The following is a 108,605-nucleotide window of genomic DNA, read 5'->3' as shown; positions in this document are numbered from 1 at the left end:
GATATCAGGTGTCTACCAAACAGGGGTCAGGTCCTATCGCGGACAAAGCCACCTACCACAGGTCATCGACGCCATGTTTAATACAGACCAGCTCGAAGCGGAGTCCAAGCGCCTAGACGAGAAAATCCGCGCTCTTGCCAGCGAGATTGAATCATTGGTTGCAGAAAATCAGCGGGTAGCGCAAGACCAGGACCAATACCTCGCCCGCTACACCCAGCTAGAAGCGCGATACCAGAAAACCCTGGGCCGCAAACAAGCCATCGAGGCCGAGATTGCTGCCAAGAGTGCCAAGGCCACTGCGATCAAAACCGCCTACACCCAGTTGGCCGACAAGCCCATCCAGCATTTTCAACCATCCCAGTGGACAGCGCTTATCGACCATGCCGTTATCGGAGCCAACGAGATCCAGTTCGTCTTCAGAATCGGCACTGAAATCACCGTGCCTATTGCTAGCAGGCTGCCAGTTTCTTCCACTTCCTGATTTTGGTGCGAAACGTCGTAAATGGCGCGACGGTGTTGATATGCACCCATTTCCACACCGGCCACGCCGACGGGGTGGAAGAAGCCCACGCACGCTGACCCGAACTAAACAATTCTGATTCGGTTAGACCGCCCACCATTTTGACTATCTCACCAAGCAGGATCTTGAACCTGTCGATCAAATCCTCAGTAGATACCTGCTCCCAGCGTTGGTAGAACGATTCATACAATCCGCCCAGTTGATTCCACTTAAAACCAGGTGCCGGAGTCACCACGTCAAGACCGGCTTGTTCGTCACGTTCCCAGCCGAGCAGTAATTCCATCCAGCCAAGCTGGTAGGCGATCATCTGCCGGGGCGTGCGGTCAACACCGTCAACCAGCCGGTCCCAACCATCGCCAGGAACGCCTACGAACTCGCCGATAAAAAGTTCGCCACGCTTAGTAATCTCTGCGGCTAGTTCATCGCCGGACGCATACGATCTCACCACACACCTCCTCGTGAAACGGCCTTAGGTTTAACGCTTCGTTAGCGCGTTAAACCCTGAATACGCATTTTACTAGGGCAAACAAGATACCCGCTAACGCAAAACCCAAACCCGCTAACGCAAGCGATTTTTCACACCCCCCTAAGCGATACTCGCTAACGCAAAAGGGTACTTATCAAATCCGACGTCTAAGTGGAGCCGCCTGCGAGAATCGAACTCGCGACCTTCTCATTACGAGTGAGATGCTCTACCGACTGAGCTAAGGCGGCACGATGCAGTGTGTATATGCACCGCCTGAGAGTTTAGCCTAGGCCTGGGCTGATAAAGAAATCGGGCTATCACCTGTAGTGTGCACGCAGCACACGTGCTGGTTAGCGCGCGCCACAGGCCAGGCGCAGGCGGCCCACCATGCCGTCGAAAGCCACTTGCGGCGTGACGTTCTGCGGCAGCTGCTCGCGGCAGGTGCGGATAGCGGACTGGGCGGCCAGCAGGCCGTCTTCGCTCACGCGTTGAGCAAGTTCACCGGCTAGGCCCGCGAAGTCCGGGTGGGTCATCTCCACTTCAGCGCCAACTTTGAGCATGAGCGCATCGCGGTAAATGCCGGCGAGATCCACGAGGGCGATGTCGAGGCCGTCAGCAATGCGGCGCTTAGCGCGCTTCTTGTGGAGATCCTCCAGGTCCTTCAGGGCACTGCGGGCGTCGCGCTGTGCCTTGGCCGCGCCTTTACCTTTGGCACCAACGCCGAAGGATTGCTCAATCTTGGAGCGCTCCGCCTCCTCTGCCTCCGCGTGGGAGTCCTTAGCGTCCTTCTCAATGAATTTCAGCAACGCGGTGACAGACTGGAAGGCCTGGGAGCCGTGGAAGACGTCCTCAGCCAGGTTGATGGCCATGGCACGGCGCTTTTGTGCGGCCGGGTCTTTGACGAGGTGTCGCGCACGCCCCACGTGGCGCAGGGTGGTCACGGCGGCTAGGCGCGCGTCATCCTCGCTGGCGCCTTCGGCAACGAGCTGCTTAACGACGCCCTCCACACTCGGCGCCGGGATATAAAGGTGCCGGCAGCGGGAGCGCAGAGTGACCGAGAAGTCCTCCGGGTCCTCTGAGGGTGCCACCATAATGATGACGGTGCGCTCCGGCGGCTCCTCCACGGTCTTGAGCAACGCATTGGCGGCCTCGTTGCGCAGGCGGTCGGCTTTGTTAAAGATGACCACGCGCCACGGCGCCACACTGGGCAGGCTGGCCGCGCGCCCGATAACCTCACGCGCCTCGCCGACGGTGATGAACTGTTCCTTGGGGTCCACGTAGACCAAGTCGGTGTGCTCTTGATTCTCCAAAACGCTCTGGCAGGACGGGCAGCGCCCGCAGCCGGGGTCGCCGTTCGCGTCGGCAGAAGTACACATGAGCGCTGCGGCAAAGCATTGCGCGGCCAGTGAGCGCCCAGCACCGGGAGGGCCTGTTAACAGCCAGGAATGGCTCATCGCGCGCGGGTCACCCTCGCCGCGTGCCGCGCGGGCAGCACTGAGGATGGTGTGGGCGACGGAGGGGGCGTCGGCAAGCCTTTCGGCAACGCTGGAGGTGTTCACTCGCCCTAGCCTACTGGGATAACTAAAGTGATTAACCATGAATAGACTGATGCGTGGCGCCCGCTGGTTGTGGAGCACCCAATGGCCGATGTACGCCGCGCTCGTCTTGGGCGCCAACATCATCGGCGCCATCGCGATTATGACCTTTGTGGTCTTCTTCCTCCCCATGCCGGAGATTTCGGAGTTCATCTCCGATACCCCGCACCTGTGGACCTACGGTTCACTCTTTGTCATCTTCGCCGTCATCATCGGCATTGCGGTAACGTTGCGCATCTTCCGGCCAGTACTGGATTGGCAACGCAACCCCACGGCCCACGACCCCAACATGGTTCGCAACCTCGTGCTGCGCATCCCCATTTACCAGGCCGGGGTTGCCGCTATGGTGTGGTTGCTCGGCATCATCCTGGCTGTGGTGCTCGCCGGCCAACAATCAGCGAGCTTGGGAATCGTGGTGGGAGTGTCCTCCACGCTGGCCGGTGCCCTCGTGGTGTTGCTCACCTATCTACAGGCAGAGCGCCTTGTGCGGCCCGTCGCGGCGGAGGCCGTGGCGCGGCGCTTCGAGGATTCCACGTTGGAGCCGCCAATTAAGTACCGCCTGATGTCCACGTGGCTCATGACTTCCGGTATCCCGCTCATCGGCATCATCTTGGTCCACGTGGGCCAGAAATCGGGGATGTTCACCGCTGATACCTCCGATATTATTCCCGCCATCATCGCGCTGAGCATCACCGCGTTAGGTACGGGGCTTATCGGCACCATGTTCGCCATGATGAGCGTGGTGGACCCCATCCTGGAATTGCAGGACGCCATTAACCGCGTGCGCCGCGGCGAGACCGATGTCCAGGTGGATATCTACGATGGTTCCGAACTCGGTGTTCTCCAGGCCGGCTTCAACGAAATGATGCGCGGCCTGCGTGAGCGCCAGCGCGTGCGCGATATCTTCGGCCGCTATGTCGGCACCGAGGTAGCCCAGCGTGCTCTGGAAGAACGCCCGGAACTCGGCGGCGAGGACCGCAAGGTGGCCGTGCTGTTTATCGACGTCATCGGGTCCACCACCTTCGCCGTCAACCACACCCCGGAAGAGGTCGTGGAGGAGCTCAACAAATTCTTCGAGCACGTCGTCGAGGTGGTGCACCGCAACAAGGGCATCATCAACAAATTCCAGGGTGACGCCGCCCTAGCCGTCTTCGGCGCGCCACTCACGGTCTATGATGCCAACTCCATGGCGCTGCAGGCTGCCCGCGAGCTGCGTCAGGAACTGCGCGGTTTGCAGCTGCAGGCGGGCATCGGCGTGGCCGCGGGCCACGTGGTAGCCGGCCACATTGGTGGTGCGGACCGCTTTGAGTACACCGTGATTGGGGACGCCGTCAACGAGGCCGCCCGCCTGACCGAACTGGCCAAGGACACGCCGGGACAAGTGCTCACCAACTCCGCCACTCTGCGCGGAGCCAACGAGGCCGAGCAAGCACGCTGGACACTGATGAAATCCATTGAGTTGCGTGGGCGCCGTCGCATGACGCAGTTGGCACGCCCCATTCGCCCGACGTTGGCCGAACGCGCCCAAGGATAAGCAAGTCCTTGTGACTCTGGTAGCTTCGGAGCCATGCCCCAACAGCCACACCAGCCCCATCCACCACGCCAGACTTCGAGTCCTCGCCTCCTTGTCCCCGATGTCGCTCGCGGCATGGCCCTGCTGGGCATCGCTCTAGCCAACATCACCACTGGGTGGATCTCCACCAGCGGTGAGGGGCCTGACGCCTACTTTGGCGGTGTCGAGACCCTCGCGGACAAAATCTATGTGGTCTTTGCCGCCATGTTCGTCCACGTGCGTGGCCTGCCGATGTTCTCCACGTTGCTGGGCTTCGGTGTGGGGCTTATCGCGATGAGCTTGTGGCGGCGAGGTTTCCCGCTAGGCCGCGCGCGGACGGTGATTGTGAAGCGCTACGGGTTCTTAGCGCTGTTTGGAGCACTGCACTGTCTTTTCCTGTTTATGGGAGACATCATGATGTTGTACGGAATGATGGGCATTCTCATCGCGCTCGTACTTTTCCTCTCCGATAGAGTCCTCATGATCGTGGCCTATGTGCTCTTCGGGCTCACAGTATTGATCGGTATCGGCATGGGGATTGGTTCCGCGTTCATTGATACCTCGACGGTTGATGTTGGCGCATTCTCCTCCGCACAAAACTACTGGGAGTTGCTGGGCGAACAAGCCTTCATGGTGGTCGCCCAGCTCCTCTCAATGCCCTTCACCGGCTTCATTGTGCTGCCCGTGATGCTCGTCGGCTTCGTATGGGCGCGCCGCGGCACGCTGGCGGGCGGACACCGCCGCGAGCTTTGGATCTGGACGGCGATTACCGCGGCCATCATCCTCTTCATCGGTCTGCCGTGGGGCTTGGCCGCCAGCGGATTCATTGATCCGGCACTGGCGGAGCCTCTCAACGCAGCAAATAGCTTCATCGGTATGCTCACCGGCCCAGGCATCGTGGCGGCGGCGACACTTGCCTTGGAACCCCTGCAGCGTCGTGGTGCGCGCCCATGGTTCCTTTGGCCGTTGATTGCGCTGGGTAAGCGTTCCATGACCGGCTACGTGCTGCAGTCCGTGTTCTTCTTGGCGCTGGTCTACCCCTTCACGCTCGACATTGGACCCGAGTTCAGCGCCGCGGGTCAGGCAGCGCTGGCCGCCGGCGTGTGGCTAGCAACGCTTCTCATCGCCTGCGCGCTTGAGGCCGCAGGCAAGCCTGGTCCTTTCGAGTGGGTCCACCGCCGCTTGTCTTATGGAAAGACGATGCGCCCGGAGTTGGGGGCTGTGCCTAACCCTGTGCCTTCCGCGCCAGGCCATCCACCAGCAGCACCAGGCCTACCGTCTGGGCCGCCGACTGGCCCGCAGCCAGGAGCTTTCCCACAGTCTTTCCCGCAGCAGGGAGCTGCGCCGCACGCGTTCGGGCCACCGTCGCAGCCTCAGAGGCCAGAAGAAGGTTGGCGCCGTGGCTAATCCCCTGCGTAGATTCGGCAGCACGCAAGGCTGGGTCACCGGCTAGCGCGGAAAGCGCAGCCGCTGGGACTCCAGCGACAGCCGTGGCGAGGCGTTCGCTGCGAGTACGAGCTAGCGCGATGCCAGCCGCCCACGCGCCCGTGCGCAAGCTCCAGCCCAACGCATCATTGCGCGCATCGCGCAGCGCCCACGCAAAGGAGGCGTATTGCACACTCACGCACGTCACGCCGAATGTCGTTGGTTTACCGCACTTGGCGGCTTGGCCCACGGCAGCAGCGATGAGTCCCACGCGGGTCTCTGGTGAGCAGTCGGGGCGTAGGGCCAAGGCCACAGGGGCTGCAACCGTCGTCGCGGTGCCCAGCGTGCGCCACGTAAACAGGCCCGACCATGCGGCGGTCTCCCCCGCGGCAAGCGCGCCGAGGGTGAAGTGATCGCGGCCAGCAAAGGCTGGGCCCACCGCGCGCAAAAGAGCCGCAGTACCTTCCTGGGTACGGTCCAGCATGTCGCGCGCGAAGCTGGTCTTCATGGCCTAACTACTTCCTGCGCGATCCGGCCTTGACCACGTTCTTCGTGCCCGGGGAGGGCTTCTTCGTAGCCTTCTTGGTCGCCTTGCGCGTCGACTTCTTGGTGGCCTTCTTCGTCGATTTCTTAGTCGACTTCTTGGTGCTCTTCTTCGTGCCCCCGTTGGCGGCTTCCTTGGCGCGGCGCTCAGAGAGGAGTTCGTTGGCGCGGGCGTCGGTAAGCTGCTCCGGATCGTCGCCACGGCGCAGCGAGGCGTTCGTCGTGCCGTCGGTGACGTACGGGCCAAAGCGGCCGTCCTTGACCGTCATCGGCTTGCCGGAGACGTCATTGTCACCCAGCTGCTTAATCGGCGGCTGTGCGGCAGCGCGTCCACGGCGCTTCGGCTCCGCGTAGATGCGGCGCGCCTCGTCCAGGGTGATGGAGAAGATCTGCTCCTCCTTGGCCAAGGAACGCGAATCCTTGCCCTTCTTCAGGTACGGGCCATAGCGGCCGTTCTGCGCGGTGATGACCTCGCCGTCCGAGGGGTCCACGCCCACCTCACGCGGCAGGCTCAACAACTTGAGTGCTTCCTCCAGCGTGACGCTGGACGGCTCCATCGAGGCAAAGAGCGAGGCCGTACCCGGCTTGAGCTTCTCCTCAACGTACTCAGCAATGCGCTTTTCCTTCTGCTTCGCCGCAGTCTTGGTCTCCCAGTTCTTCGCGCGCTTGCCCTCGGCCGCGCGCTGGGCGTCCTCCGCGGCGCGCTCTTCCTTAACGATCTCCTCGGCTTCGGCCTCGGCCTTCTCGCGCTCGTCGTCACGCACCTGCTCGGTCACGTACGGACCGAAGCGGCCTTCCTTGGCCACGATGGTGCGGCCATTCTCCGGGTTCTGGCCCAGCTCACGCCCGCCCTGCGGGGTGGCAAAGAGCTTCTCTGCGAGGGCCTCGTTGAGCTCATCCGGGGTGACCGTCTCCGAGAGGTTAGCGCGCTGGTACTCCACCGTGCCGTCCTCGTTGGTGCCCACGGCGCGCTCGATATACGGACCGTAGCGGCCCACGCGCACGAAGACATCGCGGCCTTCCGCGTCGGTGTAGAGACGCAGCGAGTTGACCTGGCGGGCATCGATAGCCTCCAGGTTGATGTCCACCAGGGACTTCAGGCCGCCGTGGCGGGCAATGGATGCGGCCTTGCGCTCGCCGGCCTCGGTGTTGCCAAAGTAGAAGTTAGTCAGCCAATCCGTGCCGTTCTCCGAACCGGCGGCAATGGCATCGAGCTCATCCTCCATGGAGGAGGTGAAGTCATAGTCCACCAGCTCGGTGAAGTTATTCTCCAGCAGGCCCACCACCGCGAAGGCAACCCACGAGGGCACCAGCGCGTTGCCGCGGGAGAGCACGTAGCCTCGGTCCTGGATGGTCTTGATGATGGAGGCGTACGTCGACGGTCGGCCGATGCCCAAATCTTCCATCTTCTTCACCAAGCTGGCCTCGGTATAGCGCGCCGGCGGGTTGGTGGAGTGGCCGTCGGCAGTAACGGCGGACGTCGTGAGCGTATCGCCCTCGTTGAGGTGCGGCAGGCGGGATTCCTCGTTCGAGCCCTTCGCCGCAACGTCTTCATAAGCCTTGAGGAAGCCCGGGAAGGTAATCGTGCGGCCGGTGGCGGAGAAGTCCACGTCGTGGCCATCGGCAGATGCCTGCACGGTCACCTTCATCGACGTTCCCTTGGCATCGGCCATCTGAGAGGCCACGGTGCGCTTCCAAATCAGCTCGTAGAGCTTGTACTCCTCGGCGTCGAGCTGCCCGGCCAGCTGGCCCGGGGTGGCAAAACGCTCACCGGCCGGGCGGATGGCCTCGTGGGCCTCCTGGGAGTTCTTCACTTTACGGTCATAGGTGCGCGGCCCGTCGGCCACGAACTCGGCGCCGAAAATGGACGTCGCCGCCTCACGTGCCGCGTCCAGGCCCTGCTTAGACAGGGAGGTCGAGTCGGTACGCATATAGGTAATGTGACCGTTCTCGTAGAGGCGCTGCGCAATGCGCATCGTGCGCTCCGAGGTGTAGTGCAGGCGCCGACCCGCCTCCTGCTGCAGGGTCGAGGTCATAAACGGCGCGGAAGGCTTGCGCGAATAGGGCTTGTGCTCAACGCTGGCCACGGTCATGGTGGAGCCCTCCAGCGCGCTGGCCAGCTGCTCCGCCTGGGCCTGCTTGACGACGACCACCTCGTCGCTCTTCAGCTGACCCCTATCGTTGAAGTCGCGGCCCGCGGCCACGCGCTTGCCGTCGAGGGCGCTCAGGCGCGCGTCGAAGTCCGGCGTGGACTTCAGCGTTGCCGTGAGATCCCAGTACTCGGCGGGGATGAACGCCATGCGCTCGCGCTCGCGCTCGACGATGACGCGGGTAGCCACCGACTGCACGCGGCCAGCCGATAGCCGCGGCATGACCTTCTTCCACAGCACCGGGGAAACCTCGTAGCCGTAGAGGCGGTCCAGGATGCGGCGGGTTTCCTGGGCGTCGATGAGGTTTTCATCGAGCTCACGGGTATTTTCTGCTGCCTCCAGGATGGCGGACTTGGTGATCTCGTTGAAGACCATGCGGCGCACCGGCACCTTGGGCTTGAGCACTTCCAGCAGGTGCCAGGCAATGGCCTCACCCTCGCGGTCGGGGTCTGTTGCGAGGTAGAGCTGATCGCACTGCTTCAGCTTGGCCTTGAGGTCAGCGACCTTCTTCTTCTTGTCCTGGCTGATGACGTAGAGCGGGGTGAAGTTATCCTCCGGGTTAACACCGAGGCGCGCCCAGGATTCCTTCTTATATTTGGCGGGGACGTCGGCAGCGCCGCGGGGAAGGTCCCGGATGTGGCCGACGGAGGCCTCAACAATGTACTTATCGCCGAGGTAAGGCTGAATCTTCTTCGCCTTGGTTGCTGACTCGACGATGACCAGGGTCTTCCCCGGGCCGGTAGCTTCTGCCACTTCGACTTCATCCCTTCCGATGGCTAGTCCTCTGCTGGGCAATTGCCCCTAGAGTACACAGATAGAGGTTCACTCTAGTTATTCAGGCCAGTACACGTCCACACAACCGGGGGTCTATACTGGCCGTCCGAGGATTCGCCTCACAGTACACAACCGGGAGACAGCGTGATTGCGTCTATTACTGCATGGTTCGAGGTCATCATGGCCACACAGTGGATTTATCCGCTGGTGGGCTCGCTGATTTTCCTCGACTGCTTCTTCCCTGTTTTGCCTTCAGAGGTTCCCCTCAACATGGTGGGCGCCTGGTCTGGTTCCCAAGGATTCCCCCACCTCCCCACCATGTTTTTCGTCGCCATGGTTGCCGCCATTTTGGGGGATAACTTGTGCTTCCTCCTAGGTACCCGGCTCATTGCCCTTATTAATAGAGCCCAAAAAGGCACGAAGGCTTATGACGCCTTGACGTGGGTCAAGCGCAACATTCGGCGCAGCGGCGGCGCGGCCATCATCATTGCGCGTTTCATCCCCTCAGCCCGGCTCTTCATGACGATTCTGCTGGGCTCCATGCGCTACCCGTGGGTACTGTTTTTCTTCTTCGACACCATCGGCGTCCTGCTGTGGGTGGCACAGGCTCTAGCCATTGGTTATCTCGGCGGCGTGGCCTTCTCCGGCTCACCCGCGATAGCCATGCTCATTTCCATCATCGCCGCCGTCATCATCGGCTTCGGCCTGCAGAAAGGCCAGAATAAGCTGCTGGAATGGTGGGATACCCGGCGCGGCTACGCCGAATCCCCCTAGACCACCTCGACGTTGGTGGCCTGCTGGCCTTTAGCGTCTTCCCCAATCTCAAAGGAGACGCGCTGATTGTCTTCGAGGGTACGGAAGCCGGTTCCTTGGATTTCGGTGTAGTGCACGAAGATGTCGCCGGAGCCGTCCTCCTGCTCAATGAAGCCGTAGCCTTTTTCGGCGTTGAAGAACTTGACGGTACCGTATGCCATGATGAGTTGTCCTTTGCGGAAATAAAGTAATGCAAACTAGTGCACTAGTGTGCCACGTTTGGACACCTGCAGCAGATTAGTGGAGGCAAGCGTGAGTGAGAACCCTCTAGGTGAGGAGCTCGTCGAGCACCTTGTTGAGCGTTTCCCCGAGTCCGAGCTAACACACTCCACTACCCTGCCCGCCCAGCCAGCGAGCTATGCCGAGTGGCCAGAGTGGGTGCTGCCGGAGTTGCGGTCGGCGTGGGAGGAGCAAGGCGTCGCCAAGCTCTATGCCCACCAGGTCGCCGTGGCACAGGCCGCGTGGGAGGGGCGCGATGTGGTGGTCTCCACCGGCACGAGTTCCGGAAAGTCCCTGGGCTACCGTTTGCCCATCCTGTCCCACCTGGCGCAGGACCCGACCGCGTGCGCGCTCTACATCACGCCAACGAAGGCGCTGGGTTCGGACCAGCTGCGCACGGTGCTCGAGCTCACGCAGAATATCGCCGCGCTTCACGACGTCCACCCCGCCCCCTACGACGGTGATACCCCCACCGAAGCGCGCGCCGGCATCCGCGATCAGGCGCGGTTCATCTTTTCCAACCCGGACATGATTCATTCTTCTCTGCTGGGCGCACACCAGCGGTGGGCGCGGGTGCTGCGGCACTTGAAGTTCATCGTGATTGATGAGGCGCACGCCTACCGCGGGGTTTTCGGGGCGAACGTGGCGCTCGTGGTGCGGCGTTTGCTGCGGCTGTGCGCGCACTATGGCTCGCGGCCGGTGGTGATTGCGGCTTCGGCGACCATGCGAGATCCCGCCCGGCATGCTGCACGGCTGACGGGGCGCGAGTTTCTCCCTGTAACCGAGGATGGCGCGCCGACGGGTGCGCGGACGGTCGCGCTGTGGGAGCCGGGCTTCATGGAAGGCATCGAAGGCCAAAACGGCGCTCCTGTGCGCCGCGCCGCCACGACGGAAGCGGCCTGGATGATGGCCGCGCTGGTGGCGCAGGGCGCCCGGACGTTGACCTTTGTGCGCTCGCGGCGTGCGGCAGAGACCACCGCGCTGCGGGCAGCGGAGGAGCTCTCCGGGAGGCTGGGCCGGCCGGATTTCGCGCGCCGGATTGCCGCCTACCGCGCGGGGTATCTGGCCGAGGACCGCCGCGCGCTGGAGCAGGCGCTGGATGATGGCTCCCTGCTCGGCGTGGCCACCACCTCGGCTTTGGAGCTGGGCATCGACGTCGGCGGGTTGGATGCCGTGGTCACTGCTGGGTTCCCGGGTACGGTTGCTAGCTTCTGGCAGCAGGCCGGGCGCGCGGGCCGCCGTGGCCAGGGCTCGCTGGTGGTGTTGGTGGCCCGCGATGAACCGATGGATACCTACCTGGTCCACCACCCGGAAGCGCTCTTGGGCCGGCCGGTGGAAGCTAGCGTGTTCAACCCCGCCAACCCCTACATCCTGGCCGGGCACGTGTACTGCGCGGCGGTGGAGAAGCCGCTAAGCGACGCCGACGTGGCCGCCTTCCGCGCCGAAGACGTGGTCCACGACCTAGCCCAGCAAGGCTTGCTGCGCCGGCGCTCGCAGGGCTGGTTCGCCGCTCCCCTGCCGGCTGGCTCCAGCGAGCTCACCCCGGAGACCGCTCACACGGCCGTCTCGCTGCGGGGTGGCTCGGGCGAGGAGGTCGTGATTGTGGATTCCTCCGATGGCCGCTTGCTCGGCACCATCGATTTAGCCCGCGCGGTAAGCCAGGTGCATCCCGGCGCGGTGTATCTGCACCGTGGGGAGAGCTTTGTCATCGAGGATCTGCACCTTGGCAGCGCTGGTGGCGCAGCTCCCGCCGAGCCGGGCGTGGCCCTCGCCGTGCCGAAAACGCCGGACTACACCACGCAGCCGAAGTCCACGACGGACATCCGCATCCTGCGCGAGGCCGATGACCTGGTGAACTACGCCCCCGGCCTGTGGGTGGCCAGCCTGGAGGTCGAGGTGACCGACAAAGTCACCGGCTACCAGGTACGGCTTCCCGATGGCTCCGTGGGCGAGGATATCCCCCTTGACCTGCCGGAGCAGCGCCTGGTGACCCGAGCGGTGGCCTACACCATCGATCCGCTGGCACTCGCAGCGATGGGAGTCACCGCCGGGCGCACCCCGGGCACCCTCCACGCAGCTGAACACGCTGCCATTGGGTTGCTGCCGCTCATTGCCACCTGCGACCGCTGGGACATCGGCGGCGTGTCCACCGCGCAGCACGCCGATACGGGCTTGCCCACGGTCTTCGTCTACGACGGCCATCCCGGCGGCGCCGGCTTCGCCGAGGAAGGTTTCCGCCGCTTCCCCGAGTGGATCAAGGCCACCTTCGAGGCCGTGCGCTCCTGCCCCTGCGAATCCGGCTGCCCGTCGTGCGTGCAGTCCCCCAAATGCGGCAACGGCAACAACCCTCTGGACAAGGCAGGCGCTATAGCTCTCCTCGGCGCGCTGGTGACCATGACGTCTTAGACTGGGCCAGCACGGGCGATGGCGCTGCGCCCGCGCAGCCGGGCAGTGACCTCCACGTCGCGCCCATCGATGTCGCAGGAGCCGAGTTCCGCGCCGTTGAGCGCGGCGATCTCTGTGGCCTTCGTGCAGGCGTCCCTGCCCTTGGCTACCTCCCACGCACCGGCCACGGCGGCGAGGTCCGCCGCCACCTGCGCTTCGTGCCGCGCCACAACGAGCGAAGCAACTGCCGCGACTGCCAACAACAGAGACGCCACTGCAGCGATGATCCCGGCGGTGACGACGGTGGCATAGCCGTCCTCACCCGCTAGGAGTCTCGCCCATCTGCGCTGACGACGCCTCATGGCTGCACCCCGTTGTTCCCACCCGCTGCCATCTCCGCAGGAAACACCGCCTGCGCGCGCATGGTCCCCAGCGGTGCCGGCACGGCGGCCTCAGCGGTCATAAGCCCGGAGCCTTCGCTCACATTCACGGTCACTCCCTCGCGTTGAAAATCCACGCCAATGGCGGCGGAGCGAGCAGCAGCGCCCGCGGCGTCAACGGCAGCGAGGTGGGCCGACAACGTGGCGATGCCACCCACGATTCCCGCGGCAACGATGACGAGCGCGAACAGCGACAATGCCGCCTCGATGGTGACGGAGCCGGCGTCATCAAGCGCGCGCATTAGCCTGGGGTGTTGGACAGGGCGTCGGTGATGATGGACGTGATGGCGCTGGTGACTTCGCCACCGTTGACCACGGCATAGAGCACCGCAGCAAGCGCCGCGGCCGCGAGCGAACCCATGGCGTACTCAATCGTGGACATACCATCATCATTCGCTAATAGTGACTGGTAGTTTACCTTTTTCTGCATGATATACCTAGCTTTCTTTTCTTGTGTTTATGAAGGTTGCGTGTACTGAGTTGGTGAGTGGTTAGTTAAGCGGTTATTGGAATGAACTGCCCTAGAAGAGTTGCTGGCCCAAGCTGATAAGGACAGGTATCAACCCAAGGACCAGGAATGCGGGAAGGAAACACACCGCTAGCGGTGCTGCAATGAACACGCCAGCGCGCTCCGCCCGCGCGGTAGCTTGCGCCGAGGCTTCGGCACGCAGCTGCGCCACCAACCGGTGGCACCCCGTAGCCATAGCCGCACCCGATTCGCCAGACAGCTGCGTAAGCCGCACTAGTTCTTCCAAATGCGGTTGACTGGCCAGCGCCGACCATGCCGAACTCATGGGCACCCCCACCCCGATGAGAGCGGCCGCCTCCGACCACTGCGGCGAGGCTTCGGCGACAGCTAGCACGGCACTGCGCGTGGAGAGACCGGCCTCCAGGCACGCGGCGAAGAGCTCCAGGTCGCTGGCAGCATCGAGCGGACTATAGTCCGTTTCGGGACCATCACGCGGCGTCTTCGGACGCGGTGTGCGTGAGCCAGACTGGGCTATTCGTCCAGACGGTGCAGCAGAGGTAACAGCGAATGCCGCAGCCATGAATGCAGCGGAGATATACGTCAAGACCATCACTGCGCCGCCCTTCGCAGAATGAGACGCGACCAAGCAAAGCCGGCGCAGACGAGGGCCACGCCGATGTCGAGAAGCACGCCCCCAAGGCCACCGCCGAGCAAGAACCCCAAGGAATCGGCGCCCATCGCCCCACCCATAAGGATGCCCGCCAGCGGCAGGGACGCCAGGATGACCGCGGTGGCCTGTGGCCCTTGCAAGGAGGCCGCGGTCTCACCGGCATGGCGGCGCGCGGTATCCAGCTGACTTTGAGCCTGCTCGATGAGGTTCGCCAACGCCACGCCATGGCGTCCCGAGAGCGTGAGCAGCGCTGCATAGCGGGCAACCTCCGGTGCATTGAGAGCAACCGCAGGCGAACCTCCTTGTGCCGCGAGACCCGCAGCCGTGATCAACGCGGCGCGGAGGTTCTCCGGGGTGGAGTCTGGAAGAGCGTCGGCGCCCCGGCGAAGCGCGCCCGCCGTTGTCGATCCCGCCCGCAGCTCGGCGGCAACAGAACCGAAGTAGGAGGCGAGCGCCTCCGCGCCACGGCGCTCGCGCCGGGACGCCGCCAGGTCATTGGCAAACCACAGCGCACAAACCACAATGCAGCCCACCGCCACCACGACAGTGGGCCTGCCGAAGAAGACACAGCACCCGACCCCGAGAAAGACAGCCGCGGGTGCCAACGAGCGAGGCTTCGGCGATTCCAGCCGCGTCACCGAAGGCGGCTGCGAGAGCAAACACGCCGCCGCGAGGAATAGCCACATCATGGTTCCACCCCCAGCCGCGAACACAGCTGCGCAAACCCGGGAAGCGGACCGTCTTCGGCCGTCCACACCAGCTGCGGTGTAACCGGGTTTCCCTCCAGCACACCGAGGTGCGCTAGCCGACGCCCCTCCGGCGTGCGCTCCATCCCGAGGACCACGTGCACGGCGGCCGCCAGCTGCGAATGCAGTGCTACGCGGTCGAGTCCGCCGAGAGCGGCGAGGGCCTCCATGCGGGCGGGCACTTCATCAACAGAGTTTGCGTGCACGGTGCCCGCACCACCATCGTGCCCGGTGTTGAGCGCGGCAAGCAGTTCCACGACCTCCGCGCCGCGGATTTCGCCAACGACGATGCGGTCCGGGCGCATGCGTAGCGCTTGGCGGAGCAGGAGCGACATGGAGATCTCGCCGCGCCCTTCCGCGTTGGCCCGGCGCGATACCAGGGTCACAACGTGCGGGTGATTAGGCGAAAGCTCCGGGGTGTCCTCGATGATGAGCAAGCGTTCGGTAGCGGGCACACACCCCAGCAAGGCTGCGAGCAACGTCGTCTTTCCTGAGCCTGTCCCTCCCGTAACCAGGAAGGACGCCCGCCGCTCAACCACGGCGCGCAGGACGTGCTCCAGGCTGGAATCAATGCTGCCACTAGCTATCAGTTCCTCCAGGCTGGTTTGGGCCTGACGCAACACACGAAGGCTGATGCAGGTTCCGCTTGCCGAGGGAGGAGCAAGCAGCGCGTGGAGGCGAATCCTCGTTCCGTCGGGGCGGGTCAGGCGCCCATCGGCAAAAGGTTGCGCATCATCCAACCGCACGCCCGCCACCGCAGCCAGCCGGGTGGCCAGTTGGCGAACCTCGGTGTCGTCGGCAAAGCCAATATCGCGCGGCTGCAAACCCTGCCCGCAATCGACGAAACAGGAATCGGGGCCATTGACAACGACATCGGTCAGCCCCGGCAGCGACAGGACCGGCTCCAATAATCCCAAGCCCACGGAATCGTGGCGCAGGCGCTGCAGAAGGTCGAGCACATCGACATCGCTGATGACTCCAGCCTCCTGGCGAATGCGCCGCGCCAAAGCAGGGGCGTCGTGGGCCAGCTGTGGCTCGGAGGCCACGATGGTGCGCATCGTATCGATCAGGTTCATGCCACGGCCTCCCACATCTGGCGCGCGGCACGCGCAAGGGCCCGGGGCAGCTGGCTCGGCAGCCCACTGGTTTCTACCGTGCGCGTCAGGCCACGGATGGTGGGCAACTCAGCGATGGGATCCGCGTGAGTCACCGTGGCAATATCGCTGGCATCCAGGCCCGCCCACTGGCGGTTGCGCACGACGACGGAGCACTCCTGCGGCCGGGCGCGAAGTTCAGCTACTAGCTGCGCGCAGGCAGCGGCCGCCCGCACCTCAGCGGCAGTAAGCACCACCACGTGATCCGCCGCATCGGGGATATCCCACGGCGGGCAATCCACCACCACGGTCCCCGGGTATAAACACGCAGCTTGCATAATGGCCGCGCGCCGGGCGCTACTCATCTGAACCACCTCTACGCTGGATGACCTCGCAGCCGAGAGAACCGCGATGCCATCCGGGGTGGCGGGCAAAGCACGGACAAGGTCTGCTGCATCAACCGAACCAGTCCCCGCGGCAAGATCCGGCCACCGCGGGCCGGGCTTGTTCTCAATTCCGGTGAGCAAATCGAGGCCGCCGGAATAAGGGCTCGCATCAACGAGGAGATCCGCGCCCGCCTCGCGGGCCAGCGCCACCGCCACCGTTGATGCACCCAAACCTCCGGCGGAGCCGGTCACCGCCAGGGTTAAGCCGGTAGACACGGTGGTCTCCGGAGTGGCGTCTGCTGCTAGTGCGCCCAGGAGCTCTTTCGATTGGGCGGGCACAATGAAGGCGGCAGTCGCGCGGCAGCACAGCGCAGCCTCATAATCGATGGGCCCCGGATCCAGCGCCAAGAAATACACCCTCGGATGCCCCGCCACGAGACGAGCCGTCAGCGAATCAGCCAAGACGGCATCCGCCTTGGGCAGGTGCCGGGAGAAGTCCCGTGGGTCCTCCACGGTGCTCACTTCCGCAGTACTGGCGGCTGCCGCGGATGCCGCCTCTGCTCGCAGCGTGGAATCCCCAACAGCGATAACTAGGTGAAACGTGCTCATGCCTGAAGCATGCGCGAGCGCACCAACCGCGCGCTAGGGCTTCCTCACCACCTGTGGATAACTTCGCCATTGTGGCGTCTTTCGCCCCTATTTTGCTGACGCTTGAACAAAATTACCGGGGCTCACGTACCAAAACTCACAGGAAACCGTGCTTCCACAATGGCCTAAACGACAGGATGTGTTGGTGAGGTTGGATGGTTAGCTGGTCTGGCGTGCTGGTATTAGGATGATTTCACTTATCCGGAGGGATACCCCAGTCTCGGGCCGGAAATACTGCCGGGGAAGTGCCGGTGTGCTAGCTGCCTAGGTTCACGATGAGAGGATGAGTAAGAATCATCCTCGATGCCCCGTCTGTAGCAGGGTGTGCATCAAATACGGAACGACAAGTACTGGTCGCCAACGATGGCGATGCCGCACTTGCAAGGCCACTTTCACCCGCACCAATGACGACGCAGTTCAAGCAAAATGGTTTCGCCTTTTCATCTCGTGGCTCATGTCAGGCCACAGCCTGACAGAGACAGCTAAGACCTGCGGAGTTTCATCACGAACTCTGCAACGCCGGTTCAAAACGTTCTGGCTTATCCAACCTCCCCGAAGCGTTGATAAGCAGCGAATCTACGATCAAATCTTCATCGACGGCACCTACTTCAACACCAAGTGCCTTGTCGTGGCTGCTGACTCCTGCCATGTCATCAACTGGTTCTGGTGCACTAAGGAATCCTCCTGGTCATACATGCGCCTGCTGGACGAACTAGCCCCACCACAACTGGTGACCTGTGATGGGGATTCCGGAGGACTTAAAGCACTACGCCGCCTGTGGCCTGATACCCCGGTTCAACGCTGCATTGTCCACGTCAAACGCAACATTCAACGCGCCACAGGCCTGCACCCCACCTCGCCGATGGGCAAAGCACTGCGACGGCTTTCCTTCGAACTGCTAGCCGTTACCAACCTAGATGAAGCAGCCGAATGGACTGCCAAGCTACACCAATTCGGCACTGTATTTAGCACCCAGCTCAAAGCCAGAACTTACGTCAAAGACGTCCCTTTCGAGCAGATTCCTAAATCCAAACGTGGCAACAAAAAATGGTGGTACACCCACGATGTTCACCGCGGAATCTACCTACAGCTGAAGAAAATGAGTCAACACGGACACCTCTTTGCCTACCTCACCCAAGCTAAAGAAGGCCAACGCTTAGAGCGCACAACCAACAGCCTGGAAGGCGGAGTGAACTCGCAAATCAAGAAACTGATGCACGCCCACCGAGGACTGCGCGACGAGCAACAACGCATCGCCTGTGACTGGTGGCTGTACTTACACACGCAGCTGCCTGACGACCCCGTAGAAATCGCCAGGCAGCAAAACTGGGGCCAGGACGCACTCGCCAAAGCACAAACCCTAGCCGACCAGGAAACACAAGCCACCAGCGGCCATGAAGACGGCCGACCAGCAACCTACGACAGCGCCATCGACACTGCCTACAACCACTCTATGGGAATACGTAAAGGTCACATACGCTAAACCCCAACCCCCACCAACACAATCTGTCGTTTAACTCGACTGAAGTGTCCCAGGTTTTGTTCCGTTTGAGTAGATGGGAAAATCTGGAACATGCCAAGAAAATTTGACCAGGATGCAAAGGACCGTGTGGTCCGTCTCGTGGAGGACCGCATCTTGGCGGAAAGCATGTCGATGCATCCCGCGTGCTAGGCAGTAGCTTCAAAGTTGGGGGTTTCATGGCACACGGCTCGTCTATGGACTTAAGCCTGCTCGTCGTGCGGGAAACATCCCAGAACCTGTTCCTGAAGATTTGGCTACCGAAAATGCCAGGCTACGCCGCGAAAATCAAGAGCTTCGAGATACCAACGAGTTGCTGAAGGCTGCGTCAGCTTTTTCGCCTCACGACCAGGCCCCAAACGTTAAGAAATGATCCGGTTCATCGATAAATACCGGAATCATTTCTCTGTCGAGTTCATCTGCACCGGAGTTGAAGATTAACCGGGCTGGTGGGTTTATCACCTCGCGTGGTTATCGCCAGTCCAAAGCCCGTGGGCTTAAGTGCTCGTCGCCTTCGTGACGCTGTGCTGATTGAACGCATTGGTGCCATTCATCGGGATAATTACGGTGTCTACGGCGTGCGGACAATGTGGCATGCGCTTGACCGTGACGGAATCGACATCGGTCGTGAGCAAACCGCCCGGCTGATGCGCCTAGCTGGTGTTTCTGGCACAGGCACAGGCGGATCACCAATCACAACCCGTACACCTCAACAGGCCGGATCTGCGCCCGGATTTGGTCGAGCGTGAGTTCAAAGCCCAAGGCCTTAAACAAGCTGTGGGTGGCCGACATTACCTACGTGCGTACGAAGAAGGGTTTTGTGTACACCGCGTTTGTCACTGACGTTTACTCCCGGCGGATCGTCGGATGGGCATTATCGGACTCGATGCGCACCGAGGTATTACCGCTGCAAGCACTCAACCAAGCGATTGTGAGCGCGAAGGAAACAACAGGCCTTATTCACCATTCGGATCACGGCTTATAGTACGTCAGCGTTGTCTACAACCAGCGTCTCGCCCAGCACGGGATTGCCGCTTCCACTGGGACCGTCGGTGACTGAAATGACAATGCTCTAGCTGAAAACGTTAACGGCTCTTACAAGAATGAGCTCATCCATACTCGCAGGTGGAATGATGTTGTCGAGGTAGAAATCGCGACGTTCGAGTGGGTGTCATGGTGGAACGAGGTAAGGCTCCACCAAAGCCTGGGATATCGAACCCCAGCCGAGGTGGAAACCGAATTGTGGAAGAAGAACCCGCAACAGGGAATAATAGAAATCAAGGAACATGCCTAGGAACAAAACTCGGGGCACTTCAAGCCCCTTATATGGCTCTGGATGTGGTGATTGCTGCAGAACCGTCATCAGTAAGGGTGACTTTTCCATCTACGCGGTAGACTTCACGCAACATTTTTGCGGTTAACACGTCCTTAGCTGCTCCGTGTGCGTATACAGTGCCCGCGTGGAGTACCGCAATGCGGTGAGCGAAGCGCGCTGCTTGTGAAAGATCGTGCATCGAAACCACGACCGCCGCGGGTGCTTCAGCTGCATAGGCGCGAATATGCTCCATGAGGATGAGCTGATTTCTTAGGTCAAGAGCGCTGGTTGGCTCGTCCAGTAGTAATGCCTGCGGCCGGCATACGATGGCCTGGGCGAAGCTTACTAATTGACGCTGGCCGCCGGAGAGCTGGGACATTGTTCGGGATTCTAGGTCTTCTAGCCCCAGCCGCGTGAGGACCGAGCTGACTCGGTCCTGTGTGGATGTGGCTACCCGTAGTCCGCTGAATCCCGTCCGGGAATGCTGGAGTGCCAGAAGTACCGATTCGAATACGGTAAGGGTGCTTTCCGGCGGGGGATCCTGTGGCAAATATACTGCCTCGGGCCCAGTGACGTCGCCGCTGAATCGGCATAGGTTAGCCATGCAGCGCAGCAAAGTCGACTTACCAGCGCCATTAGGGCCGACGAGGGCGGTGACGGTTCCAGCTTCGATCTTTGGGAGACATACGTCATTCAGTATCTGTTCGTCTCCATGGGAAAAGCACAGGTTATCTACCCGGAGTGTGGGTTCTGGCGGAACCGTGGGCGGTTGTTCCACGAGGGGGTCCTTTCTGGGGCAGGAAGTACTGGGAGAGGCGATCATTAGGTTGAGGAGACAGTTCGGGGGCGGCGTCGCAAAACAATGAGGACGACGAACACGGGAACGCCCACAATCGCGGTGATGATGCCGACAGGCAGAATCGCCCCAGGCTGGATCAGCTTGGATACCACTGAGGCTGAGGTCAGCAAAAGCGCACCTGAGATGATGGACGTGGTGAGGAAGAAGCGTTGGTCCTCACCAACGAGCATCCTGGCGATATGTGGGCCGACGAGTCCGATGAAACCAATTGTCCCGGCCATCGAAACGGCAGTTGCCGCCATAAGGGAGACTCCCACCAGCGTGTACGTGCGCAGCTTTGGGATATTGATACCCATGGACCTAGCGCGGTCGTCGCCCATTCGAAACGCGGTCAGCGTCCACGCATTGCGGTAGAAGTAAGCAATTCCGATTAGTGAGATGACCGCGAGAAGGCCGATCTGAGGCCACGTAGCGCGCGTAAGGCTGCCCAAGGTCCAGAAAACCACCTGCTCTAATTGGGTCTGCGAGGCGAGGTACTGCATTAGCGCTAGTAGAGCATCGAAGAGGAACACGATGGCTATGCCCAGCAGAATCATTCCCTCGGTACCAGAGCTCTTTGACCGAGAGAATAGGACGATCACCGCACAGGCCGCGAGGGCGAAGACCCAAGCACTGCCCGCCATTCCCAGCGCTGCCCCGATTCCCGCCGCGGTGAATCCTGAGACGGTGGCAAAGGCTGCGCCAAAGCTCGCAGCGGCGGAAATGCCCAGCGTATAGGGCTCTGCCAAGGGGTTATCCAAGATGGTTTGCATCTCTGCGCCGGCAGCAGCGAGGGTGCCACCGATGAGCACCGCTGTGACGGTCATAGGCAGACGTATATCAAAGATGATCTGCCAGTCAATTGGGCGGGAATCGCTGGGGTGAAAGAGCACGTAGAGCGCCTCATTTGCGTTCAAACTGCTGCCGATGAGGAAATCTATGGCAATGGTGACGCATAGCAGGGCCGTAAGCCCTGCGATGATCGCTACCTTTCGCCTGCTAGCTGTTCGGTACCAGTTTGACCGGGGGCGTTGCCGTTGCGGGGTAGAGTTTTGGTCGTCCACCTCGCTTCCGGTGGCAATTGATTGCGCTCGTGCTCCGTGGCTCATGGCAAACCAGTCCAGAAGGTGCCGCTAGCCTCCACAGGGAGGAATTTTTCATGTAGTTCTTCCAAATCGGCCTGCGGGTCGACATCGGAAAACAGGTCGGGGTGCATGGCTTTGGCAAACCACTCGATGGCTAGGTAGTTGTATGGGGAGTCGTAGAAGTGATGCCACGCAGCGTAGGCCCGCTTGTTCTTGACCGCCCGCATTTCCTTAAGGACAGGTTGCCCGTCAACAACGCGTTGGAAGTCTTTGGCTGCCTGTTCGGTGGACTCGTCGTAGCCCAGGGGTACAAAGCCATTCTTCTTTGGCTGCTGCTTGGCGCCGGTCCAGTCTGCGCCGGTGGCGATGATGACGTCTGGGTCTTTTTCAGCTAGCGCCTCGGGAGAGACTTGCCCCTGCTTGGCGTCGATCATATCGTCGCCCACGTTTTCGCCACCCGCTGCGTTAACAATTTGGGCTAGGTTGGACTTAGCGAAGGTAGAGCAGCAGTCGAAGTAGCCGGGAGCTCGCCAGAGGAAGGTCGGTGTGGGGGTGGCCTTGGCTTTTTCTAGGCGCTCCTGAACCATGTTCACCTTGGACTCATAGAACTCGGCATACTCTTCCGCTTCCTTCTCGTGGCCGAGTACCTTGCCGAGCAAGCGCACGCTCGGTGCGGTGTTCTTCACCGGGTCGGTAAAGTAATCGACGGTAACCGTGGGGATTCCGGCCTTTTCTAGACCGTCTACGATGCCAGCATCCTGGGCGGCTTCGAAGCTGCTTGCGGAGACAATGAAGACATCTGGACGGGAATTCAAAGCTTGCTCAACGGACATCGAGCCGTCGTAAACTTCACCAGTTTGCTCAATATCTTCGATCTCTGAGAATTTCTGTTCGTACTTCTTGTACGTGCCAGGGTCGTTCTGCTCCAGGTCATCTGGCCAGGCAACGATGCCCTGGAGCGGGTTTTCTTTGTTGAGGATGGATGTCGTGTAAAGCATCCGTTGCCCGCCCATGAGGACCCGATCGACGTTCTTCGGGACCTCGACTTCGCGCCCGAGAATGTCGGTGATCTGTTGCTTTTCTCCGTCATCTGCGGTCTGTTGTTCATCGTTAGTGCTGCAGGCAGCGGTCATAAGGAGGGCAGTGGCGGTGACGGCTGAGGCGACTACGCGGGCCATTCGGTGGTGAGGGGCGCGTGGGGTTTTAAAACCGCGAGCCCTAGTTGTCGTGAGGGACAAGGCAATCCTTTCTTCCAAGTGGATCTATTAGGTTAGCCATACCTTTGTTTATCTACAATGGGTGATGAAACTTTTACCCCCTAACATTCCCGTTAAGTCAGTTCATTCAGTCGGCGGGAATATGTGCGTAGCAGCAGTACCGCCGTGGTTGCGAAACCCATGATGAGTCCTAACCAGACGCCATATCCTTCCCATCCGAGGAGCTTTCCAAATATCAGAATCCCGGGGACGCCAACCAGCCAGTACCCGACGAGGGTGCAGCGTAGCCCTGAGGTGGTGTCTTTCAGGCCTCTCAGTAGGCCCACTGCCACGTTTTGGATTCCTTTGGCGAACTGTTGCAGTACCGCGAGACATAGGAGCAGGACGGCAATGTGAAAGGTGGTGGGATCTGCCTCTTTTAAGAAAGGATGCAGTACCCACCTGCCCAACAGAAGCCACAGCGCGCCCATTATTCCCAGATACGTGACCACGACGAACAATATGCGTCGGGTAATCTCGCGCACTGAGTCGGCACTCTCGGCCCGAGCCCTTGTGATCAGCACCGAGCCGCCGTGAGAAAAGCCGATGCACACTTGGTAAACGATGTACGCCAGTTGGTTCACAATATTGTGCGCCGCTAGCATCTGTGGGCTAAAGGTCCCCATCACTAAACCGGCGATGGTTGTTATTGCAGCCTCCGAGCCATAGGTCAGACTGACTGGTACCCCGAGGCGGACGAGGCGGCAGATAGTCTCCCCATCTCCTTTACACGGAAGGATGTGGAAATAGGGCTGTAGCTCGGGAATGCGCAGTACCACAATCCGGAAGGCCAGGAAGGTAAGCAGTTGGATGACAGTTGTAGAAAGCCCGATGCCCGCTACCTTCCAGTGATCCGAGGCTGCCCATGTCATAAATAACCAGTTCAATGCGATATTTATAAATATCGATATCAGCGTGATGGTTAACAGGGAGCCGGGTTTTCGCATGCCCACGGCGAATTGGCGCAGGACGTTGAGCCACATCATCGGGACTAACCCGGGTGCGAGCGCAAGGGTCATGGCGAAGGTGAGTTGGGCAACGTGCTTGTCGATGGGCAGAACAAGGACCAATCCGCCTAGGGCGATGACCAGTAACGCGCCGAGAATTGCAGTGCCAGTGGCCACCGCGAAGGAGGAGCGCACAGCCCGCCGGATCTGTTCTGCTCCCGCCTCGCAATTTTGACAAGAGGTTTTCTCTTTTTCCATTTTTGCTGCTGCTTCAGCCACAAGATTTGCCCCGGCCGTCACCATGCCCACGCACATCGTGCGGATCTGGTTGTAAAGCTGCATCGCTAGGCCGCCGCCGGCTATCGCCAGTACGCCCACGGACTGCAGCATCAATACGTCCGTGGTGGTCAATGCAACTCCGGCGAGTTGTACTCCAGCGATGGGAAGGGAAATTCCCAGAACTTCGCGATATTTCCGGATGGATTTCAACCTCGCAGCCACCTTCAACTTCGGACTAACATTCGTCTCGGCCCTCGCTTCTCATCTTCTAAACCTCGCCCATTTTGGCGGCTGGTCTCCAATGTGCTGCGGTTTCTAGCGGTAGATACGCAGCACATCCGATTCATTTGCGGCCTCCAGGCCGTTGAAGCGAATGGCGCTGCGATACATCTGCACCAAAGTTGCAATCGGACGCTGCCGTCTGCACCATGGAAATTAGTGGTTCGCCCCTGCGGATTCAGCTGGTGCTGGCCGATGCCCCAGCGGTACCACCGTTGGTTGAGACCGAATCCCGTTCAGGGCTGGTGTTTGCAGCGGCAGAGACTCCCTTCGGAAAGTATAAAGATTATACCTAGTTTAGGTAAGGCTACCATAATTGAAGATTTCCACTTCAAACACTTCAGGTGGAAGGAGTGTGAAGATGGATAGGAGAGACGCCGGAAAACAACACGTTTTGTCGTTTAGGCCTCCACAATCCTCAGAATCGGGTTAAGGGTCAAAAGCAAATACCCCCGAGCCACGCTCGAGGGTATCGCAATAAGTGCGGTAAAGAATGGCTTGGTTAGCCATAAAACTCGGGTAGTAAGTCTGAGACTCGGCCCGAGGAGCGCTTGCTTTTAGCCTGCGGCTATGGCGTTCAGCGCCTCACCTAAGAGTATCGTTGGCGCTTCAATTCTGTCAATGACCTCTCATGGCTTGTCTCAATCTTCAAAAGTGATGTACGGCAGTCACTAAAATGACTCTCGCCTAATGCGGCCGCAATACCCTTCGAAAGCCGGGCCTTTGGCGAACGATCTTCCAAGAAAGCCTCCAACCCCACGTCTTCGATCTTTTTTCGCGCATGGAAAACCGAACTAGCAAGCAGATCTGCCACCTGTAGTGCCGGACAAGTCCGAGAATCCAGACTAACGGCCGTTGCAAACCGCTTATTTCCAAATCGATTGTTGAGAGAGTTCACTAGTGTGTCTCCGTAGGAAACCCCTACTGGGACATCAATGTGGTCGAGCATTACCACCCCAACTTCACGACGAGTAACCAGCCCCCGCAGCAGCCGATCTGTCGCGAACAAATGCCCTTGCCACTGTTCTCGACTACTCCACGGATCGAAATGCCTCTTGTCCAAAACAAAAGCTCCGAACGTGCACCCCGAGCTTATCGCTGCTCGAAAAATATCAAGCAAAATCGGTTCAGAGTGCTTAGTAACTTTCGAGAACTTAATCTCGTCAGCCTTTGTGAAGTTATTCCGCTCACGACATGCCTTAATCTCCCGCGAAAGGAAATCAGGATCCTTCGTGCGCACAGCCGCAACAACGAAATGCTTACCCAACGTGCCTTTACTTCCGGCTTCATCTACAAAGTAGACGGCACTTTCTGCAGCAAGCGGCAAACTCACCTGAGGAGGACCTGAACCCTTTTGGTGAGAAGAAGAATGTGCTTGATAGCTTGTCACAGCTGAGAGTATATCGCCGTGCTAGGACATCAAATATGTCTCAGCTCAATGGCCACAGGCGAGCCCGGTTTTTTGAAAAAGGTGATGGCCCGCGCCTCGGGGGGGTGTGCGCGGGCCATCGGTAACCCGGCATCGGGGGGTGCGCCGGGGCAGGCCGCACTGTATATCGGGGCCTTGCACCTGACATTATGACATGCGAAAGAAGAGATGACAACAGCGAAATCCAACATTCCTTGAGTTTTCTGGCAATATGTTTGCGCACTCCCGATTCTTCCTGCTAAGAGGCTACGATGAGCAGGGTAACTCGCACACTAACGGCAGGCCTTCCTCGATGACCGGTACCCCTTTCCCCACCGACGGCACCACCCGCGCGGCCGCGTTTTTCGACTTGGACAAAACGATCATTGCCACATCCTCGGCCTATGCCTTCGGCCGCGAGTTCATGCACAACGGGCTCATTACGCATGCGGAGGCACTCCAGCTGTCTTTAGCCAAGGCCAGCTATATGCTCGCCGGCCACAGTAGCGAGCACATGGACACCACCCGCGATCAGCTCGCCGCCATGGCCGCCGGCTGGTCCGTTCAGGAGGTCCACGACATCGCTGTAGAGACCATGCACACTGTGGTCACCCCCGCCATTTATGCGGAGGCACGCGCGCTTATCGACGCCCACCGCGCCGCCGGCCACGAGGTGGTGATCATCTCGGCGTCGGCAAGCGTGCTAGTCAAGCCCATCGCACAGGAACTGGGCATCGAGCACGTCGTGGCTACCGAGCTCGCCGAGGAAGACGGCCGGTTCACCGGGGAGATCCCGTTTTACTGCAAAGGCGCCGCAAAAGCTGAGGCACTGGCGCGCATTGCTCAGGAGCTCAACGTCGACCCCGATGCGTCCTTTGCCTACTCCGATTCCGCCACAGACATCCCGATGCTGGAGCAGGTTGGCCACCCCGTTGCCGTGAACCCGGACCGCCTGTTGAAGAAGCACGCCATCGCCCACGACTGGGAAATCCGCACGTTCAAACACCCCGTTCCGCTCTTTACCGCACCCAGCGCACGCGAATTCGGTATCGGCTCGGCGGTCGTTGCCGGCATCGCAGCCTTAGTGGTCGGCGGAATTTTATTTGCACGCCAGCAGCTGCGCGATTAGGCCGCTTGCGCGATGCCGTCGGCTTCGCGGGCGCCGGCCTCCCAGGCGTCGAGAAGCAGCCTAATGAGCACCGCCGGATCCTTGTCATAGGTATCCAACGCCGCGCGGTAGTCCGCGCGATGACGGTTGAGGTAGGTCTCGGGCACGGCGAAACCCCGCGGATCGAAGCCGGTATGGATAGCAGCGGTGCGCGCGGCGACGAGCGCCACAGCGGTGCTGCGCGCACCGAACAGCGAGCGCGCAGCAATCTCCGCGTGCAGCACCACCGGCAACAAGCGGTCAAAATCCATTCCTGTCCCGCGTGTGATGAGCTGTGCCAGCGCCTGCGCCACCGCCGGATTCTGATCCGGATGCCCCACGCCGCTCGCCGCAATATCGATGCTGGCCAAGACCTGCAGCGGGGCCCGTGCGAAGGTCCGCACCGTGGCGGCCTGTTTTTCTGGAGCGAGCAAGGAATAGGCGCTGACTGCGGGCGGGATACTGTGTGCGTCGAGCGGCGCACCGTCGATCGCCGCGGCCGCCCGCGCACCGCGCAACAGCGACTCGGAAGAAATAACGTCAAACTTGCGCAAGCCCGCGGGGCGGCGGTGCACGCGCGCAATCGCTGCGGCGGCAGAACCGGCTTTATCCTCCACCCCAGATAGGGACATCAGCGGGGTCAGCGGGTCAGAATGCGGCATACCCATTACAATAACGCCGTACCCACTTTGCGGGCCGCACCACATGAACTCTGGAAAGTTCATTACTATGGCCGATATAGATTGCGACAAAACAGTAGGAGTATTAAACCGTGAGCAACGACGGACTATTCACTGACGGGTCCAACAAGTTCGCCCCGAAGGTAGACGGCATTCCCTTGAGCGATGCGGATACCTCCCGCCGTGGCGAGGCATCCATCGGCCAGCTCGTGTCCAACGCCACCGAGCAGATGTCCCAGCTGGTTCGCTCCGAGGTCGAGTTGGCCAAGACCGAGCTCGCTGCTTCTGCCAAGAAGGGCGGCATCGGCGCGGGCATGTTCGGTGTGGCTGGCACCGTGGCGCTGTATAGCTCCTTCTTCTTTTTCTTCTTCTTGGCGGAGCTGCTGGCCGTATGGCTCGACCGCTGGGCGGCCTTCCTGATTGTCTTCCTCATTATGGTCGTCCTGGCCGCCGTCGTGGCCTTTATCGGCTTCAAGCAGGTCAAGCAGGTCAAGGCCCCGGAGAAGACCATCGAGTCAACGAAAGAACTCAAGAAGCTGGTTCCGGGTAAGGCTGAAAAGTCCATCGAGCGTGGTCTCTACACCTAAACCATCAGGTTCCGTTTAACTCTCCCGCCCCGAGCACATGCGTTCGGGGCGGATTTCGTCTGTGCACCCTTCCCATGAAAGGCCCGCCTATGAATCCCCTACCGCCCTCCGTAGTGGAGCTTGACGGCCCCTTTGAGCACGAGTTCCTGCACACGCGCGGCATCCGCCTGCACGCCGTCACCGCCGGCAACCCGGATGACCCGCTGGTGCTTTTACTCCATGGTTCTTTCGGCGGGTGGTTCGACTTCCGGAATGTCATTGCCCCGCTTGCCGACGCCGGCTTCCACGTCGCCGCCCTCGACATGCGCGGCTTTGGCATGTCTGACAAACCTCCGCTCGAACCCGGCCAGGATATCCGCGTGGCGGTTGGCGATGTCAGTGGTGCCATCCGCGCACTGGGCCACGATGATGCCTACCTGGTTGGCGGGGATACCGGTGGTGCGGTGGCATGGGCGCTGGCAACCGAGCGGCCCGAGCGGGTGCGCGGGCTGGTTTCTGTTTCGGCAGCACACCCAACTGATTTGCGCCGCGCCATCGCCGCACGCCCCTGGGATTTCGGGTGGGTTCTCCTACGCGCGGCGTTGTGCCGCATGGGAAAAATTGGCGCCCCCAGCCTCCTACTGCGGGAAGATACCTATCACCGGGAGATGGATCTCGACGCCCTCGGATCCTTCAGCGGCGCCGAGCGCGCGGAGGCCCTGCGCTTGCGTGTGGCCTCCTCACGTATTGGAAACGTCCGCCGCGGAATCATCTGGAACCACCGACTGCGCACCGCCGTGGTTCCGCTGAGTTGGCTCGAGCTCAGCGTGCAGTGCCCGACGCTGTTCATTCATGCCGATCAGATGTTGTGGCGCCCGGTAGCCCGGCGCGCGGCGCGGCGCTGCCGTGGGGGCTTTACCGCCACCACCATCCCCGGCGCCAAGAACCTCCCCTACCTTGAGAACCCTCACGGTTTTACCCAGACCATCACTCAGTGGCTGCGAGATAGGTAACATTCACTCCCCTCCGTGTCCCACCCCTCTCAGGGGGATGGGACTTTTTTCATTCTCCAACAAAACCGCAGGTCAGGAACAAATACCTACCGATCTATAGCTTTCATTGCAGGACATATTTTTCGATTCCTTGTATATGAGGCGCGCCACGCGGTAGCTTCATAACAAACCAACACCACAGGTTTTCTACATCTTTCGCACCACGGAGGTCTAAGACCCACATGACGCTCAAGAAGACACTTGCTGCTCTCTCTGTCGCTACCCTGCCGCTCACCCTCGCGGCCTGTGCTGGCGATAACTCCGGTTCGGACTCTGCTTCCGGCTCCGCATCCGGCGACGGAATCGTCACCGTCAACGGCTCCGAGCCGCAGAACCCGCTCATCCCGGCCAACACCAACGAAACCGGTGGCGGACGCATCGTCGATTCCATCTACGCCGGCTTGGTCTACTACGACGGCGACGGCGAAGCCCAGAACGAGCTGGCTGAATCCATCGAGCCGAACGATGACAACACCGAGTTCACCGTCAAGCTCAAGGAGTCTAAGTTCTCCGACGGCTCCCCGGTAACCGCGAAGAACTTCGTGGATGCCTGGAACTACGCCGTGGCTAACGATCAGCTCAACGCTTCCTTCTTTGCCAACATCAAGGGCTTCGAGGAAGGCGTGAAGGAGATGGAAGGCCTCAAGGTCGTCGACGACCTCACCTTCACCATCGCACTGAACAGCCCGGAGCAGGACTTCCCGGCACAGCTGGGCTACTCCGCGTTCTACCCGCTGCACGAGTCTGCCCTGGAGGACATGGATGCCTTCGGCCAGAACCCGATAGGTAACGGTCCCTACAAGCTGACCGAGTGGAACCACAACCAGGACGCTACCGTCGTTCCGAATGAGGAGTACAAGGGTGGCCAGACCCCGCAGAACGACGGCATCAAGTTCGTCTTCTACGCCTCCCAGGACGCGGCCTACGCCGACCTGCTGGCAGGTAACCTGGACGTCCTCGACGCCATCCCGGACGCCGCCTTCGACAAGTACGAGACCGACCTCGGTGACCGCGCTGTGAACCAGCCGACCGCTGTGTTCCAGTCCTTCACCCTGGGCGAGAACCTCGAGCACTACTCCGGCGAGGAAGGCGTCCTGCGCCGGCAGGCCATCTCCCACGCTATCAACCGCGAAGAGATCACAGACATCATCTTCAAGGGCACCCGCACCCCGGCCAAGGACTTCACCTCCCCGGTTATGCCGGGCTACTCCGAGGACATCAAGGGCAACGAGGTCCTGAAGTATGACCCGGAGAAGGCTAAGGAGCTGTGGGCTGAGGCCGACAAGATCAACAAGTGGGACAACCCGACCCTCGAAATTGCCTACAACTCCGACGGTGGCCACAAGAGCTGGGTGGATGCAACCACCAACTCCATCAAGAACACCCTCGGCATCGAGTCTGTCGGCGCTCCGTACCCGGACTTCAAGTCCCTGCGCGATGAGGTGACCAACCGCACCATCAAGACCGCCTTCCGCACCGGCTGGCAGGCAGACTACCCGAGCCAGGCCAACTTCCTTGCTCCGCTGTACAAGACCAATGGTTCGTCCAACGACGGTGACTACACCAACCCGGAGTTTGACAAGCTTCTCGACGAAGCCCTGACCTCCACCTCCGAGGAAGACGCAATCAAGAAGTACACCGCGGCCCAGGAAATCCTGTTCAAGGACCTGCCGGCCATCCCGCTGTGGTACTCCAACGCCACCGGCGGCTACTCCGAGAACGTCGACAACGTCGTCTTCTCCTGGAAGTCCCAGCCGGTGTACTACAACATCACCAAGAAGTAACGCCACCTTTGCTACTTCGCACGACCCCCGCAACCTCCGTGAGCGGGGGTCGCCCCACGTTTTCACCCCCGAAGTGTGATTAGAAACGCGCTATAGATTTCCCGGAGCGTGGGATCACACATTAGAATTCTCGTAAGCTTTGACCTGCGTCCCAAAAATCGGAGAACGCTGGCAAGCACCTGCCCCACAATGAGTAAAGGACCACACTATGCTGCGCTATATCGGGCGCCGAGTGCTCCAGATGATTCCGGTGTTCTTCGGAGCCACCCTGCTCATCTACGCGCTCGTCTTCTTGATGCCCGGCGATCCAGTCGAAGCCCTTGGCGGTGACCGCGGCCTCACCGAGGCTGCCCGCGCCCGCATTGAGGCGGAATACAACCTCGACAAGCCGTTCATCATTCAGTATCTGCTCTATATCAAGGGCATCTTCATGTTGGACTTCGGCACGACCTTCTCCGGCGTGCCCGTGACCCAGGTGATGGCTAATGCCTTCCCGGTTACCGTGAAGCTCACCGTCATGGCGATCATTTTTGAATCCGTCTTCGGCATCCTCTTCGGCGTCTTCGCCGGTATGCGCCGCGGCGGCTTCTTCGATTCCACCGTGTTGGTCGTCTCCCTGCTCGTCATCGCCGTGCCCTCCTTCGTTATCGGCTTCGTCTTCCAGTACCTCGTAGGCATTAAGTGGGGCGTCCTGCCGGTTACCGTCGGCGCTAACGCCACGGTGAAGTCCCTTCTCATGCCGGCCATGGTGCTCGGCGCGCTCTCCCTGGCCTACGTCATCCGCCTGACCCGCCAGTCCGTGGCTGAGAACCTGCGCGCCGACTACGTGCGCACCGCCCGCGCCAAGGGCCTGTCCAACGGCGCGGTGACCCGCCGTCACGTGCTGCGCAACTCGCTGATTCCCGTGGCCACCTTCATCGGCGCCGATATCGGCGCACTCATGACCGGCGCCATCGTGACCGAGGGCATCTTCGGCATCAACGGCGTCGGCGGCACCATGTACCAGGCCATTCTGCGCGGTGAGCCGACCACCATCGTCTCCTTCACCACGGTGTTGGTGATCATCTACATCATCGCCAACCTGCTCGTTGACCTCCTGTACGCCGTACTTGATCCGAGGATTCGCTATGCCTAATTTCGAGAAAACCACTCCCTACCCGGGCCAAGAGCACTTCGTCTCGGAAACCGATGAAACGGGTCTCGGCGCGGTCGACGCCGTCAAGGATGAGTCCGCTCCCTCCTCTCAGTGGGGCGAAGCGTGGCGCTACCTGCGCCGCCGCCCACTGTTCTGGGTCGCTGCCGTGATGATTCTCGTGGCAGTCCTCCTGGCTATCGCACCGGGTCTATTTACTAGCACCGACCCGCGCCTGTGCGAACTATCCAGGTCCCTCGCCCCCGCCGAGCCAGGCCACCCCTTCGGCTTCAACCGCCAGGGTTGTGACATCTATGCCCGCGTGATCTACGGTGCGCGTGCTTCGGTCGCCGTCGGCATCCTCACCACGCTGCTCGTCGTGGTGCTTGGTTCAATGATCGGCGCTATCGCCGGCTTCTTCGGCGGCTGGATCGACTCCGTCCTGTCCCGCATCACCGACATCTTCTTCGCCATCCCGCTGGTGCTCGCCGCCATCGTGGTTATGCAGATGTTCAAGGAGCACCGCACCATCATCACGGTGGTCTTGGTTCTTGGCCTCTTCGGCTGGGTCTCTATCGCCCGCATCACGCGCGGCGCGGTAGTCTCCATCAAGAATGAGGAATTCGTGCAATCCGCGCGCTCCATCGGTGCGTCGAGCTGGCGCATCCTGTTCAGCCACATCCTGCCGAACGCGGCCGCGCCCATCATCTCCTACGCCACCGTGGCGCTGGGTACCTACATCGTCGCCGAGGCCACCCTGTCCTTCCTGGGCATCGGCTTGCCGCCGACGTTCGTGTCCTGGGGCGGAGACATCTCCGACGCGCAGGCCTCCCTGCGTGTTGCCCCGGCAGTTCTGTTCTACCCGGCGGGTGCCTTGGGCCTGACCGTGTTGAGCTTCATCATGATGGGTGACGTCGTCCGCGATGCACTCGATCCGAAGGCGAGGAAGCGTTAATGACTAACCCACTTCTTGAAATGAAGGACGTTCGCATCTCCTTCACCACGTCGACCGGCGTGGTTGAGGCAGTGCGTGGCGTCAACATGTCCATCTACCCGGGCCAGTCCGTGGCCATCGTGGGCGAGTCCGGTTCCGGTAAGTCCACCACGGCGATGTCCATCCTGGGCCTGCTGCCGGGCACCGGCAAGGTCACCGGCGGCCAGATCCTCTTCGAGGGCGAGGACATCACTCACTACAACAACAAGCAATTCGAATCGCTGCGCGGCGACAAGATCGGCTTGGTCCCGCAGGATCCCATGTCCAACCTGAACCCTGTATGGCGCATCGGCACGCAGGTTGAAGAGTCTCTCAAGGCCAACCAGGTGGTGGAGGGTTCCAAGCGCCACGAACGCGTTGTGGAGCTTCTGGAGGAAGCCGGGCTTCCCGACGCCGAACGCCGCGCCAAGCAGTACCCCCACGAGTTCTCTGGTGGTATGCGCCAGCGCGCGCTCATCGCGATCGGCCTGGCCGCCCGCCCGAAGCTACTCATCGCCGACGAGCCCACCTCCGCGCTGGATGTAACTGTTCAGAAGACCATCCTGGACCACCTGGAGCACCTCACCGAGGAGCTGGGCAACGCCGTTCTCTTCATTACCCACGACCTTGGTCTGGCGGCCGAGCGCGCCGAACACCTCATCGTGATGCACCGCGGCCGCATCGTGGAGTCGGGCCCGTCGCGCGAGATCCTGCGTTCCCCGCAGCACCCTTACACCCGCCGCCTTGTCAAGGCCGCCCCTTCCCTCGCCTCCTCCCGCATCCGCGCGGCCAAGGAAGCTGGCGTGGAGGCCAAGGAGCTCAAGTCGGGCGAGGCTATCGGCGCCGACGTTGAACCTGGCGCCACCACTGCAGATTCCGCTGAAGGTTCATCTTCCGCGGCTCAGGCCCCGGTCATCTCGGTTCGCAACCTCACCAAGGAATTCGACATCCGCGGCCAGCGCGGCGGCAAGAAGCTCCTCAAGGCTGTCGACGATGTCTCCTTCGACATCCGCCGCGGCACCACCCTGGCGCTGGTGGGCGAGTCCGGATCCGGCAAGTCCACGGTGGCCAACATGGTGTTGGGCCTGCTGGAGCCGACCTCCGGCACCATCGAATTCGAAGGCCGCGATACCTCGAAGCTATCGAAGCAGGAACTCTTCAAGCTCCGCCGCAAGATGCAGGTGGTCTTCCAGAACCCCTATGGCTCACTGGATCCGATGTACTCCATTTACAAGTGCATCGAGGAACCCATGGCGCTGCACAAGGTGGGCTCGCGCAAGGAACGCGAGGCCCGCGTGGCCGAGCTTCTCGACATGGTCTCCATGCCTCGCTCCGCCATGCGCCGCTACCCCAACGAGCTCTCCGGCGGCCAGCGCCAGCGCATCGCCATCGCCCGCGCGCTCGCGCTGCGCCCAGAGGTCATCGTCCTCGATGAGGCCGTTTCCGCCCTGGACGTGCTGGTGCAGAACCAGATCATCCAGCTCCTCGCGGAGCTGCAGTCTGAGCTCAGCCTGTCCTATCTCTTCATTACCCACGACCTCGCAGTGGTCCGCCAGACTGCCGACGACGTAGTTGTGATGAAGAAGGGCCAGGCCGTCGAGCAGGGCACCGCCGACGATATCTTCGACAACGCCCAGCAGGAGTACACCCGCAACCTCATCAACTCGGTTCCGGGTATGCACCTCGATATCGGCACGGATATCTAGCTCAAGCGCGCCGACTACCCGTCAACCTTGCTGTGGTTGGCGGGTTCGGCATTGACGGGCCTTTATACCAGCGATAGCGGGCCGCGAAAGACGATGGTCTTTATATGCAATTACTGGACCCAAGACTGTTGAAAAACAACCAGCAATTCCATAAAGTGTACGGTGAGCCATATCACTTCTATGGACTCTAAAGGATCTCTAACACAAGGAATTCTGATGAAGAAAATCACCCTTTTAGCTTTCAGTTTGGCGCTCACCACATCTGGCGCGGGACCTTCTGCTGCCGCCACCAACGTGCAACCGTTCAAAATCTGCGAATACGAGAATGGATCACAATGCACCGGATGGTATCCAAATCCGGACACATGCCGAGACATCTTCAATAAGCCAGGCGTTACTGATTACCAGCTTCGCGCCTGCCTTGCTTGGAGTGGGCACGGGAGTCGGGGATAGGAACGCATAATGTCCACTTCCATCGTGATAATTCTTTTGGCTGTCCTACTCATCTCCCTCCCCGCAGGAATGATGCACCACCGCATTAACAAACGAACACATAGCCATGATCCCGAAGTTCGTCAGGCTGCTGTGGACTTTCAACGAGACGTCAGCAGAGGGCAAATGGGCTTTTAATTCACTCGCCCGCCCTCGCCGAAGACCTATTCCAGAAACCTATGAGACGCAGGAGCCGGTTGGGGTGGCGTCGACAAGCTGCGTAACGTCACCCACGTGGCCGCGCACCTCGTCCGCGGTGAGTGCATAGCCCGTATCGGAATCCTCCACGGAAGCACCAAACACAACGCCGAGCACCTGGCCCTCCGGGTTGATCATCGGGCCGCCGGAATTGCCCTGCCGGATGCTGCCGCGCACCGTGTAGGCATCGCGCTCCACACGGCCCGTGGAATAGATATCCGGCCCCGCGATGGTGAGGCGATCCCGCACTCGCGCCGGTTCTGCAGTAAAGGGCCCCGACTGCGGGAAGCCCAAGACGATGGCATCATCCCCCGTCACAGCCGCGTGCTCCGCCCACGGTAAAGGTTCCAGGTCCAAGCCCGGGCTATGCAGCACCGCAATGTCCACATCCGAGTTGTAGTAGACCACATCCGCTTCCTTGAGCCCGAGCACGGTATCAAGACGCACCTTATCCGTACCCGCCACAACATGGGCGTTCGTGATGACGTAGTCCGGTTCCGTAACGAAGCCCGAGCCCATCAGACGGCGCGAGCACGCCTCGGCATCACCCAGCACGTGGATAACGGATGGCCGCACGCGTTCCGCGAGCTCAGGATCCCCAATATGCACCGCGGGCGCATCCACCTCAACGCCCGAGCCGGAACGCTCCCAGGGCGAGACCAACGGCGGCAGCCCGGACTCGTTGAGGAGCGCAGCCAAGCCATTCGGCAACGCTGCCAGGCGCGAAGGCGCCACCGCATTCAGCGAGCTCAGCACGCGCGATTCACGCAGCGCCTGCCCCGGCTGACCTCCCAAATTGGAGGCCAGGGGTAAGGACACCAACCAAATCACCACGATGGCCGCCGCAGCTTGGAACACCGCGCCAATCGACGAATCCACGCGCTGCCCCGACCGCGTTCGCATGCGGTCCCGCAACGCCATGCCAAGCGACGTCCCCACCAGCTGCCCCAGCCCCACCAGCAAAATGAGCACGCCGACGGCCAGCAAGAAGCGCACGGCCGCCTGGTCAGTCAGGCCCATCGCCAGCGGGGCCAGCACGGTTCCCAGCACCAGTCCCGCGATGATTCCCACTGCGGCGAGGACCGCTGCCAAAGCGCCCTGCCGCCAGCCCACGCGCACGGCGAGGAGCACGGCAATCACGATCAGAACGTCAACGACTAAGGACACAGAGGGGATACTTTCTTAAGGGCTAAAAGGAGCAGAACTAGCCTATCTTCTCATTATTCAAAGAGCGATCGAGTGAGTCACGCAGATCATGAACCAGATTCTTATCCCATTCCACGCTCCACCCCGCGTGGTCCATGAGCCCGGATAGCACTCCCGCAGTAAATCCCCACACCAGGTATCCGCGTGTCCGAAACGCCGGCCCCTTCCACCGGCTAAAGCCCACCATCAGGCGGTTGGCAGGATCCGCCAGCTCCTGCAGCGGGACGGTAAAGACGTCGTCGGTTTCTTCCGGACTCGCCGGCCACACGGTGCCCGGTTTATGCCAGTATGCCAAGACGGGGCTCACGGTGTTGCCGGTCGCCGGGATATCTAGCTTGCCCCACTGTTCAAGAGGGGTAACGGTGGAGCGGTCGAGGCCGGTTTCTTCTTCGGCTTCGCGCAGGGCGGCGTCGACAAGCGAAGTGTCCTCTTCATCCTTGCGCCCACCAGGAAATGCAATCTGGCCGGAGTGCGAGCGCATCGAGGGCGAGCGGTGCGTAAGCAACACCTCACCGTCTGCGAAGCTTTCGCCCTTCAAGAGCACCAACACTGCCGATTCACGCCGGCGCTTGGCGGCCGGGACATGCCGAATGAGGCGTTCTTGGACCTTGTCTGTATCAACCCCGAGCGCCGGGCGCAGCCACTCCGGGGCGTGAGCAGGAAACAGGCGGCTCACTGAAGAACCTCCTCGACGGCCGCCTCCAATTCTTCGGCGGAGCTAAACGGTTTGATGAACTTCTCTTCCACCTTGCCATCGCGCACCACGAGGGTGATGGGGATGACGCCCGGCAGCCCGAGCTCGCCAGCGAAGGTCCCATCCTCGTCCTGGTAGCTGGGGATGTCGACCTGCAGGTCACTCAAAAGCGCAGCACCGTTGGCGGCGTTCGCATCCGCATGCACGCCGACGACATTCCACGTCGAGTGCGAGCGTGCAAGGTCTTCGAAGAAGGGCAGCTCCGTGCGGCACGGCTCGCACCACCATGCCCACAACGTGACGATCTGAACGTTCTTGGCCGCCGCGGTACCGGCCGCTCCTAAGCAGGGAAGGTCCACCCCAGCAATGGGCCCCTCGGGGCACTTGGGACGCTTGGCTACTTCTTGCTCCTGCGCCTCGGGGACGGGGACCTCCGGCTCATCATCCTCAAGGAGATTCACCACGCCGACGAACGCGAGTGCCGCCAGCGCAACAATGGCTGCGATGCTCACCTTCACGTATCCGGGCCACCGAGAATATTGGCTCATTGCTCCACCTTAACCCCGCGACGGGCACCATGGGGCGAGGACGCAGGCCGTGCACTTCGGCTTCCGGGCGGTGCACACGCGCCGCCCATGGAGGATGAGGCGGTGAGAGAATACGGTTTGTTCCTCTTCGGGCACGCGCTTGGCGACGTCCCTCTCAATCGCCCGCGGCGTCTTCGCCTCGGTCAGACCGAGCCGCTGACTCAGTCGCGTGACGTGGGTATCCACGGTGATTCCCGGCAGCCCAAAGGCATTTCCCCGCACCACCAACGCGGTCTTGCGGCCGACGCCGGGCAGCGAGGTGAGCTCGTCGATGCCGCGTGGTACCTGCCCGTCGAAGTCCGCGACGAGCTTTTCACCGATGCCCAACAGGTGGCCGGCCTTCATGCGCTGAAAGCCGAGTGGGCGGAGAATGCGCTCAAGGTCGGCGCGGTCCGCGGCGGCATAATCCGGCGCGGAGGGGTAGGCTGCGAACAGCTCCGGGGTGACCTGGTTGACGCGGGCATCCGTGCACTGTGCTGAAAGCACTGTCGCTACGAGTAGCTCAAGGGGGTTGGTGAAGTCTAGTTCACAGTCGGCATCGGGATATTCGTCCGCGAGGGCGGTACGAATATGGGCAACACGCGCTTCCTCGGTATCATCGTCATGCTGTGCAAAAAGGTCAGGGGACATAGAAGTAACTCTAGTGACGGAAGTTAGAATGGAAAGCATGATTTCGCTCGTTGTCCTCGTCCCGCTGTGCCTCGCCCTGTTTGCCATTCTCATGGAAAAGCTAGAGGCAACGGCCTTCGAGAATTAAACAGATTAGTAAAGGCATGTGACTATTTTTCCCGTTGGTGGAAATAGTGACTAATTGCACTGTATGATGTTGTGCAGTGCCTCGTGGCGCACTGGAGACTAGGTGCGTCAAAATAGACCAAACCAGCTTGCGTCCAAGTGTTTTCCTCGCTGCGCAGGCTTTAAGGAGTAACAGTGGAAGGCGTACAGGACATCCTCTCCCGCGCTGGCATTTTCCAGGGCGTCGATCCGGTAGCAGTACAAAACCTCATCGAGCAAATGGAAACCGTCCGTTTCCCGCGCGGCACCACCATTTTCGAGGAAGGAGAGCCGGGCGACCGCCTCTACATCATCACCTCGGGAAAGATTAAGCTTGCTCGCCACGCCCCGGATGGCCGTGAGAACCTGCTGACCGTGATGGGTCCGTCCGATATGTTCGGTGAGCTTTCTATCTTCGATCCGGGCCCGCGCACCTCATCCGCTGTGTGCGTCACCGAGGTCACCGCCGCCACGATGAACTCCGAAATGCTCAAGCAGTGGGTGGCCGATCATCCGGCGATTGCGCAGCAGCTGCTGCGCGTGCTGGCCCGCCGTCTGCGTCGCACCAACGCCAACCTGGCGGACCTCATCTTTACCGATGTTCCGGGCCGCGTGGCCAAGACCCTGCTGCAGCTGGCTAACCGCTTCGGCTCGCAAGAGGGCGGTGCACTGCGCGTGAACCACGACCTCACTCAGGAAGAGATCGCCCAGCTCGTCGGCGCGTCCCGCGAGACCGTCAACAAGGCGCTGGCCACCTTCGCCCACCGCGGCTGGATTCGCTTGGAAGGCAAGTCGGTGCTCATCGTCGATACCGAGCACTTGGCTCGCCGCGCGCGCTAGGCCTTAAAGGCCGAGCCAGCATATGCCGCCTCCGGGCGGCTGTGGCCCAATGCAAAATCCCCCGAGAATTTCTCGGGGGATTTTCCTATGCGGTGTTTTAGTTCTGAGCCGCGAGGTACTTCAGCGCAGTGCGCGTGGATTGCTCGGCGGCGTGGCGAAGGACCGGGTCTACGTCGTCGTACATCTCATCGACGAGGGTCTTAACGTCAACATCCTCGCCAAGGCGCCCGCGGACCTCTTTAATCTGATCCAAGCGGTGGTGACGGCGGTCAATGTACTTGCGGGCAACCGCGGAGGTGTCCTCCAAGTCCGGGCCATGCCCCGGGAAGAGTGCTACATCCTTGCCGCGCTCTTCGAGAAGGTCCAGCGTCTTCAGGTAGGCGCCCAAGTCACCATCGGTCTCAGACAGGAGCACGGTGTGACGGCCAGCGATGGTATCACCGGTCAGAATTCCCTCCAGGGTGGAGTGCTTAGCCTCTTCGGACCATACGAAGAAGCAGGTGGAATCCGCAGTGTGGCCAGGGGTATGGACCACCTCGAGTTGCGGGGTGATGCCGTCGACGGTGATCACTTCGCCGTCGACAAGCGCCTCCGCGCCGTTGCAGTAGTTCGGATCGAACGCGCGAATCGGAGCGCCGGTGAGCTGGCGCAGACGCTGAGCGCCCGAGGCGTGATCATCGTGGCGGTGAGTGAGAAGGATCAGTGCTACCTCGCCCGCTTTCGCGGTCACAACGTTGAGATGCCCCTCATCCTCTGGGCCTGGATCGACCACAATGGCGCGGGAATCTTCTCCGGCGCGAATGATCCACGTGTTGGTGCCTTCCAAGGCGGTGTAGCTGGGATTATCGCACAGCACGACACCGACGGACTGGCTCACGGGACGCAATTGGCTATATGCAGGATGCTCCATGGTTCTAACCCTATCCGATTACTCAGCGATTTCTACGATAACTTCGATCTCAACGGGGGAATCCTTCGGAAGGACCGCTACCCCCACTGCAGAACGCGCGTGAACACCGGCATCACCAAAGACCTCCCCGAGGAAGTTCGAGGCACCGTTGATAACCGCGGCCTGATCCGTAAAGGATGGAGCCGAGGCGACGAAGCCGACCACCTTCACCACGCGGGTGACACGGTCGAGGCCCACGAGCCCATCGATGGCAGCCAACGCGTTTAGCGCGGCCGTGCGCGCCAGCTCCTGTGCCTTCTCGAGGTCCACTTCTGCGCCAACCTTACCGGTAGCAGGCAATTCGCCGCCTACGACGGGCAGCTGACCGGAGGTCCATACCTGGTTTCCTACCTGGATGGCCGGGATATAGGACGCGAGAGGGACCGCGACAGAAGGAAGCTCGACGCCGAGTTCTTCCAGGCGTGCGAGGGCGCCCATTAGGACTCCTCCAGAGGGCGCTTGAAATAGGCGACGACACTCTCCGGGTTCATGCCCGGGGTGATAGTGACGAGCTCCCAGCCGTCCTCACCCCAGGAATCGAGGATTTGTTTCGTCGCGTGCGTAAGAACCGGCGCGGTTGCATATTCCCATTTAGTCATGGGCCCAATGCTACTAAATACCGATGAGTTCGCCACCCTCAGCAAGGTAATGCGCCCAGCTGGTGATGTGCGGATTCTTGCGCAGGAGGGCGCGGCGCTGGCGCTCCGTGAGGCCGCCCCACACGCCAAACTCCACGCGGTTATCAAGGGCATCCGCGCGACACTCGTTCAACACTGGGCAGTGACGGCAAATCACCGCAGCCTTACGCTGCTCTGCCCCTCGCACGAACAGTGCATCAGGGTCACCGTTGCGGCACTTGGCTTGGGTAACCCACTCACCACGCTCGGAGGTTAACGAGGCATTCTTTACCATTGCGGACCGTCCTGCACCTTTGACACTGACTGCCATGGCTAGGTAACTCCTTCCAAGTTCCCCCCGTCGTAGTGGAAGATCATGAATAACCCTCAACCCGACGGAATATTATGTACCATTGGTAAGTCTATTCACAGACCGGTATACCTGTCTAACAGGTCACACTTTAGGGGGGTCTCCCGGATCTGCACCTGAACCACTAGTGTGTGGAGGGTGACTGTCATCAAATCCCTGGGAAAGCTCGTCCTGTCCACAGCACTGGTCGGCATCCTCATCGCGCTGGCCATCGCCCCCGTCGCCGGCGTCAGTGGCGTTGCCGTGGCCAGGACGAACGACACGATGCAATCGGACATCCAGGATCTCACCAGCGGGGATACCCCCGGCGTGAGCACCATCTTGGATGCCAAGGGCAACCCCCTTGCCTACATCTACGAACAGCGCCGCCATCCGGTACAGCCGGATGAGATCTCCGACGCTATGAAGCAGGCAGTCGTGGCCATCGAGGACCGCCGCTTCTATGAGCACGAAGGCGTCGATCTGCAGGGCAACGTCCGCGCTTTGTGGACCAACTTGGCCGCGGGCGGCGTCTCCCAGGGCGCGTCCACGCTGGATCAGCAGTACGTGAAGAACTATCTCCTCCTCGTCAATGCCACCACGGATGAAGAACGGCAAGCCGCAACCGAGCAATCCATAGCCCGCAAGCTGCGTGAGATGCGCATGGCGACGGATATCGACGCCAAGCTTTCCAAGGATGAGATCCTCACCAACTATCTCAACCTCGTGCCCTTTGGCAACCACTCCTACGGTATCGAGGCCGCCGCCCGCACCTATTTCGGCTCCGATGCCGCGCACCTCACCGTGCCACAGGCAGCGATGCTCGCCGGCATGGTGCAATCCTCGGAGTATCTCAATCCCTACACCAACGAGGAAGGCGTGCTCGAACGCCGCAATGTGGTGCTCCAAGCTATGGTCGACACCGGCTCCCTGTCCCAGGAGGACGCCGATGCCTATGCCCAAGAACCCCTCGGCGTGTTGGATAGCCCCGCCACGCTGCCCAATGGCTGCATCGGCGCGGGTGATCGCGGTTTCTTCTGCGACTACGTGATGGACTACCTCGCCGATAAGGGCATCGACCGCGAGCATCTAGCACGCGGTGGCCTGACCGTAAAAACCACCCTTGACCCCGACGTCCAGGACCAAGCTCTCAACGCAGTACGCAGCCACACCGCCCCGGATACCGAGGGCGTAGCGGAAGTCATGAACGTGATCAAGCCGGGCACTGATTCCCGCAAGGTCCTCGCCATGGTGTCCTCGCGCACCTACGGGCTCGACCTTGCCAACAACGAAACCCTCCTGCCCCAGCCCAATTCGCTGGTGGGCAACGGCGCCGGCTCCGTGTTCAAACTCTTTACAGCCGCGGCCGCCTTGGAATCGGGCTACGGCATCAAAGACAAACTGGCAGTGCCCAAACGCTACGAGGCGGAAGGGCTAGGCTTCGGCGGCGCTGAGAACTGCCCACCCAACAAGTACTGCGTGGAAAACGCCGGCAGCTACGCCTCCACGATGACCATGCAGGACACTCTCGCCTACTCCCCCAACACCCCCTTCATCCAGCTCACTGAGCAGCTTGGCGTCGAGCGCATCGTCGACATCGCCGTGAAGCTCGGCCTGCGCTCCTACGAGGAGCCCGGCAGCTACGACGGCGAATCCTCCATCGCCGACCACATTAAGGACTCCAACCTGGGCTCCTTCACGCTCGGCCCGACGGCGGTGAACGCGCTCGAGCTTTCCAACGTGGGCGCGACGGTGGCGTCGGAAGGCATGTGGTGCGAGCCGAACCCCATCGAGGAGGTCACGGACTCCCACGGTAACGAGGTGTACCTCAAGCACACCCCGTGCGAACGCGCGGTGGGCAAAGAGGTGGCCAAGGCGCTGGAAAACAACATGACCGCCGATACTGAAAAGGGCACGGCGGCCGATTCTGCGCGTGCTGCGGGCTTCAGCGGCAAGGCCGCCGCCAAGACTGGTACCACGGAGTCCAACCAGTCCTCGGCATTCCTCGGCTTCAACTCTGAGGTTGCTGCCGCGCCGTATATCTACAATGACGGCACCACCACGAGCCCGCTGTGCACCGGGCCCGTGCGCCAGTGCGCCAACGGCAACCTCTTCGGTGGCAAGGAGCCCGCATCAACGTTCTACACCATGGCCGCGCGCGTTCCCGATGCGCTGAAGGGAACGGTGCCGGACTACGACCGCGCTTATGATTCGGGCACGGTATCGCCGCTTATCGACGGGTTGAAGGGCAAGTCCGAAAGCCAAGCCCGCTCCGCTCTAGAGAAGGCTGGCTACGTGGTCAAAACCACCGAGGTGCCCGCGCCCGGCGTGGGCTACGGCAAGGTGGTTCGTGTCATCACCGGTGCATCCGGCACTAAGAAGGGTGCGGAGGTAACGCTGCAGCTTTCCGACGGCTCCGCTGGCGACTCCGCAAGCTCCGGCACCTCCAACTCCAGCTACTACACCCCGTCGGCGCCGAGCGGCAACGGCGGTGGCACGGACAATGGCCAGCCGGCTACTCAGTCCGACCCGCTGTTCTCCCAAGAGGATGTCGACCGCCTGACGAACGACGTGCGGGATTTCTTCGGGCTTTAGCGCAGAGCGCTAAAGCGTAAAAACGGGCTACAGCGTGACAAGGAGCTAGAGCGTGACAAGGAGCTAGAGCGTAAAACGGGCTACAGCGTGGGTGCTAGCGCTCCTGCGCTAACACGCTAGTTGAGGGCGGCCTTGACCGCGGTGGACAGGCGCTTGCCGTCGGCGCGCCCAGCAGCCTTGGCGGTGGCCACCTTCATCACGTTGCCCATCTGCTTGATGGTCACCGGCTCGCCGGAATCCTTCTCAACCTCGGCGATGGATTCAGCGACGAGGGAGTTCAGGGCGTCGTCGTCAAGCTGCTCCGGCTGGTAGGCCTCGAAGAAGGGGACGTCGACAAGCTCTGCCTCCGCCAACTCCGGGCGGCCGTTTTCCGCGTAGACCTCTGCGGACTCGCGGCGCTTTTTAATCTCACGGGCGATGACCTTGAGGATGTCCTCATCGGTGATCTCGTGGCGGGAACCAGAAGTTTCCTCCGCCTGGATGGCAGACAGCAGAGAACGGATGGCGCTCGTACGGGCCTTATCCTTGGCCTTCATCGAGGTCTTGAGGTCAGCACGGATAGTTTCTTTCAACTCACTCATGCCCTTCAATCTACGCCTGCCGGCCAGGTAGTGTGGTGAAGGTGAAGATTTTCCCTGTTCTTGGCGGACTCGCCGCCGCCGGCCTAGGCGTTGCCGCGTGGGCGCACTCAGAACTCACCAAGTTTGAGCTCAAGGAGTACACCCTGCCGCTTCTGGAGCCCAGTACGCTGCGCGAGGAGTCCGAGTTCCGTATCCTGCACGTGTCCGACCTCCACATGATCCCGGGCCAGCGAGCCAAAATCGAGTGGGTCTCAGGCCTCGATGCCCTTGACCCGCACTTGGTGATCAACACCGGTGACAATCTCTCCGACAAGCGCGCTGTCCCCGAGGTACTCCGCGCCCTGGGCCCGTTGCTGAGCCGCCCGGGGATGTTCTGTTTTGGCACCAACGACTACTGGGCGCCGCGTATCCCGAACCCCTTCAACTACCTGATTGGGAAGAAGAACGAACCCTCCTACGTGAACCTGCCTTGGAAGGGCATGCGCGCGGCCTTCGTGGAACACGGCTGGCACGACGCCAACCAGGCCCGCGTGGAGTTCAAGGTAGGCGACGTCCGCCTCGCTGCCGCCGGCGTGGACGACCCACACCACGACTTAGATGACTACTCCGAAATCGCCGGCATCCCGAACGAGGACGCCGACCTTTCCTTGGCACTGCTACATTCCCCGGAACCCCGCGTCCTAGAGAAGTTCGCGGCCGACGGCTACCAGCTGTCCCTGTCCGGGCACACGCACGGCGGCCAGCTCTGCCTGCCTTTCAAGGTGGCGGGTTCGCGCTCCATCGTGACCAACTGCGGCATCGACCGCGTTCGCGCGGAGGGCCTACACCGGTTCGGAGAGATGTACATGCACGTCTCCAACGGGCTGGGTACCTCCAAGTTCGTCCCCTTCCGCGTCTTCTGCCGCCCGTCGGCCACGCTGCTGCGCATCACCGAGAAGGCCGCCTAGGGATACCCCCTCCACGCTGCCGTTTTGTCCTTTCAGGCTGGGGTGCGTTACAGTAATCCGGTACCGCTTAGAGCGAGACACCGGGATATGGCGCAGCTTGGTAGCGCGCTTCGTTCGGGACGAAGAGGTCGCAGGTTCAAATCCTGTTATCCCGACCACTAAACCCGCAGGAAACTGCGGGTTCTTTTCGTTTTCACCGGGCGGCGGGCAGGGCGCCCGCCCTCCTAGAAGCTGGAGGAACCACCCGAGCCGGAAAAGCCCGAGCTAAACCCGCTGTTGACGCCGCCGCTGCTGCCGGAAGAGCTTTCGCGGGCGGCAGTCGCGTCGCTGTCCCAGGTGCTCACAACATAGAAGGGCACGTAGCCGTGGTAGCCAGAGCCAGCGAAGAAGTTGGAGTCATAGATATGCGTGCGCTCGGGGCGCTCCTCGGCCTCATTGCGCTTCTGCAGCTGTGCCTGCAGGTGCTCCGAGAGCAGCGCAGAGCGGTCCAAGAGCTCCAAGTAGCGTTCCATGAACTGCGGATGATTCGGTTCCTGGGACAAAGCAACGGCGGCACCTTCCAGCTCCTTGGCGTGACGCTCCAGAGACGAGTCGATATCCGCCGCTAGGTAACCCGCCTGGGCTAGGTCTTTACCCAACTCGTAGAGCTCGAAGCGGCGGGCGTCGGCATCAGCGTCTTCGATTCGGTGCAGCTTGTCGATGTTGGCCTCGGCGGTTTCCACGCGCTCACACAGTTCGCGCGCGTGAGCGATGGGTTCGGCATGCGAGCGGAACTGGTCATCCGGCGCGTCAGCCGGTATCGACATCAGCGAGCCCACCTGGGAGTCGATAGCGAGGAAGTCATCACGCAGGCCCTCCCAGTCCTCGCGCAAACGCTCATCCACGAGGCCGGATTGCAGCGAGTGCGCCCGGATATCGATCTCCCGCAGGCGCTGCGCCACATCGGTATAGGTCTGCGACACATAATCCCAATCCTCGCGCGCCTGCTGCGCGTTCTTCTGACGGCTGCGGCGAGTACCGCCAACGATGCCTGCGCCCGCGCCACCAACGCTCAGGCCCGCTACCCCCAGACCAATGGCCGCCCCGATGCGCCCTTCTTTCGCGCCCTCATACTGGGTATCCGCAGCGCGGTCCACGTCGATCGCAGCCGCCGCACCCGCAAAGAGACCAGCAGGAATGTTGTCATCCCGCACGCCCGGCTTAATGGCTTCGATGGACTGCTCGAGATGGCTATCTTTCTTGCGCAGCTTCATCTGTTCGGCCACGTCCTCACCCGCGAAGACGAAGGCCTGGCGCGGATCGAGGCCGACGCCGACGAAGACTTGGCCATCGGCAAACTTATCCTTGCCGATAAGCTCCGGGTGATTGTCACGCAAATACTCCTCCACGGAGTCGTTGACGTTTTCTTTGTTCTTGGCAAAGACCATGTAGTGCAGCTCCTGCACCACGTCGGGGGCGGCGATCCGGGAGACGTCGCCAAGCATGCGCTCTTCCTCCTCCGGAGTGAGCACATCGTCGGGGTCCATGATGTCGGCCTGCACCTCGCGCTGCGCGGGCTGCATGAGAAAATCGGCACGCTCCGGCTCATCAAACACCGCCAAGCTCGCGCCCGCACCAATACCTCCGAGCAGCAGACCACCCGCCACTGCTGCACCGACGATGGCGCCGACCGACGTTATTTTGGGACCACGGCTGGCGGCAAAAGGTTTGATATCGCGAGAGTCGGTCACGGTGATTCTCCAATTCTTCAGCGTTCAGTGCCGCCAATTTTACCCCCGAAAATTGGAAACGACGCGGTGCCCCTACAGCAGCCGCGTCGCCCCTATTCCCTATCACTCACAACGGATTGGAGAAACCGTTTGCCTACCCCCTAAGTAGGCTTTGTGAGCGATTCTCACTCTAGCACTATTTCCCCTCGCAACGGTAGATAAATCTTCAAAAACTCTGTAACGCTTCTACCAGCTCAGTCGATGCTTCACACGCAGGCCTTTGAGCTAGGCTTTTCCATTTTCTTCGTGCCTAGCGGGTGCCCCCACGAGGCCGAATGCCGCGATGGAAATTACCCCCAAAATAGCCAGCGCGGTCCACAGCTGTGGGGACTGTCCCCCATTGCCTGCCACGGTGATGGCGGAGGTTGCCCACTGCATGGGAAAGAGGTGCACAAGCGCACTCATCGCGGCGTTGAGGTCGGTTCCCGTCGAGGCCGCTTTCCACGCCCATCCCACGACGCCCACCTGGGCTACGCCGAGCACGCTGCCCAGGCCCCAACCAGCGAGCCCCAGTCCGCGCACGAGTGCGTACACAATGCTTGCCGACGCCACCCCGGCCCCCGCCGCCGCGAGCCCCGCCCACGCCACGGCCGCGGCGGTTCCGCCAGTCGCCAGGAGTGCTACGAGCAGCCCTACCACGACGCCGATCAGCACCGCACCGCCCAGCAATGCCAGGATACGGCGCTCCACTCGCGTCAGCAGCGCTCCGATAACCCCGCCGCCCAAGACGGCGATAGCCGCGAGGAGCATGGCCACGATGGGGCTGAGCAGCTGGGCAGGCGCGTTATCGCCCTCAGCTGGTCCAGCTACGGTGGGCAAGGCACGCTGCGCACCCTGCACCTTGGACCGGTTCTGCTGAGCCATGCCGTCTACCTTCTCTGCGCCGGCAACGAGCTTGTCCACACCTTGCAAGGCCTCATCGACCTTGGAGTTGAGCTCGCCAATACCGGCATTGAGCTGCTTTGCGCCCTCCGTGGCTTGATAGACGCCATCGTGGTAGGCGTAGCCGCTCACGGCCAGCTGGTTGGAGAGCTCGCGCGAGCCATCCTTCAGCTGCGTCAGTTGATCCTGAATGGACTGGTCAAACTGGAAGTTCTCCACTTGGCTGCGCAGATCACCGAGCTGCGAGCGGATATTCTTCGCCTCCGCCGAGTGGTTTCCTTCCAAGTCCTTGAGGGTGCCATCGATGGCCTGCAGGATCTGTCCGCGGACCACGCCTAGGCCGATGACTTGGTCGACGGCGCCGCCGACGCCGTCGGCCAGCTCGGTAGCACCGTTGCCCAGCTGGGCGGTGCCGGATTGCAGCTGGACGAGGCCGTCGTATAGCTCCTGCGAGCCGCCGGCCAGTTTGTCCACTCCGCCGCCCAGTTCACCGGCGCCATCCTTCAGCTCACCGGTGCCGTCAGCAAGCTGCTGCGCACCGCTCGCCAGGAATCCCGCCTGGGCGTTGGCTTCGCTGAGGGCACGGGCGACGTCGTAAAGCTCAGCGGGATCGATGGTGCCATCGCTGGGCGCACCCGCCTGCTCCTGGGACCAGGCTTCGGCTGGCTGCCACTCGGACACGGTGGCAACGACCGCGCCGATAACGAGCGGCACGATGAGCACGAGGGCGAGAAGGAGTGCGCGGGTGCCAACCTTCCGGTTAGCGTCAGCAGGAGTAGCTAGGCGTGAGGTCATGTAAAAGAAACTATCGCCCACGCTGGGCAAAAGCGGTCAGGCGCGCGGAAAAGCCCCGTCCGGAATGAACCCGGCGGGGCTTCTAAGGTGACGGATTAACTCATGTGGGTGACGGATTAACGCCCCTGCGTTAATCCCTACTTCTTCTCAGCGAAGAGCTCGCGCACGCGCTTGCCCAGCTGCGGGGAGACGGCATCCCAGTAGGCGTAGACGCGCTCCTCGGTCTCCGGGGACACACCGGCCATAGCGTTGGTGATGTTGTCCGCCAGGCGCTCCTTGGCGTCGTCATCGTAGACGTTCTCGTACAGGTCGGTGGCCTGGACGGTGTCATTGTCCTCAGCGTGGTGGATATAAGGCGCACGCACCAGGTCGATGCCTGCCGGGTCCGGGTTCACGTAGAGATCCGGAGCGGTGGTGGTCTCCTGCTCCTTGAAGCGCAGGTTCTCATCGCCATCCAGGTAGCCGCCGCCCTTAGCGTGACGGTTCGGGGAGTAGACCGGATCCTCCGGGGCGTTGAACAGGTACTGCATCGGCCCCTCGTGCTCGTAGGTGTTGACCTGGTTGAGCGGCTGGTTCACCGGCAGCTGCTTGTAGTTCGGTCCGATTCGGTAGCGCTGCTGGTCGGAGTACGCGAAGACGCGTGCCTGCAGCATCTTGTCCGGAGACAGCCCAATGCCCGGGACAATGTTGGACGGATCCAGGGCAACCTGCTCAATCTGCGCGAAGAAGTTGCGCGGGTTGCGGTTGAGCACGAAGTATCCGACATCGACCAGCGGGTAATCCTTCTTGGACCAGGTCTTGGTGAGATCGAAGGGGTTGAAGCGGTACTCTTCAGCCTCCGCCACCGGCATGATCTGAACCTTGACGTCCCAGACCGGGAAGTTGCCTTCCTCGATGGCGTTGTAAAGGTCCTCGCGGTGGTAGTCCGCATTCTTGCCGGCCATCTCCGTGGCTTCCGCGTCGGTGAAGTTCTCCACGCCCTGGCGGGTCTTGAAGTGGTACTTCACCCAGAAGGCATCGCCGGACTCGTTGACCCACTGGAAGGTGTGGGAGCCGTAGCCGTTCTGGTGGCGGGTGGTCTTCGGGGTACCGCGGTCACCCATAAGGTAAGTCACCTGGTGGGTGGTCTCCGGGTTGCGGGTCCAGAAATCCCACTGCATGTCAGCATCACGCAGGCCGTTGGCACCCAGACGCTTCTGGGAGTGGATAAAGTCCGGGAACTTAATGCCGTCACGAATGAAGAAGACCGGGGTGTTATTACCCACGATGTCGTAGTTGCCGTCCTCGGTGTAGAAGCGCAGCGCGAAGCCGTGGACGTCACGCCAGGTATCCGGGGAGCCCTGCTCACCGGCGACGGTAGAGAAACGGCCCATCATCGGGGTCACGGTGCCCTTCTGGAAGAGCTTGGCCTTGGTGTAAGCAGAGACGTCCTCGGTAACGTGCAGCTCACCAAAGGCGCCGTGGCCCTTAGCGTGCGGGGTGCGCTCCGGCACGCGCTCGCGGTTGAAGTGCGCCAGCTTCTCAATGAGGTGGATGTCATTGAGCACTACCGGGCCGTTCTGGCCAACGGTGATGCTGGTGTTTTCAGTAGCAATTGGCTGACCGGAGGGGCGGGTTGTGTTCGGGCCGCCCGGGGCGCGCTGGCCCTTGTCGAGAACCTTGTCTGCCGCGGACTCATTCGAAGCGTTAGTCATGGGGTTAATGCCTCCTAGATCGGTTGATAATTTGCTTTACATTATCAATCACGGACCTTTCATAGCCTACCCATAAAAAATGACCTGCGCAACAGTTTTTGGCGTTGCCAGAGTTCACGGCCTTAAGCCCGAGGCACCCAAGTCCTGCCTCCCCCGACTGGTAAGTTATGGGAGGTGAAACGACACTCCGAGCGCGACGATGCGCGCGTCACCGACCTCGCCCTCAAGGCAGGCCGTGGCGATCGCGCAGCCCTCACGGAGTTCATTAAGTCCACCCAAGATGATGTCTGGCGCCTGCTCGCCCACCTCGGCGGCCCGGACATCGCGGATGACCTCACCCAAGAGACCTACCTGCGCGTCATCGGCGCACTCCCCCGCTTCGCCGCCCGCTCCTCAGCGCGCACGTGGCTGCTCTCTCTTGCCCGCCGCGTGTGGGTGGACAACATCCGCCACGATATGGCCCGCCCGCGCAAGTCCGCCACCGAGTACGAGGACGCCGCTGCCCTCGCAGCAACTCCCGAAAACGCCGGAACGTGGAGCGAGTGGATCGACGCTCGCGCGCTTATCGACGCCCTCCCAGAAGACCGCCGCGAAGCCCTCATCCTGACTCAAGTGCTGGGCTATACCTACGAGGAGGCCGCGAAGATCGCCGGGGTTCGTGTTGGCACTATCCGCTCCCGCGTGGCCCGGGCCCGCAAGGACTTAATCAACCAACGCGGCTAATCGTTATCGAGCCGTTACAAATCGGCTTGGCCGGCCATAGAACCTGCATCTACATGCGCCAAACGGCAAATTCTGACACCCCCGGCCACTGCCTATCCTTAAGGAAACCTCAGCCCCAGCTGGAAAACACCGATAGACGGCGCCTAATCTTTTCCGAGGCACACGTGATAAATCGATAGTCGAACCGGGCCCGCGAGGCTTTCCCAATTGCCCGCACCACACCTTGGGTAGTGATGGCATTCCCCCGGCGCGTGTGAGATTGAGAGACATCTTTACTTTATGTGGAAACGCGCAGTGGCCATCTCTATGGCCTTCATCGGCGTCGTCGTCGGCGCCGGCTTTGCATCGGGCCAGGAAGCAGTCCAGTACTTCGTGGCCTTCGGAAACAAGGGCCTGTGGGGCGTTGTGCTTGCTGCCGCCCTCATGATCATTACCGGCGTGTCGATTCTGCAGCTCGGATCCTACTTCCAGGCTGACGAACACACGGCTGTCTACGACAGGATCACTGGTCCCATCGTCTCCCGAATTTTGGACTGGGGAACCTTGGCCACGCTGTTCTCCATTGGCTTCGTCATGTTCGCCGGTGGTGGCTCCACTATCAGCCAGCAATTCGAGGGCGTGCCCATCTGGGTGGGCGGCGCCGTCATGCTCGTGCTCGTCCTGCTGGTGGGTCTCCTTGACGTGGATAAAGTCAGTTCTGTTATCGGCGCGATTACGCCTTTCATCATTTTCTTCGTGGTCCTGGCCACCGGCTACACCATCATCGTGACCGACGTGGATTGGTCCTGGGCCAATGACTATGCCATCAACAACGTGGAGAGTCCCCTCAACAACTGGTGGCTGGCAGCGCTGAACTACACCGGCCTCAACGTTATGTGTGCGGTGTCGATGTCCATCGTCATCGGCGGCAACATCCTGGATAACCGCGCTGTAGGCATCGGCGGCCTCATCGGTGGCTTCTTCTACCTGCTCCTGCTCGCTCTCCTCGTGGTCTCTCTCTACATGGTGGCCCCGGACGTTCACGAGCAGGACCTGCCGGTACTCTCGCTGATCAATAACGTGAACCCAATCCTGGGTTACTTCATGACGTTCATCATCTATGGCATGGTCTTCAACACCGCCATCGGCATGTTCTACGCCATGGGCAAGCGCCTCACCCGTAAGAAGCCGAAGCTCTTCTACCCTGTCTACGCAGGCGCCTGTGTCGTCGGCTTCATCCTCTCTTTCATCGGCTTCAAGCAGCTGGTCTCCAGTGTCTACCCGATTCTGGGCTGGATCGGCCTGCTCATGATTGCCGTCATGGTCATCACGTGGATTACCCAACGTGACAAGATCACCTCCGAGTCTGACCGCCGCGTGCGCGCCCGCACCCTGGTCAAGCGCCGCCTGGACCCGCGCGAGCACTTCACCAAGAAGAACGAGCGCGAGCTGCGCAAGCTGGCAGCGGCCTCCAACATGGAAACTGAAGAGTTCGTCTCGACCGTTGCCGATGAGATCCACGAGGAGCTCGAGGCCGACGATGAGATTGAATACGACCGCGAGGACCCGGATCCCTCCGTGACCTTCGTGGAGCACACGAAGCCCGAGGTGCCGAAGGACTAGCCCTTCCGCACACCCCCTTTCCCATTACTCACAAAAAGTCCGCCCCCAGATATCACTCTGGGGGCGGACTTTTCTTATTTATGCGGGTTCTAAAACTCGCTGCAGCTTTGCTTTAGACCAGCAGCTCCGCAATCTGAATGGTGTTGAGCGCGGCGCCCTTGCGCAGGTTATCGCCGGAGACTACGAAGACAAGGCCCTTGTTGTCCTCGACCGTCTGGTCTTGGCGGATGCGACCGACCAAGGAGAGGTCGATGCCGGCTGCCGCCAGCGGGGTCGGCACATCGACGACCTTGACGCCCGGTGCGGACGACAGTACCTCGCGGGCCTGTTCCGGGGTAATCGGCTTCTCAAACTCCGCGTGCACCACCATGGTGTGGCCGGTGAACACCGGGATGCGCACGCACGTACCGGAGACCTTGAGCTCCGGGATACCCAGGATCTTGCGGGACTCGTTGCGCAGCTTTTGCTCCTCGTCGGTTTCTTCCGTGCCATCATCGACGAGGTTGCCGGCCAGCGGCAGCGCGTTGTACGCAATCGGGGCGACGTAGGGGCCCAGATCCTCCTCGGAGACCTCGAGCGCCGAGCCATCGTGGACGAGCTCAACGTTGCGGTCGCCGATGGACGCTACTTGCTTAACCAGGGTTTCCACGCCTGCCAGGCCTGAGCCGGAAACGGCCTGGTAGGAGGCGACGCGCATGGTGGTGAGACCGGCGGCGTCGTGAAGCGCCTTCGTGACCGGCATGATCGCCATGGTCGTGCAGTTCGGGTTCGCGATGATGCCCTTCGGGGTGTTGCTCTTCTCCTCCGGGTTTACCTCCGAGACGATGAGCGGCACGTCCGGGTCCTTGCGCCATGCAGAGGAGTTATCCACCACGATGGCGCCGGCCTCGGCGAAGAGCGGCGCATACTGCTTGGAGGTGGAACCGCCGGCGGAGAAGACGGCGACGTCGATCCCAGCGAGGCTTTCTACGGTCTGCTCTGCCAGGTCTTCCACGACGATCTTCTCCTCGCGGAAGGTGAGCTCCTGGCCCGCCGAGCGCGCAGAGGCGAAGAAACGGACCGTCTCGGCCGGGAAGTTGCGCTCCTCCAAGAGGGTGCGCATCACGCGGCCGACCTGGCCGGTGGCGCCTACTACTGCAACAGTGGTCATGACCTTTACTCCTTAAGTTTTAGCGTCCGGTACCAGCATAAACGGTGGCCTCTTCCTCGCCACCCAGCTGGAACTTCTCGTGCAAAGCAATGGCTGCCTTATCGAGGTCCGCCTCGCGCGTCAGCACGGAAATGCGGATCTCAGAGGTGGAGATGAGCTCCATGTTGACCCCTGCGTCACGCAATGCCTCCGTGAAGTCCGCGGTGACACCGGGGTGGGACTTCATACCGGCACCGACCAGGGAAACCTTGCCCACTTGGTCGTCGTAAAGCACGTTGCTCCAGTGGCCGTCTTCCTTGAGCTTGGCCAGAATCTCCATTGCCTTCGGCCCATCCGAGCGCGGGCAAGTGAAGGTGATATCGGTCGTGCCGGACTCCAGGGAGGAGACGTTCTGAAGGACCATGTCGATGTTGATCTCGGCGTCTGCGATAGCGCGGAACACCTTAGCGGCCTCACCCGGGCGGTCCGGGATTCCCAGGACGGTGACCTTGGCCTCGGAGCGGTCGGTTGCGATGCCGGTTAGTACTGCTTCTTCCACGGGGATATCCTCCATTGAACCGGCGATGAGCGTGCCGGAGTCGTTTGAATAAGACGAGCGAACTCGAAGGGGAACGTTGAACGCGCGGGCGTATTCGACGCTGCGCAGGACCAGAATCTTAGAGCCCACGGCGGCCAACTCCAGCATCTCCTCGAAGGAGAGCTGCTCGAGCTTCTGGGCGTTGTGAACGATGCGGGGATCAGCGGTGTAGACGCCGTCGACATCGGAGTAAATCTCACACACATCGGCCTTGAGCGCTGCCGCCAGCGCCACCGCGGTGGTGTCCGATCCGCCACGGCCGAGGGTGGTGACGTCGCGCGATTCCTTGTTGACGCCTTGGAAACCCGCGACGATGCAGATTTTGCCTGCATCCAGCGCCTCGGTCAGGCGGCCCGGGGTGACGTCGACAATGCGGGCGTTACCATGACGCTCAGTGGTGAGCACGCCAGCTTGGGAGCCGGTAAAAGACTGAGCCTGCGCACCGAGGGACTCCACTGCCATGGCAACGAGCGCATTGGAGATGCGCTCGCCGGCGGTCAGCAGCATGTCCATCTCGCGCTGCGGCGGGACGGGGTTGACCTGGGCGGCGAGGTCTAGGAGCTCATCGGTGGTATCCCCCATGGCGGAGCACACGACAACCACGTCGTTGCCCTGTTTCTTCGTCGCCACAATGCGCTCCGCCACCGCGCGAATGCGCTCTGCGCTTTCGAGGGAGGATCCCCCGTATTTCTGTACGACTAGGGCCACTGACGGTCCCACCTTTCCTGTTTGTGAGGGCCATTACCTGTTCACCGCCCAATACCTATAGACCGGCAGTCAACTCCTTTAGACTACCGCCCTTTGGCTACCATCGAAACACGTGCTGGATATTAATTCCAGGTAAGGTGGAAACGATGCTTTCAAACCTGGTTGCCGTTGCTTTCGCACTGGCCTCGGCACTAGTCGTGGCCTGGGGCACTGTCATACGCCACCGCATCGTGTTGGACGCCAGCTCCAGGACCGTCATGCGCACCGCAATTCGCACTCCCCTGTGGTGGATTGGCACCGGAGCCGCCGTCGTTGCCTATGCCTTGCAGCTCATCGCACTCCACTTCGGCACGCTGCTCATCGTGCAGCCCATCCTCGTCCTGTCCCTGATGTTCACGCTGCCGCTCGCCGCGTGGTATTCCCGGCGGCCGATGCCGGCGCGGGAGGTCTTCTGGTGCCTAGCGCTGACCATCGCGGTGGGCATCATGGTGGTCTACGGGCGCCCCACCGCAGGCTTGACGACGCCCAGCTGGTCCCAGTGGTGGCCCGCCTTCGCCCTCGGCGCGCTGACACTCGCCGCACTCTTTGTGGCGGCCTATAACCGGCCGGAGGAATCCGCACTCGCGCTCGGCAGTGCCTGCGGCATCCTCTACGGCTACGTGGCGCTCGTAGCGAAAGCGGTGGTTGACGTCCTCTCCCACCAAGGCATCGCAGCATTGCTAGCGAGCTGGGAGCTGTACGTGCTCATCGGGCTGGCGGCTGCCGGCACGGTGATCCAGCAGTATTCCTTCCACGCCGGCGCTCTTGCGCATTCCCTTCCCGCGATGACCATCATGGAGCCCATCGTGGCTTTCGGCCTGGGTTACTGGGTCCTGGGCGAGAAATTCCAGGTCGAGAGCATCGCAGGCTGGTGCGTGATGGGGGCTTCGCTCATCATCATGATCGCCGCCACGATCGTCCTGTCACGCATTCCGGTCAACCCGGGAAGCACTCGGCGCGCGGAACAAAGCCCGCACTAGATCGCCCACTCAAAGACCACCAGCATGTAGGCGGAGAACCACGCCGACCACAGGACCCATGCGCCACAGGCAGCCCACAGCATGCGTGGGCGCCACGCCGTGGCGGCGCGCACAACCCACGGCAGCACCAGAATGATCGCGGGCAGGAGAAGTCGCGGGCGCGAGTGCATGATGCCGTCGGAAAGCAGCACATTCGCACATAACGCAGCGCTAAACCACCAGGCGACCGGGTTAACCTTCCCCCAGGCCGCGATGAGCAACACGGGGGCACCGAGGATCACCAGCACGGTGAGCAGGTAGCCCACATCGTTGTTCTCCGTCAAGGTTTCCCACACGAACCGCACGGTGGCAACGCCCCCGTCGAAGGTGGAGTTCCAGTGTTCGGTTTGGATGCCGAAGTAGCCGCCAGCCTCCGCCAGGTAGCGCTGTGTCCACAGCAAGTACCCCGGCAGCGGGAGCGACGCCACGATCAGGCTGAGCCACGCCTGCCAGGAACGCCGCCCGTAAAGGAGCACCCACAGGCCAAAAACTGCAAGGAAGTCCACGGAGGTCAGCCGGACAAAGGACAAGGCAATACCGAAAGCCGCGGCGCTCCACCAATCGCGTTCATCCAGCGCCACGAGTCCCCACACCACAAGGGCCCCGAAGAGGGCTTCCGTATAGGGCATGGAAAACACAATGGACATCGGAGCGCTGCTGACCACGATGGCCGCGGCGCATTGCCCACGGCGCCCTGCCCCCAGGCGCTGCGCTAGGACCATGACTCCAGCAGCCATCACCGCGGTAAAAAGAGTATTCACAAGGAGGGCAGCTACCTCAAGGCTGATCCCGGTCCACCCCAGAACCCGCAACAGTATGGGGAAACCCGGAAAGAAAGCCATAGTGATTTCATGGACCGGCCCATCCGTATGGATGTCCGCATCGAAATAACCGACGCGCGCAATCTCCAGGTAGTACTTAGAGTCCCAGGCCGTGAGCTGATCCCACAGCTCCTGCTCGTTGACGGCTGCGATGCCGCTCAGCACAGCGATGCGCACTGCAGTGCCCACTACCGCGACCAGCACGGCCATGGGCAGCAGCGAAAGTACCCCTGGCGCGCCTTCAGGGGTCGGGGCGGCATCCGGTTCCTTGCCCGGCGCGGTCTTCTTCCCAGGTTCCGGAGCAGTCGTCATGGTGTTTTCTTCAGGCACGCAACACATCCTAGCCACCCGCGACCCCATCCCAGTATGTGAAACCAGTTGCCGCAGAGTGGGAAGCGTTGTATTGTGGCTCACATGACTTTGCGGCACACTCTTCTCCTTAGTAGCCGCGGCGGGATTTAGGTTTGTAACTCTACGGCCAGCGCCCCGTCGCGGAGCGTGGTGATGCCAACACACACCACAGCTGGCCGTCCCCACAATTCACTACATCGTTGCTCATCACAGCAACGCGGCGAAACAAACGCCTCAGGCCACACACAAGGAAGAGAACAAACACCATGTCCCCCAACGATTCTTTCATCTCCGCTCCCCGCGAAATCACCACCCCGGCCGGCCCGCGCAACGAGAACCAGCCCGCCTGGAATAAGCAGCGCGGCTCCTCGATGCCGGTCCACCGCTACCAGAGCTTCGCCCAGGAGGTCGAGCCCGTCACGCTGCCGGACCGCACGTGGCCGGATAAGAAGATTACTGTGGCCCCGCAGTGGTGTGCGGTGGATCTGCGCGATGGGAACCAGGCCCTGATTGATCCGATGTCCCCGCAGCGCAAGCACCGCATGTTCGACCTGCTGGTAGCCATGGGTTACAAGGAGATCGAAGTGGGCTTCCCCTCCGCTTCCCAAACGGACTTCGACTTTGTCCGCGAGATCATTGAGGGCAATAAGATCCCCGAAGACGTCACCATCCAGGTCTTGGTCCAGGCCCGCGAGCACCTGATTCGGCGTACCTTCGAGGCGTGCCAGGGCGCGAAGAACGTCATCGTGCACTTCTACAACTCCACCTCGAAACTGCAGCGCCGCGTGGTATTCCGCAAGGACCGCCCGGCCATCAAGAAGCTGGCCACGGATGCCGCAGAGCTCATCAAGAGCATTGCCAAGGATTACCCGGACACCAACTGGCGCTGGGAGTACTCGCCGGAATCCTTCACGGGAACCGAGCTGGACTTCGCCGTCGAGGTCTGCGATGCCGTCGTCGACATCATGGAGGCCACCCCGGACAACCCCATGATCATCAACCTGCCGTCCACGGTGGAGATGATTAGCCCGAACGTGTACGCCGACCAGATCGAGTGGATGCACCGCAACTTTGCCAAGCGTGACTCCATCATCCTGTCACTGCACCCCCATAACGATCGCGGCGAAGGCATTGCCGCCGCCGAGCTGGGCTACATGGCCGGCGCAGATCGCATCGAAGGCTGCCTGTTCGGCAACGGTGAGCGAACCGGCAACGTAGACATCGTCACGCTGGGTCTGAATATGCTCACCCAGGGCGTGGACCCGCAGATCGATTTCTCCGATCTGCCCAAGATCCGCGAGACGGTGGAGTACTGCAACCAGCTGCGTGTACCGGAGCGCCACCCCTACGGCGGCGAGCTGGTGTTCACGGCCTTCTCCGGCTCCCACCAGGATGCCATCAACAAGGGCCTGGATGCCCTGGCCCAGGAGGTACGCCCCGGCGCCAACAACACCGAGGTGTCGTGGGAGGAACTGCAGGAAACCACCTGGGAAGTTCCCTACCTGCCCATCGACCCGAAGGATGTCGGCCGCGATTACCAGGCGGTCATCCGCGTCAACTCGCAGTCCGGCAAGGGCGGCGTAGCCTACATCATGAAGACCGACCATGGCATCAACATGCCGCGTGCCATGCAGGCGGAGTTCTCCTCCGTCGTGCAGGCGGTGACCGACGCCGAAGGTGGCGAGGTCAACTCCAAGAACATGTGGGACATCTTCGCCAACGAATTCCTGGAGCGCACCTCCCCGCTAGAGCTGGTCTCCTTCCAGGTGGACAACTCCACCACAGAGGGCGAGGACGCCAAGGTAACCGCGACCATCGTCTTCAACGGTGAGAAGCGCGTTGTCTCCGGCATCGGCAATGGCCCCATCGCCGCGTACGCCAATGCGCTGGAGGACGTCGGAATTGATTTCGAGGTCATCGACTACTCCCAGCAATCCCGCACTGCTGGCGACGACGCCGAGGCCGCCTGCTACATCGCCGCCGAGGTTAACGGCGCCCAGGTATGGGGCGCGGGCATCGCTGGCTCGACGACGCGCGCATCCATCAACGCGATTACGTCCGCAGTCAACCGCGCAGACTAAGCCAGGCAAAGCCAGGCTTAACAACAGTGCAGCTAGGGAGGAGCACGTTCCTCCCTAGCTTCCAGCATCCGAGCTTTAAGCTATGCGCAAAAATTCCTGGTCACCATATCCCGCTGAATGCGCTTTCTTGTAGGCCAGAACTCAGAGCGATATAGTTAAGCAGCGTAACTGCACTGCAATAAAGATTTTTCAAACATTTCGTGCGGCTAGTCAGAGCTTCAGTCTGGGCTTCGGCATTCCCAATGCTCACGGCGAACCCGCCCGGCCGTATGCATCCGACGTGGTCCACTCAGCGAAGGCGAGCAATATGACGGTCACTAACTATGTGGTTCCCCACCACGGGTTTGGCACACCGCGTCGCCTGACGGTTGACACCGTAAACCCAGAGATGTTCCTGCAGCTGCTATCGCTAGCTGAAAGCAGTCATCTCCCCGTCACTTTGAGTGGACATTCAAGTACAGGATTTCGCGTCCATCACGGCGAAGACATCGTGGGCGTGATCCCCGCCTCCCAAGCTGCCGATTACTCGGAGCTGGACTGGATCATTGACGCGGGGCTGACCCCACAAGCCACCGCAGAAATCGCACTCCGCGAGGATGCAGCGGAAGAAACCATTCCTGCTTTCGAGGTCCTCCTCCCAGAGCCTGGCCTGTGCGTGCCGCTCAATATTCCCCCGGCTCAGCGGTGGGGCATGCTCAGTGGCCAGCGCGCTTTGCACATCACCGAGTTTGCGGTCCCAGCCAGTTCCCTATCGACGCACCCTGCGCACCTCCTTGTGCGTTTGACCAATAACCGGCACTTTTTCCGACGCTCCATCGAGGTTCACCTTGATGACGAACTCGTCGCCACGATTCCGCGGGAGCGGGCTCCCTGGCTGAGCGATACCATCGCAGGATTCAATCACGAGGGCCTCATCGCAGTCGCCCGCGCATATTTCATATCGGATGGACAACCAACCCTCACCGTCTATTCCGAAGAAGGCACGCCGGAAAGCCACTTCGCCGTGGGAACCGCCGGAATCATCGCTGCCGCCGCGGGCGCAGCGGCCGTGAAGGTCACCAACAGTGGCAAGGCACACGCAGCCAGCCTGCCGGCTGGCGGAATTGAGGCTACCGGCGCAGCGAAGACCGCCGGTACTGCTGCCACGCAGAGCGCACAAGCCCTGTCCCTCAACTCTGCCGGGGCGGCTGCCGTGACCGGAACAAAGATCGCTGCAGCTAGCACTGGGCTCAAGGTAGCTTGTGCTGCTGGCGTTGCCGTCGTGGTCGGCGGGGCTGCCAACTTCGCATCTTCCGGGAATTCCTCCGGTTCACACCACGATAACCTCGCCGAATCGGCTTTTGAAGAAAACACCCTCGCTGTGTCCACGTCACACTCTGCTGACGCCGACCCTGCTGCTATTGAGGACAAGGCCTCCGACGTCGCGGACACTGCGGACATTGTGGCTGCAGACGCCCACCTCCCCGAGGAGCGGGATGATACGGACGCTACGCGAGCGCTTAGCCCGACTGGTTTTTCCGAGCCCACAGAGCCTACTGAGCTGACAGAACCAGCAGAACCCACGGAGCTCGCTGAGCCCACGGAACGTACACCGCTGCCCGCTGCCGAGGAGGCTGCTACTTCACCGCAGGCGGATCACCTGCCGCATACAGCACCGACAACAACACCTCTGACCACCGCTCCCACAGCGGAGGAGCTCGACGCTCCGGAGGATCGCCGCACTGAGGCGTCCACCGCTCCCAATTCCAGCCCTAGGAGCACCGAAAACAGCACAGAATCAACCACTTCACATGAGGCCAGTCGCTCCGCAGAGCCGCCGACCACCACGCACCCGCTGAGCACTACTTCGCGGCCGCGCACAACGCCGCCGATCCACGTACCCCGTCCCACCCCACAAACTCAGGCGACCCCGTCGCCGACTGTGGTGACGACTACGCCGAAGCCACCAGCTGAACCCACGCGCTCCACGTCAAAGGCTGCTCCCACCACCACTCCGGTGGGCGAAGATCGAACCGCACCTCACGACGAACCAACTGCCCCGAGCACGCCGCCGGCCACTACCCCTGTGACCACGCGCGTCAGCACACCACCCACGGCGGCTCCGGCGCCCTCGACTACTTCTGCTCCGGCAACTCCAACGCCCACCACCAAGCCCAAACCAACTAGCAAGCCCAAGCCCACCACGAAGCCCACGCCGACCGCTAAGCCCACGCCAACTAGCAAGCCCAAGCCGACCACTCAACCTCAGCCCACCAGAAAGCCCGAGCCGACTAAAGAGCCCGAGCCCAGCCGCGAGCCTGACCCCACTCCCGAGCAATCCGACCGCGGCGGCTGGGTCATCATCATCGACTTTGGCTAGTCCGCAGCGTGCTTACCTTCACCGCGACTCAGTGGATACAACCCCCTTCTCGTGTGCCCTTTCCAGCTTCCTCGCAGTTGGGTACTAAACTGTGAACAATGACTACGACACCCGGCCCCACCGAGCCTGCAGCGCAGCTCAGCGCTGCAGAGACGCCGGCCGCGGCGTCACCACACACCGGCGCCCCTAAGCCGGGCCCGCGCCCCCACCAGGCAGATAAGAAGCAGACCGATAGGGAGCACAAGGCCTCTGCCCGCGAGGAAGCTCTCGCCGCCTTTCCCTACGTGGCGCTGACCATCCAAACCACCGGAATCCACCCTTCGACCGGCCGCCTGCTCACCGTGGATGCGTTGACTCTCAACGCCGCTGGGGAGATCGGCCAGGAATTCCACGCCGTCATCAACCCAGGCGCAGACCCCGGACCGCGGCACCTCCACGGGTTAAGCGTCGAAGAAATCCAGGCTGGGCAGTCTTTCTCCATGCTGCTCAAGCCCCTGGACCGGCTCATTGATGGCCGCACCCTCATCGTCCACGACACCCCTTATACCTGGGGATTCATCGTCTCCGAAGCGCGCCGTGCAATGACCGCCGCTGCCCGCCAGAACCGCGCGCGCAATCGCAACCGGGGCAAGGGCCGACGCCGCCGCTTCAAGGTGGGACACGTCCCCACCCCAGTCGCCATCGTGGATACTCTCGCCACCGCCCGCCGCCAAAGCGTGTGGGGCACCGACATCCGCTTGGCGGCCGTCGCGCGTGACACCGGCCTTTCCGCACCCGACCCCACGGCCAGCGTCGAACGTGCGCAGAGGACAGAAAAAGATACCTCCCGCGAAGCAACCCGCCTGCTCGTGGCTCTTTATCGCGCGCAAGCTTCAGGCCCACTGAGCAGTGCCACACCGGATGACCTGCGAGCGGATCGTTTCGGGCTGCAGCGCTCCCACGTCCGCGTCGACGCTGCTGAAGCGCCCCGCCAGCACCACAACCCCGGTCCGTATGTGCCCGGCAAGGAGCTCATCCGCGGCATGGAGATCGTCGTAGCCCCGGAAATCACCGAGGACCCCGATACCATCATCGCCGCCCTAGCCCGCGAGGAGCTCAACTACTCTGAAAAGCTCACCCGAGAAACTTCCCTGGTGGTCTGCAATATCACCACGGACCTCGTGGGCAAGCCCATGCATGCCCACCGCAAGAACATTCCCCTGATGTCCGACACCGCTTTCCTCGCGGCCCTCGAGCGCATCGAGGAACCCACGGAGCCCGAAGAGCAGGCCACATCTGGTGGGGCGAGCAACTCGGGGAAGCGCCAGGGCGAGGGACGCTCCGGTGGGCAGTCCAACCGCAACCGCTCCACGAACAAGAATCGACGCCGCTCCCGTCGTAAATCTTCCGGTAATCATCAGCCCGCTAAACAAGGGCACAACGATAAGAAGAACCAGAACCCTTCAACCGAGGGTTCCGCAGGCGACAAGCCTGCTCACTCGGGCTCGGCTAATAACCAAGGTTCGCAGGGCTCTGGCAACAACAATCGAAACAAAGGCGGAAACCACGGGCGTAGGCGTCGCCGCCGCGGTGGGCGCGGCCGCCGCGGTAATGGCAACCAGCAGGGCCAACAAAACTCGGGACACAACCGCTCCCGCAACACCGATAACTAGCGTCCCCCGACTACCCTGGGGAACATGAATTTTAACTTCCGAAGCGCGTTCTCCTCCGCGCGCACTGCGGTTGCCACCACCGCTGCGACGCTGGCTACCACTGCCTCGCGCGCCACGGGCCGCGGCGCCGGCGGCATGATTGGCGGGCTCATCGCCAACGCCATCGACCCCACCATCATGCAGAACCTGGCCAAGCAGCGCCCAGCCATCCTGGTGACCGGAACCAACGGTAAGTCCACCACCACGCGCATGCTCGCCGCCGCTGTGCGCACCGAGCACTCCGTGGCCACCAATGATGGCGGCGACAACATGGACGCCGGAATCATCTCCGCGCTTCTAGCAGGCAAGGACGCGAGTCACTTAGTGCTGGAAGTGGACGAGCTCCACGTTCCCCACGTCGCGGATAACCTCAACCCCACCGCGCTGGTGTTGCTGAACCTCTCACGCGACCAGCTGGACCGCGTGGGCGAAATTAACAAGATCGAGCGGGCCCTGCGCGGCGCAGTCGAGGCCCACCCGGATATGCTCATCATCGCCAACTGCGATGACGTGCTTATGACCTCCGTGGCCTATGACGCGAAGAACGTCATCTGGGTTTCCGCTGGTGCCGGATGGATGGGTGAATCCGTCACCTGCCCGCGCACCGGAGGACACATCGTGCGCGAAGGCGAGGACTGGCACGCGGTCAAGCCGCTTGCCGACGGCCGCGAATTCCGCCGCCCCACCCCCACCTGGGCAGTGACGGAGGAAGGGCTGGCGAGCCCGGGGGGCGTCGACAAGCTCCAGCTGGCCCTGCCGGGGCAGGCCAACCGCGGCAATGCTGCCCAAGCCGTCGCCGCTGCGGTCGAAGCTTTCGGCGTGGATCGCCACAAGGCCATTGCCGCCGCGGAAAGCGTCGACGATGTAGCCGGGCGCTATTCCACCATCACGCTAGGAAACCGCACCATCCGCCTGCTGCTGGCTAAGAACCCGGCCGGCTGGCAGGAGGCGCTATCCATGGTGGACCGCGAGGCCGATGGCCTGGTCATCGCCACCAACGGCCATGTGGCCGACGGTATTGATATGTCCTGGCTGTGGGACGTGCGCTTCGAAGACTTCGACGATCTGCCAGTCAAGGCTGCGGGTGAGCGCGGCACCGACCTCGCAGTGCGTTTGGTCTACGCGGATATCTCGCACGAGCTCATCCCGGATCCCCTCACCGCCATTCAGTCCTGCCCGGAGGGCCGCATCGAGGTGCTGGCCAACTACACCGCCTTCCGTGATCTGAAGAAGGCCCTCACCGCCGCAGCAGCAAAGGAGCATTCGAATGACTAGCCTGCAGATTGGCCTCATCCTCCCCGATATCCTGGGCACCTACGGCGATGACGGTAACGCCCTGGTCCTGCGCCAGCGCGCCCGCATGCGCGGACTCGAGGCAGAGATCGTGCCCATCAAGCTGGGTGAGCCGGTGCCGGAGTCCCTCGACGTCTACACCCTGGGCGGCGGTGAGGACACCGCGCAGATCCTCGCCGCGGAGCACCTCATCGCCGATGGCGGCCTGACCCGTGCGGCGGCCGCTAAGCGTCCGATTCTGGCGATTTGCGCAGGCCTGCAGGTGCTCGGCGAATCCTTCCGCGCGTCCGGCCGCGTGGTGGATGGCGTGGGGCTTATCGACGCCACCACGGCCTCCATGGCCGAGCGCGCCATCGGCGAGGTAGCCACCGAACCCACCAAGGCCGGCATCACCGCTGAGCTCACCGAGCCGCTCACCGGTTTTGAGAACCACATGGGTGCAACCATCCTGGGGCCTGCCGCCCAGCCGCTGGGAACGCTCACGCGCGGAACCGGCAATGCGGATACCGCTGCCATCCTGGACCTCTCCGACAGGGCCGTCCAGCGCGGCGCCGAGGGCGCGGTGCAGGGCAGCGTCATCGCTACCTACATGCACGGTCCGGTCTTGGCGCGCAACCCGCAGCTGGCGGACCTGTTGCTGGCCAAGGCCATGGGAATCGCGCTCAGCGAACTCGAGCCCTTGGATATCCCGGCTATTGACCAGCTACGCACCGAGCGCTTTAACGCCTCGGAGCCGCCGCGCTCGCAGCGCTAGGAAGCACCGCGCTAGACCGTCAGGCGGCCGCTCAACGCACGCGAGAGCGTCAGCTCATCGACAAACTCAAGGTCGCCTCCCAGCGGCATGCCGGAGGCCAGGCGCGTGATCTTCAGTCCTGGGAAGTCCCGCAGCAAGCGCACGAGGTAGGCCGCGGTGGCCTCGCCTTCGGTGTTGGGATCGGTGGCGAGGATGACCTCGGTGATGTCCGGGGAATCGTCGTAAAGCGGCTCCTCCTGGGTGGAATCCGCAAGCTCTCGGTCCGGTAGTACGCCGCCGAGGCGCTGCAGCAGTTGCGAGATGTTGAGGTCCTTCGGCCCCACATTCGCCAGCGGGTCGAGCGCGCCACCCAGCACATGGTAGCGGCCGTCATATTCGCCGGTGCGCTCGATGACCTGGATGTCCTTGGGCTCTTCCACCACGCAGATGGTGGAGGCATCGCGCTGCGAATTGATGCAAATGCGGCAGACTTCTTCGCGGGAAATATTGCAGCAGATGCGGCAGAACGTCACGCCATCGCGTACTGCTCCCAGCGCCTTTTGGAGGCGGTCAATCTCCTCTGGGTCCTGATGCAACACGTGGAAGGCGATGCGTTGCGCTGACTTCGGGCCAATACCCGGCAGGCGCGAGAACTCATCGATGAGATCCTGCAATGGTCCTTCAAACACGCAATGCTCCCCTCACTCAACAACCCCTCAGACCTCGACGGCCGGGGACACAATAAAAGGCCGCGCTGCTCTCCACGAAGAGAGCAACAACGGCCTTTAAGTCTAACGCGCGGATTACTGGTTGCCGCCGAAGACATCCTGGAAGGACGGACCATCGTAGTTCTGCTGGGACTGGCCCATGCCCTGGGACAGCGGGCCAATCTTCTCCTGGGCCAGGCGGCCAGCAGCAGCGTGGGCCTCCTTGAAGGCACCAACGATGAGGTCCTGGAGGGTATCGATGTCCTCCGGGTCGACCACGGACTTATCGATGGTAACGTTCTGCAGCTCAGCGCCACCGGTCATAGTGACCTTCACCAGGCCGTTGCCGGCGGTGCCTTCAACGGTGGAGGCCAGGATCTCTTCCTGTGCCTTCTGCAGTTCTGCCTGGACGCGGGCTGCCTGCGCCAGGATCTCGTTCATGTCATTTGCCTGCTGCATCGGGTCGTTCTCAGTCATGCTAAAAATCCTTTCACACGATTATTTTCACTACGCGCCAAGTGTACAGATGCCACGCTAGAGCCGCCGCGCTCCCAACTCCTGTGCGAGGAGCTCCATGGCCACCTCCGTGGCGTTGCGGTGGTCCATCTCGCCGGCATTCTGCGCGGCCTCCATCATCTCGCGCTCCTCATCCGCGCGGGTGTACTCCGGCTGCGGAGCGGGAGCTTGCTGAGGCACAGGCTGCTGCGGCGCAGCAGGCGCTTGGCCTGCGCTTTCCGACGCCCCACCCATCCCCGCCGGCGGACCGTACTCCTCCGGTGGGGCTTCGAATTCGCCTTCCTCCGGGCCTGGCTCCGGCGGCAGTGGAACGCCGTTGCCAAACTTGGGAACTTTGGAAAACTCTTCATCCCGCTGGGCCGCTACTTGGCTCGCTTGCGCGATGCGTGATCGCCATTGGCTACCACGGGCCTCCCTCTTTGGGGGCACCATCGCCCCGCGCGGGGCGACGTCCGGACGTTGTGGTTCTGCCGACGGTCGCGGGTCTGCCGGCGGCTGCGACTCAGCTGCCTCACGCGGCTGCTCCGTCGTCGTTGCAGAAGACGGAGCCTGCTGCCCGATCCGGCGCGGCGCACCCCACGGGTCATCACTGGCATTGCTGGGTTCCTTCGCCTCGGACTCGCTGGGCTTGTCTCCTCTTTCAGATTCTGTTGCTGCCGCGGAAGCAGGCACAGTGTCGGAAGAGTGCGAATCAGTAGCGTTGTCCGGAGTCTCCGGACTCTCTGCCTCCTCGTCGGGCTCGGCGGCCTCGCGTGGTGGCTGGTTGGGGTTCCACTGGGTGCGCTGGGCTGGCTCAGCCACCGTGAAGCCGTGGGCCTTCGGGTCTGTGCCGATGACGCACGTGACCTTCAGGTTGCGGTTGAGCTCTTCCTTAAGGACGGTCACGATGACCTCGTTGGTGCCTGGCGAGTTGATGCGTTCCGCCAGCGCGCCGGTGGTGTGCCCAAGAACCAAGGTGTCATCACGCACGCCGAGGACACGGGCTTCGGCGAGCATGATTTCAGCGACCTTGTTCCGACGCCCAATCGTCGCCCGCAGGTCAGACCAACGCCCGCGAATTTCCGCGGCTGGGTCTTGAGGCTGCTCGGGCTCAGGCTGCTGTTCTTGTGGCTGTCCTTGAGCCTGTTCTTGCCGTTCTTGTTGTTCCGGCTGTTCCGGCTGTTCCGCTTCCTGCGGTTGTTCGTGCTGCTCCTGTTGCTGGTGTTCCGGTCGCTCTTGGTGCTGCTCAGGCTGCTCTGACTGCGGCTCAGGCTGCGCCTCCGGCTGTGCAGGGCGCTCCACCGGTGCCTGAGGCTGCGCAGCCTCAGGGGTTGGGGTCTGCTGCGTCTGCTGGGCTGTTTCTTGGGTCCTTTCGACCTGCTGTGGTTGCTGTTGTGGTTGCTGCTGCTGGGCCTCCTGTTTTGCAGCCTGGCGGCTGCGACGCTGCGCGATGATAGCTGCGGCGGCGGCAGCGGGATCCTGGGCGCTAGCGACCGCAGATTGCTGGCGTTGCGCAGGCGGAGTTCCCTGCCCAGCGGGAGCGGAAGTCTGCACGCCCGCCCCCTGCGGGGCAGCAGTGGGCAGCTGACCGGCAGTTGCCGCCGCAGGAGCTGAACCAACGATGAGGTGTGCGCAAAGGATTTCTAGGAGCAGGCGCGGGGACGTCGCGCCGCGCAGGGAGGACACGCGCTCGTTGACGGTTTCGGCCAGGTAGGCCAGCTGTGGGCCGGAGAAGCGCTGCGCCTGGGCGGTAAGCACTTCCCCGCGGTCAGTCGGCGCAGAGACTAACCCCTCCTCCAACGCTGAAGGGACGGCCTGCAGGATCATCAAATCCCGCAAACGATCCAAAAGGTCAATGGCAAAGCGGCGAGGGTCGTGGCCGGCCTCAATAACATCGTCGACAAGCCGGAAGAGCCCAGCCTTATCCTGGTTCGCCAGGGATTCAACCGTGTTATCCAGCAGGCCTACGTCCGTGACACCCAGAAGTGGACGGGCCACGTCGTAGGTCAGCCCATCGGGGCCTGCGCCCGCCAACAGCTGGTCCAGGATGGACAAGGTATCGCGGGGCGAACCGCCGCCGGCCTGGATGACCATGGGGTACACAGTGTCATCCACGTGGACGTTCTCCGAGGCCACGGTGCGCTCCAACAGCCCTTTCATCGCCGGCGGGGTCAGCAGGCGGAAGGGATAGTGATGGGTACGCGAACGGATGGTGCCGATGATCTTCTCCGGCTCCGTCGTGGCAAAAATGAAGATCACGTGCTCCGGCGGCTCCTCGACAACCTTGAGCAAGGCGTTCGCACCGGAGGCGGAAATCATGTGGGCCTCATCGATGATGAAGATGCGGTAGCGCGACTCCGCCGGCGCGTAGTAGGCGCGGTCACGCAACTCACGCATGTCCTCGACACCATTGTGAGAGGCGGCGTCGAGCTCCGTGACATCCAAGTTGCCCGGCCCACCCGGGGCCAGCGAGACGCAAGAGTCACACTGCCCGCACGGCGTTGACGTTGGCCCCTGCTCACAGTTCAGCGAGCGGGCCATGATGCGCGCGGACGACGTCTTTCCGCAGCCACGCGGGCCGGAAAAGAGGTACGCATGGTTAATGCGCCCTGCGTCGAGGGCAGCGGATAAAGGCGTGGTGACCTGCTCTTGGCCTACCACTTCCGCGAAAGTTGCTGGACGATATTTCCGGTAAAGAGCCACGGTTAGTCAGTGTAGCGCCTCAACCCGACACGTCACTCCGAGCGCTGCCAATCCAGCAGATCGATGCCTTGCTCTGCCACCGCCTGCTGCAGCGCCGGCACGCCTTCCTCGACGGCGTAGGCATACTCGGCGTCGCTCAGCATGAGCAGTTGGCACACCAGCGTTAGGCGGCCCTCCTCCGCCACCTGCGGGGTCTGGCCGCCCCACAGGTACGGGGCGATGAGCATGCCATGACGCACGCTCAAGTGAGCGAAGCGCTCATCGTCTTCAGCAAAGAGCTTGGGCAAGAGCAGGCCCGGTTGCGCGGGCAACAAGCCTGCGGCTTCCGTGAGCAACGCTGCCGCAGCACTCACTGCGGCAGCCACCTCCACCTGCCCGGTGCGGGCGACGGTGAGGAGCTCACAGCGCACGTCGATGCCTTGCTCGGCGTGCGCTAGCCCGGTGTCGACATCGGCGAAGCCACACGTGACCGCGAGGGACTGCTCACCCTCCAGCGAGGCTAAGCCCAAACGCTGCCCCTCGACATTTCTGAACTCGAGGTCAGCCGGGATGATCTGGTCGAGCCAGTAGGCCGTCTCGTCGGAGTTGATTGCCTTATGCCCCCAGCTTCTCTACTGCGGCGAGCAGCACACAGGTGGCCACGCCATCCATTGCTGCCTCGACTTCTTCCTGCGGCGGCAGGGACGGTGCCAAGCGAATGTTGTGGTCCTTGGCGTCCTCGCCGTATGGGTACGCCGAACCAGCCTGGGTCAGGAGAATGCCGGCGTCACGGGCCAGCTCCCACACGCGGGTCGCGGTGCCCTCCATCACGTTGAGGGAGATGAAGTAGCCGCCCTTGGGGTGGGTCCAGTCCGCGATCTCATGGTGGGTGAGGTTCTTATCCAGGATGCGAAGAACCGCCTCGAACTTCGGCGCCAACAGCGCAGCGTGGCGGCGCATCACCGCGCGCACGCCCTCGGCGGAACCGAAGAACTCGTAGTGTGCCAGCTGGTTAATCTTGTTCGGGCCAATGCCACGGATACCGGCGTGCTCCAAGTACCACTCGAGGTTGTCTTCGGAGGAGCCGAAGAAGCTCACGCCGGAGCCAGCGAAGGTAATCTTCGACGAAGAAGACATAGCCCAGAAACGGTCCGGGTTGCCTTCTTCCGCAGCGATATCCAGGATCGGTAGAATCTCCGGGAAATCCTCAGTCAGCGTGTGTACGGCATAAGCGTTGTCCCACACGATGCGGAAGTCCGGTGCGCCGGTCTCCATCGCAGCAAGGCGGCGAGTCTTCTCTTCCGAGATGACGGCACCCGTGGGGTTGGAGAACATCGGCACTACCCACATGCCCTTCACCTGCGGATCCTTGGCCAGCTCCTCCACTGCTTCAATGTCCGGGCCATCCTCTTCCATCGGCACCGAAATCAGCTCGAAGCCGAAGGACTCCGTGATGGCGAAGTGGCGGTCATATCCCGGGGTGGGGCAAATCCACTTGATGTTCTCTTCCTTGGACCACGGCTGCTCAGAGCTGTTGGTTCCGAAGGTGTAGGCCCACAGGATGAGGTCATACATGATGTTCAGGGAGGAAGAGTCCGCCGCAATGAGGAGCTCCGGATCCATGTTGGTGAGCTTGCCCCACAGATCGCGCAGCTCCTTGATGCCCTTCTGGTTGCCGTAGTTGCGCAGGTCATTACCCGCAGCATCGGTGTAGTGGCCGCGCCCCGGCAGAACGAGCAGATCGTTGGACAGATCAAGCTGCGCCTTGGACGGCTTACCGCGGGTCAAGTCAAGATCCAACCCCTCAGCCTTGAGGGCCTCGTAGTCCTTGCGCACCTGCGCGGCAAGCTCATCAAGCTCGGACTTTTCAAGATTAAGAAGAGACATCCGTCTTCCTTCCGGGACGTAGTGCGGACATATGGCAACCATACTAACGCCCCGTCACATCCCCCGTGTGAAAGCACACAAATAAAAAGGGGACCCCGCGCACCCGCCAGAGCCTCCTGACCCTTGCTGCATTCCTGCCCTGGGGGAGTTCAGAGGATGGACGCCACGCGGAATCCTGCGGTCTAGCCTAGCGCGCCTTGCTTGCCGACGCCAAACCGCTCCCCCACCACCCAGCTCCCCACTCCGCTTCCAAGCGCGCTTTCCGCCTCAAGCCACTACATCCTTAACTTTTTCGCCCTGACCTGGCGATTTTGCTTCATTAGGGGGCTCATGTAATGTTTTCCAGCGGAGGATTCGACTAGCGGCCTATGTCACACGCCTGGAACGCGTGCGGGAGTCACATCCCTCAGGGGTTCAAATCCCCTATCCTCCGCCATTGGAAAGTCCCCTGGATGTCATCATCCAGGGGACTTTTCTTCATGCGCAGGTGGCCGATTCTAGCGGTCGTGGAAACACGGTTTTAGATTTCGTTGGCATAGCCTTGGAGTTCGGCCATTTCTTCGGCTGGTATTGCAAATCCTAGGGTTGCGCGTGGTCTTCTTCTTAACCACGTAGGCCGAGTTTCCCGCAGTCGTAGGCGACTATTGTCGATACGACTGCGGACAGCGAGATATCCCATGAGCTGTTTGGCTAAGAGGTAGCCAGGAATGGGTGGAACATTTGTGATCATGTCGACCGTGCTGTCGCATGGTATCTCTTCCGAAATCGCCTACGCCTTGCCGCTAGGGGCTTCTACTTGCTTGAGCTGACAGACAACAACCGGCAAGGCGCTACCTCAGTCTTCAATGAGTCGGCGTCTTTCTATATGACAAACCTAGACTGAGCATATCCCTATTACTCTTTACTCCTCCTTTTAGCTGATGCAGCAACTGAAAGAGCTATTCCTAGAAGGGCCATAGGAAGCCCAAGATTAGTAAGCCGAGTTTCCCAAAATAAGCCCGCTATACACAACAAAGCGCCTGCAATGAGAATGACAAGGGTAAAGACTTTAAATAGTTTCATTTCCGCATCTTCCTTACAACTTCCGTCATCGCCCGAAGGCAGGAATCCCCATGAGAATAACAATTCTTTACTCACAATTGATCCCCCCACCTAAATTTGGAACTTTCGTATACTCTTCTCGGGTTCTATGGCTTGAAGAGTGCATGAAAGGGAAAATAGGTGTATGCCATTACTCGGCACTGTGGAACTCAACCACCCGATCAGCAAAGGTTCACTCCCCCCGACCCGTCGGTGGTAACGATGTACGATTCCGCGATTTTGTCGAGCAGTTTCAGGTACTCGTTTGAGCTTTCACGCAGGCACCAATGTCGGGCGATGACGTGCGTTTCGGTGCAGGCTACCAGCAGGAATTTCTTGTGAAAGTAGGTGCCGTCGATAAAGAGCTGGTCATAGACACGATAGGGATCTGCTGCTGTTGGCACGATGATAAACCACAGCAGCTTAAACCACCGGGTCAAAGTCCGCCTTGTTATCCCAAGGCGTTTGGCCAAGTGGTCTGCGGATTCCCCAGAAAGGACCCAGTCAATAAAGATTTTAAAATGCCGAATCTCACTGGTGTGCGCGGGTGTTAATCGATGAAAACGTTGCACTGAGGGCATAGCCGGCCTTGGGGTCCTGCCGCAGTTTTGTTGTTCTTAACCAGAAAGTGGCCGCACATATCGCACGACAGCCGATTCCTATTAGCCATATGAATTGGCATTACCGCACCAGCAGCAGTCCTCCCACCACAGGTCTATGGCTATCCGATGTCGATTTCACCGATCAGGCTGTTGGAACCGATTCAAAATCAAGATCACCGTATTATCCCAGGCTGCCTTGGGAATCCGTATCGGTTTATCCACACGAAAAGTCCCTTAAGCCGTTAATTCTCAGAAGCCGATTTCTGCGAAGCAGCAAACTGACTTCACCACGTATAGAACTCCAAGATGTTTCCGTCTGGATCCGAAATGTAGGCGGAATAAGAACCCCATGGCATTTTCTTGGGTGAGGCAGAAGTCTCGCGATAGGAATCTGGAAGTTGACTCCAGTACTCGTCGACGTCCTCAACAGAGAATTGGATTACTGCTCCGCCGGGGGTTGCCGGACTAGTGTTAGTGGCTGAAGCAAAAACTGAAGAATCGAATACGCCAATTACGCTGTCATCAAACGACACTTCAAAATATCCTTCTTCAGCAGACAATGGCTTTGCTTCGGAGTTTGGAAGTTGATGGTAGAACTCCCATGAGGCTTCGATATTGCGGGTCAAGATGGTCAAATGATCGAATCGCATGATTGGCATAACCTTTCTCGCTGGGCCAAAGATTAGTCGCGATTATTCCAAATGCCCTTTGCCCGTGTGCGGTATTAGAAATCGAGGCTATTGGATTCTTCATGCGGTGGCTTGGAGCCTTCAAGCAAAGGAACCAAAGCAAAGGCACCATTTGCGGGGCCCAGGATGGAAAACCCCAGGTGATTGCATGCGGAGTTTCGCATAAGGTGCCAGTACTTTGGTTCCTTTGCGGCTGGGCACTCGAGCTGGGCACCTCCATCGAACGCCCATGGTCAACCGCCCCTACTCGAACTCGGGGGCCGCGAAACCGTCGTCCTTGAGCCACTCCACGTGCGGCGGGGTGTTCATTCCCCATTCCGTGCGGGCGAGCAGGAAAGCCTCTTTCACCTCGTCCTCGCCATAGCCGCCATCGCGCAGGAACTGGCGGAAACCGTTGGGACCAGGTTCTTTGATCCACAGCCAGACGTAGTCTTCCAGGGTGTGGTCGCCCAAGATGTCTTCCATGCCTTCTGGCAGCAGCTCACGCCCGGCGCGCACGCGCTCCTCCAAGTCAGCGTCGAAGAAGTCGTAGAGATAATCCAGGCCGTCTTCCAGCTGGGCGTACTCATAGGCGTCCATTGATTCGCTCCTCTCGCCCTCATTCTTAGTCACGGATCAGCACTCCCCTCAACTGTGTTTCTTTGCGCCGAGGGACATCCGGTCGACGTCGGCAAGCACTTCGTCCACAATCATCGGGTTGAATTCCCTATCGCGGCGCAGGCGCAGCAACTCTTGTTGGGCACCGGCGAGGGCTGTTCGCCGCGCCGCGAGGGCCACCTCACGGGCCTCGATGGCCATACGCAGACGAGTCGTAGCGTCCTCGCCATCCTCATCCTCACCGAGGCGATCCTCAAACCATCGGGCGATATTCGCCGCAATGTCGGGGTCCAGTTCCTCATACTTCGCGCGCATCGCAGCGATACCGGCTTTGCGCGCGCGGGAGGTAATGGTCGCGCGCATTTTATCCGTGGCTGCCTGCGAATACGTAGTGAGGTCGAGCTGACGCATAAGCCACGGCAGCAACAAGCCGGGAATCACCATGGTCATGAGCAGCACCACGAGGGCGATAACGGTCAACTCGTTATAGAAGCTCAAACCACTTGGAACAGACAGAACCAGCGCAAGAGTCACCAAACCGCGCATGCCGGACCACGTCATAAGCAGCACTTCCTGCAGGCGCTGCGGCGCCAGGCGTGGCTTCCCGCGGCGCCTATTAATGAGATAGAAGGCGTACATCCACACCAAGCGCACGAGGAAGGCAACAACGGACAGGATGACGCCGATGATGACCGCATGCCAGAGGTCCGCACCCGCGGCGTCGATGGCGCTGAACACGGTCAAGCCAATGAGGCCGAAAGCCACACCCGTGAAAAGTAGCTCGACGGTCTCCCAGAATGACTGGCCGGAGAGGCGGTCCTCCGCCTGAATCGGCGCGCGGGAGTGCAGTTCCACCGCGGCAATCACCACCGCGATGACACCGGAGGCACCGAGCTCCTCCGCGGCGATATACACGGCAAAAGGAATCACCCACGTCAAGGCGTTGCGAGCGATAACCTCGTGAACCGCGCCGACGAACCACGAAGACACGCGCCCCACGACGAGCCCGAGAATGGTGGCCACCGCCGCGGAGTAGAGGAAGCTCGTCACCGCTTCCCCGGCATGCATCTCACCCGAGCTCGTCACGGCTTCCAGGGCGAGGTGGAAGGCCACAATAGACGCGGCATCATTGAACAGGCCTTCGATCTGCAGCACGGAAATGATGCGCCGCGGAATACCGGCAGGTTCTGCCACGGCCTCGACGGCCACCGGATCTGGCGGGGCAATCGCGGCACCGATAAGGATGGCGGCAGCGAGCCCCAAGCCCGGCATGAATGCGCGAGCGGTGAATCCCACCGCCAGGGTCGTAGCTACCACGAGCAGCACGGACAGCGCCAGGATGGTCATCCACTGTTCACGAATGACGCCCCACGATGTTCTCCTTGCCAGCGCCCACAACAATGGCGGCAAGAAGATGGGAAGAATGAGGTCAGCGGGCACGGAGAATTCAAATGTGCCATTCGAGAAAGTGGCGTACACCGAAACCGCCACCGCCGTAAGAATAGTCAAAAGCGCCGGCCAGGGAAGTCCTATTTTGTCCCCTACCGCCTTGACGATGACGGTCAACAGCATCAGGCCAATAAGGACAAGCAAAACTTCCATGCTGAGCTTCTCTCTCCGTTAAATTTTTTGTTCTCAGACTACCGCTGTACAGCCGGCGAGGGAGAGGAGTTACACAGCACCGTCCCAAACGAAGGCCTCTCGCGGCAGCTTCTCCGGCTGAAACTGATGGCGCAGTTCCTCTACTGAGGAAGCCTCATATCCCAAGGAACGAGCCAAGAGCTTGACGACGTCCCCCGCATCCCTACCGTGCCCATCGAGCAGCTGACGCAGGGTCACCGCCCCATCGCGCTTGGACAAACGCACACCCTCAGCGTTGAGCACGAGCGGCACGTGGACGAACTCCGGCTCCGGATAGCCCAGCTTGTGCGCCAGGTAGGCCTGGCGCGGGGCGGAAGACAGCAAGTCATCGCCGCGCACGATCTGATCTACGCCTTGGAAGGCATCATCAACAACAACCGCCAGGTTATAGGCCCAGTCCATGCCCTGGTTCGGGTCGGCCGGGGGCTGCCCGCCGCGACGCAAAATGAAATCGTCCACCTCCCCGGTGTACTCGCCGGCGAGGGCATCGTGGATGGTGAAGGAGGAGGCGTCGGCACGCAGGCGTATGGCTGGCACGCGGTTTTGAGCAGCCAGCTCGGCGCGCTTGGCGGCCCGTTCATCGTCGCTAAGCGCGCGGCAGGTGCCCGGGTACTGTCCTGGGATGGCGTGTGGGGCGCGGGAGGCTTCCTGGATGTCCTTGCGCGAGCAGTAGCACTCAAAGGTGGGAAGCTGGGCGAGTGCCTTCTCATAAGCCGCGTAGCGATCCTGCTGGTAGATGACCTCCCCATCCCAGTCCAAGCCGAGCGCGGCGAGGTCCTCCAGCTGGCGCTGCGCCGACTCCCGCGAGGAGCGCTGCGTGTCAATGTCCTCCACGCGCATAAGAAAGCGGCGCCCGCTGCTCCTGGCGTAGAGCCAAGCCAGCAACGCCGTGCGGAGGTTACCCAGATGCAGATCGCCGGACGGGCTCGGGGCATAGCGCCCGGCGGGGCTGAGAGAATCCATGCCCACCAGTCTACGAGGAGGCCCGCGCGCGTCGGAGTCCTCTACTAGAATCTCCCCCATGGCTTCTGACGCGACGTATCCCCTGCTTGATTCTGCCGACGCCGAGCGTATGCTCGCTTATGCGCGTGCCCAGGCGCCGGGGCTTTCTCTTCCCACCGTTGAGTCCGCCCACATTGACAAGCAGATCGACCGCGTGCTGTCCAACGACACGTTCCAAGGCTGTGCGGAGGATGCCGTCCCTGCCGCCCACTACTTGGAGGCGCGGGAGACACTTCGCGTGGCTGCTGGCACCATCGAGAACATCGACGATTCCCTCACCATTGCCTCGATTGGAGCGCTGACCGGGCAGCCGTCTCTCGTAGCTACTGGCTATACGCGTGTGGCCCGCGCATGGTTGGATAACGACAACACCGAAGAAGCAGAGAAATTTGCGGCCAAGGCAGCAGCGGCTGGTGACGACACCGCGCTGGGCGAGATCGCCGCAGCTCGCACCGCGGCCAGCCACAAGGATTTCTCCGAGTCCGCCCCCGCTAGCGAGAATGCATCAATCAGCCCCGACAGCACGACGTCGCTCTCGGATCTGCAGGAACTTCTAGATTTCGCAAAGAACGGCGATGCAAAGGCGCATGCGGCCGACTTCGTGGCTGTCAACGACGCTGTGACCGGAGGCAAATTCGACGGAGCGGGTGCCACGATGGCCGCAATCCTTCAAGCCATCCTCGAATCGGCCGTGGGCGCACTCTGGGCATCCAACTCTGCCGCCGACTGTGAACGCGTGGCTGCGCAGTCCTTCACCATCCTCTCCAACGCACGCAGCGACGAGGATTACCAGCAGCTCCCAGCGCCCATGCTGGCCCGCTTCTACAGCGATGCCGCACAACACTCCCCTGACGATGTAGAGCAGCGCGTGGCCTGCTTTGCCGCCGCTGCCCGCGAGTACCAACGTTGCGGCGACCTCGACGGTGAGCTGCACGCCCTCCTCAAGACCGTGGCCCTCGATGTTCGCCACCGCGATCCGGAGGAGGCCTACGACATCCTGGCCTCACGCTATGTGGACTCCACGAAGCTCAAGAGCCTCCCCGTAGCCGCCAAGTGGACCGTTCTGTATTCCGAGAGCCTGCGCACGCAGGCTCAGGACATGTTTAAATCCACCCAGGTGTTGCTCGACTTCTTGGAGAAGCACCCCGCGTCCCAGGCCACCACGTCTTCGGAGCAAAACGCCATGGCGGAGGTAGCTGAGCTTCTTGGGGATCGCTACACCGCCGCCAACGCGGCAGACCGCGCGCGCAACATGTATCACTTTGCGTTTAACCTGTTTGCCGCAGCGGGCAATTCCCGCGCGCTCGAGGAGCTGCGCAAGAAGGCCTAGGTTTGTGGCGTTTGTCCACCGAACCACTGCCGGTTCGCCGGCAACCACAGCAGAACGATGACTGCCGCGGAGACGATCGACGCGGGCATCACCGAACTCAGTGGAATGAGCAATACCACGATGGCGCTGATAGCGGTCAAGGCAATCCGCGCCGACTGCTGCGCGTGCAGCACATAGGTCGTGATGACACACACGAGAAGGACCAGCACGCCCAGCAGCACGCCGAGCTCCGTGGAGAGCTGGTCCGTGCGGCTTACCGCCGCCGGGCTGTTTTCAAAGGCCACGAGCCGGCAGATGTTGTAGACGGCGTAGCTGGTGATGAAGATCTCCAGCACCGCTGCGACCTTCAGCGGCCACGGTGCCCACTGTGCCTTCATATCGGCGGCGCGGCGGGCCTGGCGGACGGTGTCGCTGACCTGCCCATAGCGATAGTCCGGCGCGGTCCCGGCAGGCGAGCCCGGCTGCGGTGCTCCTGGGGACTGCGGGCTGCCGAAAGTCATGACACGTCCTGCACAAAAACGCCGCGGCGGCTGAGCAGCCAGCGGATGGGATCCAGCACGCGATAGGGCGCAATGCCGCTGCGCGCCAGCTGGCGGCCCGTCGGGGCCTCCCCCAAGGCGGAGACCACGAAGAAGCTGCCATCGCGCGGCGCGGCTGAATAGAGCTTGTTGATCAGATCGTTGGCGCCCAAGAAGCGCAAGAGCGATTCCGCTTCGAGGTGAACCATCCAGCGGTCCGAATCGCGGAAATTCCACCCGGTGTCGCGACGGAAGGCAGCACCGCGGTTGGCCATGAGCTTCTTCCACCGCACGTCATCCACCTGCTCTAGCTTCTGCACCGTGTCAAACTTCGAGATGGTCACCGCGAGCGGCGGCGGGGTATCCGTATCGAGCAAATCCAGCAGGTTATCCAGGACCCGCAAAGAGTCCGCGCCCAGCTCACCAATGTTGGGAATCAGGCCGTGGATAAAATCCTGAATCTGCTGCACGCGGAGCGGATCGAAAAGGAAAATCACCAAATCCGCATGGGAGAAGAACGCCAGGTTCTCCCGGTCCGCTTCGTTCTCCGGCGGGTTCTCCAAGTCCTCGCCCGCCACGTCGCGGAAGACCAGGTAATTCATGCGCTCGCGCCCCTGCTCATCCGGCCACTTGCCCAGCTCAAAAATCAGCGGATCGCGCTGGTAGGCGTCGGTAGCCACCGCACTTGGTGTGGGGTCCATGGCACGCATCTCCTCAAAGAGCGGCCGCTCATAGACCTCCGCGTAGCGCTCGCGCGTGGATTCATCCGCCGCTTGGACGGAGCGATTGTGCTTGTGCGCCAGCTGCTTGAGCTGCTTGATCATCACTGCGGTGTAGAGCGACTTACCGGAGTTACGCGCACCGGCCATGGCCACGCAATGCGTCACGGCGTCGGTCCATCCCTGCGGCAGCTCGCGGTTAGTGTACGGGCTCACCGTCACACCATCCTCGAGCGGTTTAAAGGTCCACGGACAACGTGCCTGGCTCATTAGTTCCTCTCTTTCAGCATGGCGGTGACGCGATCGGTCAGTTCCGAAAGCTCCGTGTTGGCGCCGGTATCGAGCTGCTTGACGACGTCCCCGTCGATCACCGCGTACGCCACATGAGCTGGGGTTCCGTTGATGTGCGCAAGCTCCAACTCCTGGCGCCCGATGGCGCTCGTGATGAGCACGACGGTGGGCACCTGGGTCTCCAGCATGGAAGCCACTGGGGAATCGGTGACGTAGATAGCAAGAGAGGCTGTGGAAGCCACCGTCGGCCCACGCCACGGGCGCTGTCCGACGCGCTCCGCTCCGTTATCGATAACGCCCGCGATGAAGCGCGTGAGCTCGTCTACCTTGTGGGTCTCGATGCTGTCCTGGCCGTCGGTGGCGCGGAAGTGCCGGAAGGCATCGGAGAGCGCATCGATGTATTTGGCGGCCGCCTCAACGATCTTCGGTGTGACGTTGACCTGCATGGAGGCGGAACCATCGACGACCACGGTAACGGCATCGAGGCCAGCGACGTCCAGCTCCGCGCGGCGCATCTTGGAGCGCACCTCGCGGGCGGAGTCGGTAATTCCGGCGCCCTCGGTCGTGCCGAATGCTTCCAGACGGTAGCTGCCGGATTCCGGGGTGACCTCGGCGAGGCGCTCGGCGGAGTCCTCGGCGGCGTCGATAAGCACGCGCGGGAACGTCACCGAGTCGCCCGCGTTGCTCACCGTCAGGCGCACCTCGCTGCGCAGGCCGAAGGTCCCATTCCCCTTCGGGCGCACAACGATGGTGGCGCGCTCGGGAAGGGAGTGCACCATGAGGGAGAGATCGTGGACGCGCACGGCGTCAACGCCCTCCCCCAGGATCGCCAGCTCCATCGAGGCGCCGCCGGTTCCCATCTCGAAGGCTTCGACGCGCAGGATGCCGTCTGAGCCGATGCGGCGGGACTCGCCGTCCCGCAGTGTGTATTTAGCCATGACGCTTCTTTCCTTCTCTTACCTTCCGTGGAATCCCGTGTTTCGCCCGTGCTCATTGGGAGCTGCGCCTCGGTGCTGCCACGCTGTGTGCTGTGCAAACTGCGCTGGCCCCGGTCGTTGCTGCAGGGGAGCTGAGCGCTCCGCCAGCAACTGTGTCGTACCATCCAGCAACATGGCGACGCGCCCCGTGGCGTAGCGCTCGCAATGCTCCAGCGCGATGACTCCCGCAAAATGCGTAGCGGTGAGGTACCCAATGTGCTCGAGTTCGCGGTTCTCCCAAGGCTGCAGTGCGTCCTCTGCCAAGAGGTTGAAGTCCCGCGGGAAGTAGAACACCCAGGAGGCCACTATCGCGGACATCAACACCTTGTCCAGCCCCTCCCCCAACGAAGACTTATCAAGGTAGGCCAACTGGATTGAGCGGCCGCGGTTGACATCAAGGTGCTCGATCCACCAGCGCGGATCGAATTCCCGAAGCTTGTGCCATTCCTCGGCGCTGAGCCCAGGAACGTTGGCATTGCCGCCGGTAGCTACTTGTGGCTGTGCCTGGTCGGCGGGTGCTGCTCCCCCGGGTTTTGGTGCGGCCTCCGGTGCGGCCTCCGGTGTGGTGGCGAAGGGGTTCTCCTGCGGTGTGTTCGGCGCAGGGTTATCAAGCGGATTCGGCGGAATGCCTGCCGGGGATTCGGCCGACGCCGCAAAAGGCGAGGAATCCGTCAGTGGTGCCCCGAAGTCCGCCGGGTCCTGGCCCCAGGAATCATCAAATCTCGGTGTGGTGGCCTGCTCGAGCGTGCTGCTGGCCGCAGCACCCTGCTCGGCCTGCTCCTCCTGTGGCTCCGGGGCCACAGCCTCAGCTTCTTCCGCAGCACGTGCTTCATAAGCGCTGACGTCTGGTAGGGCTTCATCGAGCGCAAACACGACTGGATTGCCGGGGATCGCTGTCTCCGCTAGACGCTGCTTTTCACTCGGCGGCACCACGAGCATGGTGGATGTGCTCAGCGGGAACTCGTTGATGGCAGCTGCCTTCTCAAACGTGGAGAACCCGAAACCGTCCTCTCCCACCTCGCGGGCGGTGGCAGCAATCCACAACGCAGCTTGGTTGTCGGGCGCGACGAGAATAACTAAGCCATTGCGGGAGTTCAACACCGTCGCCATGGCAGAGACCAGCGCGCGGTTGAAGGTTGGGTTCGGGTTCGGGCTCACCGCTTTGAACGGCGCGGGAAGCTTGTCTGGGTGGCGGAACTCCCCATCCAGGAATTCCTCCAGCAGCACATCCGAGTGCAGCGGGCCGCGCGCCGAGATCTCCTCCGGTATCTGCACCTTATCCACCTCATAGATGGAAAAGGGCGCTGGAACGTCGGGAGAAAACAGGACCGTCGCCGGTGCCGGCGGGGTTCCCGTGCGCGAAATCGACGTGTACGTAAAGACGTTGCCACCGCGGCCGGTCGCATCCAGCCCGGCAGGGACAGACACCATGGTGACCCACTTTTCTGCCTCAGGAGTCAACGCGAAAACCGCGGTACGGCGGACCAGCTCCGCGCGCTGCTGGGCGGAGGGAAAATCCGGGATCGTCGTGCCGTTGTTGAGTGATGTCGGTACGAAGGACACCAGCTCGGCCAACTCCTCCTGGGTGATATCGCCGGTTTTCTGCCCTACTCCCCAGCCGCCGGCGCGGCCGTTGGCGCGGGAGAATGATGCATAGCTAAATGCGCCGCCCATACCTACTGGCCCCCTTGGTAGTACTGGTCCTGGCTGTAATCTAGACCGTAATTCTGCTGGTCATAGCTCTGCTGTTCATACTGTTGCTGACCGTAGTTCTGGTCATAGTGGGGAGTCTGATTCTGCATTGGTGGGTACAGCACCAGCCTGTAGGACACATCGCCTTCCACCACCACGGCTTTATCCAGTGCGCTCAGCGTGGGGGCGGGGTCGCTGTAGCTTTCGGAGAAACTGCTGAAGGCATCCTGCCCGCCGAAGCTATCGAAAGAACTATCAACGTGGCTGTCAAAGCCCTCAACCGCAAAGAGGCGGATAAACCCCCCGCGCTGGACGTGCTCACCAATTGACACCGTGAAATCCGGATGCTGCCCACGCATCGGGCCTAAACCATGAGCAACGTGCGTGGCGCTCTGCAGGTTGGTCTCCACGATGCCGAGTGCCTCACCGTCTTCGGGGAAAAGCGGCAGACGGTCAGCACGGTAGACCACCTGGCAGGAGAACTGGCGCTTATCACCGTTACCCAAACTCCACAGGAACACCCGGACCTGGCCTTGGGAGTAATCGACCTCGAAGTCATACGTCACCGGGCGCAGACCCTCGTACTGAATCACACGTTCATCGCCCTCGGTGCGCTTACCAGCGAAGACCGCATAGGGCCGCAGCCGCACGGTATCGCCATGCTGATCCAAGTGCAGGCGGATGCCTCCCTGGAGGTCGTAGTCCTCTTCGCGAATCTGGTCGTGCTCGCGGTTGGTGGAGTACTCCACGGCGGTCGCGCCCTTCGGCCAGTCGAAGGTAACAAGCTGGCTATCCACGCGCTCAATGAGACGGAACTGATCATCTCCAATGGACTGCACGCGCTGCAACACCTTGGATTCGCCGACCCAGGCATCAGCGTCGTTGAAGTTCACCGGGGTGATGTAAACCTCGTACCAATCCGGCGGCCACGGCACCGTCGTGGTTTGGAAGGAGCCCGGCTCAGACACGCCGCGCGTCTCACTGATAGCACTCGACAACGCACTTTCGACGTACGTCTTCGGCACCGCCGACGTACGCAGATCCGCCTGCGGGGCGGTCGGCGTGAGATAGATTTTTACCTCACCGGTCTTGGGCGAATACCAGTCCACCTCAATGGAATCTTGGCCATAATCGCTGCGCCGCTCGCAACGTGAGAGCTCCAGTTTTTCAAGCTCGCTAGCCAGCTTCACCGAACGCTGAACGGCAACCTCGTCTTGGCTCTGCTCGGTAGCGCCGTGAAACTCCGCTTGGCCCAGCAGGGAAATGACCACGGTCTGCCCGGCTTCCTGCACCGGGATGGTGGCCTTGCGCCCGCTGCTATCCACGTCTTGTTCGAAGCGCGGGGAAAGCTTTTCCTTCTCACTATCCCGGCACGCATAAACCATGGCGCTCGAGTGCCCCGGCAGCAGGTCCCAGGACACTTGGATAGCACCCTTGATAGTGGAAACCTGGACGTTGACCGGTGGGAAAACCACGCCGGTGTCTCCCATAAAGACCGGCTGGCTGTTGATGAGCTCACGAAGGTCTCGGCCCTTGTAGGCCCACACCGCGTAGTGGCGCAGACCTGCCTCGCCCGGGGTGTGGTCACGGTAGGCGGTCCCCTTGGTGTAGACGAGGGTGTCGCCCGCGTCGGGTGAGGCAACCATCTCAGAATCATCGGCTACCACTCGGTAGAAGACCACCTCTTCCGGCGAGTGTTCTAGCTCCGGCCACCACAAGCGCACCGGATGGCGCTGGTCGGTGTCCTCCGGCTCCGGTTCTGGCTCTACGCCATAGCCAGGCTCTTCTTGAAAGTCTTGCTCCGGCTGCTCCTCAAGCGGCACCTCAACCTCGAAGTCGATGCCCGGTGGAACCCAATCCGGCTCTTGGCGGTACTGATACTCCGCCCGGATACCGAAGCCCGGGATAGTGATGTAGTCCTCTTCGTTGACCTGAGTCTTTTGCTCCTCCTCAGCCTGCAGTGCTTCCCACTCAGCGAAGAAGTCGCGCGGACCCGCTACCGCAGGCTGTGACTTCTGTGTCTGCTGTGACTGGGGGAATGCCGGGGCTGCCTCCACTCGCGCCGCTTCTTCTCGCGCCGCCTCTTGTTGTGCAGCGCGTTCACGCGCGACTTCTTCTTGTGCCGCGCGCTCGCGCGCGGCACGTTCACGCGCGGCACGTTCTTCCTGCGTCACCGCAGCGTTGCGCGCCTCCGCGCTCAGCTCCGGATGCGTTACCTCTTCGCCGTTGAACGTGGCGGCGATCTGTTCAGCGAACTGTCTAAACGGTGCTGATACGGCGTCGCGCACATCATCGGCGCTCACGCGCTTGAGCTCGTGCAGCGTCCTCAGCTCACTCAGCGGCACGTCCGCAATCGAAGGTTTCGGGTTGTGTGTCATCAACGTTCCTTAAAGAGGTTCCGTCAGAAGGTTTCGTCGAGGTCTGAGAGGTCCGGGGCTGCCGGCTGACCAAAGAATGGCCGCGCGGCTGAGCCCTCGTTGTTCTCCTGCACCGGCGACTTAAAGTCCATGTGATTCGTATCATCCAGCTCATCCAAGGACAGATCCGAGGGCTGAGCAAAGGGCTGTGCGCTAGACGACGCATCCGGAATCAAGCACTTGAAATCCGTAATCTTTCCGTACTGCACCACGGTCACAGAGCGTGAAAGCTGGCTGGTCAGCGCGGTCTGGCTGTCGACCTCCACGATGCGCGTGCGGGAGCCATCAATTTCGGTATAACCTTCAGCGCCGCCAGCGCTGGTGAGTGCGTTGGGGCTAAAGGCCTGGAGGGCTCCCTTTTCCTGGTTCATTCCGGCGAGGAACTCGGAGGTGCTCTGCACGCGGCTGCCGCCCTCCTCGCGGAAGGTCACGCGGCTTAGGTAGCGCTGCAGGCTGCGGGTCATCCGCGGATCCGTGATGACCTTCTGCCATTCCTGTTGCTTCAGGTCACGGTCCTGCATGTAAGCGTGATCGAGGTTGCGCGACAGGTTATCCAAGGCGGTGCTGGATCCCAGTCCAGCCATGCCCCACATCTCATTGAGCGCCACGGCCGAGTGACCAGTGCGGTTGCGCTCGAAGGTGTTATTCATGTCGTCGAGCAGTGACTTAAGCGAACGGTGTGCCCATTCCGTCTGGTAGATGTAGGAGCGGATTTCATCCGTCATGCGCACGGCATCGTCGCGGTTGAGCACGGCCTGGGCAATGCGAGCGTTTTCTGGAAGACCCGCCTGCGGTGTCCGCAGCCGGTCGCTCGAGGTCTCCTTGCGTCCGAAGGGTGCGTAGATCGCCCGGCCCAGCAGAGCCGACCAGCTCAGGAACTGGTTGTAGGCGTTGGAAATGCGCGAGATCTCCGCGGAGGAGGTGGCCAGATTCTGTGCGGCAATTTCCTGATTGCGGTTGAGCAGCTTTCGCCTCTGCACGTAGTCAAAGATTTCACGCTGAGCCTTAGTAAAGACCGCCCAAGAGCAGATGAGGAAAAGCATGCCCGCCAGGATGATGCCCACGACGTACCACGGCCAATCGAACCACTGCGAATACTCACCCAGCGGCAAGTCTGGGTTGTAGCGCCCGGCCACCATGTAGGTCATGAGGGCAAGCGCCACGAAGAGCACGATCCACATCGTGCGCAGCTTCCGGGTCAGTGCTTTGTTCTCCGCGTTGAAATCACGCGCTTGGAAGTTATTGGCCAGCTCTTGCAGCTCGCGTGCTTTGGCGTGCGCGTCGCGGTACTTCTGCTGGGCATGCCCCAGCTTCTCCCATAGACCCTGGCCCACCTTCCAGGCGAAAGTGGTGCTGTTCTTTGCTCGCCACGAGGCGAACTCGCGCTTCTTGCGGCTCACCGCCTCGTTGCGGGTCTGCTGGCTGGTGTACTCGATGTCAGCGGCGAAACGCTCGGCACCTACTGGATCGAAAGGCGCGACGGTTGCTTGGGACTCGTGTGTATAGCCCAGCGTGCTGGTCATCAGCGGGTGGAAGCCTTGGAAGGAAGCGCTGACATCCTGCACAGACTGGCCACCGTATTGCACGATGTACATGTTGCCCTGGTTATTGCGCAGCCCCTTGGTGTCGATGCTCTCGCGCCACGAGCCATCGACCAAGCCGAGTGCATAGTCGTGATATGCCTCCCACGTGCGCGACAACTGCGGTTCCTGCCCCAAGGAAAAGTGCTGCTCCCGGGCGACCCGCATGGTGTGCTCGCTGGCTTGGCGCAGCTCTTCGACGCTCGTCGCGCCGCTACCCTTGCCGGAATGCCCCGCCAAGACGACCTCCACGCTGGAGTCCTCGCCATAGAGCATCTTCTGCAGGAAAGTAGCCGCGTTCTTGTTCATCGCACCGCGCTGGCCCTCAACCCAATCCTGGGGCTTGCCCACCACCGTGGACCAGTACAGACGCAGATTATCCTTCAGTGCTGCCCAGCCGCTGACCTTATGGGACTGCAGCTCTTCATAGGCGGTCGGGGCGCTGACCAGCGGAGATATCTCCTGGTTGATGAACATCTGCGCGCACTGCTCCGTGAGCTGCTCCGGGTTGGCATAATGCACGGCGCGCGAAATGTTGTTGACCTGTGGCTGCGGCAGACGCTGGCCGGGATCGAAGACAGCCTTTTTCACCTTGTCCTCGATGTCATTGGCATCGATGGTGCGGTGGAAAGCGCGCACGAGACGGAAGCGTTGCCGGTCACCGGTTTCGATGACGCGGTGCGTCTCCGGATCCAACACCGCCGGTTCCGGCATGCCGCGCCACAGACCGAAAATGCTGGCCACGGCCGGGGCTGCGAACTGTGCCAGCTCGAAGCCGTCCGCGGTGCGCTTGATGGGACGGATGCGCGACGACGCCGGGGTTCCGCCTTCCTCCGGGGAGAGCACGAGGTTGCTCCAGCCCTGCAACGGGGCGATGTCCACGCTTTCGCGCGGAAGGGCGGAGAGCAACAAACGCACGCGCAGGTTGGAGGCCTGGATAAGGCGCTGATCGACGGCGCTGACCCACTCCGTGAGCTTGGCGACGTCCTGCGGCTGTTCCGCGTCCATCGGATCGATGGTGGCAAGAAGAACGTCCCCGCTGAAGCTGCGGAGGGCCTCGTCGAGCGTCGACAAGCGCGCCGTGCCCTCTTCTGTAAAGGAGCGCACGACGGCCCCGCTGGTGGGGTGGGCATAGTCGATCCAGAGGAAGTTCTGCAGGAGACCAACCGCACGCAGATCGCTCAGGCGGGAGCGGATGTCATCCGCAGTGGCGCCGTGTCCGAAGATAATTACGTTCGTCATTAGAAGGTGTCATCCAGGTCATTGAGGTTGAATTCCGGTGCGGTGGACTGGGCGAAGCCTGATTCGGAGCTACGCACCTGCGGCTCCGGCTGGGCTACGGGATTCTCCGCCACCGTCTTCGCCTGATCCAGGTAGTTGCGGATGACCGGAACCATCGCGATGACGTCCAGCGCCAGGTCACGGTAGTACGGCGTTATCGAGGCAACTTCGCGGGAACGGATCTCAGCGAAAGGCTTTTCCTTCCGGCCCTGGCCCGGCAGAGCATTGGAGTGCCCCGGCACAAAGTGGTCTGCGCCGCGGGCAAACTTGTCCAGCTCGTTGACGAAAGTTTCGTAGCGATCCTGAATGGAGGTTCCTACAACGCCGCGGTTCGGGACATCACCGTTAGCCAGGAACTGTGCCAGGCGATGCACCACTGGGTGCGTCGAGGCGCCAGAGTGGGCGAAGTCGAGGCCGTCGTCGAAAAGCCCACGCAACAGTTGGTACGGGTACAGCGAGGAGGCGAAACCATAACGCCCGGTTTCCTGAACCTTGGCGTAGGCGATGAAGATGGATTCCAGCACCGAGGACATCCAGTCCGACTTCTTGATCATGCGGCGTGGTGAGATGAGCAGCGGGTTCGGGAAGTCCACCCAATCGTTGACGCCGCCATCCGTGTCATCGAAAATGTGGGCCGCAGCGTTGGCGGCATCCGGGTTCGAAATGTAGACGCGGCCGGTGATACGCCCGATGATCCAGCCAGCCACCATGGCCTGGCGTTCCGTGTTCGTCAAAGGCAGTGCTGCCGGCAACGGGCGGGTGCGGCGCTCAGACCACCAGGAGCCGTCGAAATTGTCCTGCTTCTCAATGTCCTTGGCAATGTAGTTGAACATGGAGGAGAAGACGATCGGCGAGTAGTTCGGGTAGGAACCAAAGATCTCAATGTGTTGGACGTGGTCCGACATGTTGAGCGAATTGCGCAAAGCCACGGAAGAAGGACCATCAATCTCAGGGCGGCTCAGCACTGACTCCAGCTGAGCGGCAATGCCGGTCTCCGCAGAGCCCAGCTCCGCAAACGGGATATCGGAGAAAGAGTAGGTGTACTGCACCGACTTGCCGTGGATGCGCTGGACCATCTCATCGTTGACCGCAGCCAGCGGGCGGGCATAGCTCAGGGCCAGTTGGAAAGCCTCGATGAAGCGACGCTGACGCTCCGCGTGCTCAACCTCGTTGATGTCTGGGGTGAGCGTGAGGTAGCGGCGCAGGTCCACAGAGTTGAACTTCTGGAACTCGTAGTCACGGCGGTTAATCCACTGACGCGAGCGCTCCAGCAGGTCAGTCGGGCGAATCTTCGCCCGGTAGTGCGCACGCTGTGATTCGCGGGTTTCGCCATTCTGCGGATGGCGCGAGAGGTACTTGGATACCCAGCCGGCCCGGTTGGAGTAGGCATCGTTGGTGCGCTTCTGCGGCGCCAACGTGTCATTCGGCGCCTGGGCCGCATCGAGCGATTCCCATTCGCCGCGGATGACGGCACGCACGGCAAAGGGGTAGGCCTGCTCGTAGTTGGTGACATCCGCGGTGGACTGTTGGCCCTGGATGGTGCGCAGCATCTGGTCCCGATAGTCCGAGATGAAGGAGTTGACGTCGGTCAGCATGATTTCGTTCTCCGCGCCCTTGAAGCGGGATTCCACGACCTCATCGAACTCCGTCGGCCACGAGTTGACCTCATCGGTGCGGACATCAGCCAGCTTGTTGGTTTCCGGGCGCTTCGACACGGCCTTCTCCAACACCGCATGGGCATCTCCCAGCTCGCGCTTGAGGTGGAAGAGGTTCTCATCGGCATAGTCCTGAAGGACGTCCTTGAGCAGGTGCGCAATCGCCATGAGGGCGTAGCTGTAGAACTGGTTGAAGTACAGGCCCATGAGCGCATTGACGGTGGGGGTCGGATCCGTCATCTGTCCCTTACCGGTCAATGGGCTGAGGATGGGATCCGCGCCTTCCGGCTTCGTCAGCACGCGGGTGTTTTGGTAGTAGCCGGAGTACTCCGCCAGGCACGGCAGGAGGCGGTCGGAGTTGGTGAGAACATCCGTGATCTTGGAGAGCATCTCGCGCACATAAGGCACGCCCACCGCGGCCAGCTCCGCCTCCACGGCGGCGAGCACGCTATCGCTGAAGAAGTTGGCGTAGCGGTAGACGATGTCATAGGCGGCATTGTTAAGAACAGATGCGATGGCCTGCTCGTTGCGCGGATCCGCCATGTTGCCCTCGAACTCTTCACGCCATTCGTTGACGTTGCGGCCCTGGCCTACGGGGATGAAGCTCTGCAGGTACTTCGTGGCGCTGTCTGCGGCCTGCTGGGCTTGACCGCCAAACACGCTGTTGAGCCAGTTCCACACGCTGCCGCTGTCGATCTGCCCGCCCTGCGCCCAAGAAGGATCGAGCGTGATGGAGCCGAAAGCATTGGGCAGCCGCTCCTCCAGCTTCTTGGCAATCTGCATCTCGCCGGCCTCGGGGTTTTGCGGGTCGAGGTGCCCGTTGAAGAGGCGCTCGAAGGCACTGCGCGCAAGGCGCTGGGAGGAGTACTCGGCGAAGCGATCGCGGCCCATCGACACCTGGGCATAACCCAGCGAACCCCAAGGCAGGCGACCCCACGGGGTTCCACCCGTCGGGCTATCCCAGCCGAAGAAGCGGCGGCCGCCGTCACCGGCCGGAGTGTTAGTCATTGCATAGGACACCAAGTTATCGCTGGCCTTGGTGGAGGCCATCAGTCCTGCCAAGGCTCGTCCCAGGCCACGGTAGATGGACATGGCGGAGCCGTCACCAAAGCGGGCGCTGGTGGTACCCATCTTGGAGCCGATCGGGAAAATACGGCTGAAGATCTGGCCCTCCGGCGGAGTACCCATGTCGAAGGCCTCAAAGACGGCGCGGTCATGGTCGCTGGAGTTGCCCATCTGCGCGGCGACGACTTCACCGAACATGGCGAGCGAGTTCGGCCACGCGCCGGCCATGTCATCTGCCTTGTTATCGGAGAAGATCTCCGGGGAGTACATGAAGACGAGCGTGCCCTGCGGGTTCACGTTCGGAATGGTGGTGAGCACACGGCACACGTCGAGGAACATCGAAGCACCTGCACCGCCTGCCATGGAGGAGACCACGAGGACAACCGGCTGTGAATCGCCGGTATCAGAGTCCAGCTTGGTCTGCTTGTAATTGAGGCGGTTGAGCTCCTGGATCGCCTCCTGCGTGAACATCTCATCCACCGCATCCTTGAGGGCCTGGCGAATCTCCTTCAGGTGCGGAAGGGTCAGCATGCGACCGATCGCACGGTACTGGCCGGCACCGTCAGCCAGCTTCACGTCATTGGTGGCGGGGTTGCGGGTGGCCCACGTTGCGATCTCCCCAAGCTTGCCGGAGCGGCCCAGGATGCTGGATACGCCTTCATCGAAGGTGTTGTAGTTCTGGCGCGAACCAATGCCCACGTAGTGGCCACCGTTCTGCGTAACGTTCGGCAGCTTTTGCGGGCCGGCTTCCTCTTCGAGCGGCACGTCGATGTTGACGAACTGCCAAGCCTTGGGCAGCTCGGTTAAGTCCGGGTCGATGCTTCGCAGCTCGGCCTTGAGCTGGTCCATCATGAACGCCAGTGTCTTGGCGCCGGAGCCACCGCAACCGACGACGAGGAACTTCTTCATCTCTAATTACCTTTCGAAGGGGAGGTTCGCTTCTGTTCTATTTAGGGTTGGTGCGTGCTGCTCAACCGGCTTAGCCCTGGGAGCCGAATCCCGGGCTAGGGGGCCAGCCGCCATTGTTACCAGGGTTACCAGGATTGTTCGGTCGCTGCTGGCCTGGCTGGCCGAAACCGGGGCCTCCACCGAAGCTGGATCCGCCACCAACGTTGGGGCCACTGCCAAAGCCGGGGCGCCCTGGCCCGCCTGTGGGCCCTGGCTGGCCGTGATTCGGTGGACCGGATGGCTGGGACGGCCCAAAGCCTCCGTGCTGCGGCGGTTGCTGCTGCGCACCATTGCGGGGAGCACTCTGCGGGCCGCGCTGCGGCGTAGGTGGTTGGCCAGGGTGTGGTCCGCTCTGCGGGGCATTCGGCGGCTGCGGGCCAGGCTGGCCCGCCTGCGGCGGCGTCTGCGGCGGTGCCTGCGACTGTGACTTCTCGGCGGGGAATTCCACTTGGTCGAAGAGCTGCAGGGCCTGGCGGCTGATCTCCTTGGACATCTCGTCGTACGCGCTGGCCTGCGCCAACGTATCGACAGTCAGGACGATCTCTCCGGAGTTGCGGTCCTTCGCGTTGCCCACGAAGAACCACGTGTTCTGCACAGCAAGTGGCAGCACTGCGCGATATCCGGACTTCTTGCCCTTACCGGAGATAGTGCCATCGCGCTGAACCTCCACGTGGGCGGCGGTAAAGGGGCTCAGGCCCATCTTTACCTTGGCGTCGTTGCCACCCAGGCGAACAGAACGTGCAGAGGTCTCCACCGGAACGGCACCTTGGAACTCGTCCTTGGACACCGCAAATGGGCGGCCATTATCGGTGCGTATGAGGTTCGCGCCATCGCGCTTGACCGGGATGGTCTTCGCAAACATGCGCGGCTTCTCCGGAATGCGGCCGCTAATCCACTTCATCAAGTACAGAATTCCCAGGGGGATCAGCAACGCGAGCACAACCGCAAGGACGAAGGACAGACCGAACGCGGACTTGTTCAATGGCGCGCTCATGGAGCCCTGCAGCGTCAGCGGTAGCTCCAGCTGTTGGTTATCCTCAGCCGACTGCAGGTTAATCACCGGCTCCACGCGCAGCGGGCCATCCGCCATCTCCTCAACGCTCACCGTCACCGGGATGGTCGTTTTCTCATCCTTGGAAAGCTCCAGCGCGGAATCCTCAGAGTTGTGCTTGGAGCTCACGGAAACGGAAGGTACTCCTGCGGGAAGCATACCGTCAGCAGAATCCACGGTCTGGTCTGCTACCCAGACCTTGCCGGGACCGGTCACGGGGACATCGACGGTAATTTCTTTCTCCGTCATGGTGATCGTCTGCGCCGAGCCCACCGTCGGCATATTAACCGGGGTAACGGTCAGCGGCGTTTCCGCGTTGATGGGATCCAGCTTCGAGCCTGGACGCTCATCGGTGCCCTTGGTGGTGATCTCCACGCGCGTCACCAGCTGACCGGATGCCGCGTTTTCCACTTGGTCCAGCGGAATGTCGACTGGCTGCCCATCCGTGATGGGCGCATTGTCCACGAGGGTGACCGGGGAACCATCCTCCGGTACGAACTCGGCGTGGAGGGTACCTTCGCCCTCCAGCGTGCGCGGCTCGCCCTGGCCATCGACCAACTGCCCCTTCAGGACCTGGTCCGAGTTGATGCCGCCTTCCACCTTGGAGCCGTCTTCCGTCTTGAGGTCTAGGTTGAGGCCCGGCACCATAACGACGGACGCGAGGTACTCGCCATCAGTTCCCTCAGCCACCTTGTAGCCAAAAGTCCAGGCGCCTGCCCAGGGGTCGCCGTCCTTCTCCATCGCGATATCAACCATGCCTGGAAGCTTGCTGTTCTCCGTCACGGAGACCTTCGCGCCGGCTACGTGAGTGGTATCAGGCTTGAGCTCAACGGTTTCACCATCGGGCCCAGTCAAGGTAGGGATGAGCTCTCCTTCCCCAACCGAGCTCTTCGGCACCGCCGACAATCGCACTGGGGACACGGAGTTATCGAGGACGAAATCGAATTGGTCCTTGAGGTTTCCCTCCTTGGTCACACCACCCGAGGTGGGGATGAGGTTACGGAAGGCAGCGAACAGCGCCGCTGGATCCTCACCCGCGTCGAAGAAAGCACCGTTGGGAGCGCCCTGGCCGCAGTCTTCGCCCTCCGCCATGCGGGTGAGCTGGCGGACCTGATCTTGTGCTTCTGCAGCCGGCACGAGGCCCACGTTAAAGAGGCGGATATTGGAGTTGCGGAACGCGGTGACAGAGGAATTAACCTCACAGAGCTTGTCCTGCGCTCCCTGGAGATCATGAGCCTCGGCATCGGTGTAGTACTTGCCATCGGTAAAGAACACGATGGCGCGGCAGCTGCTGCCCTGGTGGGAAGCCAGTTCCTTGAGTGCTCCCTTGTAGGCCACGCCATAGTTGGTCTCTAGATCCGCAACACGGTCCTCCTGTCGGAACTTGTCCAGTTCGCCTTTGAGAGCATCCCCGTTGCCGGAGACATTGGTCCACCCGCCATAGTCAGCTGGATCGCTGTAGTACTCGGAGCCGAAACCGGCGAGCTTGACGTTGATGTCTGCGCCATTGTCCTCCCCGAGGTTGGCCAGCTGCTTGACGATGTCCGCCGTGGCGTCAACGCGGAAAAAATCAGCATCCGTCGGCTTCGATCCCTCATAGCCAACCAGCGAGGCCGACTGGTCAAGAACGAACAACAGGTCCGCGGATTTTTCGCTGGCGATGCAGGAGCCAAAATCAGAGAGGTTCTTTTGCGAGACCTCAGAAAGCGCGGACTCGGAGCCGATTCCCTCAACGTGCTCCTGTGGCGGCGGATTCTCTCCGCCGTGGTCTTCTGGGTTCTCCCCGTTTTGTTCTTCCGGCTGGCCTTCCGATCCCTCTGGTGCAGGAGCCTCCGGCGCGGGGGCGTCTGGGGCCGGAGGAGCCTCCTGCGCCACCGCTCCCAGGCTGCCGCCGAATCCGGCGAGTGCCATCGCCGCGGACAGGGCAAGTACACGAGTGAGCTTCTTCATTAGACGCCAACCGCCTTTCCTACGTAGAAGGCGATTTCCACCGCAGCGACAATGACAAGGACAAAGCTCCCGCCCATGATGAGGCGGTACAGCAAGGTTTGCGTGGTGTCCTCTACATAAAACGTCTCAGCCTGGCGCTGCGTGTTCTTCAGCGTATAGATACCCAAAAGGATGAAGGATACGATTCCAGCCAGCAGCCAGCCGCCAATAGCCAGGCCAAAGAACAAGACCTGTGTAGGGGCGGCCACAAGCGGCGCGACAATCAACAGGATCAACGCAATGACCGCAGATACGCCCGCTGCGATGAGAAGCGGCCATGGTCCCTTCGTGGGGCCCGTGGGTGTTGCCACCTGGCGGCGGTAGTCCGGCGCCGGGGAAGACTGGCCGAAGCCATCCGGCGAGCCCGGCGCGCCGAAGGAGCCACTGGCACCCGAATCGGAACCTTGGCCAAACCCAGAACCCGAGGAAGGCTTCTGTACGGGGTTCTGCGCAGGATTCGGTGCACCAAAGCCACCGAATCCGCCAGGTCCACCGGGCGTGCCGAACCCAGAGCCAGAACTGTTTCCGGACCCTGTGCCTGGCTGGGGAGCCCCCTGTGGCGGGCGCCCGCCGAACTGTGGTGACGAGCCTGGGGAACCAAACGTCATATCGATGACCTTCCCTAATGCGAAGTTGTGCCGCCGACTAGCCTCTACCTACTCCATCGAAAGGCGCAGAAGGCGAAAAAGACCAGCCGGAGGCTTAAGGACTAGAACCAAGGTAGCCGTGCCCCCTGACACGGCCTGCCCTTCAGTGGCCCGAAATTCGAACGCGCCCGAATTTCTTCGAGCGCACCGTGGCACAGTAGACAGGAAACGTGCAGGGAACACGAAAACACTGCAAGCAAAAGAATGCCACACTAGGAGCGTTTTTTCTGCCCACTTCACAGATCTTTATGGGTGGACTACCGGAACTGCCTCCCAGGAAGGTGCAGCTCAACTGCTCTTTCTTAAGGAACGAGGAGGAATGGGAGCACTCCCCGTCTGATGGGAATCAATTTCCCCATTTCTGCTTCCCCCATTTTCGTGGAAAGATGCTGAGCCATGACAACTCAATCGGCAACCGCAACCACCGCAAACGGTGGCGAGAGCATCCGATTCATCCCGGTACATTCCACCTTGTACCCGTGGCTGGTCGCGGTGTTCGTCGTTACCTTCCTCATCTCGAACATCAACGCCACGAAGGGCGTCCAGCTCGGCCCACTCATCACCGATGGTGCCTTCTTCCTCTTCCCCCTCGCCTACATTGTGGGCGACGTTCTCTCCGAGTGCTACGGCTTCAAGTCCACCCGCCGCGCCGTTTATATCGGTTTTGCCATGGCTCTTTTGGCCGCGGTTTCCTTCTACATTGCAATCTGGCTGCCCGCGGCTGATTTCTACGAAGGCCAGGAAGCTTTCGCCGCCACGCTCGGCCTGGTTCCGCAGATCCTGCTGGCTTCCCTCGTCGGCTACGTCGTGGGCCAGCTGCTCAATTCCTTCACCCTGGTGAAGATGAAGGCCCGCTCGGGCGAGAAGGGCCTCATCGCTCGCCTTGTTGCTTCCACCGTCGTCGGCGAATTCGGCGATACCCTGCTGTTCTGCGCCATCGCCGCACCCGTCATCGGTATCGACTCTTTCGGTGGCTTCCTGAACTACGTCGTCGTGGGCTTCTTGTGGAAGACCGCCTGCGAGGTCATCATGCTTCCACTGACCACCCTGGTTATCTCCTGGGTCAAGCGCCGCGAGGACTACGTGCCTATCGACGAGACCGAAACCCCTACGGCAGCGCCCTCTAAGTAGCAGCGAAGCATCCCAGACTTTTAACCCCCTTGGCACGCACTGTGCTGAGGGGGATTTTTCACTCTTCCCTTCACCCTCCCCATAGAATACAATGTATTCACGATGGTTAAGGAGGAGATATGGCTACTTTGACAATTCGCATGGATGATAACGACGCTGAGCTCGTTCGAAATCTAGCCGCCTTTGAAGGACATACAATATCTGACTTTGCCCGAGCAGCGCTTTTAGAACGGGTCGAAGACTACTACGACCTTCAGGAACTGCGCGCAGCAATGGCAGAGGATTCTGGCGAACGGTTTAGCCTTGATGAGGTCCTCGAGGATCTCTAAAGATGTCGGAGGGAATCACTTCATATCACGTCGAATTCACTTCGAAAGCCCGGAAACAGCTAAAGAAGTTTGACCGATTCGATGCGCGAATCATCGTGACGTGGATCCAAAAGAACCTCGAGGGCTGCGAAGACCCTCGAGCTCTCGGAAAAGGATTGACTTCAAACCGTTCAGGTGAATGGCGCTATCGGGTCGGTTCTTACCGCATTCTGGCGTACATCCACGACCAGAAAGTAACGATTGAGGTATTCGCTATTGGCCACCGGAAGGACATCTACGATGCATAAGCATCTACGAGGTTCCCTCCTCCCCATCCTTGGCCTGGCTACAGCCTTCAACCTTGCGGCATGCTCGGGTACAGAGGAAGTCACCACGTCGTCTGAAACGACGAGCCACGCGGCACCGGAAACGACGGCGGTGAGCAGTGAGGCGTCGTCAAGCGCAGCACCCAGCACCACCCCTCCCCCGCTCAACCAAGGCCCAGCACCCGCTCTGACCGGCACGTTTGAGATGGATGGCCCAGCCACCATCACGGGCGCGACCTATGATTCGATGCCCTTCGTCGTGCCCCTCAACCCGGCCGGTCCGCAGGAGACCATGGTGCGATGGGTACAAGACTGGGGCGAGTCCCCCGCCACGGCGGAGCAGGGCACCACCTACGTGTTGGGCCATGCCTGGGGCCAGCAGAAACTGGTATTCAACCCCTTCTCCGAGGTGGTCACCGCCGACGTCGATCTGAGCAACCCCACCACCGTGGAGAGCCTCGACGGCGTCGAGGTGCAGCGCTTTACGACGCCCATCCTCAACGGCTCCCACATCCGCATGACCTCCGAGGGCGGTGCCGGGCGCGAGTGGATCGTGGATAACGCCTTCCTAGTTGATAAGGAACAACTAGGAAGCGACGCGGACCTGATGAATACCGAGGTTCCCGGGCGCATCGTACTCATCGCCTGTGCGGTAGACGGCACCACTGACTTGGAGTACAACGTCATCGTCACTGGTCACTTGGCGTAATAGCGCCCCATAAATTCATCGCGGTATGCCTCGTAATAGCCGCCGTCGATGGACTCCCGAATGTTATCCACCAGGCGGATCATGAACTCCAGGTTGTGGATGGTGCACAGCGTGCCGGCCAGGAATTCCTTGGCCTTGAGCAAGTGGTGGATGTAGGCGCGGGAGTAGTTCTCCGAGACGTAACCGCCAAACTCCTCGTCCACACCAGAAAAGTCGCGCTTGAAGCGCGCATTAGTGAGGTTCATGCGTCCGTCGAGAGTGTAGACGCCACCGCGGCGCGCCAGACGGGTCGGCGCCACGCAGTCGAAAGTATCGGCACCAGCCTCAACGGCGGTAAAAATATCATCCGGTTCAGAGATACCCAGCAGGTGCCGGGGCTTATCGACGGGCAACTCATCGCATACCCAGCCCACAATCGTGCCCAGGTTCTCCTTCTCCAATGCGCCACCGATGCCGAAGCCACCGAATCCTCGACGGCCATTTGCCTCGGCGCGATCGGAAAGCTCCACCAACCCGCGCGCGGCCTGGCGGCGCAGATCCTCGTATTGCGCGCCCTGCACCACGCCCCACAGGGACTGGCGCGGCTTCTGCGGGCCGCGGGCGAGCGTCAGTCGGTCGTGCTCATCCAGGCAGCGCTGCGCCCAGCGGCGCGTGCGCTCCACGGATTCCTCCTGGTAGGTGCGGGTATCTACGAGCGTGGTGAGCTCATCGAAGGCAAACATGATGTCCGCGCCCAAGCCATGCTGGATCTGCATGGAGACCTCCGGGGTAAAACGGTGCATGGAGCCATCGATGAAGGACTTAAAGTCCACACCGTCCTCATCCACCTGCGCCATGCGCTCCTTCTTGGCCGCACGGATATCGGAGTCCGTCAGGTCTGCCACGTCCATGGCGAGTACCTTTTTAAAGCCCACGCCGAGCGACATGACCTGGAATCCGCCCGAGTCGGTATAGGTCGGCCCATGCCAGTTCTCGAAGGTAGCCACGCCGCCGGCCTCGTCCACGATGTCGTGGCCCGGCTGCAGATAAAGGTGGTAGGCGTTGGACAAAATGGCTTGGGCGCCGGTCAGGCGAATCTGCTCCGGGGTCAGCGTCTTCACCGTGGCCTTGGTGGCCACCGGAATAAACGCCGGGGTTTGGATGTCACCGTGCGGGGTATGGATAACACCGGTGCGGCCGTGCTTTCCCGGTTGTGCTGGACCGCCTAAGTCCAGCTCCTTCTTCACGTCGAAGGAAAGGTCGGTCTCCAGCAGCGGCTTAGGGTGAGTCATAGGGAACTATTCTACGGGCTGCGCTGCCTTATCCTCTGCTTCACGGGATGCTGCCGCGTGTTTGCGCTCCCATTCTTCCTCGAGTGCGGTGCCCTCGATGTCCAGCTGTGGGATCAGCTTGTCCAGCCACTTCGGCATCCACCAGGTGGTGTGCCCCATGAGGAACATGGTGGCGGGGACAAGCGACATGCGGACTAGGAAGGCGTCGAAAAGTACGCCCGCCGCCAGCGCGAAGCCGAAGATCTGGATGAAGGGTAGGGGCTGGCTGATGAAGGCCACGAAGACGGAAATCATGATGATGGCCGCAGCGGTGACCACGCGGGCGCCGGCGGTAAAGCCGGCGATAGTCGCCTCATCGTTGGCGTTGTACTTGCTGTACGTGCCACCGCTGCCCTGTGGGTAGCGGGAGAAGTGCTCGCGCATGCGGGTGACCAGGAAGACCTGATAGTCCATGGCTAGGCCGAAGGTCACGCCGATGAGGAAGATGGGCATGAAGGAAATCAGCGGGCCCGGCGCGGGCACCAGTCCGGTGAGGCCGTCCTGCCACACCAAAACGGTCAGGCCAAAGGCGCCGCCGACGGAGAGCAGGAAGCCTAAGCCGGCCACCAGCGGCACCAAGATGGAGCGGAATACCGCCAGCAGCAGGAAGATGGCCAGGCCCACCACGATGGCGAGGTAAGGCCCCATAGCTTCCTCGAGGCGCTCGGTAATGTCGAGCTGCACCGCGGTCAGACCCGTCATGCCGATCTCGGCGCCGGTAGCATCCTCCAGCTCCGCGCTAGCCGTGCGTAAGGCGGAGGCGGTGCCAATCGTGGCCTCATCCGTTGGCGCTGTGGTGGGGCTGACCATGATCTGCGCAGCCTTCATGTCTTTGCTCATGCCCACCAGCTGGGCGTGCTTAACGCCGCCGACCTGGTTCAGGCGCTGCACGGAGTAGATGAAGGAGGAAAGAGCGGCCTTCTTCTGCTCATCTTCTTCGCCTTCTTGGCCCTGGATATAGGGCTGCAATGCCGCGGATTCCGGGTTGGCGTTGGCGCCATCCACGATCACCAGGAAGGGGCCGTTGATGCCGGGACCGAAGCCCTCGGAAAGCAGGTCCGCCGCCTTGCGCTGGGTGGTATCCGGGTTGGAGGTGGTATCCGCCGGCAGGGCCAGCTCCATGTGCAGGACCGGGGCGGTCAAAGCTCCCAGGCCGAGCACCACCAGCGCCATGACGATGCCTGGGACACGCTGGACCGTGCGCACCCAACGGTTGCCCATCGTTGGCTTCGTGCGGCGAGGGCGGCGCTTCGTGGGGTTGCCGGCTACGCCAGGGATGCGCCCGGCGAAGGCCTTATCACCGAGCAGTCCCAGCATCGCGGGCACCAAGGTCAGCGCCACGAGCACGGCCATGAAGACCGTGCCCGCAGCGGCCAGGCCCATGGCGGTGAGGAAGCTAATGCGCGCCACGAGCAGCGCGAAGAGCGCGATGAAGACCGTCGCGCCGGCAAAGACCACCGAGGAACCCGCCGTGCCAACGGCCATGCCGGCGGCATCCGGCCCATCCATGCGGGAGCGCTCCTGCCGGTAGCGCGACATGATGAACAGCGCATAGTCGATGCCCACGGCCAGGCCAATCATGACGGCCAGCACCGGGGTGAGGTTGTTGAGCTCCATCCAGTGGGTCGCGATCATGACGCCCATCGCACCCAGGCCCACGCCCACGACCGCGGAGATAAGCGGCATGCCTGCGGAGGCCAGCGAACCAAAAGTAATAATGAGGACGATAAACGCCACGGCTAGGCCGATGACCTCAGAAATCGAATTGACCTGGATCTCATCACCGAAGCCCGCGCCGCCGGCCTCTACTTCCAGACCCGCCGCGCGGCCGATATCCATGGCCTCATGGACCACGTCTTTATCCGCGGGGTCTACCGAATAGGGGCTTTCCGCATCGAAGTCGAAGGTGGTGTAGGCGATGGTCTCATCGGCATTGACCATGGCCAGGTTGTCGGCATCCGCCCGCGCGGTCTCCTCCGGCAATCCCATGGAGGTGAACTGCTCGATGACCTGCTGCTGAAGTGCTGGCGATACCTCAAGCGGGTTACCCCAACGCTGCTGGCTGCCCTCTGGGATATCAAGGCCTTCAGCAATGTGGTGCACCACGTCCTCGACAGCTTCTTTGTTCTGCGGATCGCTGAGCTTCTGCCCTTCCGGGGCCTTGAAGACGAGGTTGACCGACGGCGCATTGGCCGGGTTACCGTTCTCCGGGAAGAGCTCCACCGCGCGGCGGGTGGCATCAATAGCGGGCGTGCCGCTGATGGAGTACTCCGTGGTCATCGGCTTCATCAAGCTCAAGGTCGCTCCGCCCGCAGCCGCCACGATGAAGATCCAGGCGATGATGACCTTCCATCGGTTGATGTAAGACCAGCGGCCTAGGTGGTAAAGCAGCTTTGCCACGGAAATTCCCCTTCACATGCGCGATTATTGCTCGCGGAAGCTTTGGTGGTGGACACGAATGTGCACCAGTTTAACCAGTTGGACTGTGAAGCCCTAACGACATCACGCGCCCCAGCAAAGCACCACCACGTGGCCGAGAGTTAAGCAATCTCCGCTACGCCTGAGCCATATCTGCAGTACGCGGCGAACGCGCCACGGGCAAGGACGACGCAACAGCTGCAATTACCAACGCAGCTGCCAAGGCAACCGCCGCAACACCAGGATGAGAAGAAAGTGCCGCGAAAAGAATCATTCCAAGTGGGGTACCGGCGGTAAAGACCAGCTGATCCTTCGTAGCGAACTGATGCACCAGACCATCATCCCCCAAAGACTGCCCGAGAGAATCCCACGCAATGCCTGCCGCAGTCATCAACAAGGACGCAGCAGCAGCAACTGCGGCGATGAGCACGAAGACAGAGGAGAATGCCAAAGCCAGGATCTGCCCGGCCAGAAGAATCAGCATCAGGATTTGCAAGGTGCTAAAGCGCACCCGATCTAATGCCTTCAGAATTGTTGCGGCTGAGCCAAGCAGCGAACCGACCGCAAGCGCAGTTGCCATAAACCCCCACGACTTTTCGTCGAAAGTATTCATAATCCATGTAGGGCCAGCACTTCCCAGGAAGCCGTTGACCACTGCCGCGACCAGCCAGGTGCCGAGCCCTACCCGCACCCAGCTCGGGAGCGTTGGGGACGCAAGAGGCTCGTTCGAAGTCGTTGAACCTGCGCTGTCCGGTTCTGGTTCAGCCGCTGCGCTATTAGAGCTTTCTCCTGCTGGTTCGCTACGTACTGAGAGAAACGGAAGAACAAAGAGCATGGCCACGAGGAAAGTGGCGCCGTCGATGAGTAATACCGTGTTAAATCCCAAGGTGAGCACTGCGGCAGTACCGATGAGGGGGCCGGCGATAAACAGCACATCACCGAGCATCGACAGGGTTCCATTGACGCGAGTGCGCTGCTCATCGGAAAACAGCTGCGACAAGAGGCTAAACCTTGCTGGCCCAAAGAATGACGAGGCACAACCGTACACGCAGCTTGAGAGCGCGAACGCAGCAATGGAATCGCCGCGAGCAACCACCCACGCTACAAGTCCCCACTGTGCCAGCATCCGAACGACATCACTACCCAGCATCCAGGTCACTGGCCGGTGAGGTGGCGGCAGCTTTCGGACCACTAAAGAACTAAGGAAACGGCCCGCCCACAGCGCGATAAGCACCACCGTCAAGCCGCGCCCCGACGGATCTACTCGGTGTGCCTGAAGCGCAAAAGCAATCGGGATGAGGCCGTCACCTAACCCGGAAACGACAGCGGCTGCGAAGACGAGCGAGAACGTAGATTTAAAAGAAAGACTATTCATCGACCTCAACATTTTATAGTGTTACACATCATAGTATTTAACTATAGAGAGTCAGGGTACATCCCCCTGTCCAGTCAAAGTTTTAACCGCTGAAGTGCTTTAGGAGACCCCATGTCCACTTTCGTCATCGTTGCCATCGCGGCCATCCTTCTCATTGCCATCCCAGCAGGCATGATGAGCCGACGGATTCACAAACGCACGGAAGACCACGACCCCGAGACACGCCAAGCCGCGCTGGATTTCCAAAGAGATGTTGATAGAGGGCGGGCTGGCTTCTAAAAATAAAAAGACCGGCACCCCAGAGCTAAGAACTGGAGTGCCGGATCTGGCGGTGGCGGCGGGATTTGAACCCGCGGTTGGGGGTTACCCAACAATCGCTTTCGAGGCGATCACCTTCGGCCGCTCGGACACGCCACCGCGTTCCAGATTACGGGAGTCATCCCGAGCGACAAAATCGCTGCCCACACCACGCGGCGCGGACAGCGATTCAGCTAGATGAGGCTAGGAATTAGTCCTTGAGGTTTCCGATGACCTCGTTGGCCTTATCCTTGACGCCCTCAACGGCGTCGGAAGCCTTCTGCTTAGCCTCGGAGGTGACCTGGTCGGCCTTACCCTCATTCTCCAGCTTCTCGTTATCGGTCAGGCCGCCAGCGGCTTCCTTAGCCTTGCCAACGAACTCGTCCTTCTTGTTCTCGAAATCACCCATGGTTTTCTCCTTACTCTCTACTTCTCTCACGTGGGCCACCCAGCCTACACGCGAATCGGAAGGTGGCTCCGGGGTCACTAACCAATTCAAGGGCTAAGCGCCGCTGCCGCGAAGACCCCCGAAGAAGCCCGTGAGCAGCTCCGCGCACTCCCCCTCCAGTACACCGCCGCGTACCTCGGGAACGTGGAGGGCGCCCGGGGCGCGCAATACCTCCACCAGCGAACCGCACGCCCCCGTCTTCGGCTCAAAGGCCCCGAAGACCACCGAAGACACCCGGGAAGCCTGAATCGCGCCCGCGCACATCGCGCAGGGCTCCAGGGTGACAACCAGCTCGCAGCCCTCCAGACGCCAACCATCGCCATGCACGCGCACCGCCTGGCGGATGGCTTCCACCTCTGCGTGCGCGGTGGGATCATTGAGCTGCTCGCGGCGGTTAACGCCGGTGGCGAGTTCGTTGCCGGAGGCGTCGTAAAGCACGGCACCCACAGGGATATCCCCCGCCGGCGTGGTGCGCGCAACCTCCAGGGCGCGGCGCATGCGGGCCTCTGCGCGCACCAGCCCCGCTGCTGGTTTAAGAGTCATCCGAGTCGAGGCCGTCGATGAAATCCTCCAGCTCATCGCCAAAACCCAGCTCGCCGGCGATGCGCAGGAGCATATCGGAAGGCCAGTCCTCATCGTTGTCGATGATGTAGCCCACCTGGTCCTCATCGAGGCCGAGGTCCGCGAAGATATCGAAATCGCCGTCACCGTACGGGTCGGCGTCCTCCCACTCGTCTTCGTCCAGATCCGGGATCTCGAGATCGCGCAGGTCTAGGAAATCCGCGGCGAAGTCGTCTTCGGAGGCGTAGGTGGCGTCGGAAAGCAGCATGCGCACATCCCCCGGCACCGGGCGCACGACGACGAAATAGTCATCCTCCACGCACAGCAGCGCGAATGCCGCCCCCTCGGAACGCAGGTTGCGCACTGCTTTGATGGAGGTGTTGACGTCGGTGAAGTCATCCTTGAAAGGGCGAATCACCCAGCCGCCTTCGGCACTGGCGACGGTGATGGCAAAGGACAGATCGTCGTGGCTCATACCTCGTCAGATTAGTCGGGTTGTGCCACAATTGTCACCGTGAGTTCTCAAGATGTTCAACGCCCCGTCTGCATTATCGGCCTCGGTCTCATTGGAGGTTCCCTCCTGCGTGACCTAGCTGCTGCACGCCATTCCGTGTACGGCTACAACCACTCCACCTCTGGTGCGCGAACGGCCATTAAGCAGGGCTACGACGTCACCGATGATCTGCCGGCCATCCTGCACCGAGCTGAAGCCGACAATGCACTTATTGTCATCGCGGTGCCCATGGATGCGGTTGCTTCGGTCCTCGACGCCATCCAGGCACACGCCCCGAGCTGCGGTTTGACGGACGTGGTCTCGGTCAAGACCGAGGTGCGCCAGCTCATTGTGGAGCGCAACATGGAGTCGCGCTATGTGGGCGGCCACCCCATGGCCGGCACCTCCAAGTCCGGCTGGGAGAACTCCCACACCGGGCTGTTCAACCGCGCTGCCTGGGTTATCACCTATGACTATGCCGCCGAGTGCGAGGCCCGCGGCGAGCGCATCCCCGCCGAGTGGGAGAACATTTTTGCGGACGTGGTCCGCATGACCCAGATGGTTCACGCGGAGGCGGTTCCGGTGCGCGTGGCGAACCACGATGCCGCGGTTGCCCGCATTTCGCACTTGCCGCACGTGCTGGCGGAGACCCTCGCGGTGGTCGGCGATAATGGCGGCATTCTGGCGCAGTCCCTCGCGGCCGGCTCCTTCAAGGACGGCACCCGCGTGGCGGGCACTCGCCCGGATCTGGTTCGCCAGATGTGCGAGACCAATGCACCGGCACTGGTCCAGGCCCTCGACGAGGCTCTTGAGTTGCTGCAGGATGCGCGCGAATCGCTGGCCTCGGATAAGCCTTCCATCGCCGCGCTTGCCGACGCTGGCTTCCGCGCCCGCACCCGCATCGAAGCCCGATCAGGTGCTCGGAAGGAATCGGTCTCCCCGGTGAAGATTTCTTCCCGCCCGGTCTTGCGGCTGCACCCGGGTGCGCCGAACTGGGTGGCGCAGCTGCGCCAGACCGAGTCTTTGGGCGGGCGCATCGAGATTTTCTAACCCGCTGGTCGGCTTCTAGGCCTGACTTTCTTTCCTAGCAGGCGGTTCTCAACGGGTTCCCCTCACCTGGTTCCAGTCAAAAGGTTTCTTTGCCCCCAAACGAACCTTCTACCTGGCTGCAGAAGGTTTACTTGCCCCCAGAGGAACCTTTTGACTGGAGACTTCTGAGTGAAGCCTTTTGTGGGGTGCCATCTGGTGACCGGCTGTGAAGCGGCGTAGTGCGGTGGCGTGGGGCGGTGCGGGGCGCTTAGTCGCGGAAGGTGTCGTCGCGGCGCTTGCGGGCTTGGGACTCATCGCGCGTGATGCCAAGCAGCGGGTAGCCCGCGAGGCCCGCCACTAGGCCCACAGGCAACAACCACAGCATGCCGGAGGCCAGCCACAAGACCACGCCGAGGATGGCGCCAGCGATGAGACACGGAACGAGTTTCTCCTTCATGGAGAAACAGCCTAGTTGCTACCCCGCTCAGCACCAGATTTGCGGCGAAGCAAACGTGAAGCGATGGCTAGCACGATCAGGCCCACCACCCCAGTCACGCCGGCTGTCAGAGCTGCGGGCGCGCTGACCTGCATCGTTGCTGGCGGCGCCGGGGAGTTATCGGCGTTGAGGACGCCGTCGGTATCGCGGCCGCTGGTGACGTCCTCGATCCAGTCGCGGACTTCGACCACGGACGTAATCGCCGCGGTCGGGGAAGGCAGATCCGGGTCCGCATTAGACGTTCCAGCCGTGGCCACGCCGACGAGGCGACCGTCGACGAAGAATGGTCCGCCTGAGTCGCCGCCTTGCATGCCCTCACCATTAAGGGACTTCACGTCCATGATGGCGGCGGCAATCATCGGGCCTACTCCCCCGAGTTCACCGGCCGGGATACTTTCCGCGCCGTCGGGTCCAACGGCGATCTCTGGCATGTCGCCGCCTTCCATCACCTGGGGCGCGTCGGATGCGTCGGGGGCGGGAGCGACCATTCCGCCGGGGGCAGGCACTGCCATGTCACCAGGAGCCATAGCCCCGGAATCTCCTGGCACCACCGGCGTCATCTTCTCGCCGGATTCATCTGGGCTGGCCGGTGGGGTGCCGCCGGATAGCAATTCGCCTACTTCCATCTCTGCCATCGGCAGCTGGCCTTTGCGGGCCATACGGGAGCTACTGCTCCAGCCGTAGAAGTGGCCTTTCTCGCCGGCGGTGGGGACCTCATCCGCGAGCTTGGCGGGTTTGATGTCCTTGACGGGCTCGGTCAGGTGCATGAGGCCGGCGTCGATAGTCGGCGAAACAGCCCAGGAGTCCACGTCATAGACGCGGGTGTCCTTGCCCTGGCCAAAGCGGGCCTGCGAGCCTTCGTTGTTGACGGACTCCAAGCAGTGGCGGGCGGTGAGCACCCACTGCTCGGCAACCAGCGTGCCGGTGCAATCGCCGAAGTTTCCGATCTTGCCCATACGCAGCGCAGCCACGGCAGCGCTTTCCTCCGAGTGAAGTGCGGGCTGGGCGAATTCCAAGGCCATGGCCGGCGCAGCGCCTAGCCCCACGACCAGAGAGCTGGCCACAACAGCAGTTATCTTTCGTGCCACCATTACGCAGCCACCTCCTTGATTGCCCAGGCCACGACCCTCTCGGCCGGGCCCTTTCCACAGAACTTCTTCCACAGCGCGCTCAGCACCAAGAACGCGAGCACAAAGCCCAGTGCCGCCATGGTGTTGTGCAGCGAGACGTGTGCTTGCCAGTAGCGTGCGGTGAGAATGTGCAGGATATAGATTGTCAACGACATCGAGCCCAATGCTGCGAAGGGGAAAGCCAAGCGTGGCAACTGACGGCCGATAATCAGGCACAGGTGCAACACCACCGCGGTGACTGCCACGGAGAGAAGGATTTCACCAAGCACACCCGTATGCCCGGTAAAGCGTAGCCAGCTGGGGATATCCGGGTTAAAGCGCTGCCACAGGCCGATGCCGGCAACGACGACGGCCACCGCGGTCACAACGGCTTGGATGCGGGTGGGGCGGGTGAGGTAGACGTCGTAAAGCAGCATGCCCGCCACCATGTACGCCAGGAATGCCACGAGGGGATAGACCTGCGGGAGGGTATAGGGCGCGTAGAGCACCGTGGCGCCCGCGGTGGCCAGCGCGAAGAGCAGGACCTTCCACACAGTGGCGAGCGGCGGCACCCAAGCGGTAAGAGCCATGGCTGCGCCCATCACGACGAGGACAACCTGAATCTCGCCGCCGACGGGCAACAGCGTCACGCCGATGAGCATGACTATCAGACCGCGGGCGACCAGTTTGAGGAAGACCCGCAGCGAATAATCGCGGGCAAGGATCATCATCGTGGTACCTGCAATGATGGCAAAGCCCGCCGCCGGCAGCCCGGAGAGCACCACTTTGGCGCCCCAGACCAGATTGGCCATGTGCAGAATAATCATCCCGATGATGGCCAAGGAACGAGCAATATCGAGGCCCACTATTCGGGCGCGCGCTGACACCTATTCATCTCCTTGCAGTTGAAAACGTCGAAAGACCGACCAATGGCTCTGGCCGGTCTTCCTATTTGTGTGCGTTTTCAGCTCTGCATTTCACTCAGCGCTGCGTGATATGCGTCTCAGCGGCTAAGGGCGATGGCTTTGCCATCGCGCACGAAGTAAATGCGCTCAGGGGTTGCGGAGGCATCGGGG

89 protein-coding genes, 4 tRNA genes, 1 other RNA gene and 4 pseudogenes are annotated in these 108,605 nt (G+C 61.6%); 34 read left to right on the top strand and 64 right to left on the bottom strand.

The window, feature by feature from the left end; all coding sequences use genetic code 11:
• Positions 1-481 (top strand): annotated as a pseudogene (locus HMPREF2932_RS06555) (DNA recombinase); the annotation flags it as partial.
• Here the strand turns inward: HMPREF2932_RS06555 and HMPREF2932_RS06550 are convergent.
• The 3 genes from HMPREF2932_RS06550 to HMPREF2932_RS06540 all read right to left on the bottom strand — a co-directional run bounded on the left by HMPREF2932_RS06550 (position 450) and on the right by HMPREF2932_RS06540 (position 2,584).
• Positions 450-965 (bottom strand): ClbS/DfsB family four-helix bundle protein, encoded by a 516-nt coding sequence (locus HMPREF2932_RS06550; protein WP_034969882.1) that lies wholly within the window; start codon positions 963-965, stop codon positions 450-452. The pseudogene HMPREF2932_RS06555 and the gene HMPREF2932_RS06550 overlap by 32 nt on opposite strands.
• 193 nt (positions 966-1,158) lie before the next feature.
• Positions 1,159-1,234 (bottom strand) — tRNA-Thr (locus HMPREF2932_RS06545).
• Between the two features lie 102 nt (positions 1,235-1,336).
• Complete coding sequence (locus tag HMPREF2932_RS06540; protein WP_080975148.1) at positions 1,337-2,584, bottom strand: DNA polymerase III subunit delta'; 1,248 nt, start codon at positions 2,582-2,584, stop codon at positions 1,337-1,339.
• On the opposite strand from HMPREF2932_RS06540, the gene HMPREF2932_RS06535 reads away from it, so the two are divergent.
• A complete protein-coding gene (locus HMPREF2932_RS06535; RefSeq protein ID WP_049157906.1) occupies positions 2,583-4,115 on the top strand; it encodes an adenylate/guanylate cyclase domain-containing protein in 1,533 nt (510 codons plus the stop codon). The genes HMPREF2932_RS06540 and HMPREF2932_RS06535 overlap by 2 nt on opposite strands.
• Before the next feature lie 33 nt (positions 4,116-4,148).
• Entirely contained in the window at positions 4,149-5,540 is a 1,392-nt protein-coding gene (locus HMPREF2932_RS06530) for a DUF418 domain-containing protein (RefSeq protein WP_049157903.1), read from the top strand.
• Between the two features lie 533 nt (positions 5,541-6,073).
• Here HMPREF2932_RS06530 and topA read toward each other — a convergent pair.
• The gene (gene topA, locus HMPREF2932_RS06525; protein WP_071409842.1) at positions 6,074-9,004 is read right to left on the bottom strand and encodes a type I DNA topoisomerase; all 2,931 of its coding nucleotides are present in this window, start codon (positions 9,002-9,004) and stop codon (positions 6,074-6,076) included.
• Positions 9,005-9,205: 201 nt separating this feature from the next.
• Here topA and HMPREF2932_RS06520 point away from each other — a divergent pair, with 201 nt between their 5' ends.
• The gene (locus HMPREF2932_RS06520; RefSeq protein ID WP_371326336.1) at positions 9,206-9,799 is read left to right on the top strand and encodes a DedA family protein; all 594 of its coding nucleotides are present in this window, start codon (positions 9,206-9,208) and stop codon (positions 9,797-9,799) included.
• On the opposite strand, the gene HMPREF2932_RS06515 is transcribed toward HMPREF2932_RS06520, so the two are convergent.
• The gene (locus HMPREF2932_RS06515; protein WP_010189920.1) at positions 9,796-9,999 is read right to left on the bottom strand and encodes a cold-shock protein; all 204 of its coding nucleotides are present in this window, start codon (positions 9,997-9,999) and stop codon (positions 9,796-9,798) included. The genes HMPREF2932_RS06520 and HMPREF2932_RS06515 overlap by 4 nt on opposite strands.
• A gap of 91 nt (positions 10,000-10,090) precedes the next feature.
• Between HMPREF2932_RS06515 and HMPREF2932_RS06510 the strand changes: the two genes are divergently transcribed.
• Positions 10,091-12,463 carry a DEAD/DEAH box helicase gene (locus HMPREF2932_RS06510; protein ID WP_071409841.1) on the top strand — a complete coding sequence of 791 codons (2,373 nt, stop codon included), beginning with the start codon at positions 10,091-10,093 and terminating at the stop codon, positions 12,461-12,463.
• On the opposite strand, the gene HMPREF2932_RS06505 is transcribed toward HMPREF2932_RS06510, so the two are convergent.
• The 7 genes from HMPREF2932_RS06505 to ssd all read right to left on the bottom strand — a co-directional run bounded on the left by HMPREF2932_RS06505 (position 12,460) and on the right by ssd (position 16,856).
• Complete coding sequence (locus HMPREF2932_RS06505) at positions 12,460-12,804, bottom strand: Rv3654c family TadE-like protein (protein ID WP_071409840.1); 345 nt, start codon at positions 12,802-12,804, stop codon at positions 12,460-12,462. The two genes, HMPREF2932_RS06510 and HMPREF2932_RS06505, sit on opposite strands and share 4 nt — an antisense overlap.
• The gene (locus HMPREF2932_RS06500) at positions 12,801-13,124 is read right to left on the bottom strand and encodes a hypothetical protein (RefSeq protein WP_049157887.1); all 324 of its coding nucleotides are present in this window, start codon (positions 13,122-13,124) and stop codon (positions 12,801-12,803) included. The genes HMPREF2932_RS06505 and HMPREF2932_RS06500 overlap by 4 nt, the downstream gene beginning before the upstream one ends.
• Positions 13,124-13,312 carry a DUF4244 domain-containing protein gene (locus tag HMPREF2932_RS06495; protein WP_010189925.1) on the bottom strand — a complete coding sequence of 63 codons (189 nt, stop codon included), beginning with the start codon at positions 13,310-13,312 and terminating at the stop codon, positions 13,124-13,126. The genes HMPREF2932_RS06500 and HMPREF2932_RS06495 overlap by 1 nt, the downstream gene beginning before the upstream one ends.
• Positions 13,313-13,403: 91 nt before the next feature.
• The gene (locus HMPREF2932_RS06490) at positions 13,404-13,961 is read right to left on the bottom strand and encodes a type II secretion system F family protein (protein WP_070744911.1); all 558 of its coding nucleotides are present in this window, start codon (positions 13,959-13,961) and stop codon (positions 13,404-13,406) included.
• Positions 13,961-14,710 (bottom strand): type II secretion system F family protein, encoded by a 750-nt coding sequence (locus HMPREF2932_RS06485; RefSeq protein WP_070527731.1) that lies wholly within the window; start codon positions 14,708-14,710, stop codon positions 13,961-13,963. Before HMPREF2932_RS06485 ends, HMPREF2932_RS06490 begins: the two co-directional genes overlap by 1 nt.
• Positions 14,707-15,843 (bottom strand): TadA family conjugal transfer-associated ATPase, encoded by a 1,137-nt coding sequence (locus HMPREF2932_RS06480; RefSeq protein WP_070527737.1) that lies wholly within the window; start codon positions 15,841-15,843, stop codon positions 14,707-14,709. Before HMPREF2932_RS06480 ends, HMPREF2932_RS06485 begins: the two co-directional genes overlap by 4 nt.
• Positions 15,840-16,856 carry a septum site-determining protein Ssd gene (gene ssd / locus HMPREF2932_RS06475; RefSeq protein ID WP_071409839.1) on the bottom strand — a complete coding sequence of 339 codons (1,017 nt, stop codon included), beginning with the start codon at positions 16,854-16,856 and terminating at the stop codon, positions 15,840-15,842. Before ssd ends, HMPREF2932_RS06480 begins: the two co-directional genes overlap by 4 nt.
• 322 nt (positions 16,857-17,178) lie before the next feature.
• On the opposite strand from ssd, the gene HMPREF2932_RS06470 reads away from it, so the two are divergent.
• On the top strand, positions 17,179-18,378 hold the full coding sequence (locus tag HMPREF2932_RS06470) for an IS1249 family transposase (protein ID WP_070818237.1): 1,200 nt from the start codon (positions 17,179-17,181) through the stop codon (positions 18,376-18,378).
• A 90-nt stretch (positions 18,379-18,468) separates the two neighbouring features.
• Positions 18,469-19,708 (top strand): annotated as a pseudogene (locus tag HMPREF2932_RS13405) (IS3 family transposase).
• 28 nt (positions 19,709-19,736) lie between these two features.
• Here HMPREF2932_RS13405 and HMPREF2932_RS06460 read toward each other — a convergent pair.
• The 5 genes from HMPREF2932_RS06460 to HMPREF2932_RS13090 all read right to left on the bottom strand — a co-directional run bounded on the left by HMPREF2932_RS06460 (position 19,737) and on the right by HMPREF2932_RS13090 (position 25,803).
• On the bottom strand, positions 19,737-20,552 hold the full coding sequence (locus HMPREF2932_RS06460) for an ABC transporter ATP-binding protein (RefSeq protein WP_049156256.1): 816 nt from the start codon (positions 20,550-20,552) through the stop codon (positions 19,737-19,739).
• Entirely contained in the window at positions 20,552-21,631 is a 1,080-nt protein-coding gene (locus HMPREF2932_RS06455; protein WP_049156286.1) for a FecCD family ABC transporter permease, read from the bottom strand. The genes HMPREF2932_RS06460 and HMPREF2932_RS06455 overlap by 1 nt, the downstream gene beginning before the upstream one ends.
• 41 nt (positions 21,632-21,672) lie before the next feature.
• Positions 21,673-22,830 carry an ABC transporter substrate-binding protein gene (locus HMPREF2932_RS06450; protein ID WP_049156259.1) on the bottom strand — a complete coding sequence of 386 codons (1,158 nt, stop codon included), beginning with the start codon at positions 22,828-22,830 and terminating at the stop codon, positions 21,673-21,675.
• 152 nt (positions 22,831-22,982) lie between these two features.
• On the bottom strand, positions 22,983-24,344 hold the full coding sequence (locus tag HMPREF2932_RS06445; protein ID WP_231732355.1) for an MATE family efflux transporter: 1,362 nt from the start codon (positions 24,342-24,344) through the stop codon (positions 22,983-22,985).
• A 658-nt stretch (positions 24,345-25,002) separates the two neighbouring features.
• A complete protein-coding gene (locus HMPREF2932_RS13090; protein ID WP_141745926.1) occupies positions 25,003-25,803 on the bottom strand; it encodes a DUF3800 domain-containing protein in 801 nt (266 codons plus the stop codon).
• Between the two features lie 331 nt (positions 25,804-26,134).
• Between HMPREF2932_RS13090 and HMPREF2932_RS06440 the strand changes: the two genes are divergently transcribed.
• On the top strand, positions 26,135-26,950 hold the full coding sequence (locus HMPREF2932_RS06440; protein ID WP_071407548.1) for an HAD family hydrolase: 816 nt from the start codon (positions 26,135-26,137) through the stop codon (positions 26,948-26,950).
• On the opposite strand, the gene HMPREF2932_RS06435 is transcribed toward HMPREF2932_RS06440, so the two are convergent.
• Positions 26,947-27,636, bottom strand: a complete 690-nt coding sequence (locus HMPREF2932_RS06435) for an oxidoreductase (RefSeq protein WP_071407549.1) — start codon at positions 27,634-27,636, stop codon at positions 26,947-26,949. The genes HMPREF2932_RS06440 and HMPREF2932_RS06435 overlap by 4 nt on opposite strands.
• Positions 27,637-27,740: 104 nt before the next feature.
• Here HMPREF2932_RS06435 and HMPREF2932_RS06430 point away from each other — a divergent pair, with 104 nt between their 5' ends.
• The 6 genes from HMPREF2932_RS06430 to HMPREF2932_RS06405 all read left to right on the top strand — a co-directional run bounded on the left by HMPREF2932_RS06430 (position 27,741) and on the right by HMPREF2932_RS06405 (position 34,861).
• Positions 27,741-28,235, top strand: coding sequence for a phage holin family protein (locus HMPREF2932_RS06430; RefSeq protein ID WP_070527749.1), 495 nt, complete (start codon positions 27,741-27,743; stop codon positions 28,233-28,235).
• A gap of 89 nt (positions 28,236-28,324) precedes the next feature.
• Positions 28,325-29,227, top strand: a complete 903-nt coding sequence (locus HMPREF2932_RS06425) for an alpha/beta fold hydrolase (protein ID WP_071409838.1) — start codon at positions 28,325-28,327, stop codon at positions 29,225-29,227.
• Between the two features lie 221 nt (positions 29,228-29,448).
• Positions 29,449-31,050: a peptide ABC transporter substrate-binding protein gene (locus HMPREF2932_RS06420; protein ID WP_071409837.1), complete on the top strand. Its 1,602-nt coding sequence runs from the start codon at positions 29,449-29,451 to the stop codon at positions 31,048-31,050.
• A gap of 208 nt (positions 31,051-31,258) precedes the next feature.
• A complete protein-coding gene (locus HMPREF2932_RS06415) occupies positions 31,259-32,185 on the top strand; it encodes an ABC transporter permease (RefSeq protein ID WP_049157864.1) in 927 nt (308 codons plus the stop codon).
• On the top strand, positions 32,178-33,137 hold the full coding sequence (locus HMPREF2932_RS06410; protein ID WP_049157862.1) for an ABC transporter permease: 960 nt from the start codon (positions 32,178-32,180) through the stop codon (positions 33,135-33,137). The genes HMPREF2932_RS06415 and HMPREF2932_RS06410 overlap by 8 nt, the downstream gene beginning before the upstream one ends.
• Positions 33,137-34,861, top strand: coding sequence for a dipeptide ABC transporter ATP-binding protein (locus HMPREF2932_RS06405; RefSeq protein WP_071409836.1), 1,725 nt, complete (start codon positions 33,137-33,139; stop codon positions 34,859-34,861). The genes HMPREF2932_RS06410 and HMPREF2932_RS06405 overlap by 1 nt, the downstream gene beginning before the upstream one ends.
• A gap of 669 nt (positions 34,862-35,530) precedes the next feature.
• On the opposite strand, the gene HMPREF2932_RS06400 is transcribed toward HMPREF2932_RS06405, so the two are convergent.
• The 4 genes from HMPREF2932_RS06400 to nth are packed head-to-tail and all read right to left on the bottom strand — an operon-like array spanning position 35,531 to position 38,668.
• Positions 35,531-36,718: a MarP family serine protease gene (locus HMPREF2932_RS06400; RefSeq protein WP_071409835.1), complete on the bottom strand. Its 1,188-nt coding sequence runs from the start codon at positions 36,716-36,718 to the stop codon at positions 35,531-35,533.
• Between the two features lie 37 nt (positions 36,719-36,755).
• On the bottom strand, positions 36,756-37,433 hold the full coding sequence (locus HMPREF2932_RS06395; protein ID WP_071409834.1) for an NUDIX hydrolase: 678 nt from the start codon (positions 37,431-37,433) through the stop codon (positions 36,756-36,758).
• Positions 37,430-37,999 (bottom strand): TlpA family protein disulfide reductase, encoded by a 570-nt coding sequence (locus HMPREF2932_RS06390; RefSeq protein ID WP_046647886.1) that lies wholly within the window; start codon positions 37,997-37,999, stop codon positions 37,430-37,432. Before HMPREF2932_RS06390 ends, HMPREF2932_RS06395 begins: the two co-directional genes overlap by 4 nt.
• A gap of 9 nt (positions 38,000-38,008) precedes the next feature.
• A complete protein-coding gene (nth, locus tag HMPREF2932_RS06385) occupies positions 38,009-38,668 on the bottom strand; it encodes an endonuclease III (protein WP_049157849.1) in 660 nt (219 codons plus the stop codon).
• Positions 38,669-38,968: 300 nt separating this feature from the next.
• On the opposite strand from nth, the gene glxR reads away from it, so the two are divergent.
• Complete coding sequence (gene glxR, locus HMPREF2932_RS06380; protein WP_046647888.1) at positions 38,969-39,652, top strand: CRP-like cAMP-activated global transcriptional regulator GlxR; 684 nt, start codon at positions 38,969-38,971, stop codon at positions 39,650-39,652.
• A gap of 97 nt (positions 39,653-39,749) precedes the next feature.
• On the opposite strand, the gene HMPREF2932_RS06375 is transcribed toward glxR, so the two are convergent.
• From HMPREF2932_RS06375 to HMPREF2932_RS06365, 4 genes are read right to left on the bottom strand one after another with little or no spacing between them, the layout of a single operon-like run.
• On the bottom strand, positions 39,750-40,562 hold the full coding sequence (locus tag HMPREF2932_RS06375; protein WP_046647889.1) for an MBL fold metallo-hydrolase: 813 nt from the start codon (positions 40,560-40,562) through the stop codon (positions 39,750-39,752).
• A gap of 18 nt (positions 40,563-40,580) precedes the next feature.
• Entirely contained in the window at positions 40,581-41,039 is a 459-nt protein-coding gene (locus tag HMPREF2932_RS06370) for a RidA family protein (protein WP_046647890.1), read from the bottom strand.
• Positions 41,039-41,200 carry a Sp36 family protein gene (locus tag HMPREF2932_RS13400; protein ID WP_210397762.1) on the bottom strand — a complete coding sequence of 54 codons (162 nt, stop codon included), beginning with the start codon at positions 41,198-41,200 and terminating at the stop codon, positions 41,039-41,041. Before HMPREF2932_RS13400 ends, HMPREF2932_RS06370 begins: the two co-directional genes overlap by 1 nt.
• A 13-nt stretch (positions 41,201-41,213) precedes the next feature.
• Entirely contained in the window at positions 41,214-41,549 is a 336-nt protein-coding gene (locus HMPREF2932_RS06365) for a WhiB family transcriptional regulator (protein WP_175974779.1), read from the bottom strand.
• Between the two features lie 177 nt (positions 41,550-41,726).
• Here HMPREF2932_RS06365 and HMPREF2932_RS06360 point away from each other — a divergent pair, with 177 nt between their 5' ends.
• Positions 41,727-44,162 (top strand): transglycosylase domain-containing protein, encoded by a 2,436-nt coding sequence (locus tag HMPREF2932_RS06360; protein ID WP_049157846.1) that lies wholly within the window; start codon positions 41,727-41,729, stop codon positions 44,160-44,162.
• A 116-nt stretch (positions 44,163-44,278) separates the two neighbouring features.
• Here HMPREF2932_RS06360 and HMPREF2932_RS06355 read toward each other — a convergent pair whose 3' ends face one another.
• On the bottom strand, positions 44,279-44,743 hold the full coding sequence (locus HMPREF2932_RS06355) for a GatB/YqeY domain-containing protein (RefSeq protein ID WP_049157842.1): 465 nt from the start codon (positions 44,741-44,743) through the stop codon (positions 44,279-44,281).
• Positions 44,744-44,784: 41 nt separating this feature from the next.
• Between HMPREF2932_RS06355 and HMPREF2932_RS06350 the strand changes: the two genes are divergently transcribed.
• Together HMPREF2932_RS06350 and HMPREF2932_RS06345 are read left to right on the top strand one after the other, a co-directional pair.
• The gene (locus tag HMPREF2932_RS06350) at positions 44,785-45,690 is read left to right on the top strand and encodes a metallophosphoesterase (protein ID WP_049157917.1); all 906 of its coding nucleotides are present in this window, start codon (positions 44,785-44,787) and stop codon (positions 45,688-45,690) included.
• Between the two features lie 81 nt (positions 45,691-45,771).
• A tRNA-Pro gene (locus HMPREF2932_RS06345) sits at positions 45,772-45,848 on the top strand.
• 66 nt (positions 45,849-45,914) lie between these two features.
• Here the strand turns inward: HMPREF2932_RS06345 and HMPREF2932_RS06340 are convergent.
• From HMPREF2932_RS06340 to HMPREF2932_RS06330, 3 genes are all read right to left on the bottom strand, one after another.
• The gene (locus HMPREF2932_RS06340) at positions 45,915-47,420 is read right to left on the bottom strand and encodes a DUF5129 domain-containing protein (protein WP_049157840.1); all 1,506 of its coding nucleotides are present in this window, start codon (positions 47,418-47,420) and stop codon (positions 45,915-45,917) included.
• A 264-nt stretch (positions 47,421-47,684) separates the two neighbouring features.
• Positions 47,685-49,136 carry a hypothetical protein gene (locus tag HMPREF2932_RS06335; RefSeq protein WP_071409833.1) on the bottom strand — a complete coding sequence of 484 codons (1,452 nt, stop codon included), beginning with the start codon at positions 49,134-49,136 and terminating at the stop codon, positions 47,685-47,687.
• 137 nt (positions 49,137-49,273) lie between these two features.
• A complete protein-coding gene (locus HMPREF2932_RS06330; protein ID WP_046647896.1) occupies positions 49,274-50,830 on the bottom strand; it encodes a catalase in 1,557 nt (518 codons plus the stop codon).
• A gap of 174 nt (positions 50,831-51,004) precedes the next feature.
• Here HMPREF2932_RS06330 and HMPREF2932_RS06325 point away from each other — a divergent pair, with 174 nt between their 5' ends.
• Complete coding sequence (locus HMPREF2932_RS06325) at positions 51,005-51,553, top strand: RNA polymerase sigma factor (RefSeq protein ID WP_046647897.1); 549 nt, start codon at positions 51,005-51,007, stop codon at positions 51,551-51,553.
• Positions 51,554-51,832: 279 nt separating this feature from the next.
• The gene (locus HMPREF2932_RS06320) at positions 51,833-53,155 is read left to right on the top strand and encodes a YkvI family membrane protein (protein ID WP_070444228.1); all 1,323 of its coding nucleotides are present in this window, start codon (positions 51,833-51,835) and stop codon (positions 53,153-53,155) included.
• A 112-nt stretch (positions 53,156-53,267) separates the two neighbouring features.
• Here HMPREF2932_RS06320 and HMPREF2932_RS06315 read toward each other — a convergent pair whose 3' ends face one another.
• Positions 53,268-54,305 carry an aspartate-semialdehyde dehydrogenase gene (locus HMPREF2932_RS06315; RefSeq protein ID WP_070821057.1) on the bottom strand — a complete coding sequence of 346 codons (1,038 nt, stop codon included), beginning with the start codon at positions 54,303-54,305 and terminating at the stop codon, positions 53,268-53,270.
• 19 nt (positions 54,306-54,324) lie between these two features.
• Positions 54,325-55,590: an aspartate kinase gene (locus HMPREF2932_RS06310; RefSeq protein ID WP_071409832.1), complete on the bottom strand. Its 1,266-nt coding sequence runs from the start codon at positions 55,588-55,590 to the stop codon at positions 54,325-54,327.
• A gap of 146 nt (positions 55,591-55,736) precedes the next feature.
• On the opposite strand from HMPREF2932_RS06310, the gene HMPREF2932_RS06305 reads away from it, so the two are divergent.
• Entirely contained in the window at positions 55,737-56,609 is an 873-nt protein-coding gene (locus tag HMPREF2932_RS06305; RefSeq protein WP_049157829.1) for a DMT family transporter, read from the top strand.
• Here HMPREF2932_RS06305 and HMPREF2932_RS06300 read toward each other — a convergent pair.
• On the bottom strand, positions 56,606-57,808 hold the full coding sequence (locus HMPREF2932_RS06300) for a mannosyltransferase family protein (protein ID WP_049157827.1): 1,203 nt from the start codon (positions 57,806-57,808) through the stop codon (positions 56,606-56,608). The genes HMPREF2932_RS06305 and HMPREF2932_RS06300 overlap by 4 nt on opposite strands.
• Before the next feature lie 278 nt (positions 57,809-58,086).
• Here HMPREF2932_RS06300 and leuA point away from each other — a divergent pair, with 278 nt between their 5' ends.
• The 5 genes and pseudogenes from leuA to HMPREF2932_RS06275 all read left to right on the top strand — a co-directional run bounded on the left by leuA (position 58,087) and on the right by HMPREF2932_RS06275 (position 65,998).
• Positions 58,087-59,901 (top strand): 2-isopropylmalate synthase, encoded by a 1,815-nt coding sequence (leuA, locus tag HMPREF2932_RS06295; protein ID WP_049157825.1) that lies wholly within the window; start codon positions 58,087-58,089, stop codon positions 59,899-59,901.
• Positions 59,902-60,208: 307 nt separating this feature from the next.
• Positions 60,209-62,260, top strand: a complete 2,052-nt coding sequence (locus HMPREF2932_RS06290) for a hypothetical protein (RefSeq protein ID WP_141756290.1) — start codon at positions 60,209-60,211, stop codon at positions 62,258-62,260.
• A gap of 98 nt (positions 62,261-62,358) precedes the next feature.
• A pseudogene (locus HMPREF2932_RS06285) lies at positions 62,359-63,525 on the top strand (DNA polymerase III subunit epsilon); the annotation flags it as partial.
• A gap of 411 nt (positions 63,526-63,936) precedes the next feature.
• Positions 63,937-65,226: a Mur ligase family protein gene (locus HMPREF2932_RS06280; protein WP_049157821.1), complete on the top strand. Its 1,290-nt coding sequence runs from the start codon at positions 63,937-63,939 to the stop codon at positions 65,224-65,226.
• Entirely contained in the window at positions 65,219-65,998 is a 780-nt protein-coding gene (locus HMPREF2932_RS06275; protein WP_049157819.1) for a type 1 glutamine amidotransferase, read from the top strand. Before HMPREF2932_RS06280 ends, HMPREF2932_RS06275 begins: the two co-directional genes overlap by 8 nt.
• 11 nt (positions 65,999-66,009) lie before the next feature.
• Here the strand turns inward: HMPREF2932_RS06275 and recR are convergent, their stop codons facing one another.
• The 6 genes from recR to ffs form a co-directional block, all read right to left on the bottom strand.
• Positions 66,010-66,666, bottom strand: a complete 657-nt coding sequence (gene recR / locus HMPREF2932_RS06270) for a recombination mediator RecR (RefSeq protein ID WP_071409830.1) — start codon at positions 66,664-66,666, stop codon at positions 66,010-66,012.
• A 114-nt stretch (positions 66,667-66,780) separates the two neighbouring features.
• Positions 66,781-67,161: a YbaB/EbfC family nucleoid-associated protein gene (locus tag HMPREF2932_RS06265; protein ID WP_046648833.1), complete on the bottom strand. Its 381-nt coding sequence runs from the start codon at positions 67,159-67,161 to the stop codon at positions 66,781-66,783.
• Between the two features lie 57 nt (positions 67,162-67,218).
• Positions 67,219-69,882 (bottom strand): DNA polymerase III subunit gamma and tau, encoded by a 2,664-nt coding sequence (locus HMPREF2932_RS06260; RefSeq protein WP_049157817.1) that lies wholly within the window; start codon positions 69,880-69,882, stop codon positions 67,219-67,221.
• A gap of 32 nt (positions 69,883-69,914) precedes the next feature.
• Positions 69,915-70,391, bottom strand: a complete 477-nt coding sequence (locus tag HMPREF2932_RS06255) for a suppressor of fused domain protein (protein ID WP_049157816.1) — start codon at positions 70,389-70,391, stop codon at positions 69,915-69,917.
• A gap of 85 nt (positions 70,392-70,476) precedes the next feature.
• The gene (locus HMPREF2932_RS06250) at positions 70,477-71,748 is read right to left on the bottom strand and encodes an aspartate aminotransferase type Ic (protein WP_049157814.1); all 1,272 of its coding nucleotides are present in this window, start codon (positions 71,746-71,748) and stop codon (positions 70,477-70,479) included.
• An 81-nt stretch (positions 71,749-71,829) separates the two neighbouring features.
• Positions 71,830-71,928, bottom strand: an RNA gene (gene ffs / locus HMPREF2932_RS06245) — signal recognition particle sRNA small type.
• Between the two features lie 167 nt (positions 71,929-72,095).
• Between ffs and HMPREF2932_RS06240 the strand changes: the two genes are divergently transcribed.
• Positions 72,096-72,184, top strand: a tRNA-Ser gene (locus HMPREF2932_RS06240).
• 458 nt (positions 72,185-72,642) lie between these two features.
• Here the strand turns inward: HMPREF2932_RS06240 and HMPREF2932_RS13395 are convergent.
• The 6 genes and pseudogenes from HMPREF2932_RS13395 to gluQRS form a co-directional block, all read right to left on the bottom strand.
• Positions 72,643-72,885: a hypothetical protein gene (locus HMPREF2932_RS13395; protein ID WP_128081864.1), complete on the bottom strand. Its 243-nt coding sequence runs from the start codon at positions 72,883-72,885 to the stop codon at positions 72,643-72,645.
• Positions 72,886-73,025: 140 nt separating this feature from the next.
• Positions 73,026-73,498, bottom strand: a pseudogene (locus tag HMPREF2932_RS06235) (IS256 family transposase); the annotation flags it as partial.
• 216 nt (positions 73,499-73,714) lie between these two features.
• Positions 73,715-74,080: a VOC family protein gene (locus HMPREF2932_RS13085; RefSeq protein WP_070533813.1), complete on the bottom strand. Its 366-nt coding sequence runs from the start codon at positions 74,078-74,080 to the stop codon at positions 73,715-73,717.
• A 282-nt stretch (positions 74,081-74,362) separates the two neighbouring features.
• Complete coding sequence (locus tag HMPREF2932_RS06230) at positions 74,363-74,698, bottom strand: hypothetical protein (protein ID WP_049157812.1); 336 nt, start codon at positions 74,696-74,698, stop codon at positions 74,363-74,365.
• A 48-nt stretch (positions 74,699-74,746) separates the two neighbouring features.
• Entirely contained in the window at positions 74,747-76,318 is a 1,572-nt protein-coding gene (locus tag HMPREF2932_RS06225; RefSeq protein WP_049157810.1) for a cation:proton antiporter, read from the bottom strand.
• 69 nt (positions 76,319-76,387) lie between these two features.
• Positions 76,388-77,320 (bottom strand): tRNA glutamyl-Q(34) synthetase GluQRS, encoded by a 933-nt coding sequence (gene gluQRS, locus HMPREF2932_RS06220; protein ID WP_049157808.1) that lies wholly within the window; start codon positions 77,318-77,320, stop codon positions 76,388-76,390.
• A 58-nt stretch (positions 77,321-77,378) separates the two neighbouring features.
• Between gluQRS and HMPREF2932_RS06215 the strand changes: the two genes are divergently transcribed.
• Positions 77,379-78,689 carry a hypothetical protein gene (locus HMPREF2932_RS06215; protein WP_049157807.1) on the top strand — a complete coding sequence of 437 codons (1,311 nt, stop codon included), beginning with the start codon at positions 77,379-77,381 and terminating at the stop codon, positions 78,687-78,689.
• Here HMPREF2932_RS06215 and HMPREF2932_RS06210 read toward each other — a convergent pair.
• The 9 genes from HMPREF2932_RS06210 to HMPREF2932_RS13810 all read right to left on the bottom strand — a co-directional run bounded on the left by HMPREF2932_RS06210 (position 78,686) and on the right by HMPREF2932_RS13810 (position 95,480).
• Positions 78,686-79,189 (bottom strand): hypothetical protein, encoded by a 504-nt coding sequence (locus tag HMPREF2932_RS06210; protein ID WP_049157805.1) that lies wholly within the window; start codon positions 79,187-79,189, stop codon positions 78,686-78,688. The two genes, HMPREF2932_RS06215 and HMPREF2932_RS06210, sit on opposite strands and share 4 nt — an antisense overlap.
• Positions 79,186-80,196: a TRAFAC clade GTPase domain-containing protein gene (locus HMPREF2932_RS06205; protein ID WP_046648844.1), complete on the bottom strand. Its 1,011-nt coding sequence runs from the start codon at positions 80,194-80,196 to the stop codon at positions 79,186-79,188. Before HMPREF2932_RS06205 ends, HMPREF2932_RS06210 begins: the two co-directional genes overlap by 4 nt.
• A complete protein-coding gene (locus HMPREF2932_RS06200) occupies positions 80,196-81,155 on the bottom strand; it encodes a hypothetical protein (protein ID WP_070509676.1) in 960 nt (319 codons plus the stop codon). The genes HMPREF2932_RS06205 and HMPREF2932_RS06200 overlap by 1 nt, the downstream gene beginning before the upstream one ends.
• A gap of 18 nt (positions 81,156-81,173) precedes the next feature.
• A complete protein-coding gene (locus tag HMPREF2932_RS06195; RefSeq protein ID WP_071409829.1) occupies positions 81,174-82,868 on the bottom strand; it encodes a GAP1-N2 domain-containing protein in 1,695 nt (564 codons plus the stop codon).
• Positions 82,869-82,870: 2 nt separating this feature from the next.
• Entirely contained in the window at positions 82,871-85,264 is a 2,394-nt protein-coding gene (locus tag HMPREF2932_RS06190) for a SaeA-related protein (protein WP_071409828.1), read from the bottom strand.
• A 23-nt stretch (positions 85,265-85,287) separates the two neighbouring features.
• Entirely contained in the window at positions 85,288-88,125 is a 2,838-nt protein-coding gene (locus HMPREF2932_RS06185; protein ID WP_071409827.1) for an AAA family ATPase, read from the bottom strand.
• The gene (locus HMPREF2932_RS06180) at positions 88,125-91,793 is read right to left on the bottom strand and encodes a tubulin-like doman-containing protein (RefSeq protein ID WP_071409826.1); all 3,669 of its coding nucleotides are present in this window, start codon (positions 91,791-91,793) and stop codon (positions 88,125-88,127) included. The genes HMPREF2932_RS06185 and HMPREF2932_RS06180 overlap by 1 nt, the downstream gene beginning before the upstream one ends.
• A gap of 70 nt (positions 91,794-91,863) precedes the next feature.
• The gene (locus HMPREF2932_RS06175) at positions 91,864-94,833 is read right to left on the bottom strand and encodes a VWA domain-containing protein (RefSeq protein WP_071409825.1); all 2,970 of its coding nucleotides are present in this window, start codon (positions 94,831-94,833) and stop codon (positions 91,864-91,866) included.
• Positions 94,833-95,480, bottom strand: a complete 648-nt coding sequence (locus HMPREF2932_RS13810; RefSeq protein WP_239663658.1) for a hypothetical protein — start codon at positions 95,478-95,480, stop codon at positions 94,833-94,835. The genes HMPREF2932_RS06175 and HMPREF2932_RS13810 overlap by 1 nt, the downstream gene beginning before the upstream one ends.
• A 435-nt stretch (positions 95,481-95,915) precedes the next feature.
• On the opposite strand from HMPREF2932_RS13810, the gene HMPREF2932_RS06165 reads away from it, so the two are divergent.
• The 4 genes from HMPREF2932_RS06165 to HMPREF2932_RS06150 all read left to right on the top strand — a co-directional run bounded on the left by HMPREF2932_RS06165 (position 95,916) and on the right by HMPREF2932_RS06150 (position 97,993).
• Positions 95,916-96,650, top strand: a complete 735-nt coding sequence (locus HMPREF2932_RS06165) for a queuosine precursor transporter (RefSeq protein WP_071409824.1) — start codon at positions 95,916-95,918, stop codon at positions 96,648-96,650.
• A gap of 119 nt (positions 96,651-96,769) precedes the next feature.
• Positions 96,770-96,979: a type II toxin-antitoxin system RelB family antitoxin gene (gene relB / locus HMPREF2932_RS06160; RefSeq protein ID WP_070509660.1), complete on the top strand. Its 210-nt coding sequence runs from the start codon at positions 96,770-96,772 to the stop codon at positions 96,977-96,979.
• A 2-nt stretch (positions 96,980-96,981) separates the two neighbouring features.
• Positions 96,982-97,266: a type II toxin-antitoxin system RelE family toxin gene (locus HMPREF2932_RS06155; RefSeq protein ID WP_046648850.1), complete on the top strand. Its 285-nt coding sequence runs from the start codon at positions 96,982-96,984 to the stop codon at positions 97,264-97,266.
• A complete protein-coding gene (locus tag HMPREF2932_RS06150; protein ID WP_070821469.1) occupies positions 97,259-97,993 on the top strand; it encodes a sortase family protein in 735 nt (244 codons plus the stop codon). Before HMPREF2932_RS06155 ends, HMPREF2932_RS06150 begins: the two co-directional genes overlap by 8 nt.
• Here the strand turns inward: HMPREF2932_RS06150 and tgt are convergent.
• The 3 genes from tgt to HMPREF2932_RS06135 all read right to left on the bottom strand — a co-directional run bounded on the left by tgt (position 97,981) and on the right by HMPREF2932_RS06135 (position 103,096).
• The gene (gene tgt / locus HMPREF2932_RS06145) at positions 97,981-99,264 is read right to left on the bottom strand and encodes a tRNA guanosine(34) transglycosylase Tgt (RefSeq protein WP_071409823.1); all 1,284 of its coding nucleotides are present in this window, start codon (positions 99,262-99,264) and stop codon (positions 97,981-97,983) included. The two genes, HMPREF2932_RS06150 and tgt, sit on opposite strands and share 13 nt — an antisense overlap.
• A 6-nt stretch (positions 99,265-99,270) precedes the next feature.
• Positions 99,271-101,703, bottom strand: coding sequence for an MMPL family transporter (locus tag HMPREF2932_RS06140; RefSeq protein WP_070701296.1), 2,433 nt, complete (start codon positions 101,701-101,703; stop codon positions 99,271-99,273).
• Positions 101,704-101,857: 154 nt separating this feature from the next.
• A complete protein-coding gene (locus tag HMPREF2932_RS06135) occupies positions 101,858-103,096 on the bottom strand; it encodes an MFS transporter (protein WP_071409844.1) in 1,239 nt (412 codons plus the stop codon).
• A 111-nt stretch (positions 103,097-103,207) separates the two neighbouring features.
• Between HMPREF2932_RS06135 and HMPREF2932_RS13565 the strand changes: the two genes are divergently transcribed.
• Positions 103,208-103,375, top strand: coding sequence for a hypothetical protein (locus HMPREF2932_RS13565; RefSeq protein ID WP_168166986.1), 168 nt, complete (start codon positions 103,208-103,210; stop codon positions 103,373-103,375).
• A gap of 47 nt (positions 103,376-103,422) precedes the next feature.
• Here HMPREF2932_RS13565 and HMPREF2932_RS06130 read toward each other — a convergent pair.
• From HMPREF2932_RS06130 to HMPREF2932_RS06115, 4 genes are all read right to left on the bottom strand, one after another.
• Positions 103,423-103,513: transfer RNA gene (locus HMPREF2932_RS06130), tRNA-Ser, on the bottom strand.
• Between the two features lie 91 nt (positions 103,514-103,604).
• The gene (locus HMPREF2932_RS06125) at positions 103,605-103,802 is read right to left on the bottom strand and encodes a CsbD family protein (protein WP_046648854.1); all 198 of its coding nucleotides are present in this window, start codon (positions 103,800-103,802) and stop codon (positions 103,605-103,607) included.
• 93 nt (positions 103,803-103,895) lie between these two features.
• Positions 103,896-104,339: a nucleoside deaminase gene (locus HMPREF2932_RS06120; protein ID WP_070754918.1), complete on the bottom strand. Its 444-nt coding sequence runs from the start codon at positions 104,337-104,339 to the stop codon at positions 103,896-103,898.
• A 34-nt stretch (positions 104,340-104,373) separates the two neighbouring features.
• The gene (locus HMPREF2932_RS06115) at positions 104,374-104,877 is read right to left on the bottom strand and encodes a tRNA adenosine deaminase-associated protein (protein WP_046648855.1); all 504 of its coding nucleotides are present in this window, start codon (positions 104,875-104,877) and stop codon (positions 104,374-104,376) included.
• 39 nt (positions 104,878-104,916) lie between these two features.
• Here HMPREF2932_RS06115 and HMPREF2932_RS06110 point away from each other — a divergent pair, with 39 nt between their 5' ends.
• Entirely contained in the window at positions 104,917-105,945 is a 1,029-nt protein-coding gene (locus HMPREF2932_RS06110; protein ID WP_046648856.1) for a prephenate dehydrogenase, read from the top strand.
• A 247-nt stretch (positions 105,946-106,192) separates the two neighbouring features.
• Here HMPREF2932_RS06110 and HMPREF2932_RS06105 read toward each other — a convergent pair whose 3' ends face one another.
• From HMPREF2932_RS06105 to HMPREF2932_RS06095, 3 genes are read right to left on the bottom strand one after another with little or no spacing between them, the layout of a single operon-like run.
• On the bottom strand, positions 106,193-106,381 hold the full coding sequence (locus tag HMPREF2932_RS06105; protein WP_010188398.1) for a hypothetical protein: 189 nt from the start codon (positions 106,379-106,381) through the stop codon (positions 106,193-106,195).
• A gap of 11 nt (positions 106,382-106,392) precedes the next feature.
• On the bottom strand, positions 106,393-107,511 hold the full coding sequence (locus tag HMPREF2932_RS06100; RefSeq protein WP_071409822.1) for a trypsin-like serine protease: 1,119 nt from the start codon (positions 107,509-107,511) through the stop codon (positions 106,393-106,395).
• Entirely contained in the window at positions 107,511-108,416 is a 906-nt protein-coding gene (locus tag HMPREF2932_RS06095) for a DUF418 domain-containing protein (protein WP_071409821.1), read from the bottom strand. The genes HMPREF2932_RS06100 and HMPREF2932_RS06095 overlap by 1 nt, the downstream gene beginning before the upstream one ends.
• Between the last annotated feature and the right edge of the window lie 189 nt (positions 108,417-108,605).

The sequence above is a fragment of the Corynebacterium sp. HMSC074H12 genome (genome assembly GCF_001813755.1).
GTDB classification, from domain to species: domain Bacteria; phylum Actinomycetota; class Actinomycetes; order Mycobacteriales; family Mycobacteriaceae; genus Corynebacterium; species Corynebacterium hiratae.
Note: the sequence above shows the minus strand (reverse complement) of the source record. Positions and strands in the feature narration are given on the sequence as shown.

Excerpts from the sequence above, each read along its gene's own strand:
- HMPREF2932_RS06105 (WP_010188398.1), bottom strand. The coding sequence starts at position 106,381 with ATGAAGGAGAAACTCGTTCCGTGTCTCATCGCTGGCGCCATCCTCGGC.
- HMPREF2932_RS06390 (WP_046647886.1), bottom strand. The coding sequence starts at position 37,999 with ATGAGCCAATATTCTCGGTGGCCCGGATACGTGAAGGTGAGCATCGCA.
- HMPREF2932_RS06330 (WP_046647896.1), bottom strand. The coding sequence starts at position 50,830 with ATGACTAACGCTTCGAATGAGTCCGCGGCAGACAAGGTTCTCGACAAG.
- HMPREF2932_RS06185 (WP_071409827.1), bottom strand. The coding sequence starts at position 88,125 with ATGACGAACGTAATTATCTTCGGACACGGCGCCACTGCGGATGACATC.
- HMPREF2932_RS06215 (WP_049157807.1), top strand. The coding sequence starts at position 77,379 with ATGGCTTCTGACGCGACGTATCCCCTGCTTGATTCTGCCGACGCCGAG.
- ssd (WP_071409839.1), bottom strand. The coding sequence starts at position 16,856 with ATGAGCACGTTTCACCTAGTTATCGCTGTTGGGGATTCCACGCTGCGA.
- HMPREF2932_RS06530 (WP_049157903.1), top strand. The coding sequence starts at position 4,149 with ATGCCCCAACAGCCACACCAGCCCCATCCACCACGCCAGACTTCGAGT.
- HMPREF2932_RS06425 (WP_071409838.1), top strand. The coding sequence starts at position 28,325 with ATGAATCCCCTACCGCCCTCCGTAGTGGAGCTTGACGGCCCCTTTGAG.
- HMPREF2932_RS06485 (WP_070527731.1), bottom strand. The coding sequence starts at position 14,710 with ATGATGTGGCTATTCCTCGCGGCGGCGTGTTTGCTCTCGCAGCCGCCT.
- HMPREF2932_RS06435 (WP_071407549.1), bottom strand. The coding sequence starts at position 27,636 with ATGGGTATGCCGCATTCTGACCCGCTGACCCCGCTGATGTCCCTATCT.
- HMPREF2932_RS06415 (WP_049157864.1), top strand. The coding sequence starts at position 31,259 with ATGCTGCGCTATATCGGGCGCCGAGTGCTCCAGATGATTCCGGTGTTC.
- leuA (WP_049157825.1), top strand. The coding sequence starts at position 58,087 with ATGTCCCCCAACGATTCTTTCATCTCCGCTCCCCGCGAAATCACCACC.
- HMPREF2932_RS13565 (WP_168166986.1), top strand. The coding sequence starts at position 103,208 with ATGTCCACTTTCGTCATCGTTGCCATCGCGGCCATCCTTCTCATTGCC.
- HMPREF2932_RS06280 (WP_049157821.1), top strand. The coding sequence starts at position 63,937 with ATGAATTTTAACTTCCGAAGCGCGTTCTCCTCCGCGCGCACTGCGGTT.
- HMPREF2932_RS06305 (WP_049157829.1), top strand. The coding sequence starts at position 55,737 with ATGCTTTCAAACCTGGTTGCCGTTGCTTTCGCACTGGCCTCGGCACTA.
- HMPREF2932_RS06515 (WP_010189920.1), bottom strand. The coding sequence starts at position 9,999 with ATGGCATACGGTACCGTCAAGTTCTTCAACGCCGAAAAAGGCTACGGC.
- HMPREF2932_RS06470 (WP_070818237.1), top strand. The coding sequence starts at position 17,179 with ATGAGTAAGAATCATCCTCGATGCCCCGTCTGTAGCAGGGTGTGCATC.
- relB (WP_070509660.1), top strand. The coding sequence starts at position 96,770 with ATGGCTACTTTGACAATTCGCATGGATGATAACGACGCTGAGCTCGTT.
- HMPREF2932_RS06335 (WP_071409833.1), bottom strand. The coding sequence starts at position 49,136 with ATGACCTCACGCCTAGCTACTCCTGCTGACGCTAACCGGAAGGTTGGC.
- HMPREF2932_RS06370 (WP_046647890.1), bottom strand. The coding sequence starts at position 41,039 with ATGGGCGCCCTCGCACGCCTGGAAGAACTCGGCGTCGAGCTTCCTTCT.
- HMPREF2932_RS06410 (WP_049157862.1), top strand. The coding sequence starts at position 32,178 with ATGCCTAATTTCGAGAAAACCACTCCCTACCCGGGCCAAGAGCACTTC.
- HMPREF2932_RS06460 (WP_049156256.1), bottom strand. The coding sequence starts at position 20,552 with ATGATCGCCTCTCCCAGTACTTCCTGCCCCAGAAAGGACCCCCTCGTG.
- HMPREF2932_RS06300 (WP_049157827.1), bottom strand. The coding sequence starts at position 57,808 with ATGTGTTGCGTGCCTGAAGAAAACACCATGACGACTGCTCCGGAACCT.
- HMPREF2932_RS06480 (WP_070527737.1), bottom strand. The coding sequence starts at position 15,843 with ATGAACCTGATCGATACGATGCGCACCATCGTGGCCTCCGAGCCACAG.
- HMPREF2932_RS13085 (WP_070533813.1), bottom strand. The coding sequence starts at position 74,080 with ATGCGATTCGATCATTTGACCATCTTGACCCGCAATATCGAAGCCTCA.
- HMPREF2932_RS06225 (WP_049157810.1), bottom strand. The coding sequence starts at position 76,318 with ATGGAAGTTTTGCTTGTCCTTATTGGCCTGATGCTGTTGACCGTCATC.
- HMPREF2932_RS06100 (WP_071409822.1), bottom strand. The coding sequence starts at position 107,511 with ATGGTGGCACGAAAGATAACTGCTGTTGTGGCCAGCTCTCTGGTCGTG.
- HMPREF2932_RS06520 (WP_371326336.1), top strand. The coding sequence starts at position 9,206 with ATGGCCACACAGTGGATTTATCCGCTGGTGGGCTCGCTGATTTTCCTC.
- HMPREF2932_RS06375 (WP_046647889.1), bottom strand. The coding sequence starts at position 40,562 with ATGGAGCATCCTGCATATAGCCAATTGCGTCCCGTGAGCCAGTCCGTC.
- HMPREF2932_RS06495 (WP_010189925.1), bottom strand. The coding sequence starts at position 13,312 with ATGCAGAAAAAGGTAAACTACCAGTCACTATTAGCGAATGATGATGGT.
- HMPREF2932_RS06405 (WP_071409836.1), top strand. The coding sequence starts at position 33,137 with ATGACTAACCCACTTCTTGAAATGAAGGACGTTCGCATCTCCTTCACC.
- HMPREF2932_RS06125 (WP_046648854.1), bottom strand. The coding sequence starts at position 103,802 with ATGGGTGATTTCGAGAACAAGAAGGACGAGTTCGTTGGCAAGGCTAAG.
- HMPREF2932_RS06535 (WP_049157906.1), top strand. The coding sequence starts at position 2,583 with ATGAATAGACTGATGCGTGGCGCCCGCTGGTTGTGGAGCACCCAATGG.
- HMPREF2932_RS06115 (WP_046648855.1), bottom strand. The coding sequence starts at position 104,877 with ATGAGCCACGACGATCTGTCCTTTGCCATCACCGTCGCCAGTGCCGAA.
- HMPREF2932_RS06230 (WP_049157812.1), bottom strand. The coding sequence starts at position 74,698 with ATGGACGCCTATGAGTACGCCCAGCTGGAAGACGGCCTGGATTATCTC.
- HMPREF2932_RS06150 (WP_070821469.1), top strand. The coding sequence starts at position 97,259 with ATGCATAAGCATCTACGAGGTTCCCTCCTCCCCATCCTTGGCCTGGCT.
- HMPREF2932_RS06420 (WP_071409837.1), top strand. The coding sequence starts at position 29,449 with ATGACGCTCAAGAAGACACTTGCTGCTCTCTCTGTCGCTACCCTGCCG.
- HMPREF2932_RS06265 (WP_046648833.1), bottom strand. The coding sequence starts at position 67,161 with ATGACTGAGAACGACCCGATGCAGCAGGCAAATGACATGAACGAGATC.
- gluQRS (WP_049157808.1), bottom strand. The coding sequence starts at position 77,320 with ATGGATTCTCTCAGCCCCGCCGGGCGCTATGCCCCGAGCCCGTCCGGC.
- HMPREF2932_RS06155 (WP_046648850.1), top strand. The coding sequence starts at position 96,982 with ATGTCGGAGGGAATCACTTCATATCACGTCGAATTCACTTCGAAAGCC.
- HMPREF2932_RS06190 (WP_071409828.1), bottom strand. The coding sequence starts at position 85,264 with ATGACACACAACCCGAAACCTTCGATTGCGGACGTGCCGCTGAGTGAG.
- HMPREF2932_RS06180 (WP_071409826.1), bottom strand. The coding sequence starts at position 91,793 with ATGAAGAAGTTCCTCGTCGTCGGTTGCGGTGGCTCCGGCGCCAAGACA.
- HMPREF2932_RS06135 (WP_071409844.1), bottom strand. The coding sequence starts at position 103,096 with ATGAATAGTCTTTCTTTTAAATCTACGTTCTCGCTCGTCTTCGCAGCC.
- HMPREF2932_RS06500 (WP_049157887.1), bottom strand. The coding sequence starts at position 13,124 with ATGCGCGCGCTTGATGACGCCGGCTCCGTCACCATCGAGGCGGCATTG.
- HMPREF2932_RS13400 (WP_210397762.1), bottom strand. The coding sequence starts at position 41,200 with ATGACTAAATGGGAATATGCAACCGCGCCGGTTCTTACGCACGCGACG.
- HMPREF2932_RS06250 (WP_049157814.1), bottom strand. The coding sequence starts at position 71,748 with ATGTCTCTTCTTAATCTTGAAAAGTCCGAGCTTGATGAGCTTGCCGCG.
- HMPREF2932_RS06505 (WP_071409840.1), bottom strand. The coding sequence starts at position 12,804 with ATGAGGCGTCGTCAGCGCAGATGGGCGAGACTCCTAGCGGGTGAGGAC.
- HMPREF2932_RS06440 (WP_071407548.1), top strand. The coding sequence starts at position 26,135 with ATGACCGGTACCCCTTTCCCCACCGACGGCACCACCCGCGCGGCCGCG.
- HMPREF2932_RS13810 (WP_239663658.1), bottom strand. The coding sequence starts at position 95,480 with ATGACGTTTGGTTCCCCAGGCTCGTCACCACAGTTCGGCGGGCGCCCG.
- HMPREF2932_RS06200 (WP_070509676.1), bottom strand. The coding sequence starts at position 81,155 with ATGGCTAAATACACACTGCGGGACGGCGAGTCCCGCCGCATCGGCTCA.
- tgt (WP_071409823.1), bottom strand. The coding sequence starts at position 99,264 with ATGACTCACCCTAAGCCGCTGCTGGAGACCGACCTTTCCTTCGACGTG.
- HMPREF2932_RS06165 (WP_071409824.1), top strand. The coding sequence starts at position 95,916 with ATGACAACTCAATCGGCAACCGCAACCACCGCAAACGGTGGCGAGAGC.
- HMPREF2932_RS06195 (WP_071409829.1), bottom strand. The coding sequence starts at position 82,868 with ATGGGCGGCGCATTTAGCTATGCATCATTCTCCCGCGCCAACGGCCGC.
- HMPREF2932_RS06315 (WP_070821057.1), bottom strand. The coding sequence starts at position 54,305 with ATGACCACTGTTGCAGTAGTAGGCGCCACCGGCCAGGTCGGCCGCGTG.
- HMPREF2932_RS06490 (WP_070744911.1), bottom strand. The coding sequence starts at position 13,961 with ATGGTCTTGACGTATATCTCCGCTGCATTCATGGCTGCGGCATTCGCT.
- HMPREF2932_RS06320 (WP_070444228.1), top strand. The coding sequence starts at position 51,833 with ATGTGGAAACGCGCAGTGGCCATCTCTATGGCCTTCATCGGCGTCGTC.
- HMPREF2932_RS06175 (WP_071409825.1), bottom strand. The coding sequence starts at position 94,833 with ATGAAGAAGCTCACTCGTGTACTTGCCCTGTCCGCGGCGATGGCACTC.
- HMPREF2932_RS06355 (WP_049157842.1), bottom strand. The coding sequence starts at position 44,743 with ATGAGTGAGTTGAAAGAAACTATCCGTGCTGACCTCAAGACCTCGATG.
- HMPREF2932_RS06210 (WP_049157805.1), bottom strand. The coding sequence starts at position 79,189 with ATGACTTTCGGCAGCCCGCAGTCCCCAGGAGCACCGCAGCCGGGCTCG.
- HMPREF2932_RS06540 (WP_080975148.1), bottom strand. The coding sequence starts at position 2,584 with ATGGTTAATCACTTTAGTTATCCCAGTAGGCTAGGGCGAGTGAACACC.
- HMPREF2932_RS06205 (WP_046648844.1), bottom strand. The coding sequence starts at position 80,196 with ATGAGCCAGGCACGTTGTCCGTGGACCTTTAAACCGCTCGAGGATGGT.
- HMPREF2932_RS06365 (WP_175974779.1), bottom strand. The coding sequence starts at position 41,549 with ATGGCAGTCAGTGTCAAAGGTGCAGGACGGTCCGCAATGGTAAAGAAT.
- HMPREF2932_RS06450 (WP_049156259.1), bottom strand. The coding sequence starts at position 22,830 with ATGGCCCGCGTAGTCGCCTCAGCCGTCACCGCCACTGCCCTCCTTATG.
- HMPREF2932_RS06290 (WP_141756290.1), top strand. The coding sequence starts at position 60,209 with ATGACGGTCACTAACTATGTGGTTCCCCACCACGGGTTTGGCACACCG.
- HMPREF2932_RS06120 (WP_070754918.1), bottom strand. The coding sequence starts at position 104,339 with ATGCGCCGCGCCCTGGAGGTTGCGCGCACCACGCCGGCGGGGGATATC.
- nth (WP_049157849.1), bottom strand. The coding sequence starts at position 38,668 with ATGTCCCCTGACCTTTTTGCACAGCATGACGATGATACCGAGGAAGCG.
- HMPREF2932_RS06275 (WP_049157819.1), top strand. The coding sequence starts at position 65,219 with ATGACTAGCCTGCAGATTGGCCTCATCCTCCCCGATATCCTGGGCACC.